Source organism: Aeromicrobium sp. 9AM (genome assembly GCF_902506105.1).
Classification (GTDB): Bacteria; Actinomycetota; Actinomycetes; order Propionibacteriales; family Nocardioidaceae; genus Aeromicrobium.
On the sequence record NZ_LR733304.1, the window covers coordinates 1397001 to 1508926 of the forward strand.

Annotated in this window: 113 protein-coding genes, 1 tRNA gene and 1 riboswitch (2 of these 115 cut by a window edge); of the genes, 32 read left to right on the forward strand and 82 right to left on the reverse strand. The window is 68.8% G+C overall.

The genetic code is table 11. The annotated features are described in order from the left end of the window. A protein-coding gene (locus BOSE46_RS13075) for an ABC transporter ATP-binding protein (protein WP_159540655.1) crosses the window boundary here: on the forward strand, positions 1 to 143 show its final stretch. Its footprint begins 766 nt before the window's first position; the window shows 143 of its 909 coding nt (coding positions 767-909); its start codon lies beyond the left edge, outside the window; the stop codon is at positions 141 to 143. After that, on the forward strand, positions 140 to 919 hold the full coding sequence (locus tag BOSE46_RS13080) for an ABC transporter ATP-binding protein (RefSeq protein ID WP_159540656.1): 780 nt from the start codon (positions 140 to 142) through the stop codon (positions 917 to 919). Before BOSE46_RS13075 ends, BOSE46_RS13080 begins: the two co-directional genes overlap by 4 nt. Positions 920 to 1072: 153 nt before the next feature. Here BOSE46_RS13080 and BOSE46_RS13085 read toward each other — a convergent pair whose 3' ends face one another. Both BOSE46_RS13085 and BOSE46_RS13090 read right to left on the reverse strand, forming a co-directional pair. After that, positions 1073 to 2353 (reverse strand): ABC transporter substrate-binding protein, encoded by a 1281-nt coding sequence (locus BOSE46_RS13085; RefSeq protein WP_159540657.1) that lies wholly within the window; start codon positions 2351 to 2353, stop codon positions 1073 to 1075. Positions 2354 to 2491: 138 nt separating this feature from the next. Beyond that, positions 2492 to 3121: an ANTAR domain-containing response regulator gene (locus BOSE46_RS13090; RefSeq protein WP_159540658.1), complete on the reverse strand. Its 630-nt coding sequence runs from the start codon at positions 3119 to 3121 to the stop codon at positions 2492 to 2494. Between the two features lie 56 nt (positions 3122 to 3177). On the opposite strand from BOSE46_RS13090, the gene BOSE46_RS13095 reads away from it, so the two are divergent. Continuing rightward, positions 3178 to 3260 (forward strand) — tRNA-Leu (locus BOSE46_RS13095). Positions 3261 to 3644: 384 nt separating this feature from the next. Here BOSE46_RS13095 and pyk read toward each other — a convergent pair. The 4 genes from pyk to BOSE46_RS13115 form a co-directional block, all read right to left on the reverse strand. Next, positions 3645 to 5096, reverse strand: a complete 1452-nt coding sequence (gene pyk, locus BOSE46_RS13100; protein ID WP_159540659.1) for a pyruvate kinase — start codon at positions 5094 to 5096, stop codon at positions 3645 to 3647. 80 nt (positions 5097 to 5176) lie between these two features. Further along, positions 5177 to 6640, reverse strand: a complete 1464-nt coding sequence (locus BOSE46_RS13105; protein WP_159540660.1) for a glutamate synthase subunit beta — start codon at positions 6638 to 6640, stop codon at positions 5177 to 5179. Beyond that, the gene (gltB, locus tag BOSE46_RS13110) at positions 6633 to 11216 is read right to left on the reverse strand and encodes a glutamate synthase large subunit (RefSeq protein WP_201299632.1); all 4584 of its coding nucleotides are present in this window, start codon (positions 11214 to 11216) and stop codon (positions 6633 to 6635) included. The genes BOSE46_RS13105 and gltB overlap by 8 nt, the downstream gene beginning before the upstream one ends. 105 nt (positions 11217 to 11321) lie before the next feature. Further along, positions 11322 to 12062, reverse strand: a complete 741-nt coding sequence (locus tag BOSE46_RS13115; RefSeq protein ID WP_159540661.1) for a VIT1/CCC1 transporter family protein — start codon at positions 12060 to 12062, stop codon at positions 11322 to 11324. Between the two features lie 110 nt (positions 12063 to 12172). Here BOSE46_RS13115 and BOSE46_RS13120 point away from each other — a divergent pair, with 110 nt between their 5' ends. Beyond that, a complete protein-coding gene (locus BOSE46_RS13120) occupies positions 12173 to 12598 on the forward strand; it encodes a VOC family protein (protein ID WP_159540662.1) in 426 nt (141 codons plus the stop codon). Here the strand turns inward: BOSE46_RS13120 and lgt are convergent. From lgt to trpC, 4 genes are all read right to left on the reverse strand, one after another. Beyond that, positions 12595 to 13476, reverse strand: coding sequence for a prolipoprotein diacylglyceryl transferase (gene lgt, locus BOSE46_RS13125; protein ID WP_236551747.1), 882 nt, complete (start codon positions 13474 to 13476; stop codon positions 12595 to 12597). The genes BOSE46_RS13120 and lgt overlap by 4 nt on opposite strands. A 4-nt stretch (positions 13477 to 13480) precedes the next feature. Beyond that, positions 13481 to 14278, reverse strand: coding sequence for a tryptophan synthase subunit alpha (gene trpA, locus BOSE46_RS13130; RefSeq protein ID WP_159540664.1), 798 nt, complete (start codon positions 14276 to 14278; stop codon positions 13481 to 13483). Beyond that, positions 14275 to 15498, reverse strand: a complete 1224-nt coding sequence (trpB, locus tag BOSE46_RS13135) for a tryptophan synthase subunit beta (RefSeq protein WP_159540665.1) — start codon at positions 15496 to 15498, stop codon at positions 14275 to 14277. The genes trpA and trpB overlap by 4 nt, the downstream gene beginning before the upstream one ends. Positions 15499 to 15562: 64 nt before the next feature. Further along, a complete protein-coding gene (gene trpC, locus BOSE46_RS13140; RefSeq protein ID WP_159540666.1) occupies positions 15563 to 16369 on the reverse strand; it encodes an indole-3-glycerol phosphate synthase TrpC in 807 nt (268 codons plus the stop codon). Between the two features lie 103 nt (positions 16370 to 16472). Between trpC and BOSE46_RS13145 the strand changes: the two genes are divergently transcribed. The 3 genes from BOSE46_RS13145 to BOSE46_RS13155 are packed head-to-tail and all read left to right on the forward strand — an operon-like array spanning position 16473 to position 18063. Next, positions 16473 to 16922, forward strand: a complete 450-nt coding sequence (locus tag BOSE46_RS13145; protein ID WP_159540667.1) for a DUF4190 domain-containing protein — start codon at positions 16473 to 16475, stop codon at positions 16920 to 16922. Between the two features lies 1 nt (position 16923). After that, positions 16924 to 17202: a DUF4190 domain-containing protein gene (locus tag BOSE46_RS13150; protein WP_159540668.1), complete on the forward strand. Its 279-nt coding sequence runs from the start codon at positions 16924 to 16926 to the stop codon at positions 17200 to 17202. Positions 17203 to 17256: 54 nt separating this feature from the next. Then, the gene (locus BOSE46_RS13155; protein WP_159540669.1) at positions 17257 to 18063 is read left to right on the forward strand and encodes a hypothetical protein; all 807 of its coding nucleotides are present in this window, start codon (positions 17257 to 17259) and stop codon (positions 18061 to 18063) included. A gap of 1 nt (position 18064) precedes the next feature. On the opposite strand, the gene BOSE46_RS13160 is transcribed toward BOSE46_RS13155, so the two are convergent. From BOSE46_RS13160 to hisF, 8 genes are read right to left on the reverse strand one after another with little or no spacing between them, the layout of a single operon-like run. Continuing rightward, the gene (locus BOSE46_RS13160) at positions 18065 to 18499 is read right to left on the reverse strand and encodes a DUF2752 domain-containing protein (RefSeq protein ID WP_201299633.1); all 435 of its coding nucleotides are present in this window, start codon (positions 18497 to 18499) and stop codon (positions 18065 to 18067) included. After that, complete coding sequence (locus BOSE46_RS13165) at positions 18496 to 18990, reverse strand: DUF4190 domain-containing protein (protein WP_159540670.1); 495 nt, start codon at positions 18988 to 18990, stop codon at positions 18496 to 18498. Before BOSE46_RS13165 ends, BOSE46_RS13160 begins: the two co-directional genes overlap by 4 nt. A 13-nt stretch (positions 18991 to 19003) precedes the next feature. After that, positions 19004 to 19207 (reverse strand): HGxxPAAW family protein, encoded by a 204-nt coding sequence (locus tag BOSE46_RS13170; RefSeq protein WP_159540671.1) that lies wholly within the window; start codon positions 19205 to 19207, stop codon positions 19004 to 19006. A gap of 37 nt (positions 19208 to 19244) precedes the next feature. Beyond that, positions 19245 to 19820: a Trp biosynthesis-associated membrane protein gene (locus tag BOSE46_RS13175; RefSeq protein ID WP_159540672.1), complete on the reverse strand. Its 576-nt coding sequence runs from the start codon at positions 19818 to 19820 to the stop codon at positions 19245 to 19247. After that, positions 19817 to 20164: a phosphoribosyl-AMP cyclohydrolase gene (gene hisI, locus BOSE46_RS13180; RefSeq protein ID WP_159540673.1), complete on the reverse strand. Its 348-nt coding sequence runs from the start codon at positions 20162 to 20164 to the stop codon at positions 19817 to 19819. Before hisI ends, BOSE46_RS13175 begins: the two co-directional genes overlap by 4 nt. Before the next feature lie 29 nt (positions 20165 to 20193). Next, a complete protein-coding gene (locus tag BOSE46_RS13185; protein ID WP_159540674.1) occupies positions 20194 to 22017 on the reverse strand; it encodes an ABC transporter ATP-binding protein in 1824 nt (607 codons plus the stop codon). Beyond that, positions 22014 to 23885, reverse strand: a complete 1872-nt coding sequence (locus tag BOSE46_RS13190) for an ABC transporter ATP-binding protein (RefSeq protein ID WP_371415513.1) — start codon at positions 23883 to 23885, stop codon at positions 22014 to 22016. Before BOSE46_RS13190 ends, BOSE46_RS13185 begins: the two co-directional genes overlap by 4 nt. Next, on the reverse strand, positions 23875 to 24636 hold the full coding sequence (gene hisF / locus BOSE46_RS13195) for an imidazole glycerol phosphate synthase subunit HisF (RefSeq protein ID WP_159540675.1): 762 nt from the start codon (positions 24634 to 24636) through the stop codon (positions 23875 to 23877). Before hisF ends, BOSE46_RS13190 begins: the two co-directional genes overlap by 11 nt. A gap of 106 nt (positions 24637 to 24742) precedes the next feature. On the opposite strand from hisF, the gene BOSE46_RS13200 reads away from it, so the two are divergent. After that, positions 24743 to 25351: a hypothetical protein gene (locus BOSE46_RS13200; RefSeq protein ID WP_159540676.1), complete on the forward strand. Its 609-nt coding sequence runs from the start codon at positions 24743 to 24745 to the stop codon at positions 25349 to 25351. A 92-nt stretch (positions 25352 to 25443) separates the two neighbouring features. Beyond that, the gene (locus BOSE46_RS13205; protein WP_159540677.1) at positions 25444 to 26424 is read left to right on the forward strand and encodes an STAS-like domain-containing protein; all 981 of its coding nucleotides are present in this window, start codon (positions 25444 to 25446) and stop codon (positions 26422 to 26424) included. Between the two features lie 4 nt (positions 26425 to 26428). On the opposite strand, the gene priA is transcribed toward BOSE46_RS13205, so the two are convergent. After that, positions 26429 to 27163, reverse strand: coding sequence for a bifunctional 1-(5-phosphoribosyl)-5-((5-phosphoribosylamino)methylideneamino)imidazole-4-carboxamide isomerase/phosphoribosylanthranilate isomerase PriA (gene priA / locus BOSE46_RS13210; protein ID WP_159540678.1), 735 nt, complete (start codon positions 27161 to 27163; stop codon positions 26429 to 26431). Positions 27164 to 27319: 156 nt separating this feature from the next. Here priA and BOSE46_RS13215 point away from each other — a divergent pair, with 156 nt between their 5' ends. Continuing rightward, a complete protein-coding gene (locus BOSE46_RS13215) occupies positions 27320 to 28021 on the forward strand; it encodes an alpha/beta fold hydrolase (RefSeq protein WP_159540679.1) in 702 nt (233 codons plus the stop codon). A 4-nt stretch (positions 28022 to 28025) separates the two neighbouring features. Here the strand turns inward: BOSE46_RS13215 and hisH are convergent, their stop codons facing one another. From hisH to hisD, 4 genes are read right to left on the reverse strand one after another with little or no spacing between them, the layout of a single operon-like run. After that, entirely contained in the window at positions 28026 to 28661 is a 636-nt protein-coding gene (gene hisH, locus BOSE46_RS13220) for an imidazole glycerol phosphate synthase subunit HisH (protein WP_159540680.1), read from the reverse strand. Next, positions 28658 to 29257 (reverse strand): imidazoleglycerol-phosphate dehydratase HisB, encoded by a 600-nt coding sequence (gene hisB / locus BOSE46_RS13225; protein WP_149687846.1) that lies wholly within the window; start codon positions 29255 to 29257, stop codon positions 28658 to 28660. The genes hisH and hisB overlap by 4 nt, the downstream gene beginning before the upstream one ends. After that, positions 29254 to 30330, reverse strand: coding sequence for a histidinol-phosphate transaminase (locus BOSE46_RS13230; RefSeq protein ID WP_159540681.1), 1077 nt, complete (start codon positions 30328 to 30330; stop codon positions 29254 to 29256). Before BOSE46_RS13230 ends, hisB begins: the two co-directional genes overlap by 4 nt. Further along, on the reverse strand, positions 30330 to 31643 hold the full coding sequence (gene hisD / locus BOSE46_RS13235; protein ID WP_371415514.1) for a histidinol dehydrogenase: 1314 nt from the start codon (positions 31641 to 31643) through the stop codon (positions 30330 to 30332). Before hisD ends, BOSE46_RS13230 begins: the two co-directional genes overlap by 1 nt. Before the next feature lie 34 nt (positions 31644 to 31677). Here hisD and ybaK point away from each other — a divergent pair, with 34 nt between their 5' ends. After that, positions 31678 to 32169 carry a Cys-tRNA(Pro) deacylase gene (gene ybaK, locus BOSE46_RS13240; protein WP_159540682.1) on the forward strand — a complete coding sequence of 164 codons (492 nt, stop codon included), beginning with the start codon at positions 31678 to 31680 and terminating at the stop codon, positions 32167 to 32169. On the opposite strand, the gene BOSE46_RS13245 is transcribed toward ybaK, so the two are convergent. Further along, positions 32166 to 32627 carry a hypothetical protein gene (locus tag BOSE46_RS13245; protein WP_159540683.1) on the reverse strand — a complete coding sequence of 154 codons (462 nt, stop codon included), beginning with the start codon at positions 32625 to 32627 and terminating at the stop codon, positions 32166 to 32168. The genes ybaK and BOSE46_RS13245 overlap by 4 nt on opposite strands. Positions 32628 to 32653: 26 nt before the next feature. Further along, complete coding sequence (gene dnaE, locus BOSE46_RS13250) at positions 32654 to 36187, reverse strand: DNA polymerase III subunit alpha (RefSeq protein WP_159540684.1); 3534 nt, start codon at positions 36185 to 36187, stop codon at positions 32654 to 32656. A gap of 145 nt (positions 36188 to 36332) precedes the next feature. On the opposite strand from dnaE, the gene BOSE46_RS13255 reads away from it, so the two are divergent. Next, on the forward strand, positions 36333 to 36728 hold the full coding sequence (locus BOSE46_RS13255) for an iron chaperone (protein WP_159540685.1): 396 nt from the start codon (positions 36333 to 36335) through the stop codon (positions 36726 to 36728). 74 nt (positions 36729 to 36802) lie between these two features. After that, a complete protein-coding gene (locus BOSE46_RS13260) occupies positions 36803 to 37816 on the forward strand; it encodes a hypothetical protein (RefSeq protein WP_159540686.1) in 1014 nt (337 codons plus the stop codon). 12 nt (positions 37817 to 37828) lie between these two features. On the opposite strand, the gene BOSE46_RS13265 is transcribed toward BOSE46_RS13260, so the two are convergent. Genes BOSE46_RS13265 through BOSE46_RS13275 form a run of 3 tightly spaced genes read right to left on the reverse strand, consistent with a single transcriptional unit; the run spans position 37829 to position 43146 of the window. Beyond that, on the reverse strand, positions 37829 to 40573 hold the full coding sequence (locus BOSE46_RS13265; protein ID WP_159540687.1) for a PQQ-binding-like beta-propeller repeat protein: 2745 nt from the start codon (positions 40571 to 40573) through the stop codon (positions 37829 to 37831). Beyond that, positions 40570 to 41865, reverse strand: a complete 1296-nt coding sequence (locus BOSE46_RS13270; protein ID WP_159540688.1) for a hypothetical protein — start codon at positions 41863 to 41865, stop codon at positions 40570 to 40572. The genes BOSE46_RS13265 and BOSE46_RS13270 overlap by 4 nt, the downstream gene beginning before the upstream one ends. Positions 41866 to 41925: 60 nt before the next feature. Next, the gene (locus BOSE46_RS13275) at positions 41926 to 43146 is read right to left on the reverse strand and encodes a pyridoxal phosphate-dependent aminotransferase (RefSeq protein WP_159540689.1); all 1221 of its coding nucleotides are present in this window, start codon (positions 43144 to 43146) and stop codon (positions 41926 to 41928) included. Positions 43147 to 43292: 146 nt separating this feature from the next. Here BOSE46_RS13275 and BOSE46_RS13280 point away from each other — a divergent pair, with 146 nt between their 5' ends. Beyond that, a complete protein-coding gene (locus BOSE46_RS13280) occupies positions 43293 to 43898 on the forward strand; it encodes a TetR/AcrR family transcriptional regulator (protein WP_236551748.1) in 606 nt (201 codons plus the stop codon). Positions 43899 to 43935: 37 nt separating this feature from the next. Then, positions 43936 to 45534 (forward strand): MFS transporter, encoded by a 1599-nt coding sequence (locus BOSE46_RS13285; protein ID WP_159540690.1) that lies wholly within the window; start codon positions 43936 to 43938, stop codon positions 45532 to 45534. Between the two features lie 69 nt (positions 45535 to 45603). Here the strand turns inward: BOSE46_RS13285 and BOSE46_RS13290 are convergent, their stop codons facing one another. The 3 genes from BOSE46_RS13290 to BOSE46_RS13300 are packed head-to-tail and all read right to left on the reverse strand — an operon-like array spanning position 45604 to position 47455. Next, positions 45604 to 46542 carry an RluA family pseudouridine synthase gene (locus tag BOSE46_RS13290; RefSeq protein ID WP_159540691.1) on the reverse strand — a complete coding sequence of 313 codons (939 nt, stop codon included), beginning with the start codon at positions 46540 to 46542 and terminating at the stop codon, positions 45604 to 45606. Next, positions 46539 to 47081, reverse strand: coding sequence for a signal peptidase II (gene lspA, locus BOSE46_RS13295; protein ID WP_159540692.1), 543 nt, complete (start codon positions 47079 to 47081; stop codon positions 46539 to 46541). The genes BOSE46_RS13290 and lspA overlap by 4 nt, the downstream gene beginning before the upstream one ends. Continuing rightward, positions 47054 to 47455 (reverse strand): TraR/DksA family transcriptional regulator, encoded by a 402-nt coding sequence (locus BOSE46_RS13300; RefSeq protein ID WP_159540693.1) that lies wholly within the window; start codon positions 47453 to 47455, stop codon positions 47054 to 47056. The genes lspA and BOSE46_RS13300 overlap by 28 nt, the downstream gene beginning before the upstream one ends. Before the next feature lie 82 nt (positions 47456 to 47537). On the opposite strand from BOSE46_RS13300, the gene ileS reads away from it, so the two are divergent. After that, positions 47538 to 50681, forward strand: a complete 3144-nt coding sequence (gene ileS, locus BOSE46_RS13305; RefSeq protein ID WP_159540694.1) for an isoleucine--tRNA ligase — start codon at positions 47538 to 47540, stop codon at positions 50679 to 50681. A 145-nt stretch (positions 50682 to 50826) separates the two neighbouring features. On the opposite strand, the gene BOSE46_RS13310 is transcribed toward ileS, so the two are convergent. The 21 genes from BOSE46_RS13310 to BOSE46_RS13405 form a co-directional block, all read right to left on the reverse strand. Continuing rightward, positions 50827 to 51621 carry a DivIVA domain-containing protein gene (locus BOSE46_RS13310; protein WP_159540695.1) on the reverse strand — a complete coding sequence of 265 codons (795 nt, stop codon included), beginning with the start codon at positions 51619 to 51621 and terminating at the stop codon, positions 50827 to 50829. A gap of 130 nt (positions 51622 to 51751) precedes the next feature. Beyond that, on the reverse strand, positions 51752 to 52045 hold the full coding sequence (locus tag BOSE46_RS13315) for a YggT family protein (protein ID WP_159540696.1): 294 nt from the start codon (positions 52043 to 52045) through the stop codon (positions 51752 to 51754). Positions 52046 to 52048: 3 nt separating this feature from the next. Next, a complete protein-coding gene (locus BOSE46_RS13320; protein WP_159540697.1) occupies positions 52049 to 52531 on the reverse strand; it encodes a cell division protein SepF in 483 nt (160 codons plus the stop codon). Positions 52532 to 52571: 40 nt separating this feature from the next. Continuing rightward, the gene (locus BOSE46_RS13325) at positions 52572 to 53264 is read right to left on the reverse strand and encodes a YggS family pyridoxal phosphate-dependent enzyme (RefSeq protein WP_159540698.1); all 693 of its coding nucleotides are present in this window, start codon (positions 53262 to 53264) and stop codon (positions 52572 to 52574) included. Then, positions 53261 to 53986, reverse strand: a complete 726-nt coding sequence (locus tag BOSE46_RS13330; protein WP_201299634.1) for a polyphenol oxidase family protein — start codon at positions 53984 to 53986, stop codon at positions 53261 to 53263. Before BOSE46_RS13330 ends, BOSE46_RS13325 begins: the two co-directional genes overlap by 4 nt. A gap of 2 nt (positions 53987 to 53988) precedes the next feature. Continuing rightward, positions 53989 to 55155, reverse strand: coding sequence for a cell division protein FtsZ (gene ftsZ, locus BOSE46_RS13335; protein WP_159540699.1), 1167 nt, complete (start codon positions 55153 to 55155; stop codon positions 53989 to 53991). Between the two features lie 126 nt (positions 55156 to 55281). Then, complete coding sequence (locus BOSE46_RS13340; protein ID WP_159540700.1) at positions 55282 to 56013, reverse strand: cell division protein FtsQ/DivIB; 732 nt, start codon at positions 56011 to 56013, stop codon at positions 55282 to 55284. After that, entirely contained in the window at positions 56010 to 57407 is a 1398-nt protein-coding gene (murC, locus tag BOSE46_RS13345; RefSeq protein ID WP_159540701.1) for a UDP-N-acetylmuramate--L-alanine ligase, read from the reverse strand. The genes BOSE46_RS13340 and murC overlap by 4 nt, the downstream gene beginning before the upstream one ends. Then, positions 57404 to 58477, reverse strand: a complete 1074-nt coding sequence (murG, locus tag BOSE46_RS13350; RefSeq protein WP_159540702.1) for an undecaprenyldiphospho-muramoylpentapeptide beta-N-acetylglucosaminyltransferase — start codon at positions 58475 to 58477, stop codon at positions 57404 to 57406. Before murG ends, murC begins: the two co-directional genes overlap by 4 nt. A gap of 3 nt (positions 58478 to 58480) precedes the next feature. Further along, positions 58481 to 59695 (reverse strand): putative lipid II flippase FtsW, encoded by a 1215-nt coding sequence (gene ftsW, locus BOSE46_RS13355; protein WP_159540703.1) that lies wholly within the window; start codon positions 59693 to 59695, stop codon positions 58481 to 58483. Between the two features lie 51 nt (positions 59696 to 59746). Further along, entirely contained in the window at positions 59747 to 61201 is a 1455-nt protein-coding gene (gene murD / locus BOSE46_RS13360; RefSeq protein ID WP_159540704.1) for a UDP-N-acetylmuramoyl-L-alanine--D-glutamate ligase, read from the reverse strand. Continuing rightward, positions 61198 to 62265 carry a phospho-N-acetylmuramoyl-pentapeptide-transferase gene (gene mraY / locus BOSE46_RS13365; RefSeq protein WP_159540705.1) on the reverse strand — a complete coding sequence of 356 codons (1068 nt, stop codon included), beginning with the start codon at positions 62263 to 62265 and terminating at the stop codon, positions 61198 to 61200. The genes murD and mraY overlap by 4 nt, the downstream gene beginning before the upstream one ends. Positions 62266 to 62318: 53 nt before the next feature. Then, entirely contained in the window at positions 62319 to 63665 is a 1347-nt protein-coding gene (murF, locus tag BOSE46_RS13370) for a UDP-N-acetylmuramoyl-tripeptide--D-alanyl-D-alanine ligase (protein WP_159540706.1), read from the reverse strand. After that, entirely contained in the window at positions 63662 to 65140 is a 1479-nt protein-coding gene (locus BOSE46_RS13375) for a UDP-N-acetylmuramoyl-L-alanyl-D-glutamate--2,6-diaminopimelate ligase (RefSeq protein WP_159542763.1), read from the reverse strand. The genes murF and BOSE46_RS13375 overlap by 4 nt, the downstream gene beginning before the upstream one ends. 182 nt (positions 65141 to 65322) lie before the next feature. Further along, on the reverse strand, positions 65323 to 67074 hold the full coding sequence (locus BOSE46_RS13380) for a penicillin-binding protein 2 (RefSeq protein WP_159540707.1): 1752 nt from the start codon (positions 67072 to 67074) through the stop codon (positions 65323 to 65325). Then, a complete protein-coding gene (locus BOSE46_RS13385; protein WP_159540708.1) occupies positions 67071 to 67517 on the reverse strand; it encodes a hypothetical protein in 447 nt (148 codons plus the stop codon). Before BOSE46_RS13385 ends, BOSE46_RS13380 begins: the two co-directional genes overlap by 4 nt. Further along, positions 67514 to 68461 carry a 16S rRNA (cytosine(1402)-N(4))-methyltransferase RsmH gene (rsmH, locus tag BOSE46_RS13390; protein ID WP_159540709.1) on the reverse strand — a complete coding sequence of 316 codons (948 nt, stop codon included), beginning with the start codon at positions 68459 to 68461 and terminating at the stop codon, positions 67514 to 67516. The genes BOSE46_RS13385 and rsmH overlap by 4 nt, the downstream gene beginning before the upstream one ends. Then, entirely contained in the window at positions 68458 to 68586 is a 129-nt protein-coding gene (locus BOSE46_RS21575) for a hypothetical protein (RefSeq protein ID WP_256366724.1), read from the reverse strand. The genes rsmH and BOSE46_RS21575 overlap by 4 nt, the downstream gene beginning before the upstream one ends. 125 nt (positions 68587 to 68711) lie before the next feature. Continuing rightward, positions 68712 to 69161, reverse strand: coding sequence for a division/cell wall cluster transcriptional repressor MraZ (gene mraZ, locus BOSE46_RS13395; RefSeq protein ID WP_159540710.1), 450 nt, complete (start codon positions 69159 to 69161; stop codon positions 68712 to 68714). Positions 69162 to 69366: 205 nt separating this feature from the next. Next, a complete protein-coding gene (locus tag BOSE46_RS13400) occupies positions 69367 to 69753 on the reverse strand; it encodes a DUF3040 domain-containing protein (RefSeq protein WP_159540711.1) in 387 nt (128 codons plus the stop codon). Then, positions 69740 to 70510 (reverse strand): bifunctional 2-polyprenyl-6-hydroxyphenol methylase/3-demethylubiquinol 3-O-methyltransferase UbiG, encoded by a 771-nt coding sequence (locus BOSE46_RS13405; RefSeq protein ID WP_159540712.1) that lies wholly within the window; start codon positions 70508 to 70510, stop codon positions 69740 to 69742. The genes BOSE46_RS13400 and BOSE46_RS13405 overlap by 14 nt, the downstream gene beginning before the upstream one ends. A gap of 50 nt (positions 70511 to 70560) precedes the next feature. Here BOSE46_RS13405 and BOSE46_RS13410 point away from each other — a divergent pair, with 50 nt between their 5' ends. Together BOSE46_RS13410 and BOSE46_RS13415 are read left to right on the forward strand one after the other, a co-directional pair. After that, positions 70561 to 71139, forward strand: coding sequence for a DUF4126 domain-containing protein (locus BOSE46_RS13410; RefSeq protein ID WP_159540713.1), 579 nt, complete (start codon positions 70561 to 70563; stop codon positions 71137 to 71139). Between the two features lie 9 nt (positions 71140 to 71148). Continuing rightward, entirely contained in the window at positions 71149 to 72408 is a 1260-nt protein-coding gene (locus BOSE46_RS13415; RefSeq protein WP_159540714.1) for an NAD(P)/FAD-dependent oxidoreductase, read from the forward strand. A 9-nt stretch (positions 72409 to 72417) separates the two neighbouring features. Here the strand turns inward: BOSE46_RS13415 and metF are convergent, their stop codons facing one another. After that, on the reverse strand, positions 72418 to 73311 hold the full coding sequence (gene metF, locus BOSE46_RS13420; RefSeq protein WP_159540715.1) for a methylenetetrahydrofolate reductase [NAD(P)H]: 894 nt from the start codon (positions 73309 to 73311) through the stop codon (positions 72418 to 72420). A 23-nt stretch (positions 73312 to 73334) separates the two neighbouring features. Between metF and BOSE46_RS13425 the strand changes: the two genes are divergently transcribed. Then, positions 73335 to 74378, forward strand: a complete 1044-nt coding sequence (locus tag BOSE46_RS13425) for a polyprenyl synthetase family protein (RefSeq protein WP_159540716.1) — start codon at positions 73335 to 73337, stop codon at positions 74376 to 74378. Here BOSE46_RS13425 and BOSE46_RS13430 read toward each other — a convergent pair. Together BOSE46_RS13430 and BOSE46_RS13435 are read right to left on the reverse strand one after the other, a co-directional pair. After that, the gene (locus BOSE46_RS13430; RefSeq protein WP_159540717.1) at positions 74353 to 74769 is read right to left on the reverse strand and encodes a barstar family protein; all 417 of its coding nucleotides are present in this window, start codon (positions 74767 to 74769) and stop codon (positions 74353 to 74355) included. The genes BOSE46_RS13425 and BOSE46_RS13430 overlap by 26 nt on opposite strands. Then, a complete protein-coding gene (locus BOSE46_RS13435; protein WP_159540718.1) occupies positions 74766 to 75164 on the reverse strand; it encodes a ribonuclease domain-containing protein in 399 nt (132 codons plus the stop codon). Before BOSE46_RS13435 ends, BOSE46_RS13430 begins: the two co-directional genes overlap by 4 nt. Positions 75165 to 75299: 135 nt before the next feature. Here BOSE46_RS13435 and pknB point away from each other — a divergent pair, with 135 nt between their 5' ends. From pknB to BOSE46_RS13450, 3 genes are read left to right on the forward strand one after another with little or no spacing between them, the layout of a single operon-like run. Next, the gene (gene pknB, locus BOSE46_RS13440) at positions 75300 to 77357 is read left to right on the forward strand and encodes a Stk1 family PASTA domain-containing Ser/Thr kinase (RefSeq protein WP_236551750.1); all 2058 of its coding nucleotides are present in this window, start codon (positions 75300 to 75302) and stop codon (positions 77355 to 77357) included. Positions 77358 to 77359: 2 nt separating this feature from the next. Next, positions 77360 to 78232, forward strand: coding sequence for a DMT family transporter (locus BOSE46_RS13445; protein WP_236551751.1), 873 nt, complete (start codon positions 77360 to 77362; stop codon positions 78230 to 78232). 4 nt (positions 78233 to 78236) lie between these two features. Further along, positions 78237 to 78767, forward strand: coding sequence for a carboxymuconolactone decarboxylase family protein (locus BOSE46_RS13450; RefSeq protein ID WP_159540720.1), 531 nt, complete (start codon positions 78237 to 78239; stop codon positions 78765 to 78767). Here the strand turns inward: BOSE46_RS13450 and BOSE46_RS13455 are convergent. From BOSE46_RS13455 to BOSE46_RS13475, 5 genes are all read right to left on the reverse strand, one after another. After that, positions 78764 to 79243 (reverse strand): DUF1990 family protein, encoded by a 480-nt coding sequence (locus BOSE46_RS13455; RefSeq protein WP_159540721.1) that lies wholly within the window; start codon positions 79241 to 79243, stop codon positions 78764 to 78766. The genes BOSE46_RS13450 and BOSE46_RS13455 overlap by 4 nt on opposite strands. Positions 79244 to 79428: 185 nt before the next feature. Beyond that, positions 79429 to 80766 carry a class II 3-deoxy-7-phosphoheptulonate synthase gene (locus BOSE46_RS13460; protein ID WP_371415515.1) on the reverse strand — a complete coding sequence of 446 codons (1338 nt, stop codon included), beginning with the start codon at positions 80764 to 80766 and terminating at the stop codon, positions 79429 to 79431. An 83-nt stretch (positions 80767 to 80849) separates the two neighbouring features. Continuing rightward, positions 80850 to 81326, reverse strand: a complete 477-nt coding sequence (locus BOSE46_RS13465) for a DUF427 domain-containing protein (RefSeq protein WP_159540722.1) — start codon at positions 81324 to 81326, stop codon at positions 80850 to 80852. A 24-nt stretch (positions 81327 to 81350) separates the two neighbouring features. Continuing rightward, on the reverse strand, positions 81351 to 82379 hold the full coding sequence (locus BOSE46_RS13470; RefSeq protein WP_159540723.1) for a 6-phosphofructokinase: 1029 nt from the start codon (positions 82377 to 82379) through the stop codon (positions 81351 to 81353). A 90-nt stretch (positions 82380 to 82469) separates the two neighbouring features. Next, the gene (locus tag BOSE46_RS13475) at positions 82470 to 83219 is read right to left on the reverse strand and encodes a 1-acyl-sn-glycerol-3-phosphate acyltransferase (protein ID WP_159540724.1); all 750 of its coding nucleotides are present in this window, start codon (positions 83217 to 83219) and stop codon (positions 82470 to 82472) included. Between the two features lie 78 nt (positions 83220 to 83297). Here BOSE46_RS13475 and BOSE46_RS13480 point away from each other — a divergent pair, with 78 nt between their 5' ends. Together BOSE46_RS13480 and BOSE46_RS13485 are read left to right on the forward strand one after the other, a co-directional pair. Continuing rightward, positions 83298 to 84074 carry a carboxylesterase gene (locus tag BOSE46_RS13480; protein ID WP_159540725.1) on the forward strand — a complete coding sequence of 259 codons (777 nt, stop codon included), beginning with the start codon at positions 83298 to 83300 and terminating at the stop codon, positions 84072 to 84074. Next, complete coding sequence (locus tag BOSE46_RS13485) at positions 84067 to 84465, forward strand: hypothetical protein (protein ID WP_159540726.1); 399 nt, start codon at positions 84067 to 84069, stop codon at positions 84463 to 84465. The genes BOSE46_RS13480 and BOSE46_RS13485 overlap by 8 nt, the downstream gene beginning before the upstream one ends. Here BOSE46_RS13485 and BOSE46_RS13490 read toward each other — a convergent pair. From BOSE46_RS13490 to BOSE46_RS13505, 4 genes are read right to left on the reverse strand one after another with little or no spacing between them, the layout of a single operon-like run. Continuing rightward, complete coding sequence (locus BOSE46_RS13490; RefSeq protein WP_159540727.1) at positions 84371 to 85408, reverse strand: ROK family glucokinase; 1038 nt, start codon at positions 85406 to 85408, stop codon at positions 84371 to 84373. The two genes, BOSE46_RS13485 and BOSE46_RS13490, sit on opposite strands and share 95 nt — an antisense overlap. Then, positions 85401 to 86354 carry an ROK family glucokinase gene (locus tag BOSE46_RS13495; protein WP_159540728.1) on the reverse strand — a complete coding sequence of 318 codons (954 nt, stop codon included), beginning with the start codon at positions 86352 to 86354 and terminating at the stop codon, positions 85401 to 85403. Before BOSE46_RS13495 ends, BOSE46_RS13490 begins: the two co-directional genes overlap by 8 nt. Further along, positions 86351 to 86671, reverse strand: a complete 321-nt coding sequence (locus BOSE46_RS13500; protein WP_159540729.1) for a hypothetical protein — start codon at positions 86669 to 86671, stop codon at positions 86351 to 86353. The genes BOSE46_RS13495 and BOSE46_RS13500 overlap by 4 nt, the downstream gene beginning before the upstream one ends. Continuing rightward, positions 86668 to 87105 carry an SRPBCC family protein gene (locus tag BOSE46_RS13505; protein ID WP_201299635.1) on the reverse strand — a complete coding sequence of 146 codons (438 nt, stop codon included), beginning with the start codon at positions 87103 to 87105 and terminating at the stop codon, positions 86668 to 86670. The genes BOSE46_RS13500 and BOSE46_RS13505 overlap by 4 nt, the downstream gene beginning before the upstream one ends. Before the next feature lie 131 nt (positions 87106 to 87236). Between BOSE46_RS13505 and BOSE46_RS13510 the strand changes: the two genes are divergently transcribed. Next, complete coding sequence (locus BOSE46_RS13510) at positions 87237 to 88964, forward strand: long-chain fatty acid--CoA ligase (protein WP_236551752.1); 1728 nt, start codon at positions 87237 to 87239, stop codon at positions 88962 to 88964. Here BOSE46_RS13510 and BOSE46_RS13515 read toward each other — a convergent pair. The 3 genes from BOSE46_RS13515 to BOSE46_RS13525 all read right to left on the reverse strand — a co-directional run bounded on the left by BOSE46_RS13515 (position 88931) and on the right by BOSE46_RS13525 (position 91630). Next, positions 88931 to 90181 carry a basic secretory protein-like protein gene (locus BOSE46_RS13515; RefSeq protein ID WP_159540731.1) on the reverse strand — a complete coding sequence of 417 codons (1251 nt, stop codon included), beginning with the start codon at positions 90179 to 90181 and terminating at the stop codon, positions 88931 to 88933. The two genes, BOSE46_RS13510 and BOSE46_RS13515, sit on opposite strands and share 34 nt — an antisense overlap. Next, positions 90174 to 91142 carry a C40 family peptidase gene (locus BOSE46_RS13520; RefSeq protein ID WP_159540732.1) on the reverse strand — a complete coding sequence of 323 codons (969 nt, stop codon included), beginning with the start codon at positions 91140 to 91142 and terminating at the stop codon, positions 90174 to 90176. The genes BOSE46_RS13515 and BOSE46_RS13520 overlap by 8 nt, the downstream gene beginning before the upstream one ends. Positions 91143 to 91150: 8 nt before the next feature. After that, a riboswitch (cyclic di-AMP (ydaO/yuaA leader) is annotated at positions 91151 to 91325 on the reverse strand. Positions 91326 to 91399: 74 nt separating this feature from the next. After that, the gene (locus BOSE46_RS13525) at positions 91400 to 91630 is read right to left on the reverse strand and encodes a hypothetical protein (RefSeq protein WP_201299636.1); all 231 of its coding nucleotides are present in this window, start codon (positions 91628 to 91630) and stop codon (positions 91400 to 91402) included. A 134-nt stretch (positions 91631 to 91764) separates the two neighbouring features. On the opposite strand from BOSE46_RS13525, the gene BOSE46_RS13530 reads away from it, so the two are divergent. Both BOSE46_RS13530 and BOSE46_RS13535 read left to right on the forward strand, forming a co-directional pair. Then, the gene (locus tag BOSE46_RS13530) at positions 91765 to 93468 is read left to right on the forward strand and encodes a DEDD exonuclease domain-containing protein (protein WP_159540734.1); all 1704 of its coding nucleotides are present in this window, start codon (positions 91765 to 91767) and stop codon (positions 93466 to 93468) included. A gap of 9 nt (positions 93469 to 93477) precedes the next feature. Next, on the forward strand, positions 93478 to 93753 hold the full coding sequence (locus BOSE46_RS13535; protein WP_056215766.1) for an Lrp/AsnC family transcriptional regulator: 276 nt from the start codon (positions 93478 to 93480) through the stop codon (positions 93751 to 93753). A 1-nt stretch (position 93754) separates the two neighbouring features. On the opposite strand, the gene trpD is transcribed toward BOSE46_RS13535, so the two are convergent. Together trpD and BOSE46_RS13545 are read right to left on the reverse strand one after the other, a co-directional pair. Then, positions 93755 to 94795 (reverse strand): anthranilate phosphoribosyltransferase, encoded by a 1041-nt coding sequence (gene trpD / locus BOSE46_RS13540; protein ID WP_159540735.1) that lies wholly within the window; start codon positions 94793 to 94795, stop codon positions 93755 to 93757. Positions 94796 to 94799: 4 nt separating this feature from the next. After that, on the reverse strand, positions 94800 to 95204 hold the full coding sequence (locus tag BOSE46_RS13545) for a hypothetical protein (protein ID WP_159540736.1): 405 nt from the start codon (positions 95202 to 95204) through the stop codon (positions 94800 to 94802). Positions 95205 to 95297: 93 nt separating this feature from the next. Here BOSE46_RS13545 and BOSE46_RS13550 point away from each other — a divergent pair, with 93 nt between their 5' ends. The 4 genes from BOSE46_RS13550 to BOSE46_RS13565 all read left to right on the forward strand — a co-directional run bounded on the left by BOSE46_RS13550 (position 95298) and on the right by BOSE46_RS13565 (position 99519). After that, the gene (locus BOSE46_RS13550; RefSeq protein ID WP_236551847.1) at positions 95298 to 95867 is read left to right on the forward strand and encodes a heme-copper oxidase subunit III; all 570 of its coding nucleotides are present in this window, start codon (positions 95298 to 95300) and stop codon (positions 95865 to 95867) included. A gap of 72 nt (positions 95868 to 95939) precedes the next feature. Further along, positions 95940 to 96764, forward strand: coding sequence for a c-type cytochrome (locus tag BOSE46_RS13555; RefSeq protein WP_159540738.1), 825 nt, complete (start codon positions 95940 to 95942; stop codon positions 96762 to 96764). Further along, on the forward strand, positions 96761 to 97810 hold the full coding sequence (locus BOSE46_RS13560) for a ubiquinol-cytochrome c reductase iron-sulfur subunit (protein ID WP_159540739.1): 1050 nt from the start codon (positions 96761 to 96763) through the stop codon (positions 97808 to 97810). The genes BOSE46_RS13555 and BOSE46_RS13560 overlap by 4 nt, the downstream gene beginning before the upstream one ends. Next, on the forward strand, positions 97807 to 99519 hold the full coding sequence (locus BOSE46_RS13565) for a cytochrome bc complex cytochrome b subunit (RefSeq protein ID WP_159540740.1): 1713 nt from the start codon (positions 97807 to 97809) through the stop codon (positions 99517 to 99519). Before BOSE46_RS13560 ends, BOSE46_RS13565 begins: the two co-directional genes overlap by 4 nt. 75 nt (positions 99520 to 99594) lie before the next feature. Here BOSE46_RS13565 and BOSE46_RS13570 read toward each other — a convergent pair whose 3' ends face one another. From BOSE46_RS13570 to BOSE46_RS13620, 11 genes are all read right to left on the reverse strand, one after another. Then, a complete protein-coding gene (locus BOSE46_RS13570) occupies positions 99595 to 100770 on the reverse strand; it encodes an Ig-like domain-containing protein (RefSeq protein ID WP_159540741.1) in 1176 nt (391 codons plus the stop codon). A 45-nt stretch (positions 100771 to 100815) separates the two neighbouring features. Further along, positions 100816 to 101211 carry a cytochrome c oxidase subunit 4 gene (locus tag BOSE46_RS13575; protein ID WP_159540742.1) on the reverse strand — a complete coding sequence of 132 codons (396 nt, stop codon included), beginning with the start codon at positions 101209 to 101211 and terminating at the stop codon, positions 100816 to 100818. Between the two features lie 3 nt (positions 101212 to 101214). Further along, positions 101215 to 102978, reverse strand: a complete 1764-nt coding sequence (ctaD, locus tag BOSE46_RS13580) for a cytochrome c oxidase subunit I (RefSeq protein WP_159540743.1) — start codon at positions 102976 to 102978, stop codon at positions 101215 to 101217. Then, positions 102978 to 103826: a cytochrome c oxidase subunit II gene (gene coxB, locus BOSE46_RS13585; protein ID WP_159542775.1), complete on the reverse strand. Its 849-nt coding sequence runs from the start codon at positions 103824 to 103826 to the stop codon at positions 102978 to 102980. Before coxB ends, ctaD begins: the two co-directional genes overlap by 1 nt. A 127-nt stretch (positions 103827 to 103953) precedes the next feature. Further along, complete coding sequence (locus tag BOSE46_RS13590; RefSeq protein WP_201299638.1) at positions 103954 to 104928, reverse strand: carbohydrate kinase family protein; 975 nt, start codon at positions 104926 to 104928, stop codon at positions 103954 to 103956. A gap of 58 nt (positions 104929 to 104986) precedes the next feature. Beyond that, the gene (locus tag BOSE46_RS13595; protein WP_159540744.1) at positions 104987 to 105355 is read right to left on the reverse strand and encodes an iron-sulfur cluster assembly accessory protein; all 369 of its coding nucleotides are present in this window, start codon (positions 105353 to 105355) and stop codon (positions 104987 to 104989) included. Positions 105356 to 105436: 81 nt separating this feature from the next. Then, on the reverse strand, positions 105437 to 106552 hold the full coding sequence (locus BOSE46_RS13600) for a glycerate kinase (protein WP_159540745.1): 1116 nt from the start codon (positions 106550 to 106552) through the stop codon (positions 105437 to 105439). A gap of 15 nt (positions 106553 to 106567) precedes the next feature. Beyond that, entirely contained in the window at positions 106568 to 107839 is a 1272-nt protein-coding gene (locus BOSE46_RS13605; RefSeq protein WP_159540746.1) for an aminotransferase class I/II-fold pyridoxal phosphate-dependent enzyme, read from the reverse strand. 27 nt (positions 107840 to 107866) lie between these two features. After that, on the reverse strand, positions 107867 to 108436 hold the full coding sequence (locus tag BOSE46_RS13610) for a PspA-associated protein PspAB (RefSeq protein ID WP_159540747.1): 570 nt from the start codon (positions 108434 to 108436) through the stop codon (positions 107867 to 107869). Between the two features lie 6 nt (positions 108437 to 108442). Beyond that, positions 108443 to 109345: a zinc metalloprotease HtpX gene (gene htpX / locus BOSE46_RS13615; protein ID WP_159540748.1), complete on the reverse strand. Its 903-nt coding sequence runs from the start codon at positions 109343 to 109345 to the stop codon at positions 108443 to 108445. Beyond that, the gene (locus BOSE46_RS13620; protein WP_159540749.1) at positions 109320 to 110045 is read right to left on the reverse strand and encodes a PspA/IM30 family protein; all 726 of its coding nucleotides are present in this window, start codon (positions 110043 to 110045) and stop codon (positions 109320 to 109322) included. Before BOSE46_RS13620 ends, htpX begins: the two co-directional genes overlap by 26 nt. A 31-nt stretch (positions 110046 to 110076) precedes the next feature. Here BOSE46_RS13620 and BOSE46_RS13625 point away from each other — a divergent pair, with 31 nt between their 5' ends. Next, positions 110077 to 110628: a DUF3043 domain-containing protein gene (locus BOSE46_RS13625; RefSeq protein ID WP_236551753.1), complete on the forward strand. Its 552-nt coding sequence runs from the start codon at positions 110077 to 110079 to the stop codon at positions 110626 to 110628. Positions 110629 to 110649: 21 nt separating this feature from the next. Here the strand turns inward: BOSE46_RS13625 and BOSE46_RS13630 are convergent, their stop codons facing one another. Both BOSE46_RS13630 and gcvT read right to left on the reverse strand, forming a co-directional pair. Beyond that, a complete protein-coding gene (locus BOSE46_RS13630) occupies positions 110650 to 110847 on the reverse strand; it encodes a hypothetical protein (RefSeq protein WP_159540751.1) in 198 nt (65 codons plus the stop codon). Positions 110848 to 110849: 2 nt separating this feature from the next. Next, positions 110850 to 111926, reverse strand: partial view of a glycine cleavage system aminomethyltransferase GcvT gene (gcvT, locus tag BOSE46_RS13635; protein ID WP_159540752.1) — the 3' portion only. 24 nt of this gene lie beyond the right edge of the window; the window shows 1077 of its 1101 coding nt (coding positions 25-1101); the start codon falls outside the window, past its right edge; the stop codon is at positions 110850 to 110852.

The window sequence follows — 111926 nt, forward strand, 5'->3', positions numbered from 1 at the left end:
GCACGCCGCAGTCCGTCATGGCCGACCAGAGGGTCATCGACGCCTATCTCGGCGCCCACCACGACACCGACATCACCGAGGTGGACCTCGCGGAGCTCGAGATCGAGGCCGAGGCCGAGCTCGACCAGGAAGGCACGTCATGACCAACGACAGCCAGACCGCCGAGCGCGAAGGGCACCTCGTCGGCGCCGAGGGTGCGGTCCTGAGGGCCGACAACCTCATCGCGGGCTACCTGCCCGGCGTCAACATCCTCAACGGGGCCGACCTCTACTGCCAGCCGGGCGAGCTCGTCGGCATCATCGGCCCCAACGGCGCCGGCAAGTCGACGCTGCTCAAGGCCCTGTTCGGCCTGGTCAAGGTCCACGAGGGCTCGGTCAAGCTCAAGGGCGACGACATCACCAACCAGCGCGCCGACCAGCTCGTCTCCAAGGGCATCGGCTTCGTGCCGCAGAACAACAACGTGTTCCCGAGCCTGACGATCGAGGAGAACCTCGAGATGGGCTGCTACCAGGAGCCCAAGCGGTTCAACGAGCGCTTCGGCTTCGTCACCGACCTGTTCCCCCGCCTCGGTGAGCGGCGCAAGCAGCGGGCCGGACAGCTGTCCGGTGGCGAGCGCCAGATGGTCGCCATGGGCCGGGCCCTGATGATGGACCCGTCGGTGCTGCTGCTCGACGAGCCGTCTGCAGGCCTCTCCCCCGTCCTGCAGGACGAGGTGTTCGTGCAGACCCGCAACATCAACCGCGCGGGCGTCTCGGTCATCATGGTCGAGCAGAACGCCCGGCGCTGCCTGCAGATCTGCGATCGCGGCTACGTGCTCGACCAGGGCCGCAACGCCTACTCGGGCACCGGCAAGGACCTCGCAGACGATCCCAAGGTCATCGAGCTCTACCTGGGGACCTTGGGTCAGCAGGCAGACTGACCCACGTACGACACGAACGCCCGGCGCCCTCGGTGCCGGGCGTTCGTGCGTCCCGGTGCCCGCTGTTCCCCACACGTGGCGCGGGACAGCAGAGGGCCCCGGTGCCGAAGCACCGGGGCCCTGCAGATCAGCTGATCCTCAGATCAGGCTCGATCAGATCGTGCCGCTGATGTACTTCACCGGAGCGATCTTGTTCTTGCTGTCGTACTGGTAGATGCCGATCGAAGCAGCCGTCGGGCTGCCCGTCTCGCCGAGCTCGATCGGGCCGGAGACACCGTCGTAGTCGATGTCCTTGCCATCCTTGAGCAGAGCAGCGCACTCCTCGAACGTCTTGCACTTGTCGCCGTCCTTGGTGATGCCCGGGATCTCCTTGGCGATGGCCTCGCCCGAGTCGTCCTTGGCCTTGATCGCGGCCAGGGCGGACACGACGGTCGCGTCGTACGACTCAGCGGAGTACGAGTAGTCCTTCAGCTTCGCGTTGACCGTGGCCAGGCGCTTCTTGAAGTCGTCACCCGCAGCAGCACCGGGGATGGTGCCCTTGGTGCCGGTGAGCGATCCCGGAGGAAGCTGCTTGGTGCCGGTCGTGCTGTAGTCCGACGTGTTGCCGTCGACGAAGTACGTCGCGACGTCCTTCGGGCCGACGCCGGCCTGGATCAGCTTCGGGACGATCGTGGTGGTCTCGTCGAACGCGATCAGCACGACAGCGTCGGCCTTGGCGTCCGCGATCTCGGTGATCTGGCTGTCGCCCGGGCCGTTCTTCTCGTCGTAGAGCACCGAAGCGGCAACCTTCGAACCCGCAGCCTCGACGTTCTTCTTGACCTCCTTGGCGAGCGTCTCGCCGTACGCGTCCTGGCGGGCCAGGATCGCGATGTTCTCACGCCCGTCCTCGACGAGGAGGTTGGCGAGCACGGCACCCTGGAGGATGTCGGACGGCGCCGTACGGAAGTAGAGGTCGGGCTTGGAGTAGTCACCCTCGTCGAACGACGTCGACGTGTTGGCCGGTGAGAACATGACCGTGCCGGCCGACATGATCTTGTCGATGACCGTCAGCGAGACACCCGAGGACGCAGCACCGATGATGACATCGGACTTGGCCTTGAGCAGCTTGTCGGTCTCGGCCGGGGCGATGCCCGAGTCGGTGTCACCGGAGTCAGCGCGGACGCTCTTGACGTCCTTGCCGAGCACACCGCCGGCGGCATTGATGTCCTTGATGGCGAGGTCGACACCGGCGAACTCCGGCGGGCCGAGGAACGCGAGGCTGCCGGTCTGCGGAAGCAGCTGACCGACGGTCAGAGTGCCGTCGCCCTTGGCTGCAGGAGCGTCGGACGCCTTGTCCTTGTCGCCACCGTCGCTACTGCCGCCACATGCAGCGAGAACAAGCGCGCCCGCGGCCGCAACGGCCGCGAGGCGGATCGTCTGGGTACTGCGTTTCATCAATCCTCCGGATATGTAGAAAGCCCTGGCCTGTGCCAGGGAGCGTGTACGTACCCATGAACTTAGTCTTTTCATGGGTCAATTGGGTCAACGAGCCGATTACGGCAGGTAACGTAGCCATTTTGTAACCAGCCGGGGTCAGTCCTGCTGATCGACCGGGGATCCCAGCTCAGGACCGTGGTCGATGACCCCCTGCGCGACCTGCTGCATCGTCAGGCGCAGATCCATCGCCGTGCGCTGGATCCAGCGGAACGCATCGGGTTCGCTGATGCTCAGCGCCTCCTGCAGCAACCCCTTGGCCCGCTCGATCGCCTTGCGGGTCGCGAGCTGGTCGGTCAGGCCACCGACCTCGTGCTCGAGGGCCCTGATCTCGGCAAAACGGCTCATCGCCATCTCGATGGCCGGCACGAGGTCGGACTTGGTGAACGGCTTGACGAGGTATGCCATCGCGCCGGAGTCCCGGGCTCGCTCGACCAGCTCGCGCTGGCTGAACGCCGTGAGCATGACGACGGGAGCGATGCGGGCCTGCGCGATCTGGGAGGCGGCCGCGATGCCGTCGAGCTTGGGCATCTTGACGTCCATCACGACCAGGTCGGGGCGGTGCTCCATCGCCAGCGCGATGGCCTCCTCGCCGTCACCGGCCTGCCCGACCACCGCGTAGCCTTCCTCGGCGAGCATCTCCGCCAGGTCGAGCCGGATCAGCGCCTCGTCCTCGGCGATCACGACACGCGGGGCGGGGCGTCCCGATTCGGGCCCAAGATCTGTCACGTGAGAAGGTTATCGGGCACAACAGCGATTGGGTGTTCCGGCCGACGCGTGTGCATGCCGGGTTGGCGGAATGGTAGACGCGACGGTCTCAAAAACCGTTGTCCGCAAGGGCGTGCGGGTTCGAGTCCCGCACCCGGCACCGGGACTGAACCCCAAAGAAGAGTGGGCGAGAGATCCGAGTCTGGAAGCAACGACGGCCGCCCGCGGCCGGCGCGGTGCCGGCTTGCCGGCACGGGTGGCTCAGCCTTCGCCGTGAGTCGACCATGTGACTCACCCATCGCCGGTATGGACTGAAGATCGCTGCGGGAGGGCGCCGAGCTCAGGAGGCCGTTGTTGCCCGTCGACGAGCGGGCGACGCGGCGCGACGGCACTGACAACGACGCTTGTCGATGGGCAACAACTGACTCGTGAGCGCTCGTGCCCAGCAAGGGCGAGGCGAGACGGTGCAGCGTGTAGGAGCTCGCGGCACCACGGAGAACACCCCCCAGCCAGACTCGACTGAGGGGTGATACTCGCAGGTCTACTACTCCGAGGTGTCCTGGTAGGCCGGGACCACGCCGTTGATCGCGTCGCCCATGTTGTGGATGCGCAGCGCGTTGGTCGAGCCGGGGATGCCCGGAGGGCTCCCGGCGACGATCACGACCTGCTGACCGTCGTGGCAGCGGCCGATCTCCAGCAGCGCCTTGTCGACCTGCAGCACCATCTCGTCGGTGTGGGTGACCTCGGGGACGAGGAACGTCTCGATGCCCCAGCTGAGCGCCAGCTGCGAGCGTACGAGCGGATCCGGCGTGAACGCGATGACCGGCACCTTGGAGCGGTAGCGGGTCATCCGTCGCGCCGAGTCGCCGCTGGTCGTGAACGCGACCACGTAACGGGCGTTGACCGACTCCGCGACATTCGCGGCCGCGCGGCAGATGATGCCGCTCTTGGTCTTGGCCTGCCAGGTGAACGCGGCCATGCGGGGCAGGCCGTGCTCCTCGGTCGACTCGATGATGCGAGCCATCGTCGTGACCGTGTGGATCGGGTACTCCCCCACGCTGGTCTCGCCGGACAGCATCACGGCGTCGGCGCCGTCGAGCACCGCGTTGGCGACATCAGACGCCTCGGCGCGGGTCGGCCGCGGGGCGGAGATCATCGACTCGAGCATCTGCGTCGCGACGATGACGGGCTTGGCGTTGCGGCGGGCCTTCTCGACGATGAGCTTCTGGACGATCGGGACGTCCTCGAGGGGCAGCTCGACGCCGAGGTCACCGCGGGCGACCATGACGCCGTCGAACGCGTCCATGATGCCGTCGAGGTTCTCGACCGCCTGTGGCTTCTCGATCTTGGCGATGACGGGGCGCATGATGCCCTCTTCGACCATGATCTTCTTGACGTCGTAGTAGTCGTCGGCCGAACGTACGAACGACAGGGCGATGAAGTCGACGCCGAGTCGCAGCGCGAAGCGCAGGTCGTCGATGTCCTTCTCGCTCATCGCGGGGACGCTGACCATGACGCCGGGCAGGTTGATGCCCTTGTTGTTGCTGACCGGGCCGCTGGTCTCGATCAGGCACGTCACGTCGGTGTCGGTGACCGCCGTCGCGCGCAGCCGCATGCGGCCGTCGTCGATCAGGATCTCGTCGCCGACCGACACGTCGCCGGGCAGGCCCTTGTAGGTCGTGGAGCACCGGTTGACGTCACCGAGGATGTCGTCGGTCGTGATGGTGAACGTCGAGCCGGCCTCGAGGTGCACGGGGCCCTCGGCGAACCGGCCGAGCCGGATCTTGGGGCCCTGGAGGTCGGCCAGCACGGCGATGGCCTTGCCGACCTTGTTGCCGGCCTCGCGGACCCAGGCGTAGTTCTGCTCGTGGTCGGACTGGTCACCGTGGCTCATGTTGAGCCGTGCGACGTCCATGCCGGCCTCGGTCAGCTGCAGGATCTTGTGGGCGTTCCCGACAGCAGGGCCGAGGGTGCAGACAATCTTCGCTCTTCTCACTTGAACGAGCCTATCCAGTGGTTCGCCTACCGGCGAGTCACTTAAGTGGTTTGAAGCAACAAATTAGATGAGACATGAATTCACACCGTCAGCGGCCGCGCGTTGGGCGGAATCGGGGCCGGCAGATTGGTCGATCCGGTCAGGAACGCATCGACTCCCGCAGCCGCCGAACGACCCTCCGCGATGGCCCAGACGATGAGCGACTGCCCGCGCCCGGCATCACCGGCGACGAACACGCCGTCGACACTCGACATGTACTTCTTGTCCCGCTTGACGTTGCCACGCTCGTCCAGCTCGACGCCGAGCTGGTCGACCAGGCCTTCCTTCTCCGGGCCGGTGAAGCCCATCGCGAACAGCACCAGCTGGGCCGGCACGACCCGCTCGGAGCCGTCGACCTCCTGGAACTTCCCGTCGACCAGCTCGACCTCGACGAGCCGCAGACCGCTGACCTGGCCGTCCTCGCCGAGGAACTCCTTGGTCGAGACCGAGTAGACCCGGTCCCCCGCCTCTTCGTGGGCGGACGAGACGCGGTAGATCATCGGGTAGGTCGGCCACGGCTGGGTGTCGGGACGATCCGTGCCGGGGTTGGGCAGGATCTCCAGCTGCGTGATCGACCGGGCGCCCTGACGCACGGACGTGCCGAGGCAGTCCGCTCCGGTGTCGCCGCCGCCGATGATGATGACGTCCTTGTCGGTTGCCACGATCTGATCCTGGACCTCCTCGCCGAGCGCAACGCGGTTGGCCTGCGGGAGGAACTCCATGGCCTGGTGGATGCCGCCCAGCTCACGGCCCGGCACCGGCAGGTCACGGCGCACGGTGGAGCCGATCGCCAGCACCACCGCGTCGTAGCGGTCCCGCAGCTGGTGGCCGGTCAGCGTGTCGCCGACCTGCACGCCCGTACGGAAGACCGTGCCCTCACGCTGCATCTGGTCGATACGGCGATCGACCTGGATCTTCTCCATCTTGAACTCGGGGATGCCGTAGCGCAGCAGGCCACCGGGCTTGTCGTCACGCTCGTAGACCGCGACGGTGTGACCCGCACGAGTCAGCTGCTGTGCGGCGGCTAGGCCGGCCGGGCCGGAGCCGACGACGGCAACGGTCTTGCCGGTCAGCCACTCCGGCGGCTCGGGGCGTACCTGACGATCGTCCCACGCCTTGTCGATGATCGACACCTCGACGTTCTTGATCGTCACGGCGTCGCGGTTGATGCCCACGACGCAGGCGGTCTCGCACGGGGCGGGGCACAACCGCCCGGTGAATTCCGGGAAGTTGTTGGTCGCGTGCAGGCGGTCGAGCGCCTCGTCCCAGTCCTCGCGCCACACGAGGTCGTTCCACTCCGGGATCAGGTTGCCCAGGGGGCAGCCGGAGTGGCAGAACGGGATGCCGCAGTCCATGCAGCGGCCGGCCTGCTCGGTGATGATCGGCAGCAGAGCGCGGCCGGGACCACCCGGGTAGACCTCGTTCCAGTCGTTGACGCGTTCCTCGACGGGGCGCCGTTCGGCGACCTGGCGGGGAGTCGTGATGAAACCTCTGGGATCAGCCACGTGCGGCCACCTCCATCATGCGTGCGGTCGTGTCTTCCTCGGACAGTCCTTCGGACTCGGCGGCGTCGCGCGCCTCGAGCACCAGCCGGTAGTTGACCGGCATGATCTCGGTGAAGCGGGTCAGCGACTGCTCCCAGTCGCCGAGCAGCTGCTCCGCGACGACCGAGCCGGTCTCTTCTTGGTGCTTCTCAATGAGATGTTTGAGTTCTCGAGCCGCTTCCTGACCATGGGCGGCGGAGCCGCCAGCATCCGCGCCCCCTAGGGCGCGCAGCTCTACCATGTCCATGTTGACCCGGGTCTCGTCGAGATCCAGGACGTACGCCGCACCGCCGCTCATGCCGGCGGCGACGTTGCGACCGGTCTGGCCGAGGATCACGACGCGGCCGCCCGTCATGTACTCGCACGCGTGGTCGCCCACCCCCTCGACGACGGCGCTGGCGCCGGAGTTGCGGACGCAGAAGCGCTCGCCGACCTTGCCGCGCAGGAAGATCTCGCCGCTGGTCGCGCCGAAGCCGATCACGTTGCCGGCGACGATCTGCGCCTCGGCGGTGAACTGCACTTCGCGCGGCGGCCGTACGACGATCCGTCCGCCGGACAGGCCCTTGCCGACGTAGTCGTTGCCGTCACCCTCGAGCCGCAGCGTGACGCCCTTGGGGACGAACGCGCCGAACGACTGCCCGGCCGAGCCGAGGAACGTGATGTCGATCGTGTTCTCGGGCAGGCCCTCGCCGCGGTAGCGCTTGGTGACCTCATGGCCGAGCATCGTGCCGACCGTACGGTTGACGTTACGGATCTCGACCTGCGCGCGCACCGGCTCACCGTTGTCCAAGGCGTCAGCGCTCAGGGCGATGAGCTCGTTGTCGAGCGCCTTGTCGAGGCTGTGGTCCTGGCCAGTCGTGTTGTGCAGGGCCGCCCCTTCGGGGAGCTCCGGGACGTACAGGATCGGGGACAGGTCGAGACCGTCCGCCTTCCAGTGGTCGACCGCCTTCTCGACGTTGAGCATCTCGGCGTGACCGACGGCTTCCTCGATCGTCCGGAACCCCAGACGCGCCAGCAGCTCCCGGACCTCCTCGGCGATGAACTCGAAGAAGTTGACGACGTACTCGGCCTTGCCGGCGTACTTCTCGCGCAGCGCCTTGTTCTGCGTGGCGACGCCGACCGGGCACGTGTCGAGGTGGCACACGCGCATCATGATGCAGCCGCTGACGACGAGCGGCGCCGTGGCGAAACCGAACTCCTCGGCACCGAGCAGTGCCGCGATCATGACGTCGCGACCGGTCTTGAGCTGACCGTCAGCCTGGACGACGATGCGGTCGCGCAGGCCGTTGAGCAGCAGGGTCTGCTGGGTCTCGGCGAGGCCCAGCTCCCACGGCCCACCGGCGTGCTTGAGCGACGTCAGCGGCGAGGCGCCGGTGCCGCCGTCGTGCCCGGAGATCAGGACGACGTCGGCCTTGGCCTTCGAGACGCCGGCCGCGACCGTGCCGACGCCGATCTCCGACACGAGCTTGACGTGCACGCGTGCCACGGGGTTGGCGTTCTTGAGATCGTGGATCAGCTGCTTGAGGTCCTCGATCGAGTAGATGTCGTGGTGCGGCGGCGGCGAGATCAGGCCGACGCCCGGCGTCGAGTGCCGCGTGCGCGCGATCCACGGGTAGACCTTGGGGCCGGGCAGCTGGCCGCCCTCACCGGGCTTGGCACCCTGCGCCATCTTGATCTGGATGTCGTCGGAGTTCGTGAGGTACTCCGACGTGACGCCGAAGCGGCCCGACGCGACCTGCTTGATCGCCGAGCGGCGCTCCGGGTCGTACAGGCGCTCCGGGTCCTCGCCACCCTCGCCGGTGTTGGACTTGCCGCCGAGGCGGTTCATGGCGATCGCAAGCGTCTCGTGCGCCTCCTGGCTGATCGAGCCGTACGACATCGCGCCGGTCGAGAACCGCTTGACGATCTCGGACACCGGCTCGACCTCGTCGATCGAGACCGGGGTGCGCTCGCCGTCGCGGAAGTTGAACAGTCCGCGCAACGTCATGAGCCGCTCCGACTGGTCGTCGACGCGTGACGTGTACTGCTTGAAGATCTCGTAGCTGCCCGTACGCGTGGAGTGCTGCAGGCGGAAGACGGTCTCGGGGTCGAACAGGTGCTCCGGGCCCTCGCGGCGCCACTGGTACTCACCGCCGACCTCGAGGTGGCGGCGGGACGCGGCGATGCCGCTCGTCGGGTATGCCTTGAGGTGCCGCGAGCGGACCTCCTCGGCGAGCACGTCCAGGCCGACGCCACCCAGCTTGGACGACGTGCCGGTGAAGTACGCCTCGACGATCTCCGGCGACAGCCCGACAGCCTCGAAGATCTGCGCGCCGGTGTAGGACGCGACGGTCGAGACGCCCATCTTGCTCATGACCTTGAGCACGCCCTTGCCGAGCCCGTACGCGACGTTGCGCAGCGCCTTGGCGGGCTCGACGCCCTCGACGAACACCTTCTCGCGAGCCAGGTCCTCAGCGGACTCCAGCACGAGGTAGGGGTTGACCGCGGTCGCGCCGTAGCCGATCAGCAGCGCGACGTGGTGCACCTCGCGGACGTCGCCGGCCTCGATGATGAGCCCGGCCTGCGTGCGCAGCTTCTCGCGCACCATGTGGTGGTGCACCGCGCCGGTCAGCAGGAGCGACGGGATCGGTGCGAGGTCGGAGTTGGAGTGCCGGTCCGACAGCACGATGATCCGTGCGCCGTTGGCGATCGCACGGGAGACCTCGGCACAGATCTCGTCGAGCTTGGCCTTGAGCGCCGTGCCGCCGCCGTGCACGTCGTAGAGACCGCGGACGACGTGCACCGAGAAGCCCGGCATGTCGCCGTCCTTGTTCATGTGCCGGATCTTGGCGAGCTCGTCGTTGTCGAGCACGGGGAACGGCAGCTGCAGCATGCGACACGACGCGGGGCTGGGCGCGAGCAGGTTGCGCTCCGGCCCGATCGTGCCCGCGAGGGAGGTGACGACCTCTTCGCGGATCGCGTCGAGCGGCGGGTTGGTGACCTGGGCGAACAGCTGCGAGAAGTAGTCGAACAGCTGGCGCGGACGGTCCGAGATCGCGGCGATGGGCGTGTCGGTGCCCATCGACCCGATCGCCTCGGCGCCGGCACGCGCGATCGGCGCGATGAGCAGCCGCAGCTCCTCCTCGGTGTAGCCGAACACCTGCTGGCGGCGGGTGACCGAGGCGTGCGTGTGCACGATGTGCTCGAGGTCGGGCAGGTCCTCGAACCGGACGAGACCGGAGTAGAGCCACTCGTCGTACGGGTTCTCGGAGGCGAGCGTGTTCTTGATCTCGTGGTCCTCGATGATGCGGTGCTGGTCGAGGTCGAGGAGGAACATCTTGCCGGGCTCGAGGCGGCCCTTGCGGGTGATGGTCTTCTGGTCGATGTCGAGCACGCCGGCCTCGGAGGCGAGCACGACGAGGCCGTCCTCGGTCACCCAGTAGCGACCGGGGCGCAGGCCGTTGCGGTCGAGGACCGCGCCGATCTGGTTGCCGTCGGTGAACGCGATCGCGGCGGGCCCGTCCCACGGCTCCATGACGGAGGAGTGGAACTCGTAGAACGCGCGGCGGGCCGGGTCCATGTCGGCGTCGTTCTCCCACGCCTCGGGGATCATCATCATGACGGCGTGCGGGAGGCTGCGGCCGCCGAGGTGCAGCAGCTCCAGGACCTCGTCGAACGACGCGGTGTCGCTGCCGAGCGGGTCGCAGACCGGGAACAGTCGGTTGAGGTCGCCGGGGATCAGGTCGCTCTCGAGCAGCGCCTCACGGGCACGCATCCAGTTGCGGTTGCCGCGCGCGGTGTTGATCTCGCCGTTGTGCGCGATGAAGCGGAACGGGTGGGCCAACGGCCAGCTGGGGAACGTGTTGGTCGAGAAGCGGCTGTGCACGATCGCCATCGCCGACTCCATGCGCGGGTCGGCGAGGTCGGGGAAGAAGCCCTCGAGCTGCTCGGGCGTCAACATGCCCTTGTAGACCAGCGTGCGGCCGGACAGCGACGGGAAGTAGACCTCGAGCTCGTGCTCGGCGCGCTTGCGCAGGCAGTACGCCGTGCGGTCGAGCTCGATGCCGCTCTGCGGCTCGCCCGCTGCGGTCACGAAGACCTGGGCGAAGGCCGGCATCGCGGCGCGCGACATGCCGTGGCCCAGGACCTCGGGCTCGATCGGCACCTCGCGCCAGCCCAGGACCGTGAGGCCCTCCTCGGTCGCGATCTCCTCGAAGCGGGTGCGTGCCTCAGCAGCCTCGGCGTCGTCGGTCGGCAGGAAGGCCAGGCCAGCGGCGTACGTACCGGCCTCGGGCAGCTCGACCCCGCTCACCGCACGCAGGAAGGCGTCGGGGACCTGGACCATGATGCCGGCGCCGTCACCGGTGTCCGGGTCGCCGCCAACGGCTCCACGATGGTCCAGGTTGCGCAGGGCGGTGAGGCCCTGGAGGACGATCTCGTGGCTCGGCACGCCGGTCAGGGTCGCGACGAACGCAACGCCACAGGCGTCGTGCTCGTTCTGCGGGTCGTACAGACCTTGGGCAGCCGGCTGAGCCGAAAAGAGGGGGGCGCGCACCATGGGGCCTCGCTTACGTCATCAGGATCACGAACATTCTCGGACCGGGGACGACGTTGGCCTCGGACAGCAGAACAAGATTACACGGCGTCGCGTCGGAGCGCCGCATCAGCCGATGGCACTGCCCACCGCGTCGCCGACGAGATACGTGAGCCCGGCCGCCGCGCCGCCCAGCAGGAGCTGGCGCAACCCGCCGAACCACCACGATCTGGCGGTGATCCGCGTGACGATCGCGCCGCACGCGAACAGCGCCACGAGCGACAGGCCGATCGCGAGCCACGGCGACTCGATGCCGATCAGGTAGGGGAACACCGGGAGCATCGCGCCGAGGGCGAACGAGAAGAACGACGACACCGCGGCCAGCATCGGCGACGCCAGGTCGTCGACGTCGACGCCGAACTCCTCACGCGCGTGCACCTTGACCGCGTTCTCCGGGTTGCGGTGGATCTGGGCCGCCATCTCGCGGGCCACGTCCTCCTCGACGCCCTTCTCGATGAACATCACCGCGAGCTCGGCTTCCTCGGCCGTCTCGTTGTTGAGGATCTCGTCGCGCTCGATGTCGACCTGCGCCAGCGCGAACTCGCTCTGGCTCGCGACCGAGGTGTACTCCCCAGCCGCCATCGAGAACGAACCTGCCGCCAACCCGGCCAGACCCGCGAGGACCACCGGCTTGGTGTCGTTCGCGCTGCTGCCGCCGACGACACCCATGATCAAGGCGAAGTTGGACACCAGTCCGTCCATCGCGCCGAACACCGCAGGGCGCAGCCAACCACCCGTGACGTCAGGGTGCTCGTGCTCGACGTGCTCGGGATCAGGCAGGGGTTCGGTGCTCTCGACTGCTTCGGTCATGGTGAAAACGTACGTCTGACCGTCTGCCGCCGTCACCGAAGGTCAGGCTTTCCTGCTGCGGGAGGCCAGATCCCCTCAGTACCCTGAGCCATCGAGCGAGGAGGCAGATCATGCAGTGGACACTCGAGGTCGTGCAGGTCCCGGTCACCGACGTGGACCGTGCGAGGGACTTCTATCACCAGAGGCTCGGATTCGCGGTCGACATCGACCAGAGCACCGGTGAAGGTCGACGATTCGTGCAGCTGACGCCACCGGGCTCCGGCTGCTCGATCCAGCTGTCCGCGGGATATCACCCCGACCTGGTCCCAGGATCCCTGCGCGGCCTGGTCCTGGTGGTCCCGGACGTCCACGCCGCGCACGAACAGCTGGTCGAGAACGGTGTCGAGAACAATGGGGTCGTGGTGTCGTACGACGGCGTGACGTATCGGCCGGCTCGCGACGACGACGCCCTCGACAACGTCGGCTTCGTCCGCTTCAGTGACCCGGACGGCAACCAGTGGTCGGTGCAGCAGATCAGCAGCAGAGCCGAGGTCTAGGTGGTGGGTTCAGACTCGGACTCGCCGTTCGCCTCGTCGTCGACGCGTTCATCGGTCGTCTCGTCCACCGGCTCCTCCTCGGCTCCGCGCTTGCGGGTCGCGGAGAAGAAGATCGCTGCCACCGTGAACACGATGATCGAGGTCCAGACGTTGAGCCGGAACGGGCCGATGTGGTTGGCCTCGTCGATTCGCAGCGCCTCGATCCAGACCCGGCCGGAGGTGTAGAGCATCGCGTAGAGCGCGAAGGCCCGGCCGCCGGTGAGCTTGAACTTACGGTCGATCGCGATGATCAACGCAGCAGCGGCGAGGTTCCACAGCAGCTCGTAGAGGAACGTCGGGTGGAACGTCGCGAACTGGGCGTAGCCGTCGGGCCGGTGTGCGGCGTCGATCTCCAGGCCCCACGGCTTGGTCGTGGGCTTGCCGAACAGCTCCTGGTTGAAGTAGTTGCCGATGCGGCCGATCGCCTGCGCGACCAGCAGGCCGGGCGCCAGCGCGTCGGCGACCGACGAGAACGTCACGCCGTAGCGGCGGCACGCGATGTACGCCCCGAGGGCGCCGCCCGCGATGGCGCCCCAGATGCCGAGGCCGCCCTCCCAGATCTTGAACGCGTTGAGCGGGTGCTTGCCGTCGCTGAAGTAGAGCTCGGGATCGGTCGACACGTGGTAGATCCGGGCGCCCACGATGCCGAACGGGATCGCCCAGATCGCGATGTCGCCGATGACGCCGTCGCGGCCGCCGCGGGCCTGGAAGCGTCGCTCGCCGATCATGATGGCCACGATCGCGCCGATGATGATGCCGAGGGCGTATGCCCGGATCGGGATCGGGCCGATGTCCCAGACTCCGTGGGACGGGCTGGGGATGTATGACGCGACGCTCACGGGTCTAGTTCCTCTCGACGCCGGCGCGCAGGTCCTGGGCCAACCGGCGGATGGCCTCGAGCCCGGCGGACTCGTCCTCGGCATCCAGCAGACAGCGTACGAGGGCGGACCCCACGATCACCGCGTCGGCGAACTCGGCGACCTCACGGGCCTGGTCACCGTTGCTCACGCCGAGCCCGACGCCGACCGGCTTGTCGGTCACCTTGCGCAGTCTCGCGACGAGCTCGGGCCCGAGCGCACTGGTCTGCTCACGCGCACCGGTCACACCCATGACCGCCGTTGCGTAGATGAATCCGCTCGCTGCGTCGGCCGTCATCGCAAGGCGCTCGTCGGTCGACGACGGCGCAACCAGGAAGATCCGGTCGAGACCGAACTGCTCGGAGGCGGCAACCCACTCGGCTGCCTCGTCGGGGATCAGGTCGGGGGTGATGAGCCCCGCTCCCCCGGCGCCCGCCAGCGCCTCGGCGAACCGGTTGACGCCGAACCGCTCGACCGGGTTCCAGTACGTCATGACGACCGTCGGCGCGCCGGTCGCGGCGCTCGCGCGTACGACGTCGATCACGTCGGTCGTGCGCGAGCCGGCGCGCAGTGCCTGCTCCGCAGCGGCCTGGATCGTCGGGCCGTCCATCACCGGATCGCTGTAGGGCAGGCCAACCTCGACGAGGTCGACGCCGCCCTCGACCATCGCCTCGATGGCCTTGATCGACAGCTCCTTGGACGGGAAGCCGGCCGGCAGGTAGCCGACCAGGGCAGCGCGCCCTTCGGCCCGCGTACGGGCGAAGAGCTCGTCGATCGCGGTCATTCCTCGACTCCCTGCTCGAGGACGACCGGCTCGTCGATCAGGCCGAAGTACTCCGCTGCGGTGTGCACGTCCTTGTCGCCGCGACCCGACAGGTTGACGAGGATCGTCGAGTCGGGGCCGAGCTCCTTGGCCAGCTCCAGCGCGCCGGCGAGGGCGTGCGCCGACTCGATCGCCGGGATGATGCCCTCGGTCTTGCACAGCAGGTCGAACGCCGACATCGCCTCGGCGTCGGTCGCCGGGACGTACGACGCACGGCCCGTGTCGGCGAGGAACGAGTGCTCGGGGCCCACACCGGGATAGTCGAGCCCTGCGGAGATCGAGTGCGACTCGATCGTCTGGCCGTCCTCGTCCTGCAGCAGGAACGACCGTGCGCCGTGCAGCACACCCACGTCACCGCCCGTGATCGTCGCCGCGTGGCGCCCGGTCTCGACACCGTCGCCGCCGGCCTCGATGCCGACGAGCCTGACGTCGGCGTCGTCGATGAAGGCCGTGAACAGCCCGATCGCGTTGGACCCGCCGCCGACGCAGGCCACCGCGGCGTCGGGTAGCGAGCCGGTCAGCTCCAGCACCTGCGCGCGCGCCTCGTCGCCAATGCCCCTGGTCAGGTCGCGCACCATGCTCGGGAACGGGTGCGGCCCGGCCGCGGTGCCGAACAGGTACGACGTCGTGTCGACGCTCGCGACCCAGTCGCGCAGCGCCTCGTTGATCGCGTCCTTCAACGTACGGCTGCCGGTCGTGACCGGGACGACCTCGGCGCCGAGCATCCGCATGCGTGCCACGTTGAGCGCCTGGCGCTGGGTGTCGAGCTCGCCCATGTAGACGACGCACTCGAGGTCGAGGTAGGCGCACGCCGTGGCCGAGGCGACACCGTGCTGCCCGGCGCCGGTCTCGGCAATCGCACGGGGCTTGCCGATGCGCTTGGCGAGCAGCGCCTGGCCGATCACGTTGCGGATCTTGTGGGCGCCCGTGTGGTTGAGGTCCTCGCGCTTGAGCAGGATGCGCGCTCCCGCCGCCTCGGAGAAGCGGTGCGCCTCGTAGAGCGGGCTCGGCACGTTGGCGTATTCGCGCAGCATGCGGTCCAGCTCGGCCATGAACGTCGGGTCGGCCTTGGCGTCGGTCCACGCGTGGTCGAGCTCGTCGAGCGGGGCGATGAGTGCTTCGGGCATGAATCGTCCGCCGAAGCGGCCGAAGTGCCCCGTGGTGTCAGGTTGTGCGTACATCGGAGGTCCTCAAGGGGTGGAAGCGGCAGGGCGAAGGCGCGTCACCGTCGAGACGATGACGCTTTCACCAGCGGTGCTGCAGGGCGGGATGTGCTCCCGCTGCGACCAGGTCGGCGACGCTCGCGCGAGGATCGTCACCGCGTACGAGGGTCTCGCCGACCAGGACGACGTGGGCGCCGCACTTGGCGTACTCGATGACGTCGTGCGGTCCGCGGACGCCCGACTCGGCGACCTTGACGGCCCCGTCGGGGATGCGCGGCGACAGTCGCTCGAACGTGCCGCGGTCGACCTCGAGGGTCTTGAGGTTGCGGGCATTGACGCCGATCAGGTCGGCACCGGCGTCGACGGCCCGGTCGACCTCTTCCTCGTCGTGCACCTCGACGAGCGGCGTGAGGCCGATCGAGCGGGCGCGTTCGATGAGGCTCTCGAGGGCGATCTGCTCGAGGGCCGCGACGATCAGCAGCGCCATGTCGGCGCCGGCCGCCCGCGCCTCCCACAGCTGGTAGGAGGTCGTGATGAAGTCCTTGCGGAGCACGGGGACGTCGACGTTGGCGCGTACGGCACGCAGGTCGTCGAGCGTGCCGCCGAACCGCCGCTGCTCGGTGAGCACGCTGATCGCGGCGGCTCCACCGGCGGCGTAGTCGGACGCCAGTGCGGCCGGGTCCTTGATCGCGGCGAGCTCACCCTTGCTGGGGCTCGCGCGCTTGACCTCGGCGATCACCGAGACCCCGTCGCCGCGGAATGCCGGCATGGGATCGAGCGCTTCCTTCTGGCGAGCGGCCTGGGCCTTGAGCTCGTCGAGGGAGGTCTGCTCCATGCGCTCGCGGAGGTCTTCGGCGGCGCCGGCCAGGATCTCGTCGAGTACGGACACGGAACCTCCTCCTCACGCGCGATGGACTGGTTCAAGAGTATCCCCGGTGCGGCTCGCGTCTCGCAGGGGTTCCCCGGAGTCCAGTTGTCACTATGCTCTGCGCATGACGAACGAGCCGCCGCCCTACCCCGGCGAACCCAGCCCGTCCACCAACGAGCCGACCAATCCGCCGCCACCTCCGAGCTATGGCTCCGCGCCGCAACCTCCCGGCGGTGCCTACCCGCCGCCGCCCGCCGGCTATCCGCCCGCCCCCGGTGGCTATGGCCCTCCAGGACCCCAGCTGAACAAGATGGCCATGTGGTCGATGATCACGGGCATCGCCAGCATCGTCGGACTCTGCTGCACGTTCGGCGGCCTGATCGGCATCGTCTCGATCATCCTCGGAATGATCTCCCGGGGCGAGATCGCGAAGTCCAACGGCGCCCAGACCGGCACGGGAATGGCGATCGCCGGCATCGCGACAGGAGCGGTGGCGATCGTCATCTTCGTCATCATCATCGTCCTGTACGCGACCGGCACGATCGACACGGACTACCAGTCGAACTTCGGATGACGTGAACGACGACGGCGCGGACCTCCGCACCAACCGCAAGGCGATCTACAGCGTGATCTTCGGTGCTGCGGCGTTTCCCTTCACGTTCTTCGGCGACTTCTTCTTCTTCGCATTCATGCTGGGCGTGCCCTCGGTGACCTGCGGAATCTACGCCCGTCGGGAGATCCGTGACTCGAAGGGCACCGAAGACGGCGACACGACGGCGATCATCGGGATCACCATCGGTGCGACCACGGTCGGCCTGGTGATCCTGGGATACAGCCACCTGCTGCCTGGCTGAGTCGCTGACGGAAGAAGTCCGCGCCTCACCCGCGCACTCCCCTATGCTCACGACATGACCAACGAGCCGCCGCCGTACCCGGGCGAACCCAACCCACCCGCGAGTGACCTTCCGGCGTACGGCTCGACCCCTCCGCCTCAAGGCGGATACCCACCGCCACCGCCGGGCGGCTACCCGCCGGCACCGGGTGGCTACGGCGGGGCGCCCTACAGCGCGCCTGACGCGATCAGCTTCGGCTGGCGCAAGTTCAAGGAGAACGCCGGGGCCATGATCGTCGCGACGTTGGTCGTCGTCATCGGCACGATCGTGCTGGGCGTCATCTCCGAGCTCATCGCGCCCTCGCCGGCGCTCTTCACCAGCGACGGGTTCCAGTTCGACGCCGGCCCCATGCTGGCGTCGGTCGTGGCGCAGACCATCACGGGCACCGTCGGCTACATCCTGGCGGCCATGTTGACCCGAGGCTCGCTCGACGTCGTCGACGGCGGGAGGTTCGACATCGGCAGGGCGTTCGGCGCGCTCGACATCCCCAAGGTCCTGATCACCGGCCTGTTGCTGAGCGTGCTGAGCACGGTCGGCTACCTCTTGTGCGTCCTGCCGGGCATCGTGTTCGCGATCTTCTCGTTCTTCACGATCTACTTCGTGGTCGACAAGGGCAGCGATCCCGTCGCAGCGATCGGATCGAGCTTCTCGCTCGTGGGGGGCAACTTCGGCAACGCCCTGCTCACCGGCCTGCTGGCCGCCCTGGTCCTGCTGGCCGGAGTGCTGCTCTGCCTCGTCGGCCTGCTGGCTGCGGTCCCCATTGTCTCGCTGGCCGGCGCGTATGCCTTCCGGCGATTCCAGGAGCAGCCGGTCGCGCCGTAGGTCACGGAGCGAGCCACGAACCCCAGGGCGTGTTGCGCAGGATCCCGAAGACGACGAGCACGCCGATCAGCACGAACCCCATGTTGGTGCTCAAGGTGACCATCCCGTCGACCTTGCCGCGCAGCCTGCGCGCAAACCACAGCAACCACGCCACCGCCAGTCCAGCGACGAGCGCCACAGCCAGCACGTTGCTGCTGGCTGCGCCGATGAAGTCTCCGCGAGTCAGGTCGTTGACCGCGCGCAGGCCACCGCAGCCCGGGCAGGGCTTGCCGGTGAGCTGCAGGAACGGGCAGTAGCCGTACGAGCCCGAGTCGTGCGGGTCGTGGAGGTGCAGCAGCACGGCCTCGCCGAGGCCGGCAGCACCCACCAACGCCGGGGCGCGAAGAGTCGCCGCCGACACGCGGCGCTCGTCGTCGAGCCTCGGCGTCAGGGTCACCAGTTGTAGACCTCCGAGAGGGTGACCAGCGTGATCAGCATCACCTGGACGACGGTGCCAACGATCCCCGTGATGAGGCCGGCTGTTGCCATGCCTTCGCCAGTCTGCGTGCCGTTGCTCTGCTTGATCTCCTTCTTGGCCTGCACCGCCAGGAAGATCGCCACGGGGCCGATCACCAACCCGACGTAGCAGAACAGGATCGAGACGATCCCGACGATCATGGCCCACAGCGCCTTGGGGTTGTTCTTCGGCGGGGGCGGGTAGCCGTATCCGTACGCGGGCTGACCGTAAGCGGGCTGCCCATAGGGCTGCTGGCCGTATGGCTGCTGCCCATACGCGGGCTGGCCGTAGGCAGGCTGTCCGTACGCCGGCGGGCCCTGAGGCGCCTGGCCGTATCCGGGCGGTGGGGGCGGCGGAGGGGGCTGCTGGCCCGACTCGCCCTCTGGTCCTTCACTGCCGGGATAGCTGGGGTACTGCGGCGGCTCACTCATGCTCTGACGGCCCTCAGTGCTCGGCGTGCTCGGCGCGATCGACGCCAAGACCCGCGGCCGCCATGAGTCGGCCGACCAGGCCGGAACCGACGGCGATCACGCAGCCCACGGTGAACCAGATCCAGTGCGGCTCCGGGATCAGAGCGATGCCGCCGATCGTGATGCCGGCGAGACACAGCAGGACGGCGGTCCAGGCGGCGGGCGATGATCCGTGCATGGGTGAATTCTCCTCGTGGTCGTGATCTGCGCTCAGACTACTGGGTGGGATCGTGGCCCTCGTCCAACGCCTTCCACATCTCGGCATCGGACTGAGGAGCGGTGACCGCCGGGCGGGCCGCAGGGGCGTCGTAACGGCTGCTCATGGTGGGCCAGGTCGCGCCCAGCCTGGTGGTGATGCCGCCCAGGACGGCGGCGATCACGAACGCGAACGCCGTCACGTACTTCCAAGCCGACACGGTGAAGTCGTGGTCGCCGGAGCCCGTGAAGGCCGGGGATGCCTCGACGGCGTGATCCACGGCGTTGTCGAGCGACGATCCGCCGAGCAGGACCACGAGTGTCGCGGCGACCGCGACAAGCACCGTGAACCCGCCGACCACACGGCGTACGCGCGGGGAGGCGGCGAGCACCGCCAGCGCGGCTGTCACCACCACGAGTGCCAGGGCGGAGACCAGCGGCTGGGCGTCGGCTCCGGTGACGTCGACCGAGTCCGACGGCAGGCCGTCGGTGGCGATGCGCACATGGGCCCACGTGCGGGACGCCGCGAAGAAGGCCAGCCCTCCGGCCGCAAGGGTGCCGAGCACGACCGGCGCGTAGAGGCGGCGCGGGCTCACAGCAACCGGTCCGCGTCGAAGCACGTACGGGCGCCCGTGTGGCAGGCCGGGCCGGTCTGGTCGACCAGCACCAAGAGCGTGTCGCCGTCGCAGTCGAGCCGGACCTCGCGCACCGCCTGGGTGTTGCCCGACGTCTCGCCCTTGACCCAGTAGGTCTGCCGGCTGCGGCTCCAGAACGTGCCGCGACCCGTCGTCAGGGTGCGATGCAGCGCCTCGTCGTCCATCCAGCCGACCATGAGCACGTCACGGCTCTCGGCGTCCTGGATCACGGCGGTCACGAGGCCTTGGGCGTCGCGCTTGAGGCGCTCGGCGATGGCCGGGTCGAGGGAGCTCACGTCAACCATTCTCTCAGGCTCACCAGAAGGTGGCGGACTCACACAGGGTCGGCGGCCGGCTGGTGGCTCGACAGCGACGCCTGGGCGACCCAGCTCGCGTGCAGCCGCGCGTAGACCCCGCCGAGCTCGACGAGCTCGGCGTGGGTGCCGTCCTCGACGAGCCGGCCCGCATCGAACACCAGGACGCGGTCGGCGTTCTCGGCGGTCGACAGGCGGTGCGCGATCGTCACGCTGGAGCGACCGTCGAGCAACCGGTCGAGCGCGCGGGTCGCGCGCAGCTCGGTCTGCGGGTCGACCGCGCTGGTCGCCTCGTCGAGCACGATGAACTCCGGATCGGCGAGCGCCGAACGTACGAGCGCGACGAGCTGGCGCTCCCCTGCCGACAGCGACTCACCGCGCTGGCCGACCTGCGAGTCGAGGCCGCGGGGCAGCGAGGCGTACCAGTCGGTCAGGCCCAGCCGGCCGAAGACGTCGACGAGCTCGGCTTCGGTCGCGTCCTTCTTGCCGTAGAGCAGGTTGTCGCGCAGCGTGGCGTCGAACAGGAAGCCTTCCTGGGGCACCATCAGCACGTGCTGGCGAAGGTCGTTGAACGACACCCGGCTGATGTCGGTCTCGCCCAGGCGTACGACGCCGGCGGTCGGGTCCATGAGACGGGTCAGCAGCTTGGCGAACGTCGTCTTGCCCGATCCGGTCTCGCCCACGACGGCGACCCGCTGGCGTGGCGCGATCTCGACGTTGACGTCCTTGAGCACGTCGGGACCATCGGGGTAGGCGAAGGTCACGTGCTCGAAGCGGGCGCCGAGGGTGCCGCCCGGCAGCGTCGTGCCGGCCTCCCCCGGGTCGACGACGTCGGCCGGGGTGTCGAGCAGCTCGATGACCCGGCGCCACGACGCGATCGCGTTCTGCGCGTCGGTCAGCACCTGCGTCGCCATCTGCACCGGACCGACGAACAGACCGACGAGGAACGCGAACGCGATGACGGTGCCCATCGACAGCTGGCCCGACAGGCCGATCGCCACGCCGAACGCGATGACCGCGGCGTTGGCGAGACCACCCGCCACGCCCGCGGAGGCGAACGTCACGGCGACGAGCTTCTGGGCTCGTACGTTGGCGTCGAGGTTGCGGGCGATGCCGTCGTCGACCCGCTGCTGCGTGCGGCGCTCGATCGCGTAGGCCCGGACGACCGAGGCGCCGACGACGGGCTCGGCGATGACCGCCAGCATCTCGCCGACCGTGCGGCGGACGATGTCGTAGGCCCGGCTGAGGCGCTCGGCGAAGTACTTGAGGCTGATGCCCAGCGGCAGGAAGCAGACCCAGACGACGATCGTCAGCTGCCACGAGAAATAGGCCATGATGCCGGTCGCCACGATGATCTGGCCGACACTGACGACCATCATGATCCCGGTGAACTGCAGGAACTGCGAGACCTGGTCGATGTCGGAGGTCACCCTCGACACCAGGACGCCACGACGTTCTGAGTTCTGCGTCAGCATCGACAGGTCGTGCACGTGCCGGAACGCGTCGACGCGCAGCTGGGCGAGGCCGCGCTCGCTCGCGACGAACAGGCGTACGCGCATCCAGTAGGCCAGCAGGCTCGAGATCACGATCACGCCGAGCGCCGCGAGGAGGTAGCCGGCGACGTCGCTGAGCTGCGTGCCGTCGCCGTCGCCGAGCCCGGAGTCGACGGTCTGCTTGATGACGATCGGCACGACGGAGCCGCCGATCGTGCTGAGGATCGCCAGCACCAGGGTCAGGCCGAGGCCCTCCTTGATCGCCGGTGAGAGCGAGAGTCCGCGTCGCAGGATCGCGATGCCGGTCAGGCGGTCTGCCTCTGTGTCGGCGACGGTGTCGGTCGTGCTCATGACTCCACCTCCCTGGCATGGTCGTAGGCATTGACGAGGTCGCGGTAGTCGGCCGATCGCTCGACGAGCTCCGCGTGGCTGCCGCGGTCGGCGATGACGCCGTCATCGAGGAACACGACCTCGTCGGCGAGGGCGATGGTCGCCTTGCGGTAGGCCACGACCAGGACCGTCGGGCCGTCGTCATCAGCGGTGTGGGCCGCCAGGGCCTTGAGGATGCGCTGCTCGACCTCGGGGTCGACGGCGCTGGTCGCGTCGTCCATGACCAGCAGGCGCGGTCGGCGCACGAGCGCGCGGGCCAGCGACAGCCGCTGGCGCTGGCCGCCGGACAGTGTCGTGCCGCGCTCACCGAGCTCAGCGTCGAGACCCGCCGGCAGCTTGGCGACGAAGCCGTCGGCCTGGACCGTACGCAGAGCGGCCCACACCTCCTCGTCGCTGAAGTCGCCGCCGAGGGTGACGTTCTCGCGAACGCTGTCGTCGAACAGGAACGTGGCCTGCGGGACCACGGCGATCGCCTTGGCGAGCTCCGCGTGGGTGAGCTCGCGGATGTCGTGGCCGTCGACGCGGATCGCACCGTGCTGGGGGTCGACGAGACGGGTCAGGAGCGAGGTCAGGGTGCTCTTGCCGCTACCGGTGGCACCCACCACCGCGACGACCTTGCCGGGCTCGACCTCGACGTCGATGCCCCGCAGCACGTCCTTCGCCGCGGTTCCTGAGCCTGTCGAAGGATCGGCGAAGCCGAACGTCAGACCGTCGACGTCGAGCGACACGGGTCCGTTGCCGGGCAGGGTCGAGGATCCGTAGGACATCGAGCCCTCGGCCTCCAGCACCGACGACACGCGCTCCCAGCCGACGACGCTGCGCGGGAGCTCGCCGAGCACCCAGCCAATCGCGCGCACGGGGAACGCCACGACCGTGAACAGGTAGGCGACCTGGACGACGTCGCCGGGATCGGCAGCACCGCTGGCCACTCGGCCGACGCCCAGCACGATGACCAGCAGGATGCCGAGGTTGGGCAGCGCCTCCAGCAGCGGATCGAACATGCTGCGGATGCGGCCGACTGCGATGTTGGCGTCGCGCAGCTCGTGTGTCACACGGGTGAAGCGCTCGGTCTCGTCGGCCTCTCGACCCAGCGACTTGACGACGAGAGCTCCGTCGAACGACTCGTGCGCCACCGAGCTCACGTCACCGCGGAGCGACTGGGCGTAGGAGACCTTGGGCGAGAGCCAGCGCTGGTAGAACACGTTGATCGCGAACAGCGCCGGGAAGACGATCAGCCCGACGATCGTGAGGACGACGTCGGCGGCCAGCATCGCGACGATCGCCGCCACCAGCATCGCGATGACGCCCACGGCCATCGGCAGCGGCATGAACACCGACCACGTGGCCTCGACGTCGGCGTTGGCGTTGGAGAGCAGCTGGCCGGTCGGGTGGCGGTGGTGCCAGGCCATCGGCAGCGAGATGTACTTGCGGGTGACGCGCCGGCGGTAATCGGCGATGAGCCGGTAGAACACGACTCCGCCGATGAGCCGGCGACCGATGATGCCGAGCGCACGTAGGATCGCGACGGCGAGGAAAAGCGCGATCGCGCCGGCGAGCGCGCCCTTGGCGATCTCACCACGCTCGAACGAGGGACGGATCACGTGATCCGTCGCCCAGCCGAGCACCCACGCGTCGGCGACGGTCATGGCGCCGTAGAGCACGCTGCCGATCACCGACAGCGAGAACAGGAATCGCTGCTCCCGGATGCCGCGGCCGAGCAGGGCGAAGCCACGGCCGGTCACGTGCTGGTGGTCGGCCGTTCCGAGGTCGCGCTCGTCCGGGTCTGGGGCGGCCGCCTCGATGGGTTCTGCTGCGGTCCTATCGGACACAGTGTCCTGCTGCTCGCAACGTCTCTTTCACCTGTCCGATGGTCATGTCGCCGAAGTGGAACACGCTTGCGGCGAGCACTGCGTCAGCGCCGGCATCGATGGCCGCTGGGAAGTGCTCGAGCCGGCCGGCACCGCCACTCGCTATGAGTGGCACTTGTGTAACGCCACGGACCGCCCGAATCATTTCCAGGTCGAAGCCGTCCTTCGTCCCGTCGGCGTCCATCGAGTTGAGCAGGATCTCGCCGGCACCCAGCTCGGTGGCCGTGCGCGCCCACTCGACGGCGTCGATCCCCGCCGACGTACGACCACCGTGGGTCGTCACCTCGAACCCGCTGGGCTGCTCGCTGCTGCGTCGCGCGTCGACGCTGAGCACCAGGACCTGGTTGCCGAATCGCTGGGCGATCTCGGCGATGACCTGCGGCCGGGCGATCGCCGCGGTGTTGATGCCGACCTTGTCCGCACCCGCTCGCAACAGGCGGTCGACGTCCTCGGGCGTACGCACCCCGCCGCCGACGGTCAGTGGGATGAACACCTGGTCGGCGGTGCGGCCGACGACGTCGAACGTCGTGTCACGGCTGTCCGAGGACGCCGTGATGTCGAGGAACGTGAGCTCGTCGGCCCCCTCGGCGTCGTAGACCTTGGCCATCTCAACCGGATCACCCGCGTCGCGCAGGTTGACGAAGTTGACGCCCTTGACGACCCGGCCGTTGTCGACGTCCAGGCACGGGATGACGCGTACGGCGAGGCTCACCGGATGAGCCTATCTGTCGGCGCGGACAGTCCCCCGGTGGGGGAAATCCGCCTGAGCGGGGTCGTCAGCCACTACGGTCGACTCAACCTGGTTGGTCGGAGGACCCATGAAGCGCATGCTCGGCACCATCGTGGTGCTCGTCCTGTTCACTGCTGGCTGCGGCAGCGGCCCCACGAGCGAGGGGAACGACCCCACGGTCGAGCAGACATCGGCATCCCCTGAGGCGACGCCGGAGACGACCGCGCCGCCGGCGGACTCGAGCGACCTGGTCGTGACACCGGGCAAGGTGGGCGACGTCAAGGCAGGGATGACCAAGGAAGAAGCGCTCGCGACCGGGTTCTTCGATGCCGATGTCGAGGGCGTCGAGGGCTGCACGTTCCCGCTGCAGTGGAAGAAGCAGTTCGAAGGCGTCGACGTGTTGACCCGCGAGGACGGCTCCATCGGGTCGCTCGGGGTCACCAAGGGCGGTCCCGTCACGGCCGAAGGGATCGGGGTGGGCAGCACGCTCGCCGACGTCAAGGCCGCCTACCTCGAGCTCTCCGCCGTCAAGGAGGCGGGCTTCGACCAGGCCGGCGTGTTCCACACCGTCGGCGACGACCACATCGGCTTCCTGTTCGGCGAGGCGACACCCGCCTCGATCACGGACTCCTCCAAGGTGTCGTTCATGGAGGTCACGTCCGGCAAGCTGCCCGAGCTCATGCGCAGCGGCTGCTGAGGTTGAGAGATAGCGTTTCTTGCGATTTTCGCGCCGATATGATCAAATCGAACTGAAATCGCTAGAAACGCTAGTACGGGGAGGTGTGGTCAATGGCTGACCTTCTACGTCCGGGCGACCTTGCGAAAGCGCTCCAGCTGTCACCCGCACGCATTCGTCAGCTCGCGTATGAAGGCCGCATCCCTTTCCTGACGACGCCCGGGGGCCACCGTCGATACGACCTCGACGAGGTCAGAGCCGCCCTCCTCGCGACCCACACACAGGCGTGGCGCGGCGCTTTCCCGCTCGAGGGCCTCCGAGAGGACCAGCTCTGGCGTGACCTCCGCCCAAGCCTGGATCCGATCAGCGAGCAGGGGCGGGGCATCGCTGCGTACGCCGTGACAGAAATGGTCAACAACGCGATCGATCACTCAGCGGGCACGTCCGTCACTGTCGAAGCACGGCGGGCAACCAACCACATCACGATCACGGTCCAGGATGACGGCGTCGGGGTGTTCCGGACCGTTCGCGACGGCTTCGGCCTGCCCGACTACTTCGCAGCCGTTGCCGAGCTCTCCAAGGGCAAGCGCACGACAGACAGGGAGCGACACTCCGGCGAGGGCATCTTCTTCACCTCGAAGGCAGTTGACGTATTCGAACTGGCAGCCAACGGCATCGTCTGGGTCCTCGACAACGACGTGGCTGACCAGTCACTCGGCATGTCACGGGTCGACGTGGGCACCCGTGTCCGTCTGCGCATCGACAGCGGCACGGAAAGGGAGCTCAACGACGTCTTCCGCGCCTTCAGCCACGAGCACGACTTCGTACGCTCACAACCGACCATCAAGCTGTTCGAGATCGGCACCGAGTTCGTGAGCCGCAGTGAGGCGAAGCGACTCCTCGAAGGGATGGAGGAGTTCACCGAGATCACGCTGGACTTCCATGGCGTCCTGTCCGTTGGTCAGGGGTTCGTGGACGAGACGTTCCGAGTGTGGGCAAGGGCCCACCCCGGGGTGACGTTGAGTCCCGTCAACGCGAACCCCGCGGTCCTCTATATGATTGAGCGAGGACTGCCTAAGCCGGATCGAACGTGACGGATCAGGCCGGTCCGACTCCGGAGACCGCGGCGAGGGCCTCGGGCAGCGTGAACGCTCCGGCGTAGAGCGCCTTGCCGACGATCGCACCCTCGACACCGACACCAGTCAGTGACGCGATCGCGCGGAGGTCGTCGAGGCTCGAGACTCCTCCGGAGGCGACGACCGGCTTGTCGGTGATCTCGCAGACCTGGCGCAGCAGGTCGAGGTTGGGGCCGGTCAGCGTGCCGTCCTTGGTGACGTCGGTCAGGACATAACGGGCGCAGCCGTCGCGCTCGAGCCGCTCGAGCACCTCGAACAGGTCTCCGCCCTCATGCGTCCAGCCCCGCGCTGCCAGTGTCGTGCCGCGCACGTCGAGGCCCACGGCGATCTGGTCGCCGTACTGGCTGACGACCTTGCGGCACCACTCCGGGTTCTCCAGAGCGGCCGTGCCGAGGTTGACCCGCGTGCAGCCGGTGGCCAGCGCGGCCTCGAGCGACGCGTCGTCGCGGATGCCGCCCGACAGCTCGACCTTGACGTCGAGCTGGTGCACGACGTCGGCGAGGAGCTCCCGGTTGGAGCCCTTGCCGAACGCGGCGTCGAGGTCGACGAGGTGGATCCACTCCGCTCCGTCCGACTGCCACTGCAGGGCTGCATCGAGCGGGGATCCGTAGGTCGTCTCGCTGCCGAGCTCGCCCTGGACGAGGCGTACGGCCTGTCCATCGGCGACGTCGACGGCGGGGAGGAGTTCGAGGGTCACGCAGGTGATCGTATCTGCCGGCGGTCGACGGCGAGATCCTCACCTGATTCCGTGGACAACAGTGCCCGGCGCACCTGTCGAGGACGGTCAGATGCGGCCCGGCGACCGCCGACGCTCGCCTCGCGATCTGTCCGTGGGCGGCGATACGTTCGAACCATGAAGATCATCCTCGTACCCGGATTCTGGCTCGGCGCATGGTCGTGGGCCCGCATCACCCCCACGCTCGAATCGGCCGGCCATGACGTTCTGCCCCTCACGCTCCCCGGAGTCGAGTCGGCCGACGCCGATCGCTCGGGCATCGGACTCGCTGAGCACGTGGCAGCCGTGGTGGCCGAGATCGACCGATCCGACGAGCCCGTCGTGCTGGTGGGCCACAGCGGCGGCGGCACGGTCATCCACGCCGCGGTCGACCAGCGCCCCGATCGCGTGGCTCGGGCGATCTACGTCGACAGCGGACCACTACCTGATGGCACGCCCACCAACCCCAACCTCCCGTCCGACGGAGCGGACCTGCACCTCCCGGAGTGGGACGTCTTCCGCGGCGACGGGTCGCACGACCTCGACGACTTCACCGAGGCGCAGCTCGCCGACTTCCGCGAGCGCGCAGTCCCACATCCGGCCGCGGCCGCCAAGGACCCCCAGGTGCTTTCGAACGACGCGCGCTACGCGGTGCCGGTCACGCTGATCACGACGACCTTCACCCGCGAGCAGATCGACACCTACACGGCGGCCGGCGAGGACTACTTCGCCGAGCTGCCCAAGATGAAGGACGTCACGATCATCGAGCTGCCGACGAGTCACTGGCCGCAATTCACCAAGCCCGAACAGCTCGCCGAGGTCCTGCGCGACGCGATCTGAACAGTCAGAGCGTCGCGAGCCAGTTCTTCAACAGCTGGGACCCGGCGTCGCCGGACTTCTCCGGATGGAACTGGGTCGCCCACAGCGGCCCGTGCTCGGCGGCCGACACGAACCGGTCACCCGCGTACTCCGTCCACGTCACGGCCGGATCCGGCATCGCCGGCGGCTGGCTGAGCACCCAGTCCCGTACGCCGTAGGAGTGCACGAAGTAGAACCGCTCGTCCTCGATGCCGGCGAACATCCGCGACCCCTCGCCGGGCTCGACGGTGTTCCAGCCCATGTGCGGCACGATCGGCGCCTGGAGCCGCTCGACGACACCGGGCAGCTCGCCGCACCCTTCGGTGCGTACGCCGTGCTCGATGCCCTCGCCGAACAGGATCTGCATGCCGACGCAGATGCCCAGCACGGGACGGTTGGCGATGAGTCGCCGCTCGACGATGCGTACGCCGTCGACGCCGACCAGCCCGCGCATGCAGGCCTCGAAGGCGCCGACGCCGGGCACCAGGAGGCCGTCGGCCTCCTGCGCGACCTTCGCGTCACTGGTGAGCACGGCCTCGGCCCCGGCGCGCTCGACAGCGCGTACTGCCGAGCGGAGGTTCCCAGAGCCGTAGTCGAGCACCGCGACGCGCGGAGCGGTCACAGGGCTCCCTTGGTGCTGGGGATGCCTGACTCGCGCGGGTCGATCGCGACGGCGTCGCGCAGCGCACGCGCGACTGCCTTGAACTGGGCCTCGGCGATGTGGTGCGGGTCGCGGCCGTCCAGGAGGCGTACGTGCATCGTGATCCCGGCGTGGTGCGCGATCGACTCGAAGACGTGAGCGGTCAGCGCGCCGGTGTACTGGCCGCCGATGATCGCAGTGATCTGGCGGTCGGGCTCACCGGAGTGCACGAAATAGGGCCGGCCCGACACGTCGACGACGGCCTGTGCGATCGACTCGTCGAGCGGCACGAGCGCGTCGCCGTAGCGCCGGATGCCGACCTTGTCGCCGAGCGCCTCGCGGATCGCCTCACCGAGGCAGATCGCGGTGTCCTCGACGGTGTGGTGCGCGTCGATGTGCAGGTCGCCCTCGGACTTGACCGTCAGGTCGATCAGCGAGTGCCGCGAGAACGCCGTCAGCATGTGGTCGTAGAAGCCGACACCGGTGGAGATGTCGTTGATGCCGGAACCGTCGAGGTCGATCTCGACGACGACATGGGACTCCGAGGTCTTTCGCTCGATGCGCGCAGTGCGGGTCATCGGGTCACCTCCAGGAGTGCTTGTCGGAACGCGTGCATCTCGTCCGGCGTGCCGATCGACACGCGGAGCCATTCTAGGGGTCCGACCTCGCGGATCAGGACGCCGTGGTCGAGCAGGCCCTGCCAGACGGCGTGCCGGTCGTCGAAGCGTCCGAAGAGGATGAAGTTGGCATCCGACTCCGCAACGTCGAAACCCTGCTCACGCAACCAGGTCGCGGTCTCGTCACGGGTGACCCGGAGCGCGTCGACCTGGGCCAGCAGCTCGTCCTCGTGCTGCAGCGCAGCTGTCGCCGCGGCCTGGCTCACGGCCGACAGGTGATAGGGCAGGCGGACGATGCGGAGCGCGTCGATGATGGCGGCGTCCGCCGCGACGTAGCCGAGCCGACCGCCGGCCAGCGCGAAGGCCTTGCTCATCGTGCGGGTGACCAGCAGGCGCGGGAACTCGTCGAGCAGGTCGAGGGCGCTCGGCGTGCCGTCACGGCGGAACTCCGCGTAGGCCTCGTCGACCACGACGATGCCGGGAGCGGCCTCGACGATCGCGCGCGTGTGCGCAGGGTCGAGCGCCGTGCCGGTCGGGTTGTTGGGCGACGTCAGGATGACGACGTCGGGGCGCTCCGTGGCAATGAGCGCGAGCGCCGCCTCGACATCGAGACCGAAGTCGTCCCGCCGGCGCCCTGCCACCCAGCGCGTGTGCGTGTTGCGGGCGTACTCGGGATACATCGAGTACGTGGGAGCGAACGACACGGCCGTGCGGCCCGGGCCGCCGAACGCCTGCAGCACCTGCTGCATGACCTCGTTGGAACCGTTGGCCGCCCAGACCCGATCCATCGTCAGCCCGTGGCCCAGGTACGCGGCGAGAGCCATGCGAAGCTCCGTCGCCTCGCGGTCGGGGTAGCGGTTGAGCGACAGGGCGGCGCGGTAGACCGCGTCACCGATGTCGCGGGCTGCCGCGTCGCTGGGCCCGTAGGGGTTCTCGTTGGTGTTGAGCTGCACCGGCACGTCGAGCTGCGGCGCACCATAGGGCTCGTCGTCGCGGAGCTCGTCGCGGATCGGCACCCACGCCGGCAGCGGCATCAGCGTGACATCCGGATCGTGACGGCAGCACCGTGCGACGGCAAGTTCTCCGCCTCGGCGAGGGTCACGACGTGATCGCCGACCTCGCGCAGGGCGGCCTCGTCGTAGGTGACGACGTGCATGTTCTTGCAGAACGCCCGCACCGAGAGACCCGACGAGTGGCAGGCGCAGCCGGCCGTGGGCAACACGTGGTTGGAGCCTGCGGCGTAGTCACCGAGGGAGACCGGCGTGTGCGAACCGACGAACACCGCACCGGCGTTGACGATGCGCGCCGCGACTGCACCGGCGTCGGAGGTCTGGATCTCGAGGTGCTCGGCGGCGTAGCCGTTGGCGACCAGTACTGCCTGGTCCACGTCGCGCACGAGCACCGTCGCGGACTGCTGTCCCTCGAGCGCCGTGCGGATCCGCTCGGCGTGCTTGGCCGCGCCGATCTGGTCGTCGAGCGCGGTGTCGACCGCGTCGGCGAGCCGCTCGCTCGCCGTGATCAGCACGCTGGCGGCCATGGGGTCGTGCTCGGCCTGGCTGATCAGGTCAGCGGCGACGAACGCCGCATCGGCCGTGTCGTCGGCGATGATCGCGATCTCGGTGGGCCCCGCCTCGGCATCGATGCTGACGGTGCCCTGCAGGTATCGCTTGGCGGCGGCCACGTAGATGTTGCCGGGACCGGTGATGAGGTTGACCGGGCGGCACTCCCCCGCCCCGTACGCGAACATCGCGAGCGCCTGGGCCCCGCCGGCGGAGTAGACCTCGTCGATCCCGAGCAGTCCGCAGGCCGCCAGGATCGTGGGGTGCGGCAGACCGCCGAACTCCGCGTTGGGCGGGCTGGCGAGCGCTATGCCCGGCACGCCGGCCACCTGGGCCGGGACCGCGTTCATGATCACGGTGCTGACCAGCGGCGCGAGACCACCGGGGACGTACAGGCCGACGCGCTGCATCGGCACGATCCGGCGCTCGACGGTGGCGCCCGGCGCGACGTCGGTGACGAGGCTGCGCTCGAGCTCTGCCTCGCTCGTCTGGCGCAGACGCCTGATCGACTCCTCGAGGCCGGCGCGGATGTCCGGCGCAAGGGCGTCCAGGGCGTCGGTGATCGCGGCGACCGGTACGCGGAGCTCCGCCGGGCGTACGCCGTCGAAACGCTCACCCGCGTCCAGCACCGCGTCGGCGCCTCGTGACCTGACGTCCTCGCAGATCGGCCGGACCGCGGCCATGGCGTGCTCGACGTCGACCTCGGCCCGCGGCACGGCAGCGCTGTAGATCCCTTGCCACTCATCGGCACCGGGCTCAAGATTTCGCAGGTCAAGACGTCGCATCACGACGCCAAGTCTACGGACGGGCTACCGTGGGTTGGTGGCCGCCAACAAGAAGCCCACCGACGCAACACCGGCGTTCGTCGCGCTCCACCGGGCCAACATCCCGTTCACGCCGCACGCGTACGTCCACGACCCGCGGGCCGACTCGTTCGGCATGGAAGCGGCGCAGGCCCTTGGCGTCGAGCCCGGCCGGGTCTTCAAGACGCTGATGGCCGAGGTCGACGGTGAGCTCTGCGTCGGGGTCGTGCCGGTGATGGGGTCGCTCGACCTCAAGGCACTCGCCGATGCGCTCGGCGGCAAGCGCGCGCAGATGGCCGACGCCGCTCAGGCGCAGCGAGCCACGGGCTATGTCATCGGCGGGATATCACCGCTGGGTCAGAAGCGCCGGCACCGCACCGTCATCGACAAGACCTCGGCGCAGTGGCCGACGATCTTCGTGTCCGGCGGGCGTCGCGGCCTCGAGGCCGAGCTCCAGCCGAGCGACCTGATCCTGCTGACCGAAGCCGTCGTCGCGCGTATCGCCCGCTAGTGCTTGTAAGGCTCGTAGGCTGACTCGTCCAACCGGGTGGCGAGCAGCGTCGCTCCGATGAAGCCGGCGAGCCCGAAGATCGGCCACACCAGGAACGGCGCGATCCCGTCGACCGCCAGCTTGGCCGGCACGTGGTCGCCGACCGTCAGCCCCTTGACCGATGCCGGGTCCGGCGGGCCGAGCCGGATGCCGAGGCGCAAGGCGATCACCGACGCGATCGCCGTCAGCACGATGATGAACGGCGTCACGATCCAGCCGAGATCACGCAGGGTCCAGGCCGCGAACGCACCCCAGATCAAGCAGGTTAGGGCGCCGACGGCGATGAACACGACGATGACCGCGAAGTCGCCCTTGGCCGCGGCTTCGCCCATCACGATGCCGCCCTGGCGGACCTCCCACTCAGCCGGAGTCGCGAGGCGTTCCCACACGAAACCTGCCGCGACACCCAGAAGGAGCATCGCGGCGGCAGTCAGGATCAGCTTTCTCAGGAGAGGCAATGCGGGCCCAGCAGCTCTTTCAGGTCGGCGATCAACGAGGACGACTGTGCCACACGCAGGCTGTCGTCGAGTCGCATGACCTTGGTCGAGCCGTTGCCGATCAGGCGCAGGTGCACCTCGGAGACGCCCGGATGCGCCGCGAGCACCTGCTTGAAGGTGCCGATCGTGTCGGTCGTGCAGCGTGCCACCGGCAGACTGACGACGAGCGGCCGCTCGGGCCCGCCGGTGTTCATCGCCGGCAACGTCACCTCGAGCGCGTTGAGCTCGACGCCCTCGTCCTTGCGCCGGACGCGGCCCTTGACGACGACGATCGTGTCGGGGATCAGGACCGGCATCGCCAGCTGGTAGGCCCCGGGGAACACCATGACCTCGATGCCACCCTCGAGGTCCTCGATCGTGACGGACGCCCAGGAGTCGCCCTTCTTGCTCATGCGACGCTGCACGCCGGTGATGAGCCCGCAGATGCGCACGGTGCTGCCGTCGGGCAGCTCGGCGTTGGTCAGCAGCTCACCGACCGTGCAGTCGCTGCTGGCGCGGAGCACGTGCTCGAGGCCCTGCAGCGGGTGGTCGGAGACGTAGAGGCCGAGCATGTCGCGCTCGAACGCCAGCAGCTGGGTCTTCTCCCACTCCGGCATGGTGTCCGGCACCTCGATCGTGCCGCCCGTGAACGCGTCGTCGATGCCGCCGAACAGCGAGTCCTGCCCGATCGCGGCCTGCCGCTTGAGGTCGATGTAGAGGTCGACGCCCTCCTCGGCCACCGTCGTCAGGGCCCTTCTGCGGTGCCCGAGCGAGTCGAATGCGCCGGCCTTGATCAACGAGTCGAGGACGCGCTTGTTGCACACCAGCGTCGGCACCTTGTCGAGGAAGTCGTTGAAATCCTTGTAGGCGCCACTCGACGTGCGCCCCTCCACGATGCCCGCGACGACGTTCTCACCGATGTTGCGGATCGCACCGAGTCCGAAGCGGATGTCGGCACCCACGGACGCGAAGTTGGAGACCGACTCGTTGACGTCGGGCGGCAGCACCTTGATGCCCATGCGGCGGCACTCGTTGAGGTAGATCGCCGACTTGTCCTTGTCGCCGCGCGTGCTGGTCAGCAGCGCCGCCATGTACTCGGCCGGGTAGTTGGCCTTGAGGTAGGCCGTCCAGTAGGAGATGACGCCGTATGCCGCGGAGTGCGCCTTGTTGAAGGCGTAGTCGGAGAACGGCAGCAGGATGTCCCACAGCGTCGTGATCGCCTTCTGGGAGTAGCCGCGCTCGAGCATGCCGCCCTGGAATCCGGCGTACTGCTTGTCGAGCTCGGACTTCTTCTTCTTGCCCATCGCGCGCCGCAGGTTGTCGGCCTGTCCGAGGGAGAACCCCGCCAGGACCTGGGCGATCTCCATGACCTGCTCTTGGTAGACGATCAGGCCGTACGTCTCGCCGAGCACCTTGGCGAGCGGCTCCTCGAGCTCGGGGTGGATCGGGTCGATCGGCTCGCGACCGTTCTTGCGGCGGGCGTACTTGTTGTGCGAGTCAGCACCCATCGGCCCGGGCCGGTAGAGCGCGCCGACGGCCGAGATGTCCTCGAACTTGTCGGGCTTCATGCTGCGCAGCAGCGCGCGCATGGGGCCGCCGTCGAGCTGGAACACGCCCAGCGTGTCGCCGCGCGCCAGCAGGTCGTACGTCGCCGGGTCGTCGAACGTCAGCTCCTCGAGGACCAGGTCGACATCGCGGTTGCGCTTGATGTTCTCGAGCGCGTCGTCGAGCACCGTGAGGTTGCGCAGACCCAGGAAGTCCATCTTGACGAGCCCGAGCGCCTCGCACATCGGGTAGTCGAACTGCGTGATGATCGCGCCGTCCTGCTCGCGCTTCATGATCGGGACGATGTCGATCAACGGGTCGCTCGACATGATGACGCCGGCCGCGTGGACGCCCCACTGCCGCACCTGGCCCTCGAGCCCCAGTGCGGTCTGGTAGATCTTGCGGACGTCGGCGTCCTCGTCGTGCAACCGGCGGAAGTCGGCGCCGTCGCCGTAGCGCTTGTCGTTCTTGTCGAACAGGCCCTTGAGCGTGACGCCCTTGCCCATGATGTCGGGCGGCAGCGCCTTGGTGATGCGCTCGCCGTGCGTGAACGGGTAGTCCATGACGCGGGCGGCGTCCTTGATCGCGGCCTTGGACTTGAGCCGGCCGAACGTCGCGATCATCGCGACGCGCTCCTCGCCGTACTTGTTGCTGACGTAGCGGATGACCTCGCCGCGACGACGCTCGTCGAAGTCGATGTCGAAGTCGGGCATCGACGGGCGCTCGGGGTTGAGGAAGCGCTCGAAGATCAGGCCGTGGGTCAGGGGGCAGAGGTCGGTGATCCGCAACGCGTAGGCGGCGATCGAGCCGGCGCCTGATCCACGCCCGGGGCCGACCCGGATGCCGTTGTCCTTGGCCCAGTTGATGAAGTCGGCGACCACGAGGTAGTAGCCGCAGTAGCCCTTGTCGCGTACGACGTCGAGCTCCATCTCGGTGCGCGCGCGGACCTCGTCGGTGAGCTTGTCGCCGGGATAGCGGGACTCGACGCCCCGCCATACCTCCTTGACGAACCACGACTCCTCGGTCTCGCCGGCGGGGATGTCGGCCCGTGCCATGTAGCCGCCGTTGGACTCGGTGAACTCGACGTTGCACCGCTCGGCGATCAGCAGCGTGTTGTCACACGCCTCCTTGAGGTCGAAGCGGTCCTCCCAGAGGTCACGCATCTCCTTGGCCGACTTGATGTAGTAGCCGCCGCCGTCGAGCCGGAACCGCTTGGGGTCGCCGAGGGTCGTGCCGGTGCCGATGCACAGCAGCGCGTCGTGCGCCTCGGCGTCCTCGGGTGCGACGTAGTGCGAGTCGTTGGTCGCGATGACCGGCAGGTTGAGGTCGGCCTTGAGCTTGAGCAGGCCCTCGCGGACGCGGGCCTCGATCTCGAGCCCGTGCTCCATCAGCTCGAGGAAGAAGTTCTCCTTGCCGAAGATGTCCTGGAACTCGGCGGCCGAGGCGCGGGCCTTGGCGTAGTTGCCGATGCGCAGCCAGGTCTGGATCTCGCCGGAGGGGCAGCCCGTCGTCGCGATGATCCCCTTGCCGTAGCGCTGCAGCAGGTCACGGTCGGCACGCGGCTTGCGGTACTGCCCCTCGAGGCTCGCGTAGGAGCCGATGCGGAACAGGTTGTGCATGCCCTCGGTCGTCTCGGACAGCAGCGTCATGTGGGTGTAGGCACCGCGACCCGACACGTCGTCGTCGCCGCCCTTGTTCCACTGCACGGCCTTCTTCTCGGTGCGCGGGATGTCGGGCGTGAGGTAGGCCTCCATGCCGATGATCGGCTTGACGCCGTGCGCCTTGCCCTTGGCCCAGAAGTCGTAGGCGCCGTGCAGGTTGCCGTGATCGGTCATCGCGATGGCCGGCATCTGGAGCTCCGCCGTGCGTTCGAACAGCGGGTCGAGGAGGGCGTGGCCGTCGAGCATCGAGTACTCCGTGTGCACGTGCAGGTGCACGAATGGCGAGTCGCTCGACATCGAAAAATGGCCTCCTCGGCGCGATCGTGGGGGAAGGGCTTCAGCCTAGTCGAGGGGCCTGACGCTCTGGACCAACATCAGCCGTGTCGACCCGTCGCCCCGCTGGAAATTGTCCTTTGCGAGCAAAGTCGACTACACCTGAGTGGTGACTGACGAGAAGCAGAAGTTCACCACGGTCGGCGAGTACCTCGAGGCGGCGACGTACGACGTCGAGCCACGGCTGACCGAGATGCGGGAGATCATCCGCACCGCTCTGCCGAACGCCGAGGAGACGATCAGCTACAACATCCCGGCCTACAAGCAGGACGGCGTCGTCGTGATCCAGTTCGCCGGCTTCACCCACCACACGTCGCTCTCGTTCTTCCCGACCGCGGCCACGTTCGCGCACTTCACCGAGGAGCTCGCGGCGTACCGGACCAGCAAGTCGGCGATCCAGTTCCCGCTCGACGAGCCCCTGCCGGCCGAGCTGGTCGGCGCCATCGCAAGGTTCCGCGGAGACGAGGCGGCGGCCTACGCCGCGCGCAAGAAGTCCGGGCACTGACCGGCGCGCGACTGGCGAAGACCCGCTGCGGTCAGTCATAATCGGGCAGCACTCGTCGGACTTCAGGGGGAATCATGACGCTGCACGCCGAGTTCGTGGCCGGACCGATCGGACCCGACACGATCCGCATCCCGGGTCAGCCCGCCCAGCTCCGCAGCGCGGTGCAGGGACTCCGCGGCCTCTGCCGCCAGGTCGACCAGGCCAGCGACCAGCTCAAGCAGGCCAATCCCCCGGACGGCGAGCGCGGACGCATCGTCCTCGCGCTCTCCCACGCGGCACAACGCACCGGACGTACGCTCGACGCCGACTCGCAGCAGCTCGAGGCACTGGCCGACGCGATCGACCACGCCGCCGACGTGCTGACGCACTCTCAGGACGGCGTCGACGACCTCAGCCGCAGGTGGCGGCAGGCCCGCGACGCGTTCCGCGACGCCTTGCACGGCCACAAGAACGCGCCGGCCAACGTCGAGGCGCTCATCCACCACATCGACTCCGACGCGGCGGGTGCCCACCTGACCCAGTTCAAGCGGCAGGCCGGCGTCACGTTCGCCGACGGGTCCGGCGGCGCGCACGCCCAGGCGATGCTGCTCGAGGACGGCAGCGCCGTCGAGCAGGCCATCACGGCGTACCGGCACACGGTCCGCGGGCTGGTCGACGAGTACGCCGAGCTGGTCCAGAAGGCCAAGACGGCCGACAACCAGGTCGACGAGAAGCTCCCGCGGCACACCAACGCGGCCTTCGAGGAGGCGGAGAGCCACGACGACAGCTCAGCCCAGCACACGATCTCCGGGCCGGCGGCGGTGCGGGCGGTCGGCGACGCGATCCACGAAGGCGCCCGTACGCTCGACCAGGCCGAGCACCGGCTCGAGGACATCCGGCTCGCGATCCGGGCCGGCCGGATGCTGCCGGACGACGAGCGGGTCGGCAGCAACGACGGCTTCAAGCGTGACTGGACCGACCACTTCGACCAGGTGCGGCACATGCTCAACGCGGCACGCCGGGCCGGCGACCTTGCCGCCGACCGGCTGCGCGATGCCGACGACCACGGTGCAGCAGACGTACGTCAGGCTCTCCGCGCCGCCGACTGATCCTCGGCCGGCTCAGCCCTTGGGCTTCGCCAGCCCGAACAGGCCGACGTCGTAGCGCTGCTGCGGTGGCACCTTGCGCCCGGACTGGCGGAACACGTAGTCCCAGGAGTAGTCGCTGTGCACCAGCGCGACACCGCCCTTGAACGGGACGGCATCGGGAGATGCCTGGAGGCCGTTGCGCGACTTCACCGGGATGTTCCAACGGCCGGAGATCGTGCCGCTCGCTGCCTTCACCGTCATCACCTCGACCGAGATGCCGTTGCTCAGCGTGACCAGGATCGTCTTGCCTCCGTCGGTCAAGTCGTAGCGCTGGTCCACGGACGAGGCACCGCGGTCACGCTCCATCGAGTCCATGATCGACGAGGTGTCGACGGCCCAGCGGACCTTCTTGTCCGCCAGCGAGTAGCGCATGATCCCGGACTCCTGCGGCACGACGACGTCACCGTCGTCGAAGCCGACCGTCGCGTACGCGCTGGCGATGCCGCCGGTCAGCGAGAACCGCCGCAGGTCGTCGGTCCGGAAGTCCCGTTTGACCGGGCCTGTGCGGGCAGCGACCCGCCCGGTCTCGGGGTCGAGCTGCACGAGTGCGTGCTGGACCTTCGCCTCGTACGCCGAGGTGTCGCCGAAGCTCGTGGAGAGCCACAGCCCGTTGCCGTGCCACGAGTCGATCCAGTTCCTCCTGTCGACCTTGCCGAACGCCTTCTTGCCGGTGGTCGACCAGACCGGGTCGAACGACGGCAGCCGATAGGCGTCGATCGCCCAGTCGCGGCCGTCCCTGAGGGACGAGGTGCTGATGAGGAGCGACGGGTCCTCGGGTGTCCGCTCCAGCGACCACACGGGGTGCGCCAGCCTGGCGTGCTCGACGAGTGCGCCGTCCTTGATGCGGCTGACCCTGGCGTCACCGGTGATGACATAGACGACCGCCTCGTGAACCACGATGCGCGACACCGAGCGAGCCTTGGCCGGCACCGTGATCCGGCTCAGCACCTCGCCGTCGGAGGCGCGTACGCGCAGCAGTGTGTCGCATGAAGCACCCTTGGCGCCGCCGCGATAGGCGACCGTGAAGGTCTTGACCGCCTTGTCAGGCTCGGGGGCGGCGCAGATGCGCGCCGCGGTGTCGTCGTCGGCTGCGAGCGTCCACTTCTGGTCGCCGGATGCGGTGTCGAAGCCGGTCAAGGTGTTGCCGGCGTACGCGACGAGAAGCGAACCGGTGCTGAACGCTCCCGCACGGCGGTCCTCCTTCGCCGTCTCGGGCGTCTTGACGCCTCCGAGGGCCTTCGCCTGGGTGTCGACCGGACCGACGGTGGGCACCGCCGCCGAGCCCGAGTTGTCCGGCTTGGGGAAGGTGAAGACACCGATGTCGAAGCGGTCGCCCTTGGGTGGCTTCAGGTCCTTGTAGTCGGCGAAGGTGAAGTCCCACGCCTCGAAGTTGCGGGTCAGCACGATGCCCCCGTCGAACAGCGTCATTCCGGGGTTGACCTGGAAGCCGTTGCGATACTCCTTCGGCACGGGCCACCGCGCCACCAGCCTGCCCGTCTTGACGTCGACCGCGACGATCTCGACCGACGTGTCGTTGCTGACCGAGGCGACGAGGTAGCCGTCGGCCGTGACGCCTTGAGGAAGCACCGTGGTCAGCGGGAACTCCTCGTCGGAGTCCAGCTGGATCTGCCTCAGGTCGAGGTCCCACGCGACCTTCCCGGTCTTGAGCGAGTAGCGCGTCAGGCCGTTGACCTGCGCGAAGATCGTGTCGCCGCCGGGCATGCCGAGCGCCTGGTCGCTCTGGTTGGCCGCGCTGGCGAGGTCGAACTCCCCCTTGGCCGCCTTTCCACCAGAATTTCTCGCGGCATCGGTCCGGCCGAGCACCTCGCCGTTGGCCGGATCGACCTGGGCCATCAGCACCTTGTCGGAGGTCTCCTGCTCCAGCCATGCCGAGCTGCCCGGGATCACCGAGACCCCACAGTCGCCACTCGTCTCCGGGAACAGCGCCTTGGCGTCCTGCGTCCAGAGCGGCTTGAACGACGGGAGCGCATAGCCATCGACCCGGCAGCGGCTGCGATCGCTGGCCCGGGAGCCGACGAGCACGTCGCCCTTGGGGGTCGGCGACAGCTCGTAGTAGGAGTCGGCCTCGAGCCGGGTGACTGGCTGCGGCTCGCCCTCGGCCATCTTCCAGACGACGCCGTGCATGTCGACCAGGTAGTCGCGGCCCTTGACCGTGAAGAGGTGGTTGATCGTGCCCCCGGCGCTGTCACCCTCGTACTGGACGAGCTCGTTGAGCTTGTCGGACTTCTTCGTGACCTTGCCGTCGGAGACCCGGATCGTCGCGAGCTTGGGACAGTAGCTGCCCTCCCCGTACGCGACCGTGAACGTCTTGACCGCCCGATCGGGCTCGGAGACGAAGCACACCGTGCCGCCCCCGAGGTCGAGCGTCGCCGTCCACAGCTTGTCACCCGACGTGAGGTCGTAGCCGGAGATGTCGTCGACCGAGTAGCCGACGACCTTGCGGCCGCTGATGAACGCGCCGGACCTGCGCTCGACCTGGGCGGTGTCGAGCGATCCGGTCAGCTCCTCGAGGTCGTCCGAAGCGGCAAGCAGCACCTTGGGTTCCAGCGCGGGACCGATCGCCGGGCCGCGCGCAGACGGGGCCTTCGCCGGCAGCGGCAGGGACGGCTGGTCCTCGGCCTTCTTGTCATCTCCCCCGCCGGTGCACCCGGTCAGCGCGAGCGCGACGGCGACGGCGACGACGGCGAGCCGCCTCATGCGCCGAGCCACTTCCGGGTCGCGGCCAGCAGGTCCTTCTCGCTGCGGCCGAGCTTCTTGGCTCCCGCCTTGCGGGTCTCGCCCCCGTAGAACGCGTCGGCGGTCTCGAACACGGCGTCGCGGCCCTTCTCCTGGTCGAGGTACTCGTAGACGGCGCCGGCGCACATGTAGTAGTCGTACTCCCGCGAGGTCTTGTGGAACTCGTCGTAGCCCTTGAGCGCGACGGACTCGAAGCTTCGGAACGCCGCCTTGATCCGCGCGCCCTCACGCGCCATGAGGCCCGAGGGACTCTCGCCCCAGGTCGCCAGGCCCTCGATCGCCCAGATCGGGGCGCCACCTCCGCCACGCCACTGCTCTGCGAGGACGTGGACGGCCTCGTGGCACGCGACGTCCTCGAAGTCCGGCCGGCTGAACGATCCCTGGTGAAGTCCCACGCGTCCCGTGGCCAGCGGCAGGCCCTTGTTGCCGGCGACCTCCTTCTGACCGCGCGCGAGTTCCTTGGGATCGAGGAACGGGTGGTAGTAGGCGTGCGCGTCGGCATCGCCGACGGCGACCCCGCCCCACAGCTTGCCGTCGACCGCCGGCCACGTCAGGGCGTAGAAGATCTTGTCGACACCCTTGGGGTTGGGCATGACCTGGAGCGCCCGCTTGGCCCCGGCCTCGATGCGCGAGGCGTACGCCTTGGCGCGCTTGGCGTCCTTGATGCGGAACACGATGTTGGCGTGCTTGGTCTCGATCGCGTCGATCTCGGCGACGTCCCAGATCGAGGGGTCGAAGAACGCATCCACCTCACCCACATGGGTCAGCTCCAGCGGCGCCTTGGTCGACTTCTTGCGGTAGTCGGCACGCATGCTCTCCACGACCTGCTGCCCGTCGCACCCCTTGATGGTGTGGGCGAAGACCAGGTCGCCGCTGTACTCGACGAGGCCGCCGGCTGAGTTGCGCGTACGCCCGCCCGGCAGGCCGATGTACCACTCGCCCTCGACGAACCCGAGGCGGTTGAAGTTGTCGAGGCGGCGGCGCCAGCGCTTCTCGAAATCGCCGCGAGCGAAGTCCTCGCTGTCGACAACCTGCATCAACTGCTTGATGTCGCCGGACCTGACCGCCGCGTTGAGCCGGCCGGTGAGCTCCTTGAGGTCGGCCTCGGTGACGACGTTGCCGGTCCTGGGCCTGACGATGTTGGGACCCTTGGACGACGGCTTCGGCTTCTCGAGATCCCCACCACCGCTGCAGCCTGCGAGCAGCAGCCCTGCCGAGCCCAGCAACAAGGTGCGCCGGTCCACGTTCTCCATAGATCCCCCGATCGTCGAGCCGCCAGCGTAGTGACGCCGTGGGGAACCTGCGGGCCCGGCTCAGCCCTGTCGGTAGCTGCTGAGGAAGTTGCCGAGCCGCTGGATCGCGTCCGAGAGGTCGCGGGCCCACGGCAACGTCACGATACGCAGGTGGTCGGGGTCCGGCCAGTTGAAGCCGGTTCCCTGGGTCAGGAGGATCTTCTCCTGCAGCAACAGGTCGAGCACGAGCTGCTGGTCGTCCTTGATCGGGTGGACCTCGGGGTCGAGCTTCGGGAAGGCGTACAACGCCCCCTTGGGCGTGACGACGCTGACCCCGGGGATCTTGCGCAGCTCGTTGACCGCCGTGTCACGCTGCTCCAGCAGCCGCCCACCGGGCAGGATGAGCTCCTTGATCGACTGGTAGCCGCCGAGCGCGACCTGGATCGCGTTCTGCGCAGGCACGTTGGGGCACAGTCGCATCGAGGCGAGCAGCGTGATGCCCTCGAGGTAGTCGCCGGCCCGCTCCAGAGGACCCGTGACGACAAGCCAGCCGGCCCGGTAGCCGCACACCCGGTACGCCTTGGAGAGCCCGTTGAACGTCAGCGTCAGGACGTCCGGTGCGACACTCGCCAGCGGGATGTGGACCGCGTCGTCGTAGAGGATCTTGTCGTAGATCTCGTCGGCCATCAGGACCAGGTCGTGCTTGCGGGCGAGGTCGGCGATCGCGTCGAGGGTCTCGCGCGAGTAGACCGCGCCGGTGGGGTTGTTGGGGTTGATCACGACGATGACCCTGGTGCGGTCGGTGATCTTGGACTCGAGGTCCGCGAGGTCGGGGTTCCAGTCGTTGTCTTCGTCGCAGCGGTAGTGCACCGGCACGCCGCCGGCGAGGTTGGTCACCGCGGTCCACAGCGGGTAGTCCGGCACCGGCACGAGCACCTCGTCGCCGTTGTCGAGCAGCGCCTGCAGTGCCATCTGGATCAGCTCGGAGACGCCGTTGCCGATCCAGACGTCGTCGATGTCGATCGTCGGAAAGCCCTCTTGCAGCTGGTAGTGGTGCACGACGGCACGCCGTGCCGACTGGATGCCGCGTGAGTCGGAGTAGCCGGCCGAGCTCGGCAGCGCCGCGATGACGTCCTGCAGGATCTCCGCCGGGGCGTCGAAGCCGAACGGCTGCGGGTTGCCGATGTTGAGCTTCATGATCCGGTGGCCCTCGGCCTCCAGGGCGGCGGCTCGTGACGCGACGGGTCCACGGATGTCGTAGAGGACATCCCTCAGCTTCTCGGACTGGCGCACGATGCTCATGGAGTCATTGTCCACGACTCCCCTGCCCGCCCGGGCAGGCACCGGCATGGTGACACGTGGCACGGTGCCGGAACTTGCGCCTGAGGAGGGACCTGCCGTACGTTCTTGAAACGAAACCGTACCGTTTCATCCGTTCAGGAGAGCCCGTGTCCCCAGCAGCCCGGCAGGAGTCCGCCGGCACCATGACGCGCCCGCGTGTCGAGGGTGGGCGCGAGCAGGAGATCTTCGACGCCACCCTCCACGTGCTGGCCGAGGTCGGGTACGACCGCCTGACGCTTGACGCGGTCGCCGCCGAGGCGAAGGCCTCCAAGGCGACGCTCTATCGCCGCTGGAACGGCAAGGCCCAGCTGGTCATCGACGCCCTGATCTCCCACATGGGCGAGCCCGTCACCGCCGACACGGGCACCTTGCGCGGGGACCTGATCGCCACCTACTGCGGGATGGGCGGGGTGACCGACCGTCAGCAGATGGCACTGGTCGGGAGCCTCATCACCGCCGTCAGCCGAGATCCGGAGTTCGCGGAGGTCTACCGCCGCGATGTCGTGGCCCCCAAGATCGCCGTGAACGATGCGATCTTCGAGCGAGCCAAGGCACGCGGCGAGATCGCCGCCGACGTCGACCTCGCGCTGGTCAGCCCGTGCCTGCCCGGCATCGTCCTGCACCGCCTGTTCTTCCTCGGTGAGACACCCACCGAGGACCTGATCACCAGGGTCATCGACCAGGTCATCATGCCGGCCGTCACCAGCGGCTGAGCGCGTTCGCCACCACCACCCACACCGAAGGAATCCCATGACCGACGTCGAATCGCTCGATCCTGCGGAGCCGAGCTCTCCAGAAGTCGCCGCTCCCCCTCACGCCGGGCTCGCCCTGGTGCTGATCCTCATGGCTCAGCTCATGGTCGTGCTCGACGGCACGATCGCCAACATCGCCCTGCCCTACATCGGGGCCGACCTGGACATCTCGCAGGCCAACCTGACCTGGATCGTCACGGGTTACGCACTGGCGTTCGGCGGCCTGCTCCTCCTCGGCGGACGCCTCGGTGATCTCTACGGCCGCCGCCTGCTCTTCATGAGCGGCCTGACGCTCTTCGCGGTCGCCTCCCTTTTGGGCGGGCTCGCCCAGAACGAGGGCCTGCTGCTCGGCTCGCGCGCTCTGCAGGGCGTCGGCGCGGCCATGGCTGCCCCCGCTGCCCTCGCGCTGATCACCACGACCTTCCCGGCGGGTCCGCAGCGCAACCGCGCGATGGCGGCGTACGCGACGATGTCCGGCATCGGTGCGGCCATCGGGCTGATCCTCGGTGGCTGGCTGACCGGCCTCGATCAGCCGTTGGGCGTTGACGGCTGGCGCCTCACGTTCCTCATCAACGTCCCGATCGGCCTGCTGGCCGCGCTTGCCGCTCCGCGCGTCCTCCGGGAGTCCGAGAAGCACACCGGCTGGCTCGACATCCCGGGCGCCGTCACCGGAACCCTTGGCCTGCTCGGGATCGTCTTCGGACTGTCGCGTGCCGGCGAGCAGGCGTACGGCTGGGACCACGTCCAGACCATCGCGTCCCTCGCCGTCGGCATCATCCTGCTGGTCAGCTTCGTGTTCATCGAGTCGCGGGTCGAGCACCCGCTGCTGCCGACGCGCATCTTCGCCAACCGCACGCGGGCGACCAGCTTCGTCGCGATGATGATCGCGCCGGCGGCGATGTTCGCCATGTTCTTCTACCTGAGCCTGTTCATCCAGCAGGTCATGGGCTACTCGTCGCTCAAGGCGGGCTTCGCCTTCCTGCCGTTCTCGTTCGGCATCGTGATCGGCGCGGGCCTGGTCTCGAACCTCGTCAGCCGGGTGGCTCCGCGATTCCTCGCCGGAGTCGGCACGTTGCTGGCCGCGGTGAGCCTGTTCATGTTCTCGCGGATCCCGATCGACGACTCACCGGCCGGAGCGCTCGCGTCCGCCGCGCGTGGTTCGGCCGATGTCTCATACTGGGGCCACATCTTCCCGTACGTGCTCGTGATGGCGATCGGCATGGGCATGGTGTTCGTGCCCCTCACGCTGACCGCCGTGCACCACGTGCAGGCCGAGGACTCAGGCATCGGCTCCGGCGTGCTCAACACGATGCAGCAGGTGGGCGGCGCGCTCGGGCTCGCCGTGCTCAGCACCGTCGCGCTGCACTTCTCCGGCAACTCGCTCGACCAGGCCTCGGGGCCCATCTCGAAGGCCGCGACCGATCCGGGCCTCGTCGAGCGCGCCCTGTTCTTCGTCTCCTTCCACGACGGTGCGACGCACGCCTTCCTGGTCGCGACGGGACTCATGCTGGCCGCCTCGGCGATCATCTGGGTGTTCCTCGACGTCAAGCACACGGAGCTGGCGACCGACGGCCCTGAGGGCGTCCACGTCGGCTGACCCTGCAGGTTCCGCCACGCATGACGACGGCCCGGCTCGTGGATCGAGCCGGGCCGTCGTGCGTCTGGTTCAGTCGAGGTCGCGTACGACTGCCAGCGCCTCGTTGAGGTCGTCCGGGTAGTCCGAGTCGAACTCGACGTAGTCCCCCGTGCGCGGGTGGATGAAGCCGAGCTTCTTGGCGTGCAGCCACTGGCGGTCGAGGCCGACCTTCTTGGCAAGGGTCGGGTCGGCGCCGTACATCAGGTCGCCGACGCACGGGTGGTGCAGCGCGCTCATGTGGACCCGGATCTGATGCGTGCGGCCGGTCTCGAGCTTGATCGTCAGCAGGCTGGCGTAGCGGTGCGCCTCGAGCGTGTCGTAGTGCGTGACGCTCTCGCGGCCGCCGTCCTTGACCGTGAACTTGAAGTCGTGCTTGGGGTGCCGGGCGATCGGCGCGTCGATCGTGCCCATGTGCGGATCGGGGTGGCCCTGCACGAGCGCGTGGTAAGTCTTGTCGACCGTACGGTCGCGGAACGCCTGCTTGAGCACGGTGTAGGCGTGCTCGGACTTGGCAACGGCCATCAGCCCGCTCGTGCCGACGTCGAGGCGGTGCACGATGCCGCGTCGCTCGGGCGCGCCCGAGGTCGAGATGCGTATGCCGGCGCCGGCGAGGTGGTCGAGCACTGTGGGCCCGTACCAGCCGACGCTGGGGTGCGCGGCGACACCGACGGGCTTGTCGACCACGACGAAGTCGTCGTCCTGGAACACCAGGCGCATGCCCTCGACCTCGGCCGCCACGACCGCGATCTGGCGCGGGGCCGGGATCGACGCCTCGAGGATCGAGCCGGGCGTCACCCGGTCGGACTTGGCCGGCGCAGCACCGTCCAGCGTGACGTGACCGTCAGCCACGAGCTCGCTGGCTCGTGTGCGCGACAGGCCCAGCAGCCTGGCGAGTGCGCTGTCGACGCGCTCGCCGGCGAGGCCCTCGGGGACCTGGATGACCTTGTGCTCGAGACCTTCGGCGGTCATGACTTCACCTGCCGGGTCCCGTCGAGGCCGACGCCACGCCACGTGCGCCAGACGATGACGACAGCCGCCACCGTCAGAGCGATGTCGGCGACGTTGCCGACGAACACCCCGTAGTCGATGAAGTCGACGACATGCCCCTTGAGCGGAGCCGGCTCGCGGAAGAGCCGGTCGCACAGGTTGCCGACCGCACCGGCGAGCAGCAGGCCGAGCCCGACGGCCCACCAGCGATCGCGCAGCCGGGTGGCCATGCGTACGACAGCGACGGACACGGCGATCGCGACGACCGTCAGCACGACGGTGAATCCGGCACCCGTGCCGAGCGCCGCTCCGCCGTTGCGCAGGAACGACAGGGACAGCACGTGCGGGATGAGCTCGATCGACTCACGGCCCTGCAGCTTCTCGACCGCCAGCGCCTTGGTGACCTGGTCCACGACGAGCGTCAGGGCAGCGATCACCGAGAACAGTCGTACGTATGTGTGTGTGGCGGTCGGGCCGTGGTCGTCGCCAGGGCTCAGCGACGCTCCTCGCGCTGCTTGCATGTCATGCACAGTGTCGCACGGGGGAACGCCATCAAACGATTCTTGCCGATCGGCTCCCCGCAGATCTCGCACTGGCCGTAGCTGCCCTTCTCGAGTCGGTCGAGTGCCTTCTCGGTCTGCAGGAGCAGCTCACGCTGGTTGGCGGCAAGGGACATCTCGGCGTCGCGCTCGAGGCCCTTGGAGCCCACGTCGGCCTGGTCGTTGCCCGCGCCGTCGACGCCGTCGCGCAGCAGGTCCTGCAGCTCACGGGCCGACTGGTCAAGCTCCCCGCGCAGGCGCACGAGGTCGGCTTCGAGCTCGGCGCGCACGGCCTTGGTCTCGGCGGCGGTCCAGGGCTTCTCGTCGGCTCGAACGGCGAGCTTGGTGTTTGGCATGCACGAAGATTAGACCCCTCGTGGGGCAAAGCCAACTCGCACCGCCGCAGTGTCGCCGCTGGTCACCCGTAGAATTGAAGGTGTGACCCAGCACGCGTCCTATCGCCCCGTCCCCGCCCACGTCGATCTTCCGGTGCTGGAGCGCGACATCCTCCAGCTGTGGGCCGATCAGGGCACCTTCGCCGCGAGCCTCGACACCCCCGCCGACGCGCCGCGCTGGACGTTCTACGAGGGCCCGCCGACGGCCAACGGCACGCCCGGCACGCACCACGTCGAGGCGCGTGTCTTCAAGGACATCTTCCCGCGGTTCAAGACCATGCAGGGCTATCACGTCGACCGCAAGGCCGGCTGGGACTGCCACGGCCTGCCGGTCGAGATCGCGGTCGAGAAGGAGCTGGGCTTCAACGGCAAGCCCGACATCGAGCGCTACGGCATCGCCGAGTTCAACGCCAAGTGCCGCGAGGCCGTGGTCCGCAACGTCGACCTCTTCGAGGAGATGACGGACCGCATGGGCTACTGGGTCGACCTGGCCAACCCCTATCGCACGATGGAGTCGTCGTACGTCGAGAGCGTCTGGTGGGCACTGTCGACGATCTTCGACAAGGGCCTGCTGACCGAGGACTTCCGGGTCGCGCCCTACTGCCCACGCTGCGGCACGACGCTGTCGGACCACGAGCTCGCGCAGGGCTACGAGACCATCACCGACCCGTCGGTCTACGTACGCTTCCCGTTGACGTCCGGACCGCTCGCCGGCCGGGCCTCGATGCTGGTGTGGACCACGACGCCGTGGACCCTCGTCTCCAACACCGCGGTCGCGGTCAACCCCGAGGTCACCTACGTCACGGCGACCAACGGCGAGGAGACGCTCGTCGTCGCCGAGCCGCTGCTGGCCAAGGCACTCGGCGAGGGCTGGACGCCCACGGGTGAGTCGTTCAGCGGCAAGGACATGGAGCGCTGGACGTACCAGCGGCCGTTCGACCTCGTCCCCTTCCCCGCGCCTGCGCACTTCGTGGTGCTCGGCGACTACGTCACGACCGAGGACGGCACCGGCCTGGTGCACCAGTCCCCCGCCTTCGGCGCCGACGACATGGCGGTCTGCAAGGCGTACGACCTGCCGGTCGTCAACCCGATCACGCCCGACGGCCACTTCGAGGCCGACGTGCCGCTGGTCGGTGGACAGTTCTTCAAGACCGCCGACCGGGTGCTGGCCGACGATCTCGCCGCGCGCGGCCTGATGTTCAACGAGCTGGCCTACGAGCACTCCTACCCGCACTGCTGGCGCTGCCACACACCGCTGATGTACTACGCCCTCCCGGCCTGGTACATCCGCACGACGGCGGTCAAGGACAAGCTGCTCGCCGAGAACGCCGGCACCAACTGGTTCCCCGAGACCATCAAGAACGGCCGCTACGGCGACTGGCTGACCAACAACATCGACTGGTCGCTGTCGCGGAGCCGCTTCTGGGGCACTCCCCTGCCGATCTGGCGCAACGACGAGGACCCCAGCAAGCTCGTGTGCGTCGACTCGCTGCGTGAGCTGTCGGAGCTGACCGGCCGCGACCTGTCCGACCTCGACCCGCACCGGCCCTACATCGACGAGGTGACGTTCGAGATCGAGGGCCAGTCCGGCACGTACCGGCGGGTGCCCGACGTCATCGACGCGTGGTTCGACTCCGGCTCGATGCCGTTCGCGCAGTGGGGCTACCCGCACGTCGAGGGCTCCAAGGAGAAGTTCGAGCAGGCCTATCCCGCGCAGTACATCTGCGAGGCCATCGACCAGACCCGCGGCTGGTTCTACTCGCTCATGGCGGTCGGCACGCTGGTGTTCGACCAGAGCTCGTACGAGAACGTCGTGTGCCTCGGCCACATCCTTGCCGAGGACGGCAAGAAGATGAGCAAGCACCTCGGCAACATCCTGCTGCCGATGCCGCTCATGGACGAGCACGGCGCCGACGCGCTGCGCTGGTTCATGGCGTGCTCCGGCTCTCCGTGGTCGCCACGACGCATCGGCCACACGGCGCTGTCCGAGATCGTCCGCAAGGTCCTGCTGACGTACTGGAACACCACGGCCTTCCACGTCCTCTACGCCGGGACGGAGGGCTGGACGCCGGCCGAGGGCGAGGTGCCGCCCGTCGCCGAGCGCGAGGTGCTCGACCAGTGGCTGCTGTCCGAGCTGCACACGCTGACCCGCGACGTCACCGCCTCGCTCGAGACGTTCGACACGCAGACCGCCGGCGCCCGCATCGCCACGTTCGTCGACGACATGTCCAACTGGTACGTCCGCCGGTCGCGTCGCCGCTTCTGGCGCGGCGACACCGCGGCGTTCGCGACCCTGCACGAGACCCTCGACGTGCTGACGCGCCTCATGGCGCCGCTGACACCGTTCATCACCGAGCGGGTCTGGCAGGACGTCATCGTGCCGGTGACGCCCGGCGCTGCGCAGTCGGTGCACCTCGCCGACTGGCCTGTCGCCGACGAGTCGCTCATCGTCGACGGCCTCAGCGCCCGGGTCAACCTCTCGCGCCGCGTGACCGAGCTCGGCCGGGCGGCTCGCGCCGAGGCCAAGGTGCGTACGCGCCAGCCGTTGCGGCGTGCCCTTGTGGCCTCCGGCGCGTGGCAGCAGCTCGGCGAGGACCTGCGCGGCCAGGTCTGCGAGGAGCTCAACGTCGGCACGCTGGAGTCGCTGGCCGACGCGGGCGGCGATCTCGTCGACCACTCGGCCAAGGGCAACTTCCGCAACCTCGGCAAGCGATTCGGCAAGCAGACGCCCCAGGTGGCTGCCGCGATCGCCGCTGCCGATGCCGCTGCGCTCGCCGCATCGCTCACCGCGACCGGCACCGCGACGGTCGAGCTCGACGGCTCTCCCGTCGAGGTCGGCCCGGACGACGTCATCATCTCCGAGCGCCCGCGTGAAGGCTGGTCGGTCGTCAACGACCAGGGCGAGACCGTCGCGCTCGACCTGGAGCTCGACGACGAGCTCCGCCTTGCCGGCTTCGCCCGAGAGGCGATCCGGGTCATCCAGGAGGCGCGCAAGTCCTCCGGCCTGGAGATCAGCGACCGCATCACGCTGTCGTGGTCGGCGACCGGCCAGATGGCCGACGCGTTGCGGACGCACGAAGGGCTGATCGCCGATGAGGTGCTGGCGACGTCGATCAGCGAGGACGGGGCCGCCGCCGGCTTCGCCGACGACGAGCTGGGGATCACGTTCTCGCTCGCCAAGGCCTGAGGCGCGCGGGCTCCGCCCGCCCAGCGACTCCGTCGCTGCCACGCTCCGCGTGGGCGCCCGCCTCGCTGCGCTCGGCCTATGGTTGGGAAGATGACGAAGGGCCCGTCACCTCGCGGTGACGGGCCCTTCGTGTGTCAGCTGGAGCTCAGAAGCTCTCGTCGTCGCCCAGCAGGGACCGGAGACGGCGGGGACCCGCCTCTGCCGGAGCCTGGACAGGCTGCGAGCTGTTGGTGCTCTCGTTGGCCGCGAGCTGGTCGAGCTGGCTCTGGAAGTAGTTCTTGAGCCGAGCCCGGTACTCACGCTCGTACGCCCGCAGGTGCTCGACCTCGCGCTGGATCTCGTAGCGATCCCGCTCGATGGTCGCGACGGCCTGCTGGCGGCGCTCGTTGGTCTCGTCGTCGAGCTTCTGCGCGCGGATGCGGGCGTCGGTCTCGAGTCGGTCAGCCTTGCCACGTGCCTCGTTGACGAGTCGCTCGGCCTTGGCGCGAGCCTCACCCACGATGCGGTCAGCCTCTTCCTTGGCCGCTTCCATGAGCTGGTCGGCGTTGGAGGACGCGATCTCCAGCAGGCGAGCAGCCGCGGACGACGCGTCGCCCATCGACGGCGCGCTGCGGGTCGGCTCCGGCGCGGCGACAGGTGCCTGCGGGATCGGCTCGGGCGCCGGCGGCGGAGGCGTGTACTGCTGCACAGGCTCCTGGACGGCGGGGGTCGGCGCAGCGGGGGCCGGGGTCGCCGGCTGGACTGCGGGGATGAGACCGGTCGGTTCGCCGGTTGATGCGGCGGCTACCTTGGCGCGAAGTTCTTCGTTCTCGACCGTGAGTCGCTCGAGCTCGGCCTCGACCTCGTCGAGAAACTGATCCACTTCGCCCATGTCATAGCCTTCGCGAAGACGGACAGGCGTAAAACGCTTGTTACGCACGTCCTCTGGCGTCAATGGCATGAGTACACCTCGGGGTTGGGGTTAGTCCTGGGGACTCTGAGCCTCCACCGTACTCTGCCGACGTTCACTTCCTCCACAGGAGTCCCAAACTCAGCGGGTCGCGGAGAGGACTCTTGGGAACCTTTCAGAGTCAGCTGAAGAAGACGGCCTGAACGACCGCGCGCAGGATGAAGATCGCGATCAGCAGGATCATCGGAGACAGGTCGAGCATCACGGCGCCGAGCCGCAGAGGCGGGATCACGCGCCGCACGGCACGCAGCGGCGGGTCCGTGATCGAGTAGAGACCCTCGCAGAACACCAACACGAGGCCGCGGGGTCGCCAGCTCCGCGCCAGCATCTGCACCCAGTCCAGGACGAACCGGGCGATCAGCAAGATGATGGCAAGGAGCAGGATCAGGTCAAGAATGCCGCCAACCAGCTCCATGCGTCAGCTCTGGTTGAAGAAGCCGCCGGCAGCGATGCGCTGCTTGTCCTCGTCCGTCACCGAGATGTTCTCGGGCGACAGGAGGAAGACCTTGGCGGTGACACGGTTGATCGAGCCGTGGACGGCGAACACGAGCCCGGCGGCGAAGTCGACGAGGCGCTTGGCGTCGTCGTCGTCGATCTCCGACAGGTTCATGATGACCGGCACGCCGGAGCGGTAGTGCTCACCGACCGTGCGGGCGTCGTTGTAGGTGCGCGGGGTCACCGTCTCGATGCGCGCGAGGTCGGAGGCGTTGGACGCCCGACGCTCCGGGCGACGCTCGGTGCGACGGTGGTCGTCGATGCTCGCGACCGGCGCCGGGCGCACGACAGCAGGCTGCCGGCTCACGGGTGCGGGGTCGTCGATGTCATCCTCGAACTCGTCGTCGAAGTCAGCTTGTTCCACGAGGCCGAGATACTCGCCGACCTTCCGCATTGCGCCAGCCATGAGAACTCCGTGTGTGCGATCGGAAATGACATTACTGAGATTACCCCGCAGGTGGACGCTCACCGAGCACCGAGCGCCCGATGCGCAGGTGTGTCGCGCCGGCAGAGATGGCGGCCTCGAAGTCGCCGCTCATCCCCGCGGAGATGATCGTGGCCTCTGGGTGATCCTTGCGGAGGTCGCCGGCGAGCCCTACGAGGTGGTCGAAGTGCGGTGCCGGGTCCTCGCCGAGCGGGGCGACCGTCATGAGACCGCCGAGGGTCAGGTGATCGGACGCGGCGATTGCGGCGGCCAGCTCCGGTATGCCCGAGGGCACGACACCCGAGCGCCCGGGGTCGGTCGCGTCGAAATCGACCTGGATGAGGCAGGGCAGCGTACGCCCGGCCGCCTCGGCGCCTCGGGACAGCGAGTTGGCGAGCTTGACCCGGTCGACGCTGTGGACCATGTCGGCGTAGCGCGCGACGGCGCCGGCCTTGTTGGTCTGCAGCCCGCCGAGGAAGTGCCAGCGGACAGCCGCCTCGACCTCGTCGGCCTTGTCACCGGCTTCGGGGTGGCGGTTCTCCCCCACGTCCTGGACCCCGAGCTCGGCCAGCAGCTCGACGTCGGAGGCGGGATAGGTCTTGGTGACCACGATGAGGGTGATGTCGGACCGGTCACGGCCAGCGGCCCGGCAGGCATCGGCGATGCGCTGCTCGGTCGCCGAGAGACCATCGCGCAGCTCGTCGAGTCGGTTCATGGAGTGATCATCGCAACAGCGCCGAAGCGGCCCGAGTCCTGCCCCTGACGACGGTAGGAGAAGAAGCGCTCGTCCTCGATCGTGCACTCGTGCTCGCCGAGGTCCGTGACGGGTATGCCGAGCGCGCGCAGCTGCGCCACGACACCCGCGCCGACGTCGATCGCCGGGGTGCCCCACGACGTCGTGGACCGGGCCTGCGGGACGACCGCTGCGACAGCATCGGCCATTGCCTCGGGCAGCTCGTAGCACCGGCCGCAGGCGCGTGGGCCGACCCATGCCTCGAGCGACTCGGTGCCGCGCTCACGGATCGCCGCGACGGCAGCCGGCACGACGCCCTTGACGAGCCCCTCGCGACCGCAGTGGACGACTCCGGCGGCCACAGGCTCGTCGAGGCCCACCAGCACGACCGGCGTGCAGTCCGCGACGCGGACGAGGACACCGACCCCAGGCTGGTCCGTCAGGAGCGCGTCGGCGACCGGGATCTCGCCCTCACCGATGTCACCGGCCCATGCAACGTCCGCAGCGTGCACCTGGGTCATCCGCACCAGACGGTCGACGCCCAGCTCGTCGGCCAGGGCAGCGAGATTGCGCTCGACCGTCTCGGGGGCGTCACCGTTCGACGTACCGAGATTGAGTGACCCCCAGGGGCCGTCGCTGAAGCCACCCTCACGGTCGGTGAAGGCCAGCTCGACCCGCCCGATGGTCTCCCGCTGCAGGAACAAGCTCAGCGAAGGAAGTCGGGCACGTCGAGGTCGTCGCCGTAGTCGGTGGGGACCGGGTCCGGCGGGACCGTCACGTTGCCGGCGCCGTCCTCAGGGACCTTGGGTCCGTCGAGGTAGGGATCGGGGTCGAGGAAGCTCTGCGCGGTCGGCGGTGCCGTGACGTCGGCCGGCTCGGGCTTGGTCTCCTTGAGCAGTGCCGGCTTGGTCGCATCGCGCAGCATCGGCTCGCCACCGTCGAAGCCGGCGGCGATGACCGTGACCCGCACCTCGTCACCGAGGGCGTCGTCGATCACGGCGCCGAAGATGATGTTGGCGTCGGGGTGCACGGCGTCGGCCACCAGGCCGGCGGCCTCGTTGATCTCGAACAGGCCGAGGTCTGAACCTCCGGCGATCGACAGCAGCACGCCACGCGCGCCTTCGATCGAGGCTTCGAGCAGCGGACTGGACACCGCGCTCTCGGCGGCGACCGCGGCACGGTGCTCACCGCGGGCCGAGCCGATGCCCATCAGGGCCGAGCCGGCGTCTGACATGACCGACTTGACGTCGGCGAAGTCGAGGTTGATCAGGCCCGGCGTCGTGATGAGGTCGGTGATGCCCGAGACGCCCTGGTGCAGGACCTGGTCGGCCTGGCGGAACGAGTCGAGCAGGCTCACGTTGGGATCGCTGATCGACAGCAGCCGGTCGTTGGGGATGACGATCAGGGTGTCGACCTCGTCGCGCAGCGCCTGGATGCCGGCATCGGCCTGGCCCGAGCGGTTGCGACCCTCGAACTTGAACGGCCGGGTGACGACACCGATCGTCAGCGCGCCGAGCGAGCGGGCGATGCGGGCCACGACCGGGGCGCCGCCCGTGCCGGTGCCGCCGCCTTCGCCGGCGGTGACGAAGACCATGTCGGCGCCCTTGATGGCTGCCTCGATCTCCTCGGCGTGGTCTTCTGCAGCGCGCTTGCCGATCTCGGGGTTGGCGCCGGCGCCGAGCCCGCGCGTCGAGTCGCGGCCCACGTCGAGCTTGACGTCCGCGTCGCTCATCAGCAGTGCCTGGGCGTCGGTGTTGATCGCGATGAACTCGACTCCCTTGAGCCCCACCTCGATCATGCGGTTGACGGCGTTGACGCCGCCACCGCCGATGCCGACGACCTTGATCACGGCGAGGTAGTTCTGTACCGCCATCGTGTGTCCCTTCCGGGGATTCGAAGAACTCTAACCCTGAGGTGGAGGTTTATAGTTATGTCAACCTGTGACTCATGTGAAACGGTACGCGCGCCGACCCAGCACGCCGGGACGACACGCCGGGTTCTAGCCCGTCGTCGTGGGTTGATCCGGCGCGCTGACGTCGTAGCGCTTCGCGTCGATCCGCAGGAGGGCGCGCAGCACGGTCAGCTTGTGGCTCGCGTCGCCCCTGCTCCCCCACAGGACCGTGCGGCCCTTGGTCAGGTTGAGCTCGATCGAGTCCTTGGTCGCGGCGCTGACCGCCTGCACCTGCTTGCGCAACGCGCGGTCGTCGTCCTCGATCAGCTGCACGACCGCGGCAACCGCCTCGAGGGTCTGCTGCCGACGCCGGGGATCCGTCGCCGTGACCTCGGCCTTGAGCAGTCCCGTGGGCGCCTTGTCGTACGTACGGAAGTCGATCCCGTACCGGTCGAGCCCGCGGATCACCCCGGCGTCGGTCAGCCAGGCGACCGGCGTCCGCTCGACCACCGTGATGCGCACCGCGTGGAACCACGACCGCGAGACGGTGACGCTCTGGATGCGCTCCATCGACGCGACCCGCGCCTCGATGGCGGAGAGGTCGACGCGCGCCAAGGGCTGCCCGATGCGGACGTCCGCAACCTGCCGCACCTGCGACTCGCGCAACGTGGTCTCGCCGTCGACCGCCACCCGGCGAACCGCCAGGACGCTCGAGAACATCACGATCCACACCAGCGCGCCGACGACGATCAGCGCCAGCACCGCCACGACCACTCGCCGCAGCCGTCGCCGCCGTTCGTACGCCGCTCGCTCCGCGAACCTGTCGTCCAGCTCCGTCATGCGCCCAGTGCCGACAGGACGGCGGGGCCGACGGTGGTGATGTCACCGGCGCCGAGCGTCAGGAACAGGTCACCGGGCCGCAGCTCCGGCACGACGAGGTCCGCAAGTCCTTGAACCGGCCCGGCAAGCGACGACTCGGTGCCGCGGATCGCGTCGACGATCAGCGCCGACGTGACAGCGGGGTCGGGGTCCTCGCGGGCGAGGTAGATGTCGGCGACGAACACCCGGTCGGCGTTCGACAGCGCCTCCCCCATCTCCGCGCCGTACAGGCGCGTGCGGCTCACGAGGTGCGGTTGATAGGCGACCACGAGCCGGTCGCCGGCCGCGATCGAGCGGGCCGCGGCGAGATCGGCGCGGATCTCGGTCGGGTGGTGCGCATAGGAGTCGTAGACCCGCACTCCACCGGCTGTGCCCAGGAGCTGCATGCGTCGGCTGGCGCCGGTGTATGCCGTCAGGCCGGCCGCGAGCAGGTCGACGTTCTGGCCGAGCAGCAACCCGGCGCCGAGAGCCAGCAACGCGTCCTGGGCGTAGTGCGCGCCGGGCACGGCAAGGCGTACGGGACCCAGGTCGACACCGTGCAGGGACGCCGCGAACGTCGACGACGAGCCCTCGACGACGAGGTCGCGGCCGCGCAGGTCGGCATCGTCGGCAAACCCGGCCAGCAAGACCTCGAGTCCGCGCTGTCGGGCAGGGACGACGAGAGCTCGCGCACCCGGATCGTCGGCGTTGAGGACCAGGAACCCGCCGACGGATGCGACGAACTCGTCGAACGCCGCGGCGTAGGCCTCGACCGTGCCGTAGTTGTCGAGGTGGTCGGCGTCGACGTTGGTGACGATCGCACCCTCGGGCGAGTAGTGCAGGAAGGCGCCGTCGCTCTCGTCGGCCTCCGCGACGAACAGGTCGCTGCGGCCGAGTCGCGCGTTGGCACCGAGACTCGCGACCTCGGCGCCGATCGCGAACGTCGGCTCCGCGCCGGCGGCGATCAACGCACAGGTCAGCATGCCCGTCGTGGTCGTCTTGCCGTGCGTGCCGGCGACGGCGACTGTACGGCGGCCCTCCATCAGCGAGCGCATGCCGGCAGACCTCGGCCACAGGCGGAGTCCGCGGCGCTGCGCCTCGACGATCTCGGGGTTGTCCTCGCGTACGGCGGTCGAGGCGATGACGGTGTCGACCCCCTCGAGGTGCGCGGCGTCGTGACCGACGAAGCACTCGATGCCCTCGGAGCGCAGCGCGTCGACCACCGCGGACTCGTTGGCGTCGCTGCCGCTGACCCGGATGCCCTGCTGAGCCATCAGGCGGGCGATAGCGGAGAGCCCGGCGCCGCCGACCCCGATGAAGTGGACCGCACCAAGATCCTGGGCTGCGGGGATCGTGTCGGGTACGGGGATCCTCACGGCTGTGCCGCCGTCTGGACCATCGCGGCGAGCTTCTCGTCGGCATCGCGCGGCACGATGCCGGACGCTGCAGCCGACATCGCGGCCAGCCGACCGGGGTGCGAGACCAGCGGGATCACGACGTTGTCGATCCATGCCGGGGTCAGCGCGGCGTCGTCGATCAACAGCGCACCCCCGGCCTGCACGACGGGGTGCGCGTTGTGGGCCTGCTCGCCGTTGCCGATCGGCAGTGGCACGAATGCGGCCGGCAGTCCGACGGCGGCGACCTCGGTCACGGTGTTGGCGCCGGCCCGGCAGACGATCAGGTCAGCCGCGGCGTAGGCGAGGTCCATGCGGTCAATGAACGGCAGCACGACGTACGGCGGGTCGCCCGGCCGCGGGTCGACCGTCACCTCGTCGGGGCGTCCCGCGGCGTGCAGCACCTGGACGCCGGCATCGGCGAGGTCGCGGGCTGCCGCCGAGATCGTCTGGTTGATGCGCCGGGCGCCCTGCGAGCCACCGGTGACCAGCAGCGTCGGGCGTTCGAGGTCGAGACCGAAGTGGGCCCGACCCTCAGCACGTACGGCGGCTCGGTCGAGGCTGGAGATCTCGCGGCGGATCGGCAGGCCGATGTAGCGGGCGTGCGGCAGGTCCGTGTCGGGGAAGCTCGTCGCGACGTGCTCGGTGAACCGCGCACCCATCTTGTTGGCGATGCCGGGGATCGCGTTGCCCTCGTGCACGACCAGCGGGATGTGCCGTCTGCGGGCGATGAGATAGGCCGGGACCGACACGTAGCCGCCGAACCCGACGATGACATCAGGGCGTACGCGGTCGATGACCTCGCCGGTCGCCTTGACCGCAGCACGCAGCTTGCCGGGGACCTGGACCATCGCCTTGCCGGGCTTGCGGGGCAGCGGGACCGGCGGCACGAGCTCGAGCGGATAGCCCGCCTGCGGGATCAGGGTCACCTCGAGGCCACGTGGGGTCCCGAGACAGGTGATGTCGACGCCGGCCTCGCTCAGGACCGCAGCGGTGGCCAGCAGCGGCGACGTATGACCGGCGGTCCCTCCGCCGGCAAGCAACGCACGCACTGTTCAGCTCCTCTTTGAGACGCGGCCCCGTGCACGGCTGGCACGGCCTGCGGCGAGGGCTCGCCGGGCTCCGGGTTCGGTCTTGGCACAGTTAAGCAGAACGCCCATGGCGACCAGGGTCACCAGCAGGCTCGACCCACCGTAGGAGATCAGTGGGAGCGGGATCCCGATCACCGGGAGCAGCCCCAGCACCATGCCGATGTTGATGACGGCCTGGGACATGATCCAGATCGTGATGCCCGCAGCGGTGTAGCGGACGAACGGGTCCTTGGTGCGGCTCGCGATGCGGATGCCGGCGAACGCGAGCACCAGCAGCAGAGTCAGCACGACGAAGGTGCCGAGGAGCCCGAGCTCCTCACCGATGACCGCGAGAATGAAGTCGGTGTGCGCCTCGGGCAGGGATCCCCACTTCTGCCGGCTGCCACCGAGCCCGACACCCCAGAACCCGCCTCGGGCGAGCGCCATCATGCCGTGGATCGCCTGGAACCCGGCGCTGTCCGGGTCGGACTGCGGGTCGGTGAAGTTGAACAGGCGCGCCACGCGGTGCGGCGCGGTGGCGACGAAGAACACGAGGATCACGACGATGCCGGCCACGACCGCGCTCATCTGCTTGGCAGGGAGGCCTGCCACCCAGAGCATCCCGCCGATCAGGGCGAACAGCACGAGCGCGGTGCCGAGGTCGTGCTGTCCGACGACGAGGGCCGCGACGGCACCGGCGATCGGCACCATCGGCGTCAGGACGTAGCGCGGGGTGCTGAGGTACTTCTGCCGGCGCGCATAGAGGTCGGCGATCCAGAGGACGAGCGCAAGCTTGGCGAACTCCGAGGGCTGCAGCTGGAAGCCGCCCGGCAGCGCGAGCCAGTTGCGGTTGCCGTTGACGTCGACGCCGATGACGAACGTCGCGGCGATCAGGGCGACCGTGCTCAGCAGGAACGGCAGGATCAGCTTGCGCAGGAAGGTCAGCGGGACGCGGGCGGCGATGACCGCACCGATGACGCCAAGCACGGCGAAGATCAGCTGGCGCTCGACGATCGCGAACGAGTTGCCGTAGTTGCGCAGCGCGTAGACCGAGCTGGCGCTCAGCACCATGATCAGGCCGAGCCCGAGCAGCAGTGCCGTGGATCCGAGGACGAGCTGGTAGGAGGCGAGCGGGCGCTCGAGCGTACGACGCGCAGCCTCGACGATCGCGGGCGATCGGCGCTCAGCAGTCGCAGTCATGTGCCACTGCTCCGCGTCATGTCGTGGTCCTCTGCCTCGGGGAAGGAAGGTTCAGGACTTGTCGCGCAACCGCTGCACCGCCGCGGCGAAGCTGTCGCCCCGCGCGCCGTAGTTGCGAAACTGGTCCATGGACGCGGCGCCAGGAGCCAGCAGCACGGTGTCGCCCTCACGGGCGAGCGATGCCGCGACCTCGACGACGCGATCCATGGGATCAGTCTCCCCGGTGTCGACCTCGACGACGGGCACATCAGGCGCGTGTCGCGCCAGCGCCTGGGCGATGAGATCACGGTCGCGACCGATCAGAACCGCTGCTCGCAGGCGGTCCCGGGTCGCGATCACGAGGTCGTCGAAGCTCGCGCCCTTGGCCAGTCCCCCGGCCACCCACACCACGTGCTCGAAGCTCTGCAGCGACGCCTGCGCCGCGTGGGTGTTGGTGGCCTTGGAGTCGTCGACCCACCTGACCCCGTCGGTGCGGGCCACCTCGGCGATGCGGTGGGCGTCGGGCCTGAACGATCGCAGGCCGTCACGCACGGCCCTGGGCGTGACACCGTGGGCCCGCGCGAGCGCCGCGGCGGCGAGCGCGTTGGCGACGTTGTGGGGAGCCGGCGTCTCGCCCTCGACCGGCGCCAGGTCGTGGATCGTGCCGAGCTCGGCGGCACTCGAGAGTCGCCCGGCGATGAAGGCCCGGTCGGCGATCGCGTCGTCGACCAGGCCGATCATGCCCGGTGCCGGGATGCCGAGCGTGAAACCGATCGCCCGGCAGCCCTCGATGACGTCGGCCTCCTCGACCAGCCGCTCGGTCTCGGGGTCCTGCACGTTGTAGACGCACGCCAGCTGCGTGTTGTGGTAGATCCGCCCCTTGTCGGCGGTGTACGCATCGAGGCCCCCGTGCCAGTCGAGGTGATCGGGGGCGACGTTGAGCACCGCGCTCGCCTGCGCGGAGATCGAGGAGCTCCAGTGCAGCTGATAGCTCGAGAGCTCGACAGCCAGCACGTCGAACGGCTCGGGGTTCATCACGGCCTCGAGCACCGGCGTCCCGACGTTGCCGACCGCCAGCGCGTTGAGGCCCTCGGCACGCAGGATCGCCTCGAGCATCTGCACCGTGGTGGTCTTGCCGTTGGTGCCGGTCACCGCGAGCCACGGTGCGGCACCCTCGCCGCGGAGGCGCCAGGCGAGCTCGACCTCGCCCCATACGGGCACGCCACGACCGGCCGCCTCGAGGAGCAATGGCGTGCTCGGGCCCCAGCCCGGCGACGTGACGACGAGGTCGATGCCGTCAGGCAGGCTCGCGGTCGAGCCGGGACCGAGGCGTACGTCGACGCCGAGGATCTCCAGGAGTGTCGCCTTCTCGCGCAGGCCGTCGTCGTCGCCGTCGTCCAGGGCGATGACGCTGGCGCCGAGGTGCTGCAGGGTGTCGGCCGCGGCGAAGCCGCTCACGCCGAGCCCACCGACGACGGCGTGTACGCCCTCCCACGACGACTCCCGGCCGAGAGTCTCAACGGTCATGCTCCGGTGACCCACTCGGCGTAGAAGATGCCCAGCCCGGCCGCGACGCACAGGCCGCTGATGATCCAGAACCGGACCACGATCGTGATCTCGGCCCAGCCCAGCAGCTCGAAGTGGTGCTGGAGGGGCGCCATGCGGAAGATGCGCCTGCCGCCGCTGAGCTTGAAGAACCCGACCTGCAGGATCACCGACGCGGTGATGGCGACGAACAGGCCGCCGATGACGACCAGCAGCAGCTCGGTGCGGGTCATGAGGGCGAAGCCGGCCATCGCGCCGCCCAGCGACAGCGAGCCGGTGTCACCCATGAAGATCTTGGCCGGCGAGGCGTTCCACCACAGGAAGCCGAAACAGGCACCCGTCAGGGCAGACGCCACCACCGCGAGGTCGAGGGGGTCACGCACCTCGTAGCACTTGGCACCGGCGGTGATCGCCGAGCAGTTCTGGTTGCTCTGCCAGATGTTGATGATGACGAACGCGCCGAACACCATCACCGAGGCGCCCGTGGCAAGACCGTCGAGACCATCGGTGAGGTTCACGCCGTTGCTGGTGCCCGCGATCATCAGGAGCACCCAGATCACGAGCAGGGCCGTCGGCAGCTCGGGACCGTTGAAGTCGCGCGTGAACGAGATGAAGTGGGTGATCGGCGTCTGACCGGTGTCGTCCTCCATGCCGATCGCGAGCCACGCAAAGATCAGGCCCACGACGACCTGGCCGATGAACTTCGCCTTGCTGCGGAGGCCGAGGTTGCGTTGCTTGAAGACCTTGATGAAGTCGTCGAGGAAGCCGATCGCACCGAGGCCTGTGAACAGGAACAACAGCAGCAGCGCAGACGCGCTGGGCTCGGTCTGGGTCGCGAGCTTGGCGACGAAGTAGGCGACGACCACCGAGGCAATGACGACCAGGCCGCCCATCGTCGGCGTGCCGCGCTTGGTGTGGTGCGACGTGGGACCGTCGTCGCGGATGAGCTGGCCGTAACCCTTCTTGACCAGGACCGAGATCGCGAAGCGGGTGCCGATGAGTGTCCCCAGGAGGGACAGTGCTCCTGCGATCAGGATGGCCTTCATCGGGTGGCTGGTCCTTTCCCCGGGCGAGTGGGCATGCTCGGACGAGTATGCCGTCAGCCCTGCAGAAGGGCGTTCGCGACCCTCTCCAGGCGGCCGCCCCTCGATGCTTTCACAAGAACCACCTCACGACCCGACAGGCTCGCGGACAGTGTGCGAACGGCCACATCGACGTCCTCGGCGAAGGTGGCGATCTCTCCTGCCCCTTCCGCGATGCCGCGAGCTCCCTCTCCCACCACGACGACCCGGGTGAAGCCGAGCTCTGCGGCGAGTCTGCCGACCTCGACGTGCGACTCGTGGCTGCCGGCGCCGAGCTCGAGCATCTCTCCGAGCACCGCGACGGCGTGCCCGCCGGCGACCGCGGCGATCGCACGCAGGGCGGCCGCCATGGACTCCGGGTTGGCGTTGTAGGCGTCGTTGACCACGACGACGCCGTCGGGACGTTCGTGGCGCTCCATCCGCATCGGTGAGCGAGTGCCGACGGTGGCGAGTCGCGCGATGGCCGTCGAGAGGTCGACACCCAGCACGATCGCCGCTGCCGTGGCGGCTGCGGCGTTCCAGGCGTGGTACTCGCCGATCAGTGGTACGTACGCCTGTGCCGTCCTGCCGTCGTACGTCAGCGTGAAGCGGGGGCAGCCCGCGGAGTCCGTCTCGAGGTCGCCGACACGTACGTCGCCGGACTCGCCGAACGTCACGACTGCGGCGTCGGTTCGTGCCGCCATCGGAGCGACCAGTGCGTCATCGGCGTTGAGCACGACGACACCGTCGCTCGTGACCGCCTCGGCGAGCTCGCCCTTGGTCTGCGCGATGACCTCGGCCGACCCGAACTCGCCGATGTGGGCGTGGCCGACGTTGAGCACGACTCCGACGTCCGGCGGCACGATCTCGCACAGCTCGGTGATGTTGCCGAGCGCGCGTGCACCCATCTCGACGACGAGGAAGCGGGTCAGCTCGTCCGCGCGGAGGACCGTCAGCGGGACGCCGAGCTCGTTGTTGAAGTTGCCGGCGGTGGCGACGGTCATGCCGTCGGGCTCGAGGAGCTGGGCCAGCAGGTCCTTGGCGCTGGTCTTGCCGGACGAGCCCGTGATGGCCACGACCGTGACGTCCTCGAGCTCGTCGATGACGTGCCGGGCCAGTCTGCCGAGCGCCGCGACGACGTCGTCGACGATGACGGCCGGCGCATCCACCTCCCGTGACCCCAGCACGGCAGCGGCGCCGACGCCGACTGCTTGCGCGGCGAACTCGTGCCCGTCCGCGTGCTCACCGGCGATCGCCACGAACAGCCCGCCGGGCTCGGCCGCGCGGGAGTCGAGGGTCGGCGGCGCGTCGACGACGATCCCGGCGTCGCCGTGGACCCGGCCGCCGGTGATCTCGGCGATCTGGCCCAGCGTCAGGGGGATCACGGCTGCTCCCCGATCAGCTCCACCAGGACCTCGCGGTCGTCGAACGGGTGGACGACGCCGTTGATCTCCTGGCCGTGCTCGTGGCCCTTGCCTGCGATGACGACGGTGTCACCGAGATGCGCTATCTGGACCGCGTGGGCGATCGCCTCCCGCCGTCCCGGAACCTCGACGGCGACGCCGGGCCCAGCGGCGGCACCCTCGAGCACCGACGCACGGATCGAGCCTGCCTTCTCCGTACGCGGATTGTCGTCCGTCACGATGACGACGTCCGCGTGCCGGGCCGCCGCCTCTCCCATGAGCGGCCGCTTGCCGTGGTCGCGGTCCCCGCCGGCGCCCAGCACGATGATCAGCCGGCCGGCGGTCACCGGGCGCAGGGCTGTCAATACGGCCGTGACGGCGTCGGGCTTGTGGGCGTAGTCGACGATCGCGGTGAACGGCTGCCCGACCTCGACGCGCTCCATGCGTCCCGGCACCCCGGTGCTGGCGGCGATGCCCTCGGCGAGCTCCTTGGGGTCGTAGCCGGCCTGCGCCAGTGCCGCGATGACCGACAGCGCGTTGGAGACGTTGAAGACACCGGGAAGCGGGACCGACAGGTCGATCGCGATCTCACCTGGTCCGAGGACCTCGAGGTCGGTGCCGAGACGGTGCGGCCGGATGTTGACGGCGCGCCAGTCGGCAGCGTTGCCGTCGGTCGAGAACGTGGTGACGGGCAGCGGCGTCAGCTCGCGCAGCCGCCGGCCGTGAGGGTCGTCGATGTTGATGACGGCGTGGCGGGCGTGGTCGGGAGTGAAGAGCGCGGCCTTGGCGAGGAAGTAGTCCTCGAGGTCCTTGTGGAAGTCGAGATGATCGCGCCCCAGGTTGAGGAAGACGCCGATGTCGAACGTGAATCCGTCGACCCGGCCCTGCACCAGTGCGTGGCTCGACACCTCCATCGCGCACAGCTCGACCTGCTCCTCGCGCATGACCGCGAACAGGGCCTGCAGCTGCGGCGCCTCGGGAGTGGTCAGTGTCGACGCCGCCGCGACCCGGCCGATGCGGGTGCCGATCGTGCCGACGACCGCGGACGTACGATCGCCCAGCGCGGCCTCGGCGAGGTAGGTCGTGGTCGTCTTGCCCTGCGTGCCGGTGATGCCGACCGTCGTGAAGGCATCGCTGGGGTTCTCGTAGAACGTGCTGCTGAGCTTGGCCAGCACGCGGCGGGGATCGTCGACCACGATCATCGGCAGCCCGTCGACGATCGCCGACCCTTCGGAGTCGGTGAGCACCGCGCTGGCACCCAGGTCGCGCGCGACCCCGGCGAATGCGGCGCCGTGCGAGTTGGCGCCCTGCAGGGCGGCGTAGAGGTCACCTTGCTCGAGGTGCTTGGTGTTGAGCGAGATGCCCGTGACGATCGCCTCGGAGGTGGCGACGGCGTCGAGCTCGGCGGCCAGCTCGGTGAGTGTCCATCGGGGCGTCTCCCGCGGCCGTACGCGCATCTCCTCAGTCACAACCCCAACCTATCTACTGAACATCACCGACTCGCGCTGGCCACGTCCCGGCCACGTGTCCGAACCAGCCCAGCGATCACGTGAGATTAAGGTCGGGCGAAGCCCGACAGGCGGCCCGTGGCGAGCGCCAGCGAGTCACGAAGCGAGCGCGAGGAACGAGCGCGTGCCGTCTACCAAGTCTGGGCAACCTTCGGGCTCTTCGAACCCGTCGGTGCGACTCCGAAGCGCTCCAGCGCCATCGACATGATGTCGTGGAAGACCGGCGCCGCGGTCGAGCCTCCGCCGGCGTTGCTGTAGGGCTTGTCGAGCACGATGTAGGTCAGGAACCGGGGGTTGTCCGCGGGAGCGAAGCCCATGAACGACACCGTGTTCTGGCCGCGGATGTAGCGACCCGTCGCCGGATCGACCCGCCATGCCGTGCCGGTCTTGCCGGCGACGCGGTAGCCCTTGATCGCGGCAGCGGGGGCCGTGCCATCAGGTGCCGTCACGGCTTCCATCATGCGGGTGACGGTCGCTGCGGCGTCCTTGGACACGACGCGCTTGCTGGGCTTGGCGGCGACCTTGGCCTGCTTGCCGTCGGCGCCGGTGGTGGAGCTGACGACCGAGGGCTCGCACATCTTGCCGGCGTTGGCGATCGCACCGACGGCGCGCACCATCTGCAGCGCGGTCACGGACACGCCCTGGCCGAACGCGATCGTCGCGTGGTTGGCCTTGGTCCAGTCCTTGCCGTTCTTGAGGATGCCGTCGGACTCACCGGGCAGGTTGACGCCCGACTTCTGGCCGAAGCCGAACTTGCGGAAGTAGTTGTACATCACCGAGTTGCTCATCTGCTGCGACGCGACGATGGTGCCCAGGTTGGAGGACTTCGCGATGACACCGGCTGCGGTCAGGTGGAGGACACCGTGCTCCCAGTAGTCGCCGATGTGGAAGTTGTCGATGTCCATGCCCGACGGCACGACGATCGGCGTGTCCGACGCGATCTTGCCCTGGTCGGCCAGCGCAGCCATCGTGACGGTCTTCATGACGCTGCCGGGCTCGTAGACGTTCTGCACCCCACGCGACACGGTGTTGGAGTCGGTCATCCCCGTGCGGTCGTCCGCGTTGAACGTCGGCGCCTGGGACATCTGGACGATCTGGCACGTCTTGGTGTCCATCGTGATCGCGAGGCCCCAGTCGGAGCTCGACTCGCGCACCGCGTCGGCGAGCCGCTGGTCGGCGTACCACTGGAGGTCCCGGTCGATCGTCGTCTTCACGTCCCGCCCGGGCACCATCTTGGTCACGGTGCTGTCGGCCATCGGGATGCGCGCACCGGTGTTGGGGTCGACCTCGTACGTGCTCGTGCCGTCGGTGCCGGTCAGGGTCTTGTCGTACTCCTGCTCGATGCCGGCGACACCCTTGCCCGACCCGTTGACGTAGCCGAGGAGGTTGGCCGCGAGCTTGCCGCCGGGGTACGTCCGGAGGGTCTCCTTCTCGCTGAACACCCCGGTCATGTTGGCCTTGGCGATCGCCGTGAGCGCCTTCTTGGCGGTCCAGGCCGGGACGTCGCGGGCGAGGTAGACGAACTTGGACTTGGGCGTGCGCAGCTTGTCGATCGTGTCGAAGTAGTCGATGCGGCTGCCGAGCTTCTCGCGCAGGATGCGGGCGATCTGCGGGGCGTACGCGGAGGTCATCGACGGGTCCGCCGTGAGGGTCATCCCGTCGACACTCGTCGCCAGCTGCGCACCGTTGCGGTCGAGGATCGCGCCGCGTGGAGCGGGGACGGTGCTCGTCTTGGTGCCGGCCTCGACCGCCTTGGCGGCGTACGCACTCGCGTCGAGCCCCTGGATCTGGAACAGGCGCGCACCGAAGACGCCGAACACTCCGACCATCATCGCCAGGCACACGCGCAGGCGCCGGCGGGACACGGTCTTGCTCACGCTCATGGCGTCACGCTCCGGATGTTGGTGTTGCCGGGCTTGGCCGCCTCGGGCTTGCCGAGGACCTTGCCGTCCGACAGCCGCAGGAACGCGGGGTTGGTGTTGGGCACCATGCCGTACGCGATGGCGCGCCGTGCGACGTTGGCCGGGCTCTGCAGCCGGTCGACCTCACGGGACAGCAGCTGCTGCTGGGTCTCGAGCTCGGCAGCCTGGCGGTCGAGCCTCTGCGACTCGAACGACTGCGCCTGCAGCACCGTGCTCATGACGATCAGCCCGACGAGGCCGACCGAGAGCACCGTGAGCACCACCGCGACGAACGGCGCCTTGCGGGCCCGGCTGCGCACGGGCCGGACCAGGCGAAGACCGGCCGCCTTGGCGCTCTGCGGCACCCCACGGGGGTTGGCCGCGATCCTCTGGAACGACGCCGCTGCGGACGCGAGTTGGCTCATGCGGCGATCCGCTCGACGACGCGCAGGCGAACGGACCGCGCGCGGGAGTTCTCGTCGATCTCGGCCTCGGTTGCCATCTCGGCACCCCGGGTGACCAGGCGGAAGCGCGCCTCGTGCCCCTCAGGCACGAACGGCAGGTCGCGCGGCACGTCGGTCGTGGTGACCTCGGTGAACGCGCGCTTGGTGATGCGGTCCTCGAGCGAGTGGTAGGCCAGCACGACGACCCGCCCACCCGGCGCCAGGATCTCGAGCGAGGCCGGCAGGGCCCGGCGGTAGACGCCGAGCTCGTCGTTGACCTCGATGCGCAGGGCCTGGAAGGTCCGCTTGGCCGGGTTGCCACCCGTGCGACGGGCGGCGGCCGGGATGGACGTACGAATGAGGTCGACCAGCCGGGCGCTGTCGGTGAACGGCTCGCGGGCCCGCTCGGCGACCACGGCGTCGGCGATGCGCTTGGCGAACTTCTCCTCGCCGTACTCCCGCAGCACCTTGGCGAGGTCCCGCGACGTGTACGTGTTGAGGATGTCGGCCGCGGTCAGCTCGTCCTCAGGGTTCATCCGCATGTCGAGGGGCGCGTCCTGGGCGTACGCGAAGCCGCGGTCGGCGAGGTCGAGCTGCATCGACGACACCCCGAGGTCGAACAGGACGCCGGAGACGGTGCGGAAGCCGGCCTCGGCGACGACCTCGGCGATCTCGTCGTAGACCGCGTGCGCGAAGGTCACCCGGTCGCCGAACGCGGCGAGCCGGGTCTTGGCCCGTGCGAGCGCCTCGGGGTCGCGGTCGATGCCGATCACGTGGAGGTCGGCGAAACGGTTGAGCATCGCCTCGGTGTGCCCGCCCAGACCCAGCGTCGCGTCGACGACCACTGGCCGGTCGACGGCAACTGACGGTTCGAGGAGGTCGAGAACGCGCTCGAGGAGTACGGGAACGTGGCTCGCCTCAGTCATAGCGACCCCAGCAGGATCGCGACGAGCGCGGCCAGTGCGACGGAAGCACCGAGGGAAAAGGCCATGAGCCGTACGCCGTCGGCAACCTCGTGCCGTACGCGCCTCGTGCCCTGGTCGATCCTCATGCCACTTCGTCCTCTCCTTGTCGCTCTGCCCGGCTGATGTCGTGTGGCCAGATCTGCGTCCGCTGGGTCTGACACCGGGGAAGTGATGTCAGAACCACGCGGGCGCAGATCTCGCCACGCGACCGTCAGAAGATGCCGGGCATCACTTCCTCTGACATGTCCGCGAACGGACCTTCCTGTGCAGTCGAGAACTCGGTCCAGCGGCCCGAGTCCCAGATCTCGATGCGGTCCATCGCCCCGACGACCGTGCACTCGCGGTCGAGGTGGGCCCATTCGCGCAGCACCGGCGGGACCGAGATCCGGCCCTGCTTGTCGGGCACTTCCGAGGAGGCGCCGGAGAAGAACATGCGGGTGAAGTTTCGGGCCGCCTGGTTCGTGAACGGCGTGTCCCGGACCCGGTCGGTGAAGGCGTTGAACGCCTCGGTCGTCCATCCGTAGATGCAGTTCTCCTGGCCGCGGGTGAGGACGATGCCGTGCTCGAGCCGCGGGCGGAACTTGGCCGGGAGGAAGAGCCGGCCCTTGTCGTCGAGACGAGGGGTGTAGGTGCCGAAGAAGTTTGCGACATCCGGGTTCACCTCTCTCCTCCTCGCCGCCGACCAGTTCCTCCATTTCGCTCCACCATACCCCACGATCCCCCACTTCGGATCCCATATGGGCACATTTCGAGGGTTTTCTGGATCGCCACTCCACGGTTTGGGGGAAGGCGAAAATGCCGTCAGGGCAAAGAAAAACCGCCCCCGAAGGGGCGGTCATGGTGAAAGTGGAGGGAAGTGGGGCGTCTTAGCGCTCGTCGCCGTCCCGGCGACGCTGCCAACGCTCTTCCATGCGATCCACGAAGGTTCCGGTGGGCTTGGGGGGCTTGCGCGAGCTGCCGGCCGGCTCGTCGTTGCTGCGGCCGATCCCCCGCTTCCAGGCGTTCATGAACAGGTAGGCGGTGCCGAGCATCGCGACGAAGCCGACGACCCCGAGCCACGTCATGGCCGACACGGCGCCGGCGAACAGCAGCACCAGGCCGCCGAGGAATCCGAGGACGGCCAGAATCGCGACGCGACGGTTGTGCGCCATGAACTTCGAGCCACGGAGGGTGGACGCGAAGTCGGGGTCTTCTGCGGCCAATGACTGCTCGAGCTGATGGAGCAGCCGGGCCTCTTCATCAGAGAGCGGCACTTTTGCCTCCTGGATCGGGTGTTGCTACTGACGAGTCTAGGCGTGCGATCGTGTGCAGACCAGCCGAAAGCGATGTGAAGTCCGCAGAAGTGCTCAGGAGTCGCTCCAGCGCGTACAACGCGTCGCGTGCTCCCGGCTCGGTGTCGACGATCGCACTGGGCACGAGGTCGGCGAAGACGCGGACGCCCGTCGTCGCCACCGGCAGGAATCCGTGGGCGGTCAGCAGCGCCTCGAGCTCGGCCACGACGAACCGGCGGGGCCCCATCGTGCGAACGTCCCAGGCACTCGACGAGCGGCCGACGAGCGACTGCGCCGTCACGAAGTCACCGGCCAGAGCCCGAGCTGCGACGGCGGCGTTGCGGCCTGCGACGACGACGCTGACGTGCCCGCTCGGGCGCAGGACCGTGGCGATCGTCGCGAGCGCCTGGCCGGGGTCGTCGACGTGCTCGAGGACGTCATGGCAGATGACGAGGTCGAACGAGCCGGGAGCGACATGGTCGGGCAGATCGGCAGCGTCACCCAGGACGGCGTTGACGCCTTCGGCGAGGCCCGCCTCGACGCCGCGACGGTTCAGCGAGGCCAGCGCGTCGGGGCTCGGGTCGACGACCGTGACGCGGTGCCCCAGCGCGGCAAGGCGTACGGCGTCACTGCCGGTGCCACCGCCGAGGTCGAGGACGTCCAGCGCGTCGCCGGCCCCCGCTGCGTCGACGGCATCCACGACGGACTGCCACATCAACTCGGTGCGGACCGGACCCATGACGGACACTGTGCCACAGCGGAGACCCGCCTTTCCGATAGCGTCCCGCCATGGAGTCCCTCACGGCCCTCGTGTTCTCCAGCGGGTGGGCCAGCGGCATCAATGCGTACGCGACTGTCGCCGTGCTCGGTCTCATCGACCGGCTCAGCGACACTGCTGCCATTCCAGACGCCTTGGGGCGTACCGATGTGCTGGCGATCTCGCTCGTGATGTTCGGGATCGAGTTCTTCGTCGACAAGGTCCCGGTGGTCGACTCGCTGTGGGACGTCGTGTCGACGGTCGTACGCCCGACAGTCGGTGCGTTCGTGGCCTACCAGTTCGGCGGCGACTCCGGCGGCCTCGACCAGGCCCTGCTCACGGCGCTCGGTGGCGGCACGGCACTCACTTCACACGGCATCAAGTCCGGCCTGCGCCTCGCCGTCAACACGTCCCCCGAGCCGTTCACCAACACCATCGTGAGCACGGCGGAGGACGTCAGCGTCGTCACGGTCGTCGCCCTTGCCGTGTCGCATCCCTGGCTCGCGCTCGGCATCTCCGCGACCCTGCTGATCGCCGGTGCCATCGCGGTGGTCCTGCTGTGGCGGGTCATCCGCAAGGCATGGCGCAGACGGCGGCGCGCCACCGCGTAGTCTGCGCGCATGGCGAACGTCGTGGTCGTGGGTGGCGGCTTCGCCGGAATGTCGGCGGCGGCCCGTCTGGCCAAGCTACGCCACGACGTCACGCTGCTCGAGAGCAGCCAGAGCCTCGGCGGGCGGCTCAACGGCATGACCGTCGGCGGGCGTAGGTGGCAGCTCGAGCTCGACACCGTGACGCTGCCGGGCGTGTTCCGGGACCTGTTCCGCAAGTCCGGCCGCCCGCTGGAGCGTGTCCTCGACCTCACCAAGACCGAGGGCCGGCGACACGTCTTCAAGGACAAGTCGGTCCTCGACTTCCCGCTCGGCAACCGCGGCGACCAGCACGGGGCGCTCCTGGAGGCGTTCGGCGCCGACGAGTGGTCGCCGTGGGTCGACACCCTCGCCGAGCCGTGGGACGTCATCCGCCGCATGGCGCTCGACCAGGTGTTCACGGGCAAGCCTGCGGTCGACCGTACGGTCCACAAGGCCTTGCGCCCGCGTCGCAACCTCGCGACCCTGGCCAACAAGGACCTCGACGACGACCGGCTCCGCAAGCTCGTGCTCAACCCCGTCCGGCTGGCCGGGCAGGACCGGCTGGCCATCCCGGGATTCGTCGCCGTCAGTCACTACGTCGAGCGCTCGTTCGGGCGGTGGCGCTTCGACGGTGGCCTGCCCGCTCTCGCCGCCACGCTCGAGGCGAGGCTCGGTGAGCGCGGCGTCACGATCGAGCTCGGCGAGTCCGCCCACGAGCTGGTCCTGGACGGGGGCACGGTTCGCGGCGTCGTGACCTCACGTCGCACGGTGCCGGCCGACATCGTCGTGTGGTGCGCACCGGCCTGGCCCGCTCCCCTGCCGCCGGTCGAGCTGATGCCGGTCATCCCGGCGTCCCGGAGCCTGATCGCCCTGTCACCGGATGCACCGACCATGCCGGACGAGGTGTTCGTCCACGCCAACCCGCCGATCCGGATGTGGTCGGGCGGCGACGGCCTCTGGACGATCGAGCACCGCAGCGGCGAGGACCCGCTGCGCGCCCTGGTGCGCTTCGGGATCGACCTTCGGCCGTACGTCGAGGAGCAGATCGACCTCACCCCCAGCGATCTCGTGGGACTCGGGCACTGGGGCTGGGTGTGGCGCCGGTGGACCAGCGCCCTCGAGGTGCCCGGGGTCGCGCCGACGGGCGGACTCTTCTTCGCGGGTGCGCACGCCCATCCCGCTGCGACGCTCGAGGGCATCGGCATGGCGACCGCGGCAATCGCCGAGGCCGTCGGCCCCGCGCCGCGCTAGGGACTCGGGCTAGACCAAGCCGTCTGCGCGCAGCGCCTCGAAGATCTCCCGCGTCGCCTTGGACCGGTTGAGGGTGATGAAGTGCAGGCCCGGCGCTCCCCCGTCGAGCAGGTCGCGGCACAGCCGGGTCGCGAGCTCGATGCCCTTGGCGCGTACGGCCGGCTTGTCGTCCTGGATCGGCTCGACCTCGTCGAGCACCTCCCGCGGCAGCTCGGCGCCCGACAGCTCGGCCATGCGCGCGACCTGGGCGAAGTTGAGGATCGGCATGATGCCCGGGACGATCGGGATGTCGCAGCCCTTGGCACGTACGCGCTCGACGAGGTCGAAGTAGTCCGAGGCGCGGAAGAACAGCTGGGTGATGGCGTACTCGGCGCCGGCCTCGGCCTTGTCGACCAGCACCTGCGCGTCGTGGTCGAGGCTCGCTGCGTCGGGATGCCCCTCGGGGAACGCCGCCACGCCGATGCGGAACCCACCCAGGCCCGTGGCCAGCTCGACGAGGTCGATCGCATGCTCCATGCCGTCCGGGTGCGGCTCCCACGGCGCCCGGGGCCCGCCCTTGGGGTCGCCACGCAGGGCCAGGACGTTGTCGACGCCGGCCGCTGCGTACTGCTTGAGCACCGACTCGATCTCGCCGCGGGTCTGTGCGACCAGCGTCAGGTGCCCGACGGGACGCATCCGCGTCTGCTCGGCGATGCGCGCCGTGATGCGGACCGTGCGCTCCTGGCTGGTGCCGCCGGCGCCGTACGTCACGGAGACGAACGTCGGCTCGAGCGACTCGAGGTCGGCGATGGTCTGCCACAGCACGGCCTCGCCCTCGTCGTCCTTGGGCGGGAAGAACTCGAACGAGTAGCTCGGCGACGGTCCCCGAATGGCGTCGACAAGGGACTGGTCTTGGGAAGGCATGGTCCAACGGTATCGTCCGAGCTGTGAATCCACGTGCCGATGATCCCGAATTCCGGACGCGTATTGATCACACCCTCGAATCCTTCGTCGCGGCACAACGTACGCTCCTCGCCGACCTCGGCCCCGACCTCGAAGGACTCGCCGACGCGGCGATCGAGTTCGTCGCCGGAGGCAAGCGGCTCCGCCCCCAGTTCTGCTACGCCGGCTGGCTCGTCGCGGGCGGCGCACGGGACGAGCCGGGAATCGTCACGGCCGCGGCCGCGCTCGAGTGGTTGCAGGCCAGTGCGCTCGTCCACGACGACCTGATGGACGGCTCCGACACCCGCCGCGGCCGGCCCAGCGTGCACCGCGCCTTCGAGGCGCTGCACCGCGAGGAGGCCCGTCACGGGGATGCGGTCGGTTTCGGCACGTCGGCCGCCGTCCTGCTGGGCGACCTGATGCTGTCCTGGTGCGACGAGCTGTTCCGGAGCAACGGCCTGCCCCACACGGACGCAGGCTTCGGCTATCTCGACCGCTGCAAGACCGAGGTCGTGGCCGGGCAGTTCCTCGACGTGGCGGGGCAGACCAGGGAGTCCCTCTCGGTCGCCGAGGCCATGAAGGTCGTGCGCTACAAATCTGCCAAGTACACCGTCGAGCGCCCGTTGCACATCGGCGCCGCGCTCGCGGGCGCCGGCCCCGACCTGATCAGCGCCCTGACCGACGTCGCGCTCCCGCTCGGCGAGGCGTTCCAGCTGCGCGACGACGTGCTCGGGGTCTTCGGCGACCCGGAGCAGACCGGCAAGCCCGCTGGCGACGACCTCCGCGAAGGCAAGCGCACCGTGCTCGTCGCGCGGGCCGCCGAGCTGACCGACGACACCGGCCGCGGCCTGCTGCGCACCTCCTTGGGCACGTCGGAGGGCGTCGACGCCGTGCGCGACCTCATCCGTACGTCCGGCGCACTCGCGGCCGTCGAGGAGGACATCGCGGGGCTCGAGGCTGCCGCGGACGAGGCGATCGACCGCCTGGGTCCGGGCGCGCGCGACATCATCGGCCCGCTCGCGCTCACAGCAACCCGTCGAACTCGCTGACCTCCAGCTCGTCGCGCACGATCACCACGAGGGCCGAAGCCTGTCCCGTGGCATCCCGCAGGACCTCGACGACGGCGCCGGCCTGCACCGGGTCGACGTCCGCCAGCTCGCGGAGCCCGTCCCAGACGATCAAGGTCGGCTGTGAGGCCAGCTCTGCGAGGACGTCGAACAGGGCGTCGAGGTTGCGGCCGAACCACTCCGCGAGGTTCCAGGCCATGGCCACCGCGTCGTAGAAGTCGTCGAACGACGTCGCAGAGCGGGTGTCGAGGCTCGTCGCCTGCCAGCCGGCAGCCGTCGCCTCGCCCACCAGGTCGCGGTCGCGGCGGCCGCGCCAAAAGTAGACGCCGGGAGACGCGGCGCCGGTCAGTACCGAGTCGAACGTCGCGGTCATCGTGGCTCCTTCACGCGTACGAATGATCGATAGTGATTGGCGGTGTAGTAGAGCTCGCCGCCGCGCCCGGCGATGATCCGACGGGCGCCTCGGTCGGACTCGCCGGGTGTCGGCACGGTGTACTCGTGCCAGTAGCCACGTTCGTGCCGCGGCAGCAGCCCTTCGCGGTTCATGAACACGACGCCGTCCCGGCTGTAGGGAAACGGCCCGTCCGACCGGATCAGCGCGATGGTCTCGAGCGCCTCCTCCGGCAGGTCTTGGCCGGATCGCGGGGCCTGCGTCTGACTCGTCGGCGTCGCCGACGGGTCGTCGTGGGCGGTGTTGTCGCGCACGCCGACGACGATCAGCGCGACGCCGACGAGGAACAGCAGGAGGATCCAGCCACCGCGTCGCATGTCTCATGGTCCCCCATCCGGTCGTGTCGAACGTCACGAGTCGACCGTGACACGCCCACCGTCACGTTCCTGATGTGGAAGAGTCTCTAGAATCAGTGGACGGGTCGGGGGATCCAGATGTCGAGGGAGGGTGGCGTGACAGTGACGGGCGATGATGCCCTGGTCGGACGCGTCCTCAACGACCGCTACCTGATCGGCGAACGCATTGCACGCGGCGGCATGGCCAGCGTGTTCCTTGCTGTCGACCGCCGGCTCGACCGCGAGGTCGCGATCAAGGTCATGCATCACGGGCTCGGCGACGACCAGCAGTTCACCGACCGTTTCGTCCGCGAGGCCAAGTCGGCCGCCAAGCTCAACCACCGCAACGTGGTCTCGGTCTTCGACCAGGGCCGCGACGGCGACGTCACCTACCTCGTCATGGAGTACGTCCCCGGCCGCACGTTGCGCGACCTCATGCGCGAGGAAGCGCCGATGCCGCCCTACCGCGCGCTCGAGCTGCTCGAGCAGGTGCTCGTCGCGTTGTCGGCTGCCCACGCGGCCAAGATCATCCACCGCGACGTCAAGCCCGAGAACGTCCTCATCACCCCCGATGGCGATGTCAAGGTCGCCGACTTCGGCCTGGCCCGGGCCGTCAGCGCCGCGACGACCGCGACCGGCGGGACGCTGATCGGCACTGTCTCCTACCTCGCGCCGGAGATCGTCACCAACGACGGCGCCGACGCCCGCTCCGACATCTACGCCTGCGGCGCGATGCTCTACGAGATGCTCACGGGGCTCAAGCCGCATGCCGGCGAGTCCCCCATCCAGGTGGCCTACAAGCACGTGCACGAGGACATCGGGGCACCCTCGGCCGTCCAGCCGGGCATCCCGGCGTACGTCGACGCACTCGTGGCACGCGCGACCGTACGCGACCGCGACCAGCGCTCCACCGACGCGCGGGTCATGCTGCAGCAGGTCAGGTCGGTGCAACGTGCCCTCGACGCCGGCCTGACCGAGGATCCCGACCTGGTCGCCGACCTGCTGCCCGGAGTGCGCCCCCACGACGACGAAGCCACTGTCTCTGTGACCCGGCCCGTCCCACCGACACCGCGTTCGGCTGCCTCCGACTCCGAGGCGACTGAGGCCGTGCACGTCAACGAGGCCACGGTCCAGTGGTCGAACGGGCTGGCCCCGCTCACTCCTGTCGACCCGGCCACGCGCGAGGGGCTCGACTCCCCGCCCGTGCTCCCCGAGACCGCTGATCGTCCGGCCGGGCTGCATCCGATCATGTCGCCCGAGGACTACAAGAAGGCTCGCGCCGCGGAGCCGACGTCGCACCGCGGACGCAACCTGCTGATCCTGACGGTCCTGCTGGCGTTGGTGCTGTTCGCGGCCGGCTACTGGTTCAGCGTCGGCCGCTACGACACGACGCCCACCCTGGTCGGCAATGCCGTGGTCCTCGCCAAGGAGAACGCCGAGAAGTCCGGCTTCAAGCTCAAGGTCACCGACGAGAAGTTCTCCGAAACGGCACCGGCGGGCACTGTGATGACCACGGACCCCGGGCCGGGAGACAAGATCCTGCCGGGCAGCACGATCCACGCGGTCGTGTCCAAGGGCCCTGACCGCGTCTACGTCCCCAAGAACCTCAGGGGCATGACGGTCACCGCTGCCACGGCAGCGCTCAAGAAGGTCGACCTCGACGTCGCCCGGACCAAGAACCTCTACAGCGAGAAGGTCGACAAGGGCCGCGTGATCGGGGTGACGAACTACAAGGTCACCGATCCCCTCAAGCGCGGCACGTCAGTCGTCCTCGGCGTCAGCAAGGGCCAGACACCCATCGAGGTCAAGGACTACCGCGGGCGGCCGTTCGCCGAGGCCAAGGCCGGGCTCGAGGACGCCGGCTTCAAGGTCAAGGCCAGCGAGGTCTTCAGCGACGACGTCGCCAAGGGCAGCGTCGTGACGCAGGACCCCAACGACGGCACGAAGTTCAAGGGCAACACCATCACGTTGACGGTGTCGAAGGGCCCCGAGCTGATCCTGGTGCCTGACATGGTCGGCCACACCCGCGCGTACGCCGAGAGGGTCCTCAAGGCCGCCGGCTTCAAGGTCCAGGCCTTCGGTGCCGGCAACTTCACGATCCGCGCGCAGAACCCCCGGCCGGGCTCGGAGCGGCCCAAGGGCAGCACGATCACGATCACCTTCGTCGGCTTCTGACGGTGCGCACTCGGCTGGCCGCCGCGGCGCTTCTCAGCGTCACTGCGGTGTGGGGATCGACGTTCTTCCTGATCAAGGACCTGCTCGACCGCGTGCCGGCCCCCGACTTCCTCGCCGTACGCTTCGCGATCGCATTCACGGCCCTGCTCCTGCTGGCGCCCCGCGCGATCGGCCGCCTCTCCCCCGAGATGCGCCGCCGCAGCGCGTACGCCGGCGGCATCTACGGCGTCGCGCAGATCATGCAGACCGTCGGCCTGGGCCACACCGACGCGAGCGTCTCGGGGTTCATCACGGGCCTCTACGTCGTGGCCACTCCCGTGCTGGCGTCCCTGGCCTTCCGGCAACGCGTGCCGCGCACCGTCTGGGTCGCCGTGGGCCTGTCCACGATGGGGCTCGCGATCCTCTCGCTGCGCGGTTTCGCCGTGGGGTTCGGCGAGTCGATCACGTTCGTCTGCGCGATCCTCTACGCCGTGCACATCGTCGTGCTGTCGCGGTGGTCGACGGCGAGGGACGCGTACGCGATGGCCACGATCCAGATGGGCGTCATCGCCGTGCTCTGCTTCATCGCCGCGGCTCCCGGAGGACTCACGCTGCCCGAGCGGTCCGGCGACTGGGTCGCCACGGTCTACATGGCGCTCGCCGCCGGCGCGCTCGCGATGCTGGCCCAGACCTGGGCACAGAGCCAGCTCGATGCCTCGCGCGCGGCTCTCCTCATGACGATGGAGCCGGTCTTCGCGGCGACGTTCGCGATCACGTTCGGCGACGAGGGTCTCGGCTGGCGGCTCCTGATCGGCGGCGCCCTGGTGCTGGCCGCGATGGTCCTGGCGGAGACGTCCGGACGTAGTGAGACGCACGTACAAGTTCCCCTAGACTGACGCGATGGACCAACCCCGCATCGCGCCCGGCGGCCTCAAGGAGCTCGGACTCGTCAACTACGGGGTCAGCGCCCTCGCCGGCCGGGTCATCGGCGGGCGCAAGCCCAACATCTTCACGACGCTCGGGCGCCAGCGCGGGCTGTTCCGCGGGTGGCTCTACTACAGCGGCAAGCTCATGCCGGGTGGCCGGCTGCCGCGACGCGAGAGCGAGCTCGTGATCCTGCGCATCGCCACGATCCGGGAGTGTGAGTACGAGCGCCGCCACCACGTACGCATCGGTCGCAAGGCCGGGGTCACACCTGCCCAGATCGACCACCTCGCTGACGAGACATGGCACGGGTGGACGGACCGTGAACGCGCCTTCTTCGCGGCGGTCGACCAGTTCGTCGACGACAAGTTCATCGACGACAGGACCTGGGCCGAGCTCAGTCAGCACCTCAGGGAGCCGGAGCTGATCGAGTTCCTGCTGCTGTGCGGCCAGTACGACTCCCTGGCCACGGTGCTGCTCACGCTGCGGGTGCAGCCGGAGGCCTAGGGAACCATCGCGTCGAGGTAGCGCCGCGTCATCAGCCGCTGCACGAGCCGGGCGACGGGGCCGCCGAGCCGGGTCACCCATGTTGCCGGGTTGGAGAAGGCGCAGATCGTTGCCGTGACCTCGCCGGTCTGCGGGTCTCGCTGAGCCATGAACCGCTCCTCCCCCGTCTCGGGGTGACCAGGAAGGGTGCCGTACGCGAAGCCACGCCGGTCAGGCTCGTCCACCACGTCGACCACACGGCACGGGATCGTCTGGAGCAGGGAGCGGAACGTCACGTCGACGCCGAGCGCGACCCGATCGGGGCCGGCAACCCGGCGCACGCCGGCGCGCTCCTGCACCTTCCAGGTGAACAGGATCTCGGCGACCTCGTCGAGGTCAACGACACCGAGCGAGCGCGTGGCGCGTACGTGGTGATAGCCCGCGGGCAGCGGCTCGGAGGCCGTACCCCCGACCTCCGCGTACGTGAGCTCAGCCATGGACCCGGCCACCCTTGACTCGACCACTCGAAGGCTCCGTCACAACGCAACACCAGGATCAGGGCGCTGGGAATGACCGAAGCACCTCGGGAGCGACAACTCGAGGTCCTGCAGAGGTCGAACGACGGCGAGCCGACGGCCAGAAGAAGTCATCGACCCCGGCCCCATCGCGAAGCGAGAGAAACTCAAGAACGACCTGACAGCATGCCGGCAACAAGGAACGCGAGCTCGAGGCTCTGGGCCCGGTTGAGGCGCGGATCGCACAGCGTCTCGTAGCGGTGCGACAGGTCCTCGGCCGACAGCTTGGCGCCACCACCGACGCACTCGGTGACGTCGTCACCGGTGAGCTCGACGTGCACGCCGCCGGGCCAGGTGCCGAGCGAGCGGTGCACCTCGAAGAAGCCGCGTACCTCGTCGATGACGTCGTCGAACTCGCGGGTCTTGTAGCCGTTGGAGGTCTCGAACGTGTTGCCGTGCATCGGGTCACACACCCACGCGACCTCGATGCCCGCCGCCGTGACCTTCTCGACCAGGTTGGGCAGCCCGTCGCGGATCTTGCCGGCGCCGAAGCGGGTGATGAACGTGATCTTGCCGGGCGTGCGCTCGGGGTTGAGCTTCTCGTAGAGCGCGATCGCGTCGTCGGCCGTGCTGGTCGGGCCGAGCTTGACGCCGATCGGGTTGGCGATCTTGCTCATCAGCTCGACGTGCGCGCCGTCGAGCTGGCGCGTGCGCTCGCCGATCCAGACGAAGTGGCTCGACACGTCGTACGGCCGCTCGGTGCGCGAGTCGATGCGCGTCAGCGAGTGTTCGTACTCGAGGATCAGGGCCTCGTGCGAGGAGAAGAAGTCGACCGTGTGGAACTCGTCGGGGTCGACGCCGATCGCGTCCATGAACGCCAGGGCGCGATCGATCTCGGCGCCGATGCGCTCGTAGCGCTCGCCCACCGGGCTGTTCTTGACGAAGTCGGTGTTCCACGCGTGCATCTGGCGCAGGTCGGCGTAGCCACCGGTCGTGAAGGCGCGCGCGAGGTTCAGCGTCGACGCCGAGGCGTGGTAGACGTCGACGAGGCGCTGCGGGTCGTGCGCACGCGACTGGGGGTTGAAGTCGAAGCCGTTGACCGCGTCACCGCGGTAGGCCGGCAGGGTCACGCCGTCGCGGGTCTCGGAGTCGCTCGACCTCGGCTTGGCGTACTGCCCGGCGAGCCGGCCGACCTTGACGACCGGGACGCTCGCGGCGTACGTCAGCACGACCGCCATCGACAGCAGGACGCGGAGCTTGTTGCGGACGTTCTCGGCGGTCACGCCCTCGAACGTCTCGGCGCAGTCGCCGCCCTGCAGCAGGAAGGCCTCACCACGCGCGACCTCGGCGAGGCGGTCGCGCAGCGCGTCGCACTCACCCGCAAAGACCAGGGGCGGCATCTTCCGCAGCGTCTGCACCGCGGCGTCGCGGGCGGACGGATCGACATACGTGGGCTGCTGGGCAGCACCCATCGCATGGAGGTCGTCAAGGCTGGGAATGCTCACCCAGCGATTCTACTCGGGTCACCGCTGGGGCCCCGCACGCGTCCGCTCCTCGTCGTTGACCTCAGCGGACGCTGTCGCCGGGGCTACCAGCCGAGCGTGCCCGGGGCGCCCTTGAACGGACCGCTGACCCGCGACGTGATCCAGCCGCCGTAGAAGTCGCCCTCCTGCGCCTGCACGATCTCGCCGTCGATCGTGCACTCGTCGACCTTGCCGGGATAGATCGCGACGTGGTCGACCAGGTTCTCGAATCGCTCGTTCGGCCTCGGGTAGCTCCACGCGGCCGAGCCGACGGTGCGCCCCGACGACACGAGGTCGAAGTACGCTGCCGCGCCCTTCCACTCACAGACCGTGGTTCCGGCGACCGGCCGCAGCACACCGGCGACGAATGACTCGACCGGCAGGTAGTAGGTCGGTGGATGGCTCGTCTCGCACACGCGCCACGACATCGTCGTGTCGGCGATGACCTGACCGCCCAGGCGCACGACGAGGTGCTCGTCGCGGCGCTCGATCGACGGCGGACGCGGATAGTCCCACACGTTCTCGACAGGGCGCTCAGTCATGCGATCGAGCGTACGTGCACGGCCTCAGCCGAAGAGAACCTCGGCCTCTTCGTAGAGCTCGGGGCGTACGACCTTGAGCTCCTTGGTGCCCTCCGACAGCGGGACCCGGGCGATGTCCGTGCCGCGCAGGGCGACCATCGTGCCGAAGTCGCCCTCGTGCACCGCCTGGATCGCGTGCAGGCCGAACCGCGTGGCGAGCCAACGGTCGAATGCGGTGGGCGTGCCACCGCGCTGGATGTGACCGAGCACGACGGCCCGGGCCTCCTTGCCCGTACGCCGCTCGATCTCCGACGAGAGCCGGTCGCCGATGCCACCGAGGCGTACGTGGCCGAATGCGTCCTTCTCACCGCTCACGAGCGACATCGAGCCGCCGTCGGCCGGCACGGCACCTTCGGAGACGACGATGATCGGCGAGTAGTGCGTGGCGAACCGGCTCTCGACCTGGGCGCACACCTTGTCGATGTCGAACGGGCGCTCGGGGATCAAGATGATGTTGGCGCCACCGGCGAGTCCCGCGTGGAGGGCGATCCAGCCGGCATGCCGACCCATGACCTCGACGACGAGCACCCGGTGATGCGACTCGGCGGTCGTGTGCAGGCGATCGATCGCCTCCATCGCGATGTTGACCGCGGTGTCGAAGCCGAACGTGAAGTCGGTGCCGGACAGGTCGTTGTCGATCGTCTTGGGCACGCCGACGACGTTGACGCCGAGGTCGGCGAGCTTGGTCGCCACGCCGAGGGTGTCCTCGCCGCCGATCGCGATCAGCGCGTCGCAGCCGTTGGCCGCGAGGTTGTCCTTGATCTTCTCGACACCGTTCTCGATCGCGAACGGGTTGGTGCGCGACGAGCCGAGGATCGTGCCACCGCGGGGCAGGATGCCGCGGACCGCGTTGATGTCGAGCGTGATGGTGTCGTTCTCGAGAGGGCCTCGCCACCCGTCGCGGAACCCGACGAACTCATGGCCGTACGTGGACACTCCCTTGCGCACTGCGCCACGGATGACCGCGTTGAGTCCGGGGCAGTCGCCTCCCCCGGTGAGCATTCCGACCTTCATGTACGTCCCCTTCTGTCGTCGAATCCGGTTCCTGGTGAGGCCGTCCGCGGCCGAGCGGGAGCGAGCGCCAGCGAGCGAAGGGCGCAGGGCTCACTCGGTCAGTTCGTCCCAGACCTCGTCGGCCTCGGCGCGGGCGGCGACCTTGGCGGCCTCCCGCTCGGTGTCACGGTCACGCTTCTTGGAGTCCTGCGCGTAGAGGTCGACGTACTCCTGCTCGGACAGCCGCATGATCTCGTACATGATCTCGTCGGTGATGGCGCGCAGGATGTAGCGATCGTCCTGCATGCCTTCGTAGCGGCTGAAGTCGAGCGGCTTGCCGAAGCGGACGCCGGGCCGGGCGAACTTGCCGAAGATCTTGCCCGGAGGCGCGACGACGTCGGTGCCGATGACCGCGAGCGGGATGACCGGCACGCCGGCCTCGAGCGCGAGTCGAGCCACGCCCGTGCGGCCGCGGTAGAGCTTGCCGTCATGCGAGCGGGTGCCCTCGGGGTAGATGCCGCACACCTCACCGTCCGCGAGGAGCCGCAGCTGGGTCTTGATGGCTCCGGCCGCCGCCGAGCCGCTCGTACGGTCGATGGGCACCTGGCCGGCGCCGGAGAAGAACGTCTTCTGCAGCCAGCCCTTGATGCCCGAGCCCTCGAAGTACTCCGCCTTGGCCACGAACGTCACGCGGCGCGGGATCACGAGCGGCATGAAGAGCCAGTCGGAGTAGGAGAGGTGGTTGCTGGCGAGGATGACCGCGCCCTCCTTGGGGACGTTCTCGGTGCCCTCGGCCCAAGGCCTGAAGATCAGCTTGAGCAACGGGCCCAGTGCGAGGAACTTCAGGAACCAATAGAACACGGACAGGACACTACTCTGAACCGCGTCCCTTTCGCATGATGCGACGCGATCGGAACCACGATGAGGGAAGATGAACCCATGACCTCGACGACGCCGCCCGGCCTGCTGCCCGGGGCCGAGCCCTTCTCCGCCGACGGCGGCCGCCTCGGCGTCCTGCTGAGCCACGGCTTCACCGGCTCGCCGGCCTCGATGACGCCGTGGGGCAAGCAGCTCGCGGCGGCGGGTCACACCGTGCGCGTGCCGCGGCTCCCCGGTCACGGCACGACGTGGCAGGAGCTCAACACGACCCGCTGGGACCAGTGGTACGCCGAGGTCGACGCGGCCCTGACCGAGCTGCGCTCGCGGTGCGACCACGTCGTCGTGGCGGGCCTGTCGATGGGCGGCTGCCTGGCGCTGCGCCTGGCCGAGCAGCGCCCCGCCGACGTCGATGCCATCGTGCTGGTCAATCCCGCGGTCAACCTCGCACGGTTCGACCTCAAGCTGCTGCCCGCCCTCAAGCTCGTCGTACGTTCGATGCCCGGCATCGGCAACGACATCAAGAAGCCCGGGCAGGACGAGGTCGGCTACACGCGGACCCCGCTCAAGGCGCTCGCGTCGCAGCTCGTGATGTGGAAGGACGTGCGCGACAACTTCGACAAGGTCATCCAGCCGTTGCTGATCTTCAAGTCCGACGAGGACCACGTCCTCGATGCCACGTCGGTCGACCTCATCCGGGCCGGCGTGTCGTCGAAGGTGGTCGACGTCGTCGCACTGCCCGAGAGCTATCACGTCGCGACGATCGACAACGACGACCAGCTGATCTTCGACCGCACCGCGACGTTCATCGCCGAGCACGTGGGGACGCCCGATGACTGAGCGCGACGACTTCGACAAGATCGTCGAAGGGCTGGAGCTCGACCTGTCGTTCGCCGACGAGCCGGTCGAGCCCGTCGAGGAACCCGAGCCGGCGTGGAACCCGCGCACGGACGACGACCTCGACGCCGAAGAAGCCGAGGAGCCGTTCTACCGCAAGGTCGAGCCGACCACGCTGATCCCGCGACGCCGCGGGGTCCTGCTGGCCTGGGTCGGCGTTCTGGGCGCACCGTTGTCACTCGTCGTCGCGACGTTGTCCGGGGTCTTCCTCGACCGCTCGATCATCGCCGCCGCCTCGCTCATTTTCGTCGGCGCGGCGATCTACTTGATCTTGCAGTTGCCCGAACACGGGCCCTCGCGGAAGGATTGGCCGGACGACGGCGCCGTGCTGTGAGCCGCGCCATGTCGGCCGCGCCGATCAGGCCGGCCTCCGGCCCCAGGTGCGCCCGTACGATCCGCGCCTCGGCGCGGTAGCCCCGACCGGTCAACGTACGACTGAACGCCGCGCGTGCCGGGCCGACCAGCAACTCGCCGGCGTCGCTGACTCCGCCGCCGATCACGAACATGCCGGGGTCGAGTGCTGCTGCGAGGTTGGCGATGCCGACCCCGAGCCAGTCACCCACCTCGGCGATCCACTCGACCGCCTCGTCGTTGCCGGACTGGGCGTGCTTGGTGACCAGGTGTCCCTCGATGGACGTGACCTCGCCACCGGCCTCGGCCAGCAGCGTCTTGCCGAAGTCGGTGCCCTCGGTTGCCGCGGCACGGGCGCGACGCGTCAGGACGCGACCGCTGGCGTACTGCTCCCAGCACCCCTGGTTGCCGCACTCACACTGGTTGCCGTTGGGGACGACCTGCATGTGGCCGAACTCCCCCGCGATGCCGAACTGGCCGCGGTAGGGCTGGCCGTCGATCACGATGGCCCCGCCGATGCCGGTGCCGAGCGTGATGAGGACGAGGTCTGCCTCGTTCTGGGCGGCGCCGTAGCGCCACTCGGCCCAGCCGGCCGCGTTGGCGTCGTTGTCCACCAGTACCGGTAGTCCGGTGCGCCGGGCCACCGCGTCACGCAGCGGCTCGTGCCGCCATGCGAGGTGCGGGGCGAACAGCACCGTGGACTGGGTCGCGTCGACGAACCCGGCCGCTCCGACGCCAATCGCACGGATGTGGTGCTCGCGGCGGAACTCCTCGGTGATGTCGGCGATCGCGTCGATGACCTCGAGCGGCTCCGTCGTCGGGGTCTCCCGCTTGAGCCGGGCCAGGATGTGGCCGTCCTCGTCGACGACGCCGGCGGCGATCTTGGTGCCACCGATGTCGATGCCGACCGCGAGCTTGTCAGCCATGGTTGGGCTCGACTCGTGCGAGGTCTGCCGCGCCGATGATGCCGGCCTCGTTGCCGAGGGCGGCGAGGCGCAAGGCGGCTTCGGGTCGGTGGGCACGAGCCGGCAGGTGGGCCTCGAAGGCCTCGACGACCGGCGTCATCAGAAGGTCGCCGGCTGCGCCGACGCCACCGCCTATCGCGATGACACTGGGGTCGAGGATCGTCGTCAGGACGGCGATGCCCTCGCCCATCCAGCGGCCCAGCTCGGCGAGCAGCTCGATCGCCAGGGGGTCGCCACCCTGCGCGAGCTTGGTGACTCCGGGGCCGGTGATCCGATTGAGGTCGCCGTCGCCGAGAGCCGCGAGCGCCGCGGCGCCCTCGTCACCGTTGGCGACGCGCTCACGCGCATTGCGTACGAGCGCGCTGCCGCTCGCGTACTGCTCCCAGCAGCCGTGCTGGCCGCAGCCGCACAGGATGCCGTTTGGCACGACCCGCATGTGACCGATCTCGGCGGCGACGCCGAATCCGCCACGGAACAGCTGGCCGCGGTGCACGATGCCACCACCGATGCCGGTGCCGATCGTGACGAGCAGCAGGTCGTCGGTGTCCTCGCCCGCACCGAAGCGGAACTCGCCCCACGCCGCAGCGTTGGCGTCGTTCTCGACGACGACAGGCAGGTCGACGAGGGCGCGGACGCGCTCGCCGAGCGGCTCCTCACGCCAGTCGATGTTGGGTGCGAAGCGCACGGTCGACCGGTCCTCGCCGACGAAGCCGGCGGCGCCGATGCCGATGCCGGCGGCTTCCTCCTCGCCGACCAGTCGCTCGACGAGGTCGGCCACGATCTCCGGGATCTTGGTCGCGTCGTCGGGGGTCGGTTCTGATGCCGAGCTGAGGATCTTGCCATCGTCCGACACGAGTCCGGTCGCGATCTTGGTTCCGCCGATGTCGACGCCAACGGCCAGTGTCATGTCTCTTCCCGAGGTGTCATAGCGGTGTCGATGAGCTCGCGGAGCGAGCGGGTGAGCTGGGCGACGGACTCCGAGACCTTGGTCAGGGCGTCCGGGTTGTCGCGGACGAAGCCGGTGACCTGGCAGACGGGGCACCAGGTCGTGGTGCACACATGGGGCTCGCTGTCGCCGGCGGACGCAGCCTGCGGCTGGCTCGCCATCGCGCGGAACAGCTTGAAGGCCTCCTCGGCGAGCGACCCGACCGGATCCGGATCCGTTGGGTCGGAGGGTGCCGAGCCCGGCGCTGCGGACCCTGCACTGGAGCTGTGTTCGCTCACAGCGCCTCGACCTGTTTCTTCAACCCCTTGAGCGCGGTGTCGATGATGACCTTCTCGGCCTTTCGCTTGAGCATGCCGAGCAGCGGGATCGAGACATCGACCGCCAGCTGGTAGGTGACGCGCGTCTGGTCGCCGTCGAGCGGCTCCAGGACGTACGCGCCGTCCATCGACTTCAGCATCGAGCCCTTCTCGGCGAGGCTCCACGAGACCGAGCGGTTGCCGTCCCACGTGTAGCCGAGGTCGTACTCGTCGCGTATGGGGGTCGCATCGAGGATGAAGTGGACCTGCTCGGCCCGGCCGCCCTCGGATCCTGCGACGATGTTGGCCGCCTTGACGCCTGTCGCCCAGTCCGGGTAGGCCCCGAAGTCGGCGATGACATCCATGATCTGGTCAGCGGGAGCGTCGATGACGATGTCGCTCGTGGTTCGCGCCATCACCCCTCCTCGTCCGGCTCGATGTGTGTCCCCATGCTAGTGGTCGGGAGGTCGGGCGCCGTCCCCGGGAGGTGGCACCGACCCCGCCACCGATTCCGTGTGCGGGAGCGCGTGAGAGTAGCCTGCCGTACGTGACGCAGCCGCAAGCACCCGAACTGGGCAACCTCTCCGACGACATCCTCGACCGTCTTCCGGCACATGCTGACGACGTCGCACTCGCCCGCATGGTGGAAGGCGACTGGGAGGACGTGACGCTCGGCGAGTTCCACGCCGACGTGATCGCCGTGGCCAAGGGCCTCATCGGTGCGGGTGTCGCGCCGGGCGACCGGGTCGCACTGCTGTCCAAGACGCGTTACGAGTGGACCGTCGCCGACTACGCCATCTGGTGGATCGGCGCCGCGACCGTCCCCATCTACGAGACCTCGTCTTCCGCACAGATCGCGTGGATCCTGTCCGACTCCGGAGCGGTCGCCGCGATCGTCGAGTCCGAGGCGCACCTCGACCGCGTCAAGGAGGCCGAGGCGCCTGACCTGCGTGACGTGTGGGTGCTGGAGTCCGGCGCGATCGAGCAGATCACCGCCCGCGGCGGCGAGGTCAGCGACGCCGACGTCGAGTCTCGCCGTGCGACCCTCACGAGCGACACCCTCGCGACCCTGATCTACACGTCCGGCACGACGGGTCGCCCCAAGGGCTGCAAGCTCCCGCACGGCAGCTTCCGCTACGAGCTCGGTGCCGCGATCCCGGAGCTGCCCGAGCTGTTCGAGCGCGACGGCGCCTCGACACTGCTGTTCCTCCCGCTGGCCCACGTGTTCGCCCGCATCATCCAGGTCGGCGCGATCCGGTCGGGCGCCAAGCTCGGCCACACGGCCGACGTCAAGGACCTCGTCACCCACCTCGGGTCGTACCAGCCGACCTTCGTCCTCGCGGTCCCCCGCGTGTTCGAGAAGGTGTTCAACACCGCGAGCAGCAAGGCGTACGCCGACGGCAAGGGCAAGATCTTCGACCGGGCCGCGCAGACTGCGATCGCGTACAGCAAGGCGCTCGACAACGGGAAGCCCGGCCTCGCGCTGCGCACACGGCACGCCGTGTTCGACCGGCTGGTCTTCGGCAAGCTCCGCGCCGCCCTCGGCGGCCACGCCGAGTGGGCGATCTCCGGTGGCGCGCCGCTCGGCGACCGTCTGGCGCACTTCTACCGCGGCATCGGCGTGACGGTCCTCGAGGGATACGGCCTCACCGAGACGACCGCCGCCCTGTGCGTCAACACCCCGGGCGATCAGCGCATCGGCACGGTCGGCCGGCCGCTGCCCGGCACCGAGGTCCGGGTCGGTGCCGACGGTGAGCTCAGCTTCCGCGGCCCGCAGGTGTTCGTCGGCTACTGGCACAACGACGAGGCGACCGCGGAAGCACTCGACTCCGAGGGCTGGTTCGCCACCGGTGACCTCGGCGAGGTCGACGGCGACGGCTACGTACGCATCACGGGGCGCAAGAAGGAGATCATCGTGACCGCGGGCGGCAAGAACGTCGCACCGGCTGTCCTGGAGGATCGGGTCCGCGCCAACGCGTACGTCAGTCAGTGCCTCGTGGTCGGTGACGGCAAGCCGTTCGTCGCCGCGCTCGTCACGATCGACGCCGAGGCCTGGACCGGCGACCTCGACGACCCGGCGCTCAAGGCCGAGGTCCAGAAGGCGATCGACGACGCCAACTCACAGGTGTCGCAGGCCGAGTCGATCCGTAAGTTCGTGATCCTGCCCGAGGACTGGACCGAGGACAACGGCTATCTGACCCCGTCGTTCAAGGTCAAGCGCAACGCCGTCCTGCGGGACTTTCACGACACGGTCGAGGCACTCTTCGCGAGGTAGTCGCGCCAGCTCGTCGTGACCTGGTCGACCGTGAGACCGAACGACGTCCTGAGGGCGTCGCCGAGCTCTGATCCGCTCAGGACCGCCCGGTAGAACTTCACGACCCGCGCGTCGCCGTAGCGCTCCCCCAGCATCCGGAAGATCATCCACGCCGACTCGTAGACCGCGCCGAGTCCATGCCCCTCGGCATCGAAGTCGGTCGCGGTCGGCAGGTGCTTGGGCCCCCGTCCGGCGTTGACCTCGCCGAGGATCTGTCCTGCGCTGACCGACAGCGATGCCGAGTCGTCGTGCAGCGCGACGAAGTCCGCGAATCCCTCGACGACCCAGCTCTCGGCCCGTGTGCCGACGGCGTGGGTCAGCAGGTGGGTCGCCTCGTGCGTCAGCACGATCTGGGCGGCGCGGCGGTCCATGGTCGAGAACACTGAGGGATTGAGCACGATGACGGTGTCGGCCGACGAGCCGCCGCGCCCATCGAGCCGGGTCGTGACGGCGGCGATCTGGCGGACCTGGTCGAGCGGCTGTCCCACGAGGCGCGCCATCTGCTGCTGCGTGTGCGGCGAGACGACCGTGACCTCGCCCGTGGTGCCGGGCACGACGCGACCCACGGCGGTCCGCGCGGTCGTGGCCATCGACTCGACCGGCAGCTCCGCGTCGCCCCCGTCGACCCGGATGACCACAGATCCGTCGGTACGCTCGACCGCCACGCGACCCGCGAGCCAGATCGGCAGGGCACCTTCGCGAGGGTTTGCCGTGACCAGGGAGAAGTGGCCGTCTGCCTGAGGGGCGACGCGGAACGCCACCGAGGACGTGTGCACGGTCGTACCGCTCAGGCCGATCTGCGCACCGGCCCGCCAGCTGACGTCGACCAACGCCACCGCGGAGCCGTCAGCTCGATCGGCGACGTCGCCGCCACTGACGTACCTGAGCTCGACGGCGCTCGCACCCAGCGCCTCGCGAGCCCGCCACGCCTGCCGGGCGAACGTCCTGGCGGCCCGCGACGTCCCGGCAGCGGCGACGAACGCGGATTCCGTGTCAGCCGCGGTGAGCTTACGGAACTGGGCCGTCAGCTGGGCCGAGGCGTCGGCGGGCATGCCGACGCGGCTCGTGCTGGTGTCGTCCTGCCACGGGCGCTGCCAGAGCAGCAGCGTCGCGCCGAGGGCGATCAGGACTAGGACTGCGACCGCATTCGGCCCCAGTCTTCGGCCTGGGTCAGCCAACCCGCCCGCCGACGGTGAAGCCGCTCAGGCCGGTGATCTCGACGCTCTTGCCGGGACGCGGGGCGTGGACGACCCGGCCACCGCCGAGGTACATGCCGATGTGCGCCATGCTGCCGTAGGCCACGAGGTCGCCGGGCTGCAGCGCGTTCATCGGAACCCGCTTCGTGGCGGCCATCTGCGGACCGACAACACGCGGGAGCGAGACGCCGGCGGCGGCCCAGGCCTTCATGATGAGGCCCGAGCAGTCCCAGGAGTTGGGGCCGGTGCCGCCGTAGACGTAGGGGTCGCCGAGCTGGGCGAGCGCGAAGTTGATCGCGACCTTGGCACGACCGGAGGCCTCGACCTCGGGCATCGTGGTGTCGCTGGTGTTGAACTTGGCCTGCTGCGCAGCGGTCAGGCGAGCGAGCTCAGCCTTGGCGTCGGCGTACTGCTTGCGGATCTTCTCGCGCTTGGCGTCGGCGTCCTTCTTGGCGGCAGCGAGCTCGGCCTTGCGGTCCTGGAGCTGCGCGCGACGGTTCTTGAGCTCCTTGCTCGTCTCGCCGAACTTCTCGAGGGCGTCTGCACGGGTGCTGTTGAGCGCCTGCACAGCACCGAGGCCGGCCAGGAACTGGTCAGGGTCACCGCTGCTGAGCAGGTTGACGCTGGGCCCGAGGGGCGCATCCATCTGCTGCTGGGCGATCGCGTCGCCGAGCTCGGACTTCTGCCGGTTGTAGTCGACGAGGTCGTGGTCGATGTCACCGGTGATGTCGTCGATCTCGGCCTGCGTCTGCTTGGCCTGCACGTCGAGCTGGTTGACCTGCTCGTTCATGGCCTCGGCCTTGTGGAACGCAGCTTCGACGTCCTTGGGCGTGACAGCCGGGTCAGCTCCGGCCGACGGCAGGGCGAACAGCCCACCGATCAAAGCCAGTCCTGCAGCTGCGGCAAATCCTTGACGACGTGTTCGGGTAGCGGGCAAGCGCACGCAGTACTCCTATGTAGCCTCGACGCCTACCGGGTGAGCTGACGGGTTCGGGCCAAGGTCTGCCCTACAGTTCGCGCCGATCCTCTGACAGATCAGCGTGATCCGATTCACCCCACACACATGGGTCCCCGGTTCGCCTCAGACATCTTCCCCATGACTGTGGCAATTCGGCGGTGCGCCCGACGCCGCCCGGGGGGGACGGCGTTCACCGGTCACACAAGTGCCCACTGTAAGGGGAGGTCGGGGTCAGATCAACTTCAACCAACCTGTGTCTCGGGCCCCGTGACCGGAGTCACAAGGCGAAGCGGCGGGGTCAGCCCGGCATCTGCGAGGACGCCGAGCGCCGCCATCTCCTCGGCGTCGATCTCGATGCCGGCGGGCGGAGCACCGAGCAGGACCGTCACGATGCAGTCGCCGCACGCACTCGGACTGCGTACGAGACACCGGTCGCAATCGACGACCACGGAGTCGGGGGAAATCTCAGTCATGGCTGCACCTCCTGCTGGTTGCCACATGCCCCGTCGTTCGGGGACACGTACGACGCTAGGAGCCGGTCCCGACAAAAACGCCGCGCATTGCAGGTTCCGCTGCTCTGTCCGTACCCCCACCTACGGTGAACCACATGGAGGTAGTTCAGGCATCGTTCGACGAGCTCGGCCGTCCCCTCGTCGACACCACGTTCTGCGTGGTCGACCTCGAGACGACCGGCGGCTCGGCCGCCAAGGGCTCCAAGATCACCGAGTTCGGAGCCGTCAAGATCCGCGGCGGCGAGGTCGTCGGCGAGTTCCAGAGCCTGGTCAACCCCGACGAGACGATCCCGGCCTACATCACCGTGCTCACCGGCATCACCAACCAGATGGTCATCGGGGCGCCCCGCATCGCCGAGGTTTTGCCGAGCTTTCTCGAGTTCGCCCGGGGCAGCGTGCTCGTCGCGCACAACGCGCCGTTCGACGTCGGCTTCCTCAAGCACTTCAGCCGCGAGCTCGGCATCCCGTGGCCGGGGTTCGAGACGCTCGACACCGCGATCCTCGCCCGCCGCGTGCTGTCCCGCGAAGAGGTGCCCAACTGCAAGCTGGCGACCCTGGCGGCCAAGTTCTCGGCCACCACGACGCCCAATCACCGGGCACTGTCGGACGCCCGCGCCACGGTGGATGTCCTCCACGGCCTGTTCGAGCGCCTGGGCCCCTTGGGCGTCACGACGCTCGAGGAGGTGTCGACCTACACCGCCAAGGTCAAGCCCGAGCAGCGCCGCAAGCGCCATCTGGCCGAGCACCTGCCTGAGGCTCCCGGCGTCTACCTCTTCCGCGACGCGCGCGACGAGATCCTCTACGTCGGCACGTCCCGCAACCTCCGTGCGCGCACGCGGTCCTACTTCACCAAGGCCGAGACCCGCACCCGGATGGGCGAGATGATCATGCTCGCCCAGCGCATCGAGGGCATCGTCTGCGCCACCGCGCTCGAGGCGCAGGTGCGCGAGCTCCGCCTGATCGGCAAGCACCGGCCGCCCTACAACCGGCGGTCGCGATTCCCCGACCGGCTCAGCTGGCTCAAGCTGACTCGCGAGCCGTGGCCGCGGCTCTCGATCGTCCGCAAGATCCTCGACGACGACGCCGACTACATCGGTCCGTTCCGCGGTCGTGCGGCCGCCGAGGGCGCACTCACGGCGCTGCACGACTCGTTCCGCATCCGGCAGTGCACGACCAAGCTCGCCAAGAAGTCGCACATCTCGCCGTGCGCGCTCGCCGAGATGGGGCACTGCCTCTCGCCCTGCGACGGATCGGTGGACCTCCCGACGTACGCCGCAGAGGTCGCCCACGTGCGCCACGCGATGACCGGGGACCCGGAGGAGCTCGTCATCGCGATTCGCGCCCGCATGCTCGACCTGGCCCGCACGGAGCGGTTCGAGGATGCCGCGATCTGGCGAGACCGGCTCACCGGCTTCCTGCGCGCCGTCGCTCGCACGCAGCGGCTCCGTGAGCTGACCGGCACCCCGGAGCTCGTCGCCGCGGCACCCCACCCCGAGGGCTGGGAGATCCACGTGATCCGGTTCGGCCGCCTGGCCGCGGCGGGGGTCATGCCTCGCGGGACGCACCCCATCGGCTGGGTCGACGCGTTGCTGGCCACTGCCGAGACGGTCGAGCCGGGCTTCGGTCCCATCCCGGCCGCCACGGCCGAGGAGACCGAGACGCTGCTGCGCTGGCTCGACTCCCCCGGCCTGCGGATGGTCCGTGGCTCGTGGCACACGCCGTTGGGTGGCGCCGCCCGTCACCTGTCGCCGTTCGAGGACGCCAGCGCGTCATGGCAAGGGCTCCAGCGACCGGGCTAGGGTGAGTTCGTGATCACCGCCATCGTCTTCATCCAGGCCGAGGTCTCGCGGCTCTCCGAGATCGCCGAGCAGATCGCCGACATCGACGGGGTCAGCGAGGTCTACTCCGTCACCGGCGACCTCGACCTGCTGGCGATGGTCCGCGTACGCCAGGTCGACGACGTCTCGTCGGTCGTCGCCGATCAGCTCAACAAGGTCGACGGCGTGCTGTCGACCCAGACGCAGATCGCCTTCCAGACGTTCAGCCAGCACGATCTCGAGGAAGCCTTCTCGATCGGGCTGTAGCTCAGACCAACGTCTGCGTCGTCCTGGCCCAGTTCTCCAGCACCTTCGTCGCAGCGCCGGTGTCGATCGACTGCCTGGCGCGCTCGATGCCTGAGCGAAGTCGCGACTCCAGATCGCCTGCAGCGGCTTCGTGTGCGGCGATGGCGGCGCCCGCGTTGAGCAGCACGGCCGTGCGTACGGCTGACTGCTCGCCGCCCAGGACCCGTTCGAAGACCTTGGCGTTGAACGCGGGATCTCCGCCGGTGAGCTCGGACACCGGCGCGTAGTCGAACCCGAACGCCCGGGGGTCGATCGTGTCCTCGACGACCGTGCCGGTGGCGCCCTCGGCGATCCACACGCGGGACGTCGTGCTGGTCGTGATCTCGTCGAGCCCGTCCTCACCGCGGAACACGAAGGCGTCGGCGCCGCGCGCGCCCAGCACACCGGCCATGATCGGCCCCATCCGGGCGTCGGCCACGCCTACGGCTGACGCTGCGGGCTTGGCCGGGTTGACCAGCGGACCGAGGAAGTTGAAGGTCGTCGGAATGCCCAGCTCGCGCCTCGGCACCGCCGTGAAGCGGTAGGACGCGTGGAACACCGGTGCGAAGCAGAACGTGATGCCGACCGCGTCGAGCACGTCGCCGAGCCGGGTGGGCGGCACGTCGAGCCGGACGCCGAGCTCCTCGAGGACATCCGCGGCCCCACTGGCGCTGGACGCCGCACGATTGCCGTGCTTGACCACCGGCACGCCCGCGCCGGCGATGACGACGGCCGACATCGTCGAGATGTTGACGGTCTTGGCGAGGTCACCACCGGTGCCGACGATGTCGACCACGCGGCCCTCGACCGTGAACGGGAGCGCGTGGCGGTACATCGCGTCGACCAGGCCCTGCACCTCGGCGAGGGTCTCGCCCTTGGCACGCAAGGCCACCGCAAAGCCGGCGATCTGTGCCGGTGTGGCGTTGCCGGAGAGGATCTCCTCCATCGCCCACGTCGCCGCGGCAGCGTCGAGGTCCTGCCTGGCCACGAGCGTGGAGAGAACCTCTGGCCATGTCGTCGACATGACGTCAGCCGGGTTGGAGCACGCCGCGCGCGAGGTCGATGACGACCTCGGCGAGGCGGATCGGCTCGATGGGGTGAGGCAGGGCCGCCTCGGCGCGCGACCAGGTGGCGAGCCACGCGTCCTGCGGGCGGCCGGTCAGCACGAGCACCGGAGGTGCTTGGTAGATCTCGTCCTTCATCTGACGAGCGATGCCGAGACCGCCGGCGGGCACCGCCTCGCCGTCGAGGATCACGAGATCGATCTTGCCCTCGTCGAGGTGCTGGAACACGACCGGCTCGGTCGCGCACTCGACGTACTCGAAGGGCGGGAGGTCGGGGTGAGGGCGGGCTCCGAGGGCCGACAGCACGGCAGCGCGGACGTCACGATCGTCGCTGTAGACCAGGACACGTAGGGGCTTGTGCTCGCTCACGGGTCGATCGTACATAATGATCGCGTGGCGACTACATCCGTGATTCCTGCTTCCCGACTCCATGGCCAAGAAGGTCGTCCGTCGATGGTGACGGTGGGGACCATCGTGTGGCTCTCCAGCGAGCTCATGTTCTTCGCGGGCTTGTTCGCCGCGTACTTCACGATCCGCAACATCTCCCCCAACCTGTGGACCGAGGAGACGGCCAAGCTCGACGTCCCGTTCGCCGCGGTCAACACCACGATCCTCGTCCTGTCGTCAGTCGCCTGCCAGTTCGGCGTGTTCGCCGCTGAGCGAGGCAAGCCCGGGCGCACCGGCAAGCTCTCGCAGATCAAGCTCTGGGGCATGCGCGAGTGGTTCGTCCTCACCTACCTCATGGGCGCGATCTTCATCGCGGGCCAGGCCACGGAGTACGCCAACCTGGTCACCGAGCACGTCACGATCTCCAGCTCGCCCTACGGCAGCATGTTCTACCTCGCGACCGGCTTCCACGGCCTTCACGTCCTCGGCGGACTCATCGCCTTCCTGCTCGTGATCGGCCGCACCTTCGTCGCCCGCAAGTTCACCCACGAGCAGGCGATCTCCGCGATCGTCGTGTCCTACTACTGGCACTTCGTGGACGTGGTGTGGGTCGGGCTGTTCGCCACGATCTACATCCTCAAATAAGGCTCCCCTCACTGCATGTCGGGTCACCGCCCGAAGGTATTCTCAGCAGCACTTCAAGGAATGAGGTTCTCGGTGCGGAAACTGTCCACCAGACGTCGACACCCGCTTGCCGGCATCGTCGTTCTGCTCCTGGCACTCGGCGTTGTCGGCGGGGTCTACTCAGCAGTCAGATTCCAGCCCGCGAGCGCTGAGACCGCGTCGGCCAACGACGTCAAGGCCGGCCGCAACCTGTTCCTCGTCGGTTGCGCCAGCTGCCACGGCAAGAACGCGAGCGGCATCGAGACCAAGCGGGGCGGCAACTACGGCCCGTCGCTGATCGGCGTCGGTGCTGCAGCTGTCGACTTCCAGGTCGGCACCGGTCGCATGCCGATGGCCCAGTCCGCACCTCAGGCCCCGGCCAAGGATCCCGAGTACACCGCCGAGGAGACCCGGCAGCTCGCTGCCTACATCGCGTCCCTGGCCCCCGGCCCGGCGATCCCGGACGACGAGTACACCGACATCTCCGGCAAGACCGTCGAGCAGATCCGTGAGGGTGGCGAGTTCTTCCGCACCAACTGCACGGCCTGCCACAACTCGGTCGGCGCCGGCGGCGCCCTGCCCGGCGGCAAGTACGCGCCCAAGCTCGACGGCGTCAGCGCCAAGCACATCGCCGAGGCCATGATCACCGGCCCGCAGCAGATGCCCGTGTTCTCCGACGACGTCATCACGCCCGAGGACAAGAGCAACATCATCGCCTACATCAAGCAGGTGCAGGACCAGCCCAACTACGGCGGCATGGCCGGCGGCGGCCTCGGCCCGGTGGTCGACGGACTGTTCACCTGGATCATCGGCATCGGTGGCCTCGTGATCGCTGCTGTCTGGATCGGCGCCCATGGAGCGAGAGTGAAGAAGAAATGAGCGACGAGCTGGACCGCGTGCCCGACACCGAGCCGGTGAGGGATCCCGGCCTGCCGGAGCACCAGTACCGCCCGACCGACGTCGACGCCGCGCAGGACAAGCGCGCCGAGCGGCAGATCTCGGGCATGTTCGCCGTGGCCGCGCTGCTGCTCGTCGGCTTCTGCGTCGGCTACATCATGATCGACAAGGACCAGACGTTCCTCGGCTGGTCAGCCATGAACTTCACGCTGGGCGCCACGCTCGGCGGCGCGCTGCTGCTGATGGGCGTCGGGATCATCCAGTGGGCCAAGAAGCTCATGGGCGACCACGAGATGGTCGAGCTGCGTCACCCCGCGGGATCGACCGCCGAGGATCGCGCCGACACGCTCAAGGACCTCAACGACGGCATCAACGAGTCCGGGTTCGGACGACGCCCGATGATCCGTCGCACGCTGTTCCTGTCGATGGGCGCCCTGGCCCTGCCGTCGGTCATCCTGCTGCGCGACATGGGCCCGCTGCCCTACGGCCACAAGAACACGTTGTGGAAGAAGGGCATGCGCGTCGTCAACGACGTCGCCGGCACGCCGATCAAGCCTTCGGACCTCCAGGTCGGCCAGCTCGTCAACGCCGAGCCGGCGATCATGTACGAGAAGGACAAGGACGGCCACCCCGTCATCGAGGGCACCGAGCTGCTGCAGGAGAAGTCCAAGGCCGCCGTGATCGTCGTCCGCATGCGTCCCGAGGACATCACTCCGGACAAGGGCCGCGAGAACTGGGGCGTCGACGGCATCCTCTGCTACTCCAAGATCTGCACGCACGTCGGTTGCCCCATCAGCCTGTGGGAGCAGCAGACGCACCACCTGCTCTGCCCGTGCCACCAGTCCACGTTCGACCTCGCCGACAACGGCAAGGTCGTCTTCGGCCCGGCGCACCGGCCGCTCCCCCAGCTGCCGCTCGCTGTCGACGCCGACGGCTATCTGATCGCAGTGAGCGACTTCACCGAGGTGGTGGGCCCCAGCTATCCAGAACTGGCCCGCGACCAGAAGAGGTTGGATGATAAGTCATGAGCACCATCGACGAGAGCACCAACATCGAGGACACGGCCTTCGGCAAGAAGGCCGCTGGGCCGGTCGAGTGGCTGGATGACCGACTGGGTCTCGCCGGCGCCAGCAAGCGCTCGCACCTGCTCCGCAAGGTCTTCCCTGAGCACTGGTCGTTCATGCTCGGCGAGATCGCGCTCTGGAGCTTCGTCGTCCTGCTGCTGACCGGTACGTTCCTGACGTTCTGGTACCAGCCGAGCATGGCCGAGACGACCTACAACGGGTCCTACACGCCGCTCAACGGCCTGGAGATGTCCCACGCGTACGCCTCGACGCTCGACATCTCGTTCGACGTCCGCGGCGGGCTGCTGATCCGGCAGATCCACCACTGGGCCGCTGCGCTGTTCGTCGCCGCGATGATCGTGCACATGCTGCGCGTGATGTTCACGGGTGCCTACCGCAAGCCGCGCGAGATCAACTGGCTGATCGGCATCGGCCTGATGGTGCTGGGACTCGTCGAGGGCTTCGCCGGCTACTCCTTGCCCGACGACCTGCTGTCCGGCACCGGCCTGCGCTTCGTCGACGGGCTGCTGCGATCGATCCCGATCGTCGGCTCCTACCTCGAGTTCTTCCTGTTCGGCGGCGAGTTCCCCGGCGACGTCATCATCCCCCGCCTCTACATGGCGCACATCCTGCTGATCCCTGCCTTGCTGCTGGGGCTCATCGGTGCGCACATGCTGCTGCTCGTCTACCACAAGCACACGCAGTGGGGCGGTCCCGGACGCACCGAGAAGAACGTCGTCGGCTACCCCATGCTCCCGGTCTACGCCGCCAAGGCGGGTGGCTTCTTCTTCGTGGTGTTCGGCTTCACCGCGATCATGGGCGCCGTGCTCCAGATCAACCCGATCTGGGCCTACGGCCCCTACAACCCGTCCGAGGTCACGGCCGGCTCGCAGCCCGACTGGTACATGGGCTTCGTCGAGGGTGCCGTGCGCATCATGCCCAACTTCGAGAGCACGTTCTTCAACTACACGTGGAGCTGGAACGTCTTCCTGCCTGCGGCGATCCTGCCGGGACTCTTCCTAGGAGTCGGCGTCATGTGGCCGTTCCTCGAGCAGTGGATCACCGGTGACAAGCGTGAGCACCACCTGCTCGAGCGCCCGCGCAACGCGCCGTTCCGGACCGCGTTCATCGTCGCGGCCATGACGGCGTACGGCGTGCTGTGGATCGGCGGTGGCAACGACATCATCGCCACCAAGTTCCACCTGAGCCTCAACGCGATCACGTGGTTCTGCCGGATCGGGCTGTTCGTCCTGCCGGTCATCACGTTCATGATCACCAAGCGCATCTGCATCGGTCTCCAGCGCGCGGACGCCAACCGCATCCTGCACGGCTACGAGACCGGCGTCATCGAGCGGTCGCCCGATGGTGGGTTCGCCGAGCGCCACGCTCCCCTGCCGGTCGGCTCACAGTTCACGCTGACCAACCACGACCGGCTGCCGGCGCTCGAGGCTCCCCCGGAGACCGACGCCAACGGTGTGGCCGCGCCGCACGGCCGCAAGGCCAAGCTGCGGGCCAAGGTCCGGGCGTTCTACTACGACGGCATGATCGACAAGCCGACCGTCGAGGACGTCCACCACGCCGACGAGCACCTCCGCGACCACGACGGTCACCCGGTCGAGCTCGGCGACGAGTTCCAGGGCGTGTCCGAGACCGGTGTCCCGCGGGTGCACTGACACAGCACGACACGACGCCCCCGCCAGCATCGCTGGCGGGGGCTTTGTCGTTGGCCGGTCTGCGGACCTGCCGGTTCAGGCCTGGTGGAGGGCTGAACCCTTGAGCCAGGTCGACCACGGGACGTTCCAGTCGGTCCAGCCGTTGTGGGCCTCGAGCGGCCTGGGGCTGTGGACGTAGCGGACGACGTCACCCCTGCGCGAGTGGCTGTAGAGCCAGCTCGCGTTCGCCGTGCTCATGCCGGTGCAGCCGTGGCTCACGTTGGCACTGCCCTGCGAGCCCACGGACCACGGAGCGGCGTGCAGGAACTCGCCCGAGTTGGTCAGCCGCATCGCCCAGCGAACGTCCTTGATGTTGTAGTAGCCGGGATCTTCGGAGTCGACGCCCGTCGTGGCTGCATCCATGTCGATCGAGGAGAACTTCTCCATGATGACCTTGGTGCCCTCACGCGTGCGGTGCCCATTGTCGCCGGTGGTGACGGGGATCGTCTTCTCGGTCTTGCCGTCCACGGTGTAGCGGAGCTGGTGCTTGGCGACGTCGACGACGCTGACCCGTTTGCTGCCGACCTTGAAGTCGATGAGCTGGTCCTGCTGGCCGTAGATGCCCTTGCCGGCCGGCAGGCCGTTGAGGCGCAGGTTGACCTTGACCCTGGCGTGGGCCGGCCAGTACTGACGCGGACGGAAGTGCGCCTCGCGATCGGACAGCCACGTCCAGGACCCCTCGGCTGCGGGCGTCGACTGCACGCGCATGTTGCGCTCGAACAGCGCCCGGTTCTTGACCGGTACGTCGAAGGTGACGATGACGGGCATGCCGACACCGACCGTCTCACCCTGCAGAGGCGCCACGGACGGGTAGGTCTGCTGGGCCAGCGTCAGCTGCTGGGTCGTGAAGTGACGGATGATGCGGCCCGCCTTGCCGTCCTCGCCCTTGCCCCGCACCTGCAGCGTGTAGGCCGTGCCGGGCTCCAGGCGCTGGCTCGCGAGCCAGGAGTCGCCGGCCACCCGTCCCTTGACCTTGGACTTGCCGTCATCGCTGGCCAGCACGGCGCTGGTGATCGACCCGTGCTGGGCCTCGACCGCGACGATCGTGTTGACCCGTACGTCCGTGGCGCGCTGATCGACATTGGCCGTGAGCGCGATCGGGTCCTTCGGATCATCGGGCGTGACGGCGTCCTTGACGCCATCAGCGGTGCAGGCGGACAGGGCAAAGAGGCCCGCGCACATGAGCACGGCCGGCAGACGAAGATCCCTCACCACATCATTCTAGGTGGTGGCAGGTCGCGTTCCTGACGCTGAACGTCAGTGCGCGTGAATGCCGCGGTAGTACTCGAAGACCCAACCGATGGCGGCGACCGAGACGAACACGGCACCGATGATGAACAGCCACCAGCCGATCACGACACCCAGCACGACGACGGCCAGCGCCGAAGCGGCGAACAGCGGCCACCAGCTGTAAGGCGGGAAGAAGCCCTGCTCGCCAGCGCCGTCAGCGATCTCGCCGTCGCTGCGGTCCTCGGGACGGTCCGGGATCTGCTTGGCGACCACACCGAGGTAGAAGCCCAGCAGAGCGGTCAGCAGGAACGTCATGGTCAACGCCGCCGTGCCGGTCGGGTCGTGCGTCAGGACCCAGTAGACGGGCGCGACGATGGCGAAGAAGATCCCGCACGCGATGATGGTCCAGTACTCGGCCTTCATGGATCAGTGACCGTCCTTGCCGTCGGTGTTGTCTGCCGCCGCCTCGCCCTTGCCCTCGACATCGGGTGCGTCGGCGATCGGGGAGGTCTCCCCCGGGTTGTCGAGCAGCTCGAGTCTCGCGATCTCCGGGTGATGCAGGTCGAACGCCGGGCTCTCTGAGCGGATGCGCGGCAGGGACGTGAAGTTGTGGCGCGGCGGGGGCGACGACGTCGCCCACTCCAGCGAGCGGCCCCAGCCCCACGGGTCGTCGAGCCCGACGAGCGGGCCCTTTCGCGACTTCCACACGTTGTAGAAGAACGGCAGCGTGGAGGCGCCGAGCAGGAACGCGCCGATCGAGGAGATCTCGTTGAGCGTCGTGAACCCATCGGTCGGGCTGTAGTCGGCGTAACGGCGCGGGAAGCCCTCGACACCCAGCCAGTGCTGGACCAGGAACGTCATGTGGAACCCGATGAACAGCAGCCAGAAGTGGATCTTGCCGAGCTTCTCGTCGAGCATGCGACCGGTCAGCTTGGGCCACCAGAAGTAGAACCCGGCGAACATCGCGAACACGACGGTGCCGAACACGACGTAGTGGAAGTGCGCCACGACGAAGTAGCTGTCGGACAGCTGGAAGTCGAGCGTCGGCGAGGCCAGGATGACGCCGGTCAGACCACCGAAGAGGAACGTCGTGAGGAAGCCCAGCGAGAAGATCAGCGGGGTGTCGAAGGACAGAGATCCCCCCCACAACGTGCCGATCCAGTTGAAGAACTTGACTCCCGTCGGCACCGCGATCAGGAACGTCATGAACGAGAAGAACGCGAGGTCGACGGATCCGGTGACGAACATGTGGTGGGCCCAGACCGCGACCGACAGGGCAGCGATCATGAGCGTCGCGGCGACCAGTCCCATGTAGCCGAAGATCGGCTTGCGGGAGAAGACCGGCAGGATCTCGGTGATGATGCCGAAGAACGGCAGCGCGATGATGTAGACCTCGGGGTGCCCGAAGAACCAGAACAGGTGCTGCCACAGGATCGGCCCGCCGTTGGCGGCGTCGAAGACGTGGGCGCCGAGGCGGCGGTCGGCCTCGAGCGAGAGCAGCGCCGCGGCGAAGATCGGGAACGCGATGATGACGAGCATGCTCGTGACCAGCGTGTTCCACACGAAGATCGGCATGCGGAACATCGTGAGTCCGGGCGCGCGCATCGTGAAGATCGTCGTGATGAAGTTGACGCCACCGAGGATCGTGCCGAGACCCGACATCCACAGTCCCATGACCCACAGGTCGCCGCCGATGCCTGGCGAGTTCACCGCGTCGCTCAGTGGTGCGTACGCGAACCAGCCGAAGCTCGCCGCTCCGCCGGGCACGAAGAACCCGGACACGACGATCGTCGAGCCGAACAGGTAGAGCCAGTAGCTGAACATGTTGAGCCGCGGGAACGCGACGTCGGGCGCGCCGATCTGCAGCGGCATGATCGCGTTGCCGAAGCCGAAGAACAGCGGCGTCGCGAACATCAGCAGCATGATCGTGCCGTGCATCGTGAAGAGCTGGTTGTACGTCTCCTCGTCGACGATCTGCGTGCCGGGCTGCGCCAGCTCGGCGCGGATCAGCAGCGCCAGGATGCCGCCGATGATGAAGAAGGCGAACGAGGTGAAGAGGTACATGTTGCCGATCACCTTGTGATCGGTCGTGGTGAGGACCGTGACGATCTTCTGTCCGAGCGTGCGCTCGTGCGTGCCCGCGCGGAGCGTCTCCGAACCGTCGTCAAATGCCGCCGTCGTGGTGGCCATCAGTTTCCGCCTCCGTTGCCCTGGACGCCGGCAACGTCCCCGCTCTTGCCGAGTCCTGCGATCGTGTGCGCTTCCTCGGCGCCCTTGGGAGCGCCGGTCTGGCCGTCCTTCTCGAGCTCGAGCAGGTGCGACTCGTAGTCGGCCCTGGACACCACGTGGACCTTGAAGATCATGCGCGAGTGGTAAAGGCCGCAGAGCTCGGCGCAGCGCCCGGTGAAGACGCCCTCACGGGTGGGCGTCATGTCGAACGTGTTGACCTTGCCGGGAACGACGTCCATCTTGAAGTAGAACTCGGGGACCCAGAAGGAGTGGATGACGTCGGGCGACACCAGGTTGAACCGCACCGACTCGTCGACCGGGAGCCACAGCTCGGTCGGCTCCTGCGGGGTGCCGATGTCGAACACGTCCTCGCCCTGGGTCGCGTCCTCGTTGAGGTAGTTGAACGCCCACTGCCACTTGCTGCCGACGACCTCGATCGTGTGGTCGGGGTTCTTGACCTTCTCGAGCATCTCGTTCTGCGATGTCACGGTGTGGAAGAAGAACACCGCCACGATGATGACCGGCGCGAACGTGTAGAGCGCCTCGATCGGGAGGTTGTAGCGGATCTGGGCGGGCACCTCGTCGTCGCTGCGACGGCGGTAGCGGATCATCGCGTAGACCATCAGGCCGAAGACCAGCAGGAACACCACCAGCACGGCGATCCAGGCGCCGAGCCAGACCTCCCACATGGTGTGTGAGCGGTCGCTGCCTGCGACCGGCAGTGCGAGCCGCTTGACGTCGTTGTCACCGATGTCAGAACAGCCGCTCAAGAACACTCCAGCGACGACGGCGAGAACCGCCAGCTTCATCCGACCCACGGGGCGCGCCTTTCTGAACCATGACTGTCACGTGACGACACGTGAAGCACCTTATCTGAGCAGGACCGTCGCCTTGCGGTGAGGTCTGCCTGTGTTGGACGCGTGTCTGACGGGCGCGTCACGCGAGTGAGAGCGCCGCGTCGACCTCGGTCTTCGCCTGCTCACCGTATGCCGTGCCGATCCGCTTGAGGAAGCCCTCGCGGTCGAGCTCGTACTCCTGCGTTCCGACGGTCTCGACGACGCTGGCGGCGATCGTGCAGCCGATCTGGGCCGAGCGCTCGAAGTCGAGTCCGGCCGCGACGCCGGCGAGGAATCCCGCGCGGAAGCTGTCGCCGACGCCGGTCGGGTCGACCGCGACGACTCCGTCGATGGCCTTGACCTCGATCGGGTCGCCGTCGGCCGGGTAGACCGTCACGCCGGCCTTGCCGCGCGTCACGATGCGGGTCTTCACGTGTGCCTGCACGTCGGCCGACGACCAGCCGGTCTTCTGCTCGATCAGGGCGGCTTCGTAGTCGTTGCTGAACAGGTAGGTCGCGCCGTCGATCAGGTCGCGAATCATGTCGCCCTCGGCGAACGCGAGCTGCTGCGAGACATCGGCTGCGAACGGAACGTCACGCTCACGGCAGGCGCGCGTGTGGCGCAGCATGCCCTCGGGGTCGTCGGGGCCGACGAGGACGAGGTCGAAGTCCTGGCCGATCGCGAACAGGTCGATGTCACGGGACTCGGACATCGCTCCGGCGTAGAACGTGGCGAACTGCGCCAGGTCGGTGTCGGTGGTGCACACGAATCGGGCCGTGTGGCGGGTCTCCGACACCAGGACGCCCGAGGTGTCGACCCCGGCGTCGTCGAGCCAGCCGCGGTACTCGGCCTCGAAGTCACGACCGACCGCTCCGACGAGCAGCGCCCGGTGGCCGAGCCTGGCGAGCGCGTACGCAATGTTGGCGGCGCACCCCCCACGGCGTACGTCGAGGTCGTCCACGAGGAACGACAGCGAGATCTTGTCGAGCTGGTCCGGCACGAGCGAATCGGCGAACTTGCCCGGGAAGGTCATGAGGTGATCTGTGGCGATCGAACCGGTGATGGCGAGGTGCACCCCCACACAATAGACAACGGCCTCCCGCAATGCAGGAGGCCGTCGTGTGTTGTATGTCTTAGTGGAAAGAATCGCCGCAGGCGCAGGAGCCGGTGGCCATCGGGTTGTCGATCGTGAAGCCCTGCTTCTCGATCGTGTCGACGAAGTCGATCGTCGCGCCGCCGAGGTAGGGCAGGCTCATGCGGTCGACCACGACGTTGACGCCGCCGAACTCGAAGATCTGGTCGCCGTCGAGCGAACGCTCGTCGAAGAACAGCTGGTAGCGGAGTCCGGAGCAGCCGCCGGGCTGCACCGCGATGCGGAGCGCGAGGTCGTCGCGGCCTTCCTGGGCCAGGAGGCTGCTGACCTTCTCGGCAGCGCCCTCGCTGAGGGTCACACCGGTCGCCGGCGTCGTCTCGACGGTGGACTGGTCAGTCTCGATCGTCATGTGGTCTCCCATGGATCTGGTCTTTTGGTCACGGCATCGGGGTCAACATGTTCGGTGCCGATTCCATTCCATCGTACGCCGTCAGTCCTCAGCGCGAGGCGACCACGTACGTGCGACACGCTCGGCAAGCGCTGCGAGGCTGGCGTACGGCTCACCCATCGCCGCGTCGATGCCGACCAGGTCCGACATCGAGTAGGCGCTCTCGACCCCCATCGCGCGCATCTCCCGCGAGCCGACCACGACCTGGCCCGCCAGCACGATGCACGGCCGAGCGGCCGCGCCGGCGACAGCCGCCACCCCGAAGACGACCTTGCCTGCGCGGGACGAGAAGTCGTACGTGCCCTCCCCCGTCACGACGAGGTCGTGGGACCCCGCCTGGGCGGTGAGGCCGACGGCGTCAGCGACGAGGTCGATCCCGGAGGTGACGCTCCCGCCGAGCAGCATGAGCGCGAATCCCAACCCGCCCGCGGCGCCGGCGCTCTTGGCGTCGGCGATGCGCCGCTCGGCCGGTGTCGAGCCGCACGTCGCCTCGACGAAGCGGTCGAGCGTGCCGTCGACGGCGATGATCTGCTCGTCCGTCAGGCCCTTCTGCGGGCCGAACGTCTTGGTGGCGCCGAACATGCCGAGCAGCTGGACGTCGACGTCTGCGGCGATGACGAGCTCGACATCGCGGAGCCTCGAGCGTGCCGGGGCCAGGTCGACCTGGGTGACGCCGCCGAGTGCGGCGGGCCCCCCGTCCAGCGGCACGTCAGCCGTGGCCCCGAGTGCAGCGAGCAGACCCGCTCCCCCGTCGTTGGTCGCGCTGCCGCCGAGTCCCACGACGATGCGGCGTGCACCTGCGTCGAGGGCGGCACCGATCGCCTGCCCCACGCCGTACGTCGTCGCGTGCATGGGGTCCTGTGGATCGACGAGGTGCAGGCCGCAGGCCTGAGCACTCTCGACGTACGCCGCGCCGTCAGCGTGCAGCACCGCGACCGGCACGTCGGCACCGACCGGGCCGCGCACGGTGACGACGGCGAGCTCTCCTCCGATCGCCTGGTGCAGGACGTCGACGAAGCCCGGGCCGCCGTCGGCCATGGCCGCGGTGGAGAGCTCGTCATCGGGCGCATGGCGCTGCCAGCCCTCGACGATCGCCCGCGCAGCCTCCGGAGCCGTGAGCGTGCCGCCGAACGCATCCGGCGCGACCAGGACCTTCATGCGTACGAGCTGGTGCTACTGGGCGAGGGCTTGCTCGCAGGCGGCGATCAGTACGCATGTGGCGAGCACGTCGATCGCGGCCTCGAGCTCCTGCGGCGACGGGAACGACGGCGCGATGCGGATGTTGCGGTCGCGGGGGTCATCACCGTACGGGAACGCCGCACCGGCCGGCGTCATGGCGACACCCGCCTCGCGGGCCAGCTCGATGACGCGCGAAGCCGTGCCGTCGCGGACGTCGAGGCTCACGAAGTAGCCGCCCTTGGGCTCGGTCCAGCTCGCGACGGCGTAGTCACCCAGCCGGGCGCGCAGGATCTCGACGACGGCCTCAAACTTCGGCGCGAGGATGGCGCGGTGGCCGTCCATCAGCGCGTGCACGCCCTCGGTGCTCTTGAGGAACCGGGCGTGGCGCAGCTGGTTGATCTTGTCGGGGCCGATCGTCCGCTTGCCGAGGTGCTTGAGGTACCACTCGATGTTGGCCGCGGAGCTGCCGAGGAAGCACACGCCGGCGCCCGCGAACGTCACCTTGGAGGTCGACGCGAAGATCACCGCGCGGTTGGGGTGCCCGGACGCCGAGCAGAGCCCGAGGATGTCGGCGGTCTTGGTGTGCTGCTCGGTGAGGTGGTGCACGGCGTAGGCGTTGTCCCAGAAGATGCGGAAGTCCGGCGCCGCGGTCTCGAGCGCGGCGAGCTCGGCGGCGACAGCCTCGCTGACGACCGCGCCGGTGGGGTTGCTGTAGGTCGGGACGAGCCACATGCCCTTGACGGCGGGGTCCTTGACCAGCTCTCGTACGGCCGCGACATCCGGTCCGTCGTCGAGCAGGTCGACCGGCAGCATCTCGATCCCGTACTCCTCGAGCAGCGCGAAGTGCCGGTCGTAGCCGGGCACGGGGCAGATGAACTTGACGGACTCCTCGACGCCCCACGGCTGCTCGGAGTCGGCGACGCCGTGGAAGAGGGCGAACACGAGGTTGTCGTGCATCATCGCGAGGCTCGCGTTGTCTCCGGCGATGACCTGGTCGACCGGCACCTGCATGATCGGCGCGAAGATCTCACGCAGCTCGGCCAGGCCCGTGAGCCCGCCGTAGTTGCGGGTGTCGGTGCCTGCGGCGTCCTTGAAGTCGGCACCGGGCATCGACAGCAGCTCGTTGGACAGGTCGAGCTGCGCCGGCGAGGGCTTGCCTCGCGTCAGGTCGAGCTTGAGACCGGAGTCCTTGAGCGTCTGGTACGCCGCGGTCTGCTCGTCGAGGAGGGCCTGGATCTGGTCTGTGGAGAGGGTGTCGAACGTCACCGGTCCAACCTATCCGGCCAAGGCTTATCAGCCGAGACCGGGAGCGCCCCAGATCGCCAGCCATTTGGTGAGGTCCGGCTCGACCGGTACGTCCTCGCCGACGACGCCGCGGATCTGCAGCTCGAGGGCGTTGTCGCGCTTCTCGCCGTCGAGCGGCACGAAGGGATAGAACGTGCCCCGCTTGTAGAGATAGACCAGCGCCAACAGCTTGCCGTCAGCCGTCGTGAACCCGATCGTCGAGCACAGCAGCGCCGAGCCGAAGCCGGCGTCGGCGAGCGAGCTGTTGACCGCGTGCAGGTCGGTCACGAGCCCCGACACGTCCTGGTCCGTACGCGTGACCGTGAGCCAGTGGAAGCCGAACCGGTCGTTGATGCGGGTGACAGTCGCGCCCGCCGTCGTCGTGATGAGCTTCTCGGCATCGGCCATCACGGTGTCGTCGGCGTTGCCCTCGACGTCGCGGAAGCACACCGACCCCGAACCGGTCGTCGAGAACCCGTCGGTCTGCAGCGACAGCGCGGCCTGGGGCACGGCGAACAGCACGTCGAGGTCCGCCTGCGGCGGCTTGGTACGCCCGAGGATCGCGTCGAAGATGCCCACCTGCGGTCAGCCCTGCTCGGAGAGCTCGGCGCTGACCTTGGCCAGCTGGTCGAGACGCACCTGCAGCGGCGGGTGCGTCGCGAACATCGCGCCGATGGACTCCCGGTTGATCGCCGGCGCGAAGAAGAACGCACTGATCGCCTGTCCCTCGCGGAGGTCGCGGTTCGGGATGCGGGCCATGTCGCCTGAGATCTTGACGAGGGCCGACGAGAGCTTGGAGGGTCGGCCGGTCAGGTAGGCGCCACTCCGATCGGCGCTGAGCTCACGGTATCGCGAGAGCGAGCGCGTGAGGACGAAGCTGACGAAGTAGACCAGCATGCTGACGAGGAACACGACCAGGAACACCGCGCCGCTGTTCTTGTTGCCGCGGCTGCCGAAGATGTTGCCGGCGTACATGCCCCACCTGGTGATGAAACCGGCCAGCAGGCCGATCGACGAGGCCACCGTCATGACGGTGACATCGCGGTTGGCGACATGGGACAGCTCGTGCGCCAGCACGCCCTCGAGCTCGTCGGCGTCGAGGCGCTGCATGATGCCGGTCGTCACGCAGACCGACGAGTGCTTGGGCGAACGGCCGGTCGCGAACGCGTTGGGCATGTCGGTCACCGCCACCGCCACCCGCGGCTTGGGCATGTCGGCGAGCGCGCACAGCCGGTCGATCATGGCGTGCAGCTCGGGCGCCTGCTCGGGCTCGACGACCTTGGCGCCCATCGACTTGAGGGCGAGCGAGTCGGAGAAGTACCACTGGCCCCACGCGATGCCGAGCACGATGACGATGCCGAACGCGCCGAGCTTGGTCGTGGTCATCAGGACCACGCCGAACGCCACGTAGAGCGCGCCGAGCCCCAGCCCGACCCCGCCCATGCGGAGGGTCAGCCCACGGTCACCTTTGAATCGCGTCCGAGCCATCGTCGTCCTTCCTGGGAGTGGAGATCTGCTCGAGCTGCCGGTCGACCTCGGCGCTGTCGAGCGCGGCGTCGAACTGGCGGCGCAGCGCCTCGTCGGCACTCTCACCGGGCTTGCTGATGACGCCGTCGGCGACGAGCTCGTCGACCGCGTCGGCCGTGGCCTCGAGCTCCCGCGTACGCCGTTCAGCCGACTCGACCGCCTGGCCGACGTCGCTGACCGAGGAGTTGATGCCGCGGGTCGCACTGTTGATCTCGGCGCGAGCCGCAGCAGCGGTGTGCCGCGCGGCCAGCGTGTCCTTGCGGACCCGGAACGCCTCGACCTCCTGCTCGATCTTGAGCGCCGTCGCCTCGAGCTTGTCCTCCTCGGCCTTGAGGTCCGCGTGGCGGGTCTTGAGGTCCGTGGCGGCCTTCTCGAGCGTGACCTTGCGGGTCAGGACCGAACGGGCCTCGTCGTCGTTGCCGTGGGCGACGGCCTGCCGCGCGGCGTCGTCGAGCTGGGCTGCCTGCTGATCGAGTGCGGCCAGCTGGAGCTCGACCCGCTTGCGGCTCGTCGCCACGTCGGCGACTCCACGGCGTACCTGGCGGAGCAGGGCCGTCTGGGTGCGATAGGTCTCGTCGAGCTTGTCCTTGAGGTCCTCGACATCGTTGCCGCGGAAACGCCACGAACGGAAGATCCTGGCGATGCGCTTGCCGATGCTCATGCTCGCAAGCGTACGGCGTAGGGTGTCGCGGGTGGTAGACGAGACAGAGGCTGGCAAGGGGCGTCGCACGCCGACGCGCAAAGAGGCCGAAGCCGCGCGCAAGAAGCAGATGAAGGTCCCCGTGACCCGCAAGGAGCAGGCCAAGCGCGACCGGGCCCGCAACGAGGAGATTCGCCTCAAGCAGCGCGAGGCACTCAAGACCGGCGACGAGAAGTACCTGCCGGCTCGCGAGCGCGGCCCCGTCCGCAAGTTCTGCCGCGACTACGTCGATCGGCGCTGGAACGTCGCCGAGTTCCTGCTGCCGTTCCTGGCGGTCGCCGTCGTGGCGATCATCGTCGGCAGTCAGAGCTCGACGGTGCAGACGCTGCTCACCGCCGTCGCCTATCCCATCGCGATCCTCGCGACGGTCATCGACGAGCTGTTCCTCGTGCGTGGGCTCAGGAAGCAGCTCAAGAAGCGCTTCTCAGCCGACGAGGCCCGCGGCAACACCGCGTACGCCGTGCTGCGCAGCACGCAGCTGCGCCGCTTCCGGCTGCCGAAGCCGCAGGTCAAGCGCGGCGCACCGCTCCCCGACCGCTACTAGCAGCGCCGAGCGCGGATCGGTCTACGAATCCGCGTGCAGGGACATGGGGCCGTAGACCTCGGTCTCGCCGTCGAACAGGCGTACCTGCTCGATGCCCTGCTCGAGCAGCGACTCGAACTCCTCGCCGACCCACGACTCCGCGTCGCCCCGGCTCTCGAACTCGTCCGACCGACTCTTGACGTCGCCGAGCGAGTCCTCCAACGTCCATGTCCAGCCCATGATCAGCTCTCCTTGGTCGACGGTTGCACGAATGGGGGCTTGGTGACCGTAAACGACTCGGACCGACCTCGCACGTCGACGACCACTGTCGCACCGTCCTCGACACCGGGCTCCAGCAGCGCCAGCGCGATGCCCTGGCGCAGCGTCGGCGAGAACGTGCCGGAGGTGATCTCCCCCAGCTCGGCACCGTCGGCGTCGGCGACCGTCATGCCCGGACGAGGGATGCCGCGGCCCTGGGCGAGGAGGCCGCGCAACGTACGCACGGTCTTCTCCGCGCGCTGGCGCTCGAGGGTCTCCTTGCCCCAGAACGCGGGCTTCTTCCAACCGACCGCCCAGCCGGCGCGCGCCATGACGGGGCTGATCTCGGGTGACAGCTCGTGGCCGTGCAGCGGGTAGCCCATCTCGGTGCGCAGCGTGTCGCGCGCGCCGAGGCCGCAGGCGCGAATGCCGTACGGCTCGCCCGCCGCGATGACCGCGTCCCACACCTCGCCGGCGGACGCCGACGGGACGACCAGCTCGTAGCCGCGCTCTCCGGTGTAGCCCGTGCGGCACACCGTGATGTCCTGGCCGGCGATCGTCGCGTCGGCGAACGACATGTACTCGTGGTCGACCGGCAGGTCGAGCGACGTCAGCACCTCGTCGCTCAGCGGGCCCTGGATGGCGAGGACCGCGTAGTCGCGGTGCTGGTCGACCACGTCGATGCCGGCCGGCGCGGCGGCCTGCAGGCGGGCGACGACGGCCGCCGTGTTGGCGGCGTTCGGGATGAGGAACACCTCGAAGTCGCTGCGCAGGTAGGCGATGAGGTCGTCGACCGTGCCGCCGTCCTCGTCGCAGCACAGCGTGTACTGGGCCTTGCCGGTCTCGATGCGGCCGAGGTCGTTCGTGAGGCACTGGTTGACGAAGTCGGCAGCACCCGTGCCCCGCACCAGCGCCTTGCCGAGGTGGCTGACGTCGAACAGGCCGACTGCCTCGCGTACGGCCTTGTGCTCGGCGAGCACGCCACCGCCGGCGTACTCCAGCGGCATGTCCCAGCCACCGAACTCCGCGAGCTTGGCACCGAGGGCGACGTGGCGGTCGTG

What these genes read in the sequence shown, in the direction of transcription:
- BOSE46_RS13080 (WP_159540656.1), top strand. Translation starts at nt 140, where the DNA reads ATGACCAACGACAGCCAGACCGCCGAGCGCGAAGGGCACCTCGTCGGC.
- BOSE46_RS13085 (WP_159540657.1), bottom strand. Translation starts at nt 2,353, where the DNA reads ATGAAACGCAGTACCCAGACGATCCGCCTCGCGGCCGTTGCGGCCGCG.
- gltB (WP_201299632.1), bottom strand. Translation starts at nt 11,216, where the DNA reads ATGGTGCGCGCCCCCCTCTTTTCGGCTCAGCCGGCTGCCCAAGGTCTG.
- BOSE46_RS13115 (WP_159540661.1), bottom strand. Translation starts at nt 12,062, where the DNA reads ATGACCGAAGCAGTCGAGAGCACCGAACCCCTGCCTGATCCCGAGCAC.
- BOSE46_RS13120 (WP_159540662.1), top strand. Translation starts at nt 12,173, where the DNA reads ATGCAGTGGACACTCGAGGTCGTGCAGGTCCCGGTCACCGACGTGGAC.
- trpA (WP_159540664.1), bottom strand. Translation starts at nt 14,278, where the DNA reads ATGACCGCGATCGACGAGCTCTTCGCCCGTACGCGGGCCGAAGGGCGC.
- trpB (WP_159540665.1), bottom strand. Translation starts at nt 15,498, where the DNA reads ATGTACGCACAACCTGACACCACGGGGCACTTCGGCCGCTTCGGCGGA.
- BOSE46_RS13145 (WP_159540667.1), top strand. Translation starts at nt 16,473, where the DNA reads ATGACGAACGAGCCGCCGCCCTACCCCGGCGAACCCAGCCCGTCCACC.
- BOSE46_RS13155 (WP_159540669.1), top strand. Translation starts at nt 17,257, where the DNA reads ATGACCAACGAGCCGCCGCCGTACCCGGGCGAACCCAACCCACCCGCG.
- BOSE46_RS13165 (WP_159540670.1), bottom strand. Translation starts at nt 18,990, where the DNA reads ATGAGTGAGCCGCCGCAGTACCCCAGCTATCCCGGCAGTGAAGGACCA.
- BOSE46_RS13170 (WP_159540671.1), bottom strand. Translation starts at nt 19,207, where the DNA reads ATGCACGGATCATCGCCCGCCGCCTGGACCGCCGTCCTGCTGTGTCTC.
- hisI (WP_159540673.1), bottom strand. Translation starts at nt 20,164, where the DNA reads ATGGTTGACGTGAGCTCCCTCGACCCGGCCATCGCCGAGCGCCTCAAG.
- BOSE46_RS13185 (WP_159540674.1), bottom strand. Translation starts at nt 22,017, where the DNA reads ATGAGCACGACCGACACCGTCGCCGACACAGAGGCAGACCGCCTGACC.
- BOSE46_RS13200 (WP_159540676.1), top strand. Translation starts at nt 24,743, where the DNA reads ATGAAGCGCATGCTCGGCACCATCGTGGTGCTCGTCCTGTTCACTGCT.
- BOSE46_RS13205 (WP_159540677.1), top strand. Translation starts at nt 25,444, where the DNA reads ATGGCTGACCTTCTACGTCCGGGCGACCTTGCGAAAGCGCTCCAGCTG.
- BOSE46_RS13215 (WP_159540679.1), top strand. Translation starts at nt 27,320, where the DNA reads ATGAAGATCATCCTCGTACCCGGATTCTGGCTCGGCGCATGGTCGTGG.
- hisB (WP_149687846.1), bottom strand. Translation starts at nt 29,257, where the DNA reads ATGACCCGCACTGCGCGCATCGAGCGAAAGACCTCGGAGTCCCATGTC.
- BOSE46_RS13230 (WP_159540681.1), bottom strand. Translation starts at nt 30,330, where the DNA reads ATGCCGCTGCCGGCGTGGGTGCCGATCCGCGACGAGCTCCGCGACGAC.
- BOSE46_RS13245 (WP_159540683.1), bottom strand. Translation starts at nt 32,627, where the DNA reads ATGCTCCTTCTGGGTGTCGCGGCAGGTTTCGTGTGGGAACGCCTCGCG.
- dnaE (WP_159540684.1), bottom strand. Translation starts at nt 36,187, where the DNA reads ATGTCGAGCGACTCGCCATTCGTGCACCTGCACGTGCACACGGAGTAC.
- BOSE46_RS13260 (WP_159540686.1), top strand. Translation starts at nt 36,803, where the DNA reads ATGACGCTGCACGCCGAGTTCGTGGCCGGACCGATCGGACCCGACACG.
- BOSE46_RS13265 (WP_159540687.1), bottom strand. Translation starts at nt 40,573, where the DNA reads ATGAGGCGGCTCGCCGTCGTCGCCGTCGCCGTCGCGCTCGCGCTGACC.
- BOSE46_RS13270 (WP_159540688.1), bottom strand. Translation starts at nt 41,865, where the DNA reads ATGGAGAACGTGGACCGGCGCACCTTGTTGCTGGGCTCGGCAGGGCTG.
- BOSE46_RS13275 (WP_159540689.1), bottom strand. Translation starts at nt 43,146, where the DNA reads ATGAGCATCGTGCGCCAGTCCGAGAAGCTGAGGGATGTCCTCTACGAC.
- BOSE46_RS13285 (WP_159540690.1), top strand. Translation starts at nt 43,936, where the DNA reads ATGACCGACGTCGAATCGCTCGATCCTGCGGAGCCGAGCTCTCCAGAA.
- BOSE46_RS13290 (WP_159540691.1), bottom strand. Translation starts at nt 46,542, where the DNA reads ATGACCGCCGAAGGTCTCGAGCACAAGGTCATCCAGGTCCCCGAGGGC.
- lspA (WP_159540692.1), bottom strand. Translation starts at nt 47,081, where the DNA reads ATGCAAGCAGCGCGAGGAGCGTCGCTGAGCCCTGGCGACGACCACGGC.
- BOSE46_RS13300 (WP_159540693.1), bottom strand. Translation starts at nt 47,455, where the DNA reads ATGCCAAACACCAAGCTCGCCGTTCGAGCCGACGAGAAGCCCTGGACC.
- BOSE46_RS13310 (WP_159540695.1), bottom strand. Translation starts at nt 51,621, where the DNA reads ATGCCATTGACGCCAGAGGACGTGCGTAACAAGCGTTTTACGCCTGTC.
- BOSE46_RS13315 (WP_159540696.1), bottom strand. Translation starts at nt 52,045, where the DNA reads ATGGAGCTGGTTGGCGGCATTCTTGACCTGATCCTGCTCCTTGCCATC.
- BOSE46_RS13320 (WP_159540697.1), bottom strand. Translation starts at nt 52,531, where the DNA reads ATGGCTGGCGCAATGCGGAAGGTCGGCGAGTATCTCGGCCTCGTGGAA.
- BOSE46_RS13325 (WP_159540698.1), bottom strand. Translation starts at nt 53,264, where the DNA reads ATGAACCGACTCGACGAGCTGCGCGATGGTCTCTCGGCGACCGAGCAG.
- ftsZ (WP_159540699.1), bottom strand. Translation starts at nt 55,155, where the DNA reads ATGGCGGTACAGAACTACCTCGCCGTGATCAAGGTCGTCGGCATCGGC.
- BOSE46_RS13340 (WP_159540700.1), bottom strand. Translation starts at nt 56,013, where the DNA reads ATGACGGAGCTGGACGACAGGTTCGCGGAGCGAGCGGCGTACGAACGG.
- ftsW (WP_159540703.1), bottom strand. Translation starts at nt 59,695, where the DNA reads ATGACTGCGACTGCTGAGCGCCGATCGCCCGCGATCGTCGAGGCTGCG.
- murD (WP_159540704.1), bottom strand. Translation starts at nt 61,201, where the DNA reads ATGACCGTTGAGACTCTCGGCCGGGAGTCGTCGTGGGAGGGCGTACAC.
- mraY (WP_159540705.1), bottom strand. Translation starts at nt 62,265, where the DNA reads ATGAAGGCCATCCTGATCGCAGGAGCACTGTCCCTCCTGGGGACACTC.
- BOSE46_RS13375 (WP_159542763.1), bottom strand. Translation starts at nt 65,140, where the DNA reads ATGCGCGTACGGCCGCGGGAGACGCCCCGATGGACACTCACCGAGCTG.
- BOSE46_RS13380 (WP_159540707.1), bottom strand. Translation starts at nt 67,074, where the DNA reads ATGAGCGTGAGCAAGACCGTGTCCCGCCGGCGCCTGCGCGTGTGCCTG.
- BOSE46_RS13385 (WP_159540708.1), bottom strand. Translation starts at nt 67,517, where the DNA reads ATGAGCCAACTCGCGTCCGCAGCGGCGTCGTTCCAGAGGATCGCGGCC.
- rsmH (WP_159540709.1), bottom strand. Translation starts at nt 68,461, where the DNA reads ATGACTGAGGCGAGCCACGTTCCCGTACTCCTCGAGCGCGTTCTCGAC.
- BOSE46_RS21575 (WP_256366724.1), bottom strand. Translation starts at nt 68,586, where the DNA reads ATGAGGATCGACCAGGGCACGAGGCGCGTACGGCACGAGGTTGCCGAC.
- BOSE46_RS13405 (WP_159540712.1), bottom strand. Translation starts at nt 70,510, where the DNA reads ATGGGTCCGGTCCGCACCGAGTTGATGTGGCAGTCCGTCGTGGATGCC.
- BOSE46_RS13410 (WP_159540713.1), top strand. Translation starts at nt 70,561, where the DNA reads ATGGAGTCCCTCACGGCCCTCGTGTTCTCCAGCGGGTGGGCCAGCGGC.
- BOSE46_RS13415 (WP_159540714.1), top strand. Translation starts at nt 71,149, where the DNA reads ATGGCGAACGTCGTGGTCGTGGGTGGCGGCTTCGCCGGAATGTCGGCG.
- metF (WP_159540715.1), bottom strand. Translation starts at nt 73,311, where the DNA reads ATGCCTTCCCAAGACCAGTCCCTTGTCGACGCCATTCGGGGACCGTCG.
- BOSE46_RS13430 (WP_159540717.1), bottom strand. Translation starts at nt 74,769, where the DNA reads ATGACCGCGACGTTCGACTCGGTACTGACCGGCGCCGCGTCTCCCGGC.
- BOSE46_RS13435 (WP_159540718.1), bottom strand. Translation starts at nt 75,164, where the DNA reads ATGCGACGCGGTGGCTGGATCCTCCTGCTGTTCCTCGTCGGCGTCGCG.
- BOSE46_RS13450 (WP_159540720.1), top strand. Translation starts at nt 78,237, where the DNA reads ATGGACCAACCCCGCATCGCGCCCGGCGGCCTCAAGGAGCTCGGACTC.
- BOSE46_RS13455 (WP_159540721.1), bottom strand. Translation starts at nt 79,243, where the DNA reads ATGGCTGAGCTCACGTACGCGGAGGTCGGGGGTACGGCCTCCGAGCCG.
- BOSE46_RS13465 (WP_159540722.1), bottom strand. Translation starts at nt 81,326, where the DNA reads ATGACTGAGCGCCCTGTCGAGAACGTGTGGGACTATCCGCGTCCGCCG.
- BOSE46_RS13470 (WP_159540723.1), bottom strand. Translation starts at nt 82,379, where the DNA reads ATGAAGGTCGGAATGCTCACCGGGGGAGGCGACTGCCCCGGACTCAAC.
- BOSE46_RS13480 (WP_159540725.1), top strand. Translation starts at nt 83,298, where the DNA reads ATGACCTCGACGACGCCGCCCGGCCTGCTGCCCGGGGCCGAGCCCTTC.
- BOSE46_RS13485 (WP_159540726.1), top strand. Translation starts at nt 84,067, where the DNA reads ATGACTGAGCGCGACGACTTCGACAAGATCGTCGAAGGGCTGGAGCTC.
- BOSE46_RS13490 (WP_159540727.1), bottom strand. Translation starts at nt 85,408, where the DNA reads ATGGCTGACAAGCTCGCGGTCGGCATCGACATCGGTGGCACCAAGATC.
- BOSE46_RS13495 (WP_159540728.1), bottom strand. Translation starts at nt 86,354, where the DNA reads ATGACACTGGCCGTTGGCGTCGACATCGGCGGAACCAAGATCGCGACC.
- BOSE46_RS13505 (WP_201299635.1), bottom strand. Translation starts at nt 87,105, where the DNA reads ATGGCGCGAACCACGAGCGACATCGTCATCGACGCTCCCGCTGACCAG.
- BOSE46_RS13525 (WP_201299636.1), bottom strand. Translation starts at nt 91,630, where the DNA reads ATGACTGAGATTTCCCCCGACTCCGTGGTCGTCGATTGCGACCGGTGT.
- BOSE46_RS13530 (WP_159540734.1), top strand. Translation starts at nt 91,765, where the DNA reads ATGGAGGTAGTTCAGGCATCGTTCGACGAGCTCGGCCGTCCCCTCGTC.
- trpD (WP_159540735.1), bottom strand. Translation starts at nt 94,795, where the DNA reads ATGTCGACGACATGGCCAGAGGTTCTCTCCACGCTCGTGGCCAGGCAG.
- BOSE46_RS13560 (WP_159540739.1), top strand. Translation starts at nt 96,761, where the DNA reads ATGAGCGACGAGCTGGACCGCGTGCCCGACACCGAGCCGGTGAGGGAT.
- BOSE46_RS13565 (WP_159540740.1), top strand. Translation starts at nt 97,807, where the DNA reads ATGAGCACCATCGACGAGAGCACCAACATCGAGGACACGGCCTTCGGC.
- BOSE46_RS13575 (WP_159540742.1), bottom strand. Translation starts at nt 101,211, where the DNA reads ATGAAGGCCGAGTACTGGACCATCATCGCGTGCGGGATCTTCTTCGCC.
- ctaD (WP_159540743.1), bottom strand. Translation starts at nt 102,978, where the DNA reads ATGGCCACCACGACGGCGGCATTTGACGACGGTTCGGAGACGCTCCGC.
- coxB (WP_159542775.1), bottom strand. Translation starts at nt 103,826, where the DNA reads ATGAAGCTGGCGGTTCTCGCCGTCGTCGCTGGAGTGTTCTTGAGCGGC.
- BOSE46_RS13595 (WP_159540744.1), bottom strand. Translation starts at nt 105,355, where the DNA reads ATGACGATCGAGACTGACCAGTCCACCGTCGAGACGACGCCGGCGACC.
- BOSE46_RS13600 (WP_159540745.1), bottom strand. Translation starts at nt 106,552, where the DNA reads ATGAAGGTCCTGGTCGCGCCGGATGCGTTCGGCGGCACGCTCACGGCT.
- htpX (WP_159540748.1), bottom strand. Translation starts at nt 109,345, where the DNA reads ATGGCTCGGACGCGATTCAAAGGTGACCGTGGGCTGACCCTCCGCATG.
- BOSE46_RS13620 (WP_159540749.1), bottom strand. Translation starts at nt 110,045, where the DNA reads ATGAGCATCGGCAAGCGCATCGCCAGGATCTTCCGTTCGTGGCGTTTC.
- BOSE46_RS13630 (WP_159540751.1), bottom strand. Translation starts at nt 110,847, where the DNA reads ATGGGCTGGACATGGACGTTGGAGGACTCGCTCGGCGACGTCAAGAGT.